Genomic DNA, 115,343 nt, shown 5'->3' on the forward strand with positions numbered 1-115,343 from the left:
CTGACCGGCGACCCGAACCGGGAACGACTCGACGACCGCGCGGACAGCACCGAGTTGCGCACCGAATTCGACACGCGCAGTGGTGCGGTGGTGCTGATGCTGACCGACCCGTCACTCGGCGACCACGACCTGCGCTTCGAGCGAAACCCGGCCCCGAAGTCCGCGCCGGTCCCCGCGCCGAGTACCGAGTCGACCACCGCGCCGACGAAGCAGACACCCAGCGCGAGCACCCGGCGCGGCCCGGAACCCGCCGTCTCGGTATAACTCTCGGCCTACTGTTCTCGTATGCCGAACAGCACCTACGACTTCTGCGTGATCGGCGGCGGCATCGTCGGGGTGGCCACGGCGCATCGACTTTTGCAGCGGCATCCGGGGGCGACTCTGGTGCTGCTGGAGAAGGCCGCCGCGCTGGCCACCCACCAGACCGGGCACAACAGCGGCGTCATCCATTCGGGCATCTACTATCCGCCGGACAGCCTGAAGGCTCGGCTGTGCCGCCGCGGCGCCCGCTGGACCAAGGAATTCGCTGCGGCACAAAACATTCCCTTCGAGGTCTGCGGCAAGCTGCTGGTCGCCACCGATGCGGCCGAACGGCAACGGATGCTGGCATTGCACGAGCGTTCGGTCACCAACGGGGTCGCGGTCGAGCTGCTCGACGCCGCCGAGCTGCATCGGCGCGAGCCGCGGGTGACCGGGGTCGGCGCGCTGTTCGTGCCGGACACCGGCATCATCGACTACACCGCGATCACCACCGCATTGGCCGATGAGGTCCGCCGGGCAGGCGGGCAGCTGGTCCTCGGCGCTGAGATCACCTCGCTGGCCGAGACCGCCGCCACGGTGACCGCGGCGGGGCCGACCGGCTCGTGGACCGCACGCACCCTCGTGGTGTGCGCGGGCCTGCAAGCCGATCGCATGGCTCGAATGGCGGGCCTGCGCAAGGATTTCCGGATCGTGCCGTTTCGCGGCGAGTACTACCAGTTGCCGCCGGAGCGGGCGGGGCTGGTGCGCACGTTGATCTATCCGATCCCCGATCCCACGCTGCCGTTCCTCGGCGTGCATCTGAGCCCAACCATCGACGGCGCGCTGACCGTCGGCCCGAACGCGGTGCTCGGCCTGGCCAGAGAGGGTTATCGCAAGGGCAGTTTCGACGCCAGGGACGCGCGAGCGGTGCTCGGTTTCCCCGGCGTGCACCGGGTGGCCGCGGCGAATGTGCGCACCGGTCTGCGTGAATTACGCAATTCGCTGTTCAAGCGCGGCTATCTGGCCGAGTGCCGGCGGTACTGCCCCGAGCTGACGCTCGCCGATCTGCGGCCACGCGAGGCGGGCATTCGCGCGCAGGCGGTGTTGCGCGACGGCACCCTGGTGCACGACTTCATGATCGAGCGCACCGCGCGCTCGGTGCACGTGCTCAACGCACCGTCCCCGGCGGCCACCTCCGCGATGCCGATCGCCGAGTACATCGTCGATCAGCTGGCCAGCACCTAGAACACGACCGACCGGTCCAATACTGCGCTTGACCAGCGCAGGGCAACCGAGCAACCGTCCGGTCGCAGTGTGAAAAACCGCCGCACCGAATACCGCCCAACCCTCCAATAAAGAGGAGTTCTGTAGTACTTTTAACGCCAGTCGTGGAACCGGGAGGGCCTCATGGGCCGTATCAAGTACGCGAGTGACGTCGGAGCGCCTGTCGAGGTCGCCTTCACCTATACGGACAACCATCTGTTCGTACCGGATTGGATGTTCGCGGTCGCCGACTTCGAACCGACCGGTGAGCTCGACTCCGGCCTGGGCGCGATGTACGCGACCACCGCCCGGCTGATGCTGTGGCGGCCGACGATGACATGCGAGGTCACCGAATATCGGCGCAACGTGGTGATCGGGTATACGCTGCGTGGGCGTTTGTCCGGGACCCTGACGCTGCGCTTCGATCCGCTCGGATACGGGCGGTCGGTGCTGACGTCCGAGGCGGAGTACAGCCCCCCGCGTGGCTTGGCGGGGCGGCTCTGTGTCGGTCTGGTGGATTCCGCCGTCAAATCGGCGCTCCGCCGCACCGAGTCCCAATTGCGAAGGGAGATAGAAGAATTCCACGGTACCGATCTTGTCGGTCGGATTGCGTAGGGTGCCAGCCATGATCATCGTGAGCACCGACGGATCCTGCCTCCGCAACCCCGGCGGCGCCATCGGCTGGGCTTGGGTCAATCATCAGGGCTCCTCGCTGAGCGGCGGTGCCGCCTCCGGCACCAACCAGGTCGCGGAGCTACGCGCGGTGCTGGAGGCGATTCTCGCCCATCCCGGCTCCGAACCCCTACTGATCGAAAGCGATTCGCTCTACGCGATCAAGTGCGCGTCGGAGTGGATCTCCAGTTGGCGACTCAACGGCTGGCGCACCTCGAGCGGCGGCGCCGTGAAGAACGTCGAACTCATCCGGCAGATCGACAAAACGATCGCCAGCAGGCCCGGGCCCGTCCGGTTCCGTTGGGTCCGTGGACATGTCGGCAACTACTTCAACGAGCAGGCCGACGCGCTTGCCGGAGAAGCGGCTCGGAAGGCCGCCGCGACAGCGGCTGTCGCCGAGGCGAACACCGCGGAAATCCCCGCGGTGCTGGTGGAAGAAACGCCGGCGGCGCCGGAAGCGCCACGAGAGCAGGCCGCGGGGAAGGCGGCCGCGCCGTCGGCGCCGCAGACACTGACGCTGTTCTGATCGGTGCGCGACCAGATCGAATGACCTCCGGCGGTGGTGGTTCGCCCCACCGCCGGAGGCGCTCGTCAGATTTACGACCGCAGGGCTAGTTACCCGGCTGCGGGGCAGGCTGCCCGCTCGGTGCCGGCGCGGGCGCAGGTGCGGGGGCCTCGCCCGGCACGGGCGCACCCGGAGCGCCGGGCAGCCCGGTGCCCGCACCCTTCAGCATCGGCGAATCGAGCTTCTCGACCAGCCACTTGTCCCCGGACTTGGTCAGCTGCGCGACCACCACGACGAACTGCCGTTCCGGCGTCGACTGGGTGAAGTTGGTCCGGAACTGGGTGAGCGTGACGAGCACCTTGGCCTCGGTCTTGTCACCGGACTGGTAGCCGCACTGCACGTCGTCGACCCAGGACTTGACCTGCGCCTGCACCATCGCGTCCTTGAGCGCCTTGGTCGCGTCGTCGAACTCCTTGAGGAATTCGCCGCTCGCCCCGGACTTCACCTTGGTGAAGTAGTCGTCCAGGTTCTTGGTGTAGTCGTAGACCGAGACGTCCTTGCCGAAGGTGCAGGCGGCCTGCGTCGAGTCACGGATCGCGTCCAGCTTCTCGCCACGGTCCTTGCCCTGCAGGAAGAACACCACCACCGCGGTGATCGCGGCCACCGCCAGGACACCCGCCGCGAACGCAGCGATCAGCGGCAGCGAGGCGGACCGCTTCGCGCCGGCCGGACCACTCGCCGTCGCACCGGCCTCCGACGCTGCCTTCTTCTCGGCCGCGGGCTTCTTGTCGGCCGCCACCTTCTTCTCGGTCGCTGCCGGTTCTGTCTTCGACAGCTCAGGCTTCGCCGCAGCCGCGGCGGACTTCTCGGTCGCAGCGTCCTCGGTCACCGCGTCCTCGGCGTCCTTGTTGGTGTCAGCGTCATCGGTGGACATCGATACAAACCTGCACTTTCCCGGCGCGCGGGCGCACCGATCGACTGACGGGCCCGCATCTCGGGCGTACCGTACGCGTTCTCTCGGCGAGTATGCCCGGACCCACGGCCGCACCGCGGGACCGGGTACAACTCACTTGATCGGGGGCAGGGTCCGTTCGTTCGGATCCACACCCGGCGGCATATGCGCGCCGTTGTTCGGCACATTCGGGCGCGGTGCGTTGGCGGCGCCACGGATCTCCTGGCCGGGCGGCGGATTCTCACAGTAGTTCCATTTGGGAATCGAGCCGTCCTGGATGACCTCGTTGCGCAGCTGCGGCGTGTTGTAGGTGCAGAACGGCCGCGGCCAGATGTCCAGGATCGCGTGGAATTCGCCGTCGTGGGCAGGCACACCCAGCGCGTCCGCACCCAGCGCGAGCGAGGGGAACAGCGCGCGCAGGGCGGGCAGCCGCAACTGCGCGGCCTTGGTCATCGCCGCGAAATTGGTGGCCAGGCTGGTGATCGGATCACTGGTCTTGTCCAGCACCGCGCCGAGACTGGCCAACTGCCCCGGTGCCCGCTCGAGAATGCCCTGCAGTTCGGCGTTGGCGTTGTTGAACTGGTTGAACAGCGCGCCGGAATTGCGGGTCAGGGTGCCGAGGTCGGGCTGGGCGTTGGAGGTGGTGTTCGCGATGGTGCGCAGGTTCGCGATCAGGTTGGTGGTCTGCGGCAGCAGATTGTCGAAGCCGGCCATGGCCAGGCTGATGCCATTGACCATGCCGCGCAACTGATCCGGGCCACCACTGAGCGCGATGTCGAGCTCGTGCAGGATGACGCCGAACTTGTCCGGATCGACCTGCGCGATCAGCGCGCTGGCGTTGTCCAGGACCGACCAGACCGGGGTCGGCGTCTTGATCTTGGCCGCATCGTATTTGATCACCGCGCCGTCGCCGAGGAACGGCGACTGCTCGCTGGCCGGGCGGAAGTCGATGTACTGCTCGCCCGCGCCGGAGAGCGCCTGCACCGAGATCGCGGTATCCACTGGGATCTTGTACTTGCTCTCGATCTCCGCCGCCGCGGCGATGGCTTGGCCGCGGTCGGTCAGCTCGATCGAGGTGACCTTGCCGACCCGATAGCCACGCAGGGTCACATCGTTGCCCGGCTGCAGACCGCCGGAACGATCCAGATTCACCGTGACGGTGTAGGTGGACTTCAACGGATTGACCCGCATGATGCTGATCATCAGATAACTGGCGCCGATGACGAACACCAGCACCAGGCCGATGGTCGACAGCACCAGCTTGTGCTGCATCAGTTTCGCGATCATCGGTGGCCACCCTCCACCCGGTTCTGCACTATCTGCAGCACCTGGATCAGGCTGCCCGCCAGATCCTGCACATCGCGCAGATCATGCAGGCCGCCGTGCTGCGGGTCGGTCACCGCGCTGAGGTCGAGGTTGGTCAGGGTGGCGTAGACGGCGAAGCTCTTGCCCTTGAAGGTCGCGTCGACCTTCGGCCGGATCTCGCGCGCCCGATCGAGCAGGATGCCGAGGTTGTCACCGGTGGCGGCCAGCGCGTCCATCAGCGCGCGGGTGTTGTCGAGCAGGCTGCCCAGCTGCTGGCCGGAGGTGTCCGCGTAGTCACCGAGCGCCGCACTGGTGGTCGACACCTTGGTCAGCAGATCACCGATGGCCCGGTTGTTCTCGGCGATGGCGCCGATCATCTGGGGCAGCGTGTCGGCCACCTGGCCGAGCTCGGCGCGCCGGGACTCGATGGTGTTGGCCAGCGCGCTGAATTCGTTCAGCACGCTGTCGACCTTCGCCGAGTTGGCGTTCAAACTGCCGACCACACCGGTCATTTCGGTGATCAGATGGGCCAACTGGCCGCCGCGGCCGCCCACGATCGAGTCCAGCTCCGAGGTGAGCTTGGCGAGGCTGGCGACGCCACCACCGTTGAACAGCATCGAGATCGAGATCAGCAACTGCTCGACGGTGGCGCCCGCCGAGGTCTTGTCGAGGCCGAGCGTGTCACCGCTGCGCAGCATCTCGGTGCCCGGCTCGGTCTTCGGCTTGGACACCGCGATGAACACGTCACCCAGTGGCGTGGCCTGCCGCAGTTCGGCGGTGCTGTTCTTGGGCAGCTCGATGTCTTTGCTGATCGTCAGGTCGACGACGGCCTGGAAATTCTTGGTCTTGATATTGGAGACCACGCCGACATCCGAGCCGCCGATCTTCACCTTCGCCTGGTCCGGCAGGTTCAGCGCGTTCTCGAAAACGGCGTGCACGGTGTAGGTTTCGCCGGAAACACCGGGCTTGGGCAGCGGCAGCTTCTCCACCGTGAGACCACACCCGGAGGTGATGCCCACACCCGCCACCGCCGCGACCGCGATCAGTGCGCGGCGTGCCTTGATCGTCATTCGGTACGTCATTTCGTCAGTCCGAGCAGCGCTGCGGTCAGGCCGTAATCGGGCCCGAAGTCCTGCATGTTTCCGGTGCGGCAACCGTCCGCCTTCATCTGGATCCGCTCGCAGAACACGCTCACCATCTCACCGGACAGTGCCGTGCCGATGATCGCGTGCAGCCGGACGTAGCGCCCCTCCCGGTTCACGATCCGGTCGATGTTCTGGAAGACCATCGGCGCCACGTCGACGACTTCGGTGATGCCGTAAGCGTTTTCGCGCAACTGGGCGGTGACGTTGGTCAATCCTGCCAGGGCGCTCGCCAGCTGATCCTGGTACTGGCCGAGCGTGCCGCTGGTGTTGGCCAGGAAGTCGTTGATCTGATCGAGCGTCGCCTGCAGGCCGGGGGCCTGGTCGGCGAGCAGCCCGGTCATCTGGGTCATCCGGTTGCTGAAGTCGCGCACCGACTGGTCGTTGTCGGCCAGCATCGTGGTGAGCTCGTTCAGCTTGATGATGATGTTGGACACCGCATCCTTGTTGTCCACACCGACTTTCAGCGCGCCGGACAACGCGTTGAGCGTGTCCCGCATCTTCTCGCCGTTGCCGTTCACCATCGGGTACAGCACCCGGCCGGAGAGCGGGCCGATGCCCTCGGTGCCCGGCTCCGGCTTGAGCGCGGCGGCGAACTGATCGATGGTCTTGATCATCGTGTCGAGTTCGACCGGCGTCTTGGTCTTGGCCAGCGGCAGATGCGCGCCGTCGGTGAGGGTGTCGCCCTTGGTGTAGACCGGGGTGAGCTCGACGTGCCGGTCGGTGACGATGGACGGCGAAATGATGGCGGCCATCGCGTCTTTCGGAATCTTCACGTCGTTGTTGATCGACATGTGCACCTCGACCAGGGTGCCCTTCGGCACGATCTTGTCGACCTTGCCGACGTCGAGCCCGAGCACGGTGATCGGGTTGCCCTCGTAGATACCCGCGATGTTCTCGAAGTCGGCGGTGACCCGAATGGTCTGGCCGAGTGCGTCGTTCACCGAACTCGGCACCAGCGAGCAGCTACCGACGGTCAGCGCGGCGGCCCCGACGACGAGCGTCTCGGCCACTCTGCGCAGGTTCTGTGTCGTCCAGGTCATCACTGGCACCCCTCGATCACGTTGGCGCGGCACAACCAGTTGTCCGGGAAAATCCACGGCAGGCCGACCGAGCCGTACGGCCCGTTGCCGCCCCAGGAGTTCGCCAGGTAGCGCACGGTCGGCGGCATCAGCGACAACAGCCGGTCCAGATTTTCCTTGTTCTTCTGCAGGCCCTCGGACATGGTGTTGAGCTGCACGATGGTCGGGCCGAGCTGATTGTCGTTCTGCGCGCCGATCTCCTGCAGCTGCCTGGTGAGCTCGGCGATATTGTCGAGCAGCTGGCGCAGCAGCCCCTGGCGTTCCATCACCCGGTTCGCGATGGCCTCACCCTGGGTGATCACCAGCAGCACGCTGTTGCGGTTGTCGCCGAGGATCTGGGTGACTCGGTTCAGATCCTTGAGCAGGCTGTTGACCTCGTCCTTGCGCGCATCCATCACCTTGGCCAGCGCGCCGACACTGTCCAGCGCCTGCGCCACCAGCTCCGGCGAATCGCCCATCTGCTGGTTGATCAGGTTCAGCGACTCCGACAGCTTCTTGGTGTCGAGCGCCTCGAACTTCGGCGTGCCTTCCTGCACCACATCGGCCAGGTTGTACGGAACGGCGGTGTTGGACACCGGGATCCGGCCGCCCTTCAAGCCGGAACCGTCCCCGGGATCGAGATCCACGTAGCGGGCGCCGAGCAGCGTGGCCATCTTGATCGACGCGCGGGCGTCGGGGCCGAGCTTCACGCCGTTCTTGACGCTCAGGGTCAGCAGCACGTGGTCGCCCTCGAGCTTCGCGCCGTCCACCCGGCCACTCGTCACACCCGCGACGTTGACCCGATCGCCGACCTTGATGCCCGCGGCCTGCACGAACTCGGCTTTCACCGTCTGCTCGCCGACACCGATCAGCTTGACCACGCTGGAGGCGAGCAGCAGCACCACGATGAGCGCACCGCCGAGGATGCCCAGCCAGAAGTAGCGGTTGTTGTCGAACCTTGCCTTCATCTTCGACATCATGGGCGGCACACCGCCGACTGGGCCTTGCCACCGATGCCGAGGTTGTGGATGAACCCGCGCGGGAACAGCACCCCGTAGAGCGAGATGTCCAAGCCGCAGAGGTAGGCGTTGGCGTAACCACCCTCGGCCGTGTGCTTGCCCGCGATCGAGATGATGTTGGGCAGGTCGATCGCCATCTGATCGAGCTTGGCGCCGTTGTCCAGCAGCAGCGTCAGCGCCGCGCTGGTGGAATTCTGGGCGGTCTGCAGCTTGGGCTGGATGTGGCCGACCATGTCCACCAGCGAGCTGGTCGCGTTGGCGATCTGCACGGTCGAGGTCTGCAGCGACTGGCCCTGCTCGTACAACCCGCCGATCAAGGCCCGGGTCTGGGTCACCAGGGTCTCCAATTCATCACCTCGTTTGGCCAACCCCGCCATCACACCGGAGAGGTTGGTGATCACATCGGCCAGGATCGCATCCCGCCGCTGGAAGTCGGTGGCCAGCTGCGCGGCCTGCATGATGAACGCGCTCAACGAGACTCCGTCACCCTGCAGTGCCTGGATGAAGGTCTCGGAGAGGCGGTTCACCTGCTCGGGCTGCAACGCCTGGAACAGCGGCTGAAAACCGTTGAGCAGACCCGAGACGTCGAACGACGGCTCGGTCCGCTCCAGCGGAATCGACGCGTTGTCCTTCAGCGGTGCGGGACCGGACGCCTTGCCCGGCGCCAGGGCCACATACCGCTGGCCGATCAGGTTCTGGTAGCGGACAAGGGCTTTGGTGTCGTCGTAGAGCGTTTGATCGCGCTGCACGACGAAGCTCACCTTCGCCACCTGCTTGCGCAGCTTCTGATCCCGGACCAGCTCGATCTTCTCGATCTTGCCGACCCGCACGCCCGCCATGCGCACGTCGTCACCCTCGTGCAGGCCGAGCACGTCGGTGAAGGTCGCCGAATAGGTGCGGGTATCGCCATCGACGATGCGCGCCAGGGTATTCCAGACGACCACCGTGACGAGGATCGACACCAGCGCGAAGATGCCGAAGCCGATCAGTGGTTTACGAATACTCATCGGCCCACCCCGTTTTCGGCCACATGCATGGTCCCGCCCTTCAGAATCGAGCTCAGCAGCAGATATTCGGCGGTGGTCGGCTTGCGGCCGAGCAGCTTGGCGATGGCCGCGTCACCCTGGTAGGAGATCTCGCCTGCCGCGGGGACGGGCGCGGGCGCGGCCGCCGGTTGCGGAGCCGGCGGGGCCGGCTGGCCGAGCAGACCGGGCAACATCGGGAACAGACCCTCGAGCGGAGTGCCCGCGAACGGCGCACCCGGCACACCGGCCTGCACCGGCTGCGGAACCGGCGTGGTGACACCCGGGATCAGCGGCAGCCCCGGCATCGGCACCACCGGCGGCAGCCCGGCCGCGGACTCGAGCGCCCTCGGCTTCAACTTGTCGGGCAGCGGCGGCAATTCGTTCACCGCGGGCGCGGTGAAGCAGCTCGGTCCGGCCAGCTCGCCGTAGCGCGGGCAGTCGGCCACGGTGTACGGCTTGTACGGCGTCAGCGTGACACCCGCGTTCCACATCTGCTGCTTCTGCGGACCCCAGGTGAACGTGCTATCGAACTTACGGACGGTCTCGCTGAGGTTCAGGATCGTCTGGGTGATCGCGTTGGGGTCTGCGGCTACCGCACCGAACATGTCGCTGATGCCCTCGGTCACCTGCTTGCCGACATCGCCGTTGCGGGCGAACAGGCCGTTCACGGTGTCGACCGTGCTGCCCGTCCCGGTGATCAGCGCGACCAGCTCGCTGCGCCGGTCGGCGATGGTGCGTGCGGTCTCCACCGAGGTGCCGAGCACGTCGAGCAGTTCCGGGGAGGACTCGTTGAGCGCGTGGAACGAGCTGGAGAAGTCACCGAGCATCACGCCGAGATCCGGGATCGAGTCGTCCACCGACTGCAGCCAGCGGTCGAATCGCTCGACCGTCGAGCCGGGCATCCGGCCGCTGCCGTCGAGCGCCTGGGACAGCGTGCCGAGCACACGACCGAACTCCATCGGATCGATCCGGTCCAGGATGTTGCGGACCGTGGTGAGCGTGTCCTGCAGGGCGAGCGTGCCTTTGCTGCGATCTTCCTCGATCACCGAGCCTTCGCGCAGGTACTGATCGGCCGGGCCGTTGAAGACCAGCTCGACCGAGGTGACCGCAAACAGGTTGCTCGGCACCACCCGTGCGGTGACGTTGGCGGGCACGCCGGAGGCGAACTCCGGCTTCACCTCGATCTTCACCTTCTGCAGCTCGCCCTTGGCCGCGACCTCGACCTCTTTGACCGCGCCGACGAGCACGCCGCGGAACTTGACGTCGGCGTCCGACGGCAGCCCGTCACCGGTAGTGGTGAGGTTCGCGGTGACGTTCACCTTCTCGACGAAATAGCCCTGGTATCGGGCCATCAGGAAGCCGAGCACCAGCGCGAGCACGACAAGGCCGCCGACGCCCGCGAGCAGCAACTGACGCATTGTGGGTCCGCGCCCACTGGGATCGATGATCATCTGGTGCTACCCCGAGATCCTGATGCCGGGGTTGACTCCCCAGATCGCCAAAGTCATGAACAGGTTCGCGAAGACGACCGCGATGATGCACACCTTGATCGCCCGGCCGGCCGCGACGCCGACCCCCTCCGGTCCACCGGAGGCGAAAAAGCCGTAGTAGCACTGGATGAACGTGGTGATCGCGACGAACAGGATCGCCTTCAGCAAGGAATAGATCACGTCCGTCGGTACCAGGAATTGATAGAAGTAGTGCTGGTAGGTACCGCCCGGCGTGCCGCCGATCAGTTGCACGGTCAGCGAGCAGGACAGGTAGGCCATGGCCAGGCCGAGGCAGTACAGCGGGATGATGGCGACCATCGCCGCGAACATCCTGGTGCTGATCAGGTAGGGCAGCGGCCGGATCGCGATGGACTCCAGCGCGTCGATCTCCTCGGAGATGCGCATGGCGCCCAGCTGTGCGGTGAACCGGCAGCCCGCCTGCGCGGCGAAGGCGATCGTCGCGAGCAGCGGGCCGAGTTCGCGGGTGGTGGCGAACGCGGAGACCGCGCCGGTGATCGGGCTCAGACCGAGCAGGTTCAGCGAGTTGTACCCCTGGATGCCGACGGTCATCCCGCCGAACGCACTGAGGATGACCACGACGCCGATGGTGCCGCCGCCGACGACCAGGTTGCCGTTGCCCCAGGAGACGTCGGAGAGCAGCCGCCACACTTCCTTGGGATAGTGCTTGAGCGCCAACGGGATCGAGCCGATCGAGCGCAGCAGGAAGAACACCTGGTGGCCCAGCTTGGCGAGCAGATCGACCGGTGCCTGCGCACCCTTGCGAAACTGCTGGAACGGCCGCAGTAGCGGCGGAACATATGTCGACGACACTCAGACCACCTGTGACGGGAGCAGTGCGTTGTACACCTGGGTGATGATGAGGTTCACCCCGAACAACATGATGGCGGAACTCACCACCGCGGAATTCACCGCGTTGGCGACGCCGCCGGGACCACCGCGCGCATTCAATCCGTTATCGCACGCGATGATCGCGGCGAGCAGACCGAAAATCAGCGATTTGATCAGTGCGACAAGAAGATCGCGCGTTACCGCGAACGAGGAGAAGGTGCCGATGTAGGAACCCGGCGTACCACCCTGGGCGAAAATATTGAAGATGTAACCGGTCAGGAAGCCGACGAAGACGACGAAGCCACAGAGCAGCACACTGACCAGCATCGCCGCGCCGAGCCGGGGGGCGACCAGCCTGCGCATCGGGTCGACGCCCATCACCTTCATGGCGTCGATCTCTTCCCGGATGGTGCGCGAGCCGAGGTCGGCGCACACCGCGGAGCCGACGGCGCCTGCGATCATCAGCGAGGTGACGAGGGGAGCGCCCTGCTGGATGATGCCGAGGCCGTTGGCCGCGCCGATGAAGGAGGTGGCACCCACCTGGCCTGCGATCGAGCCGACCTGGATGGAGACGATGACACCGATCGGGATGGCGACCCGCAGCGTCGGCGCCGCCGAGACACTGGCCATGAACGCGCACTGACGGATGAACTCACGGAACGGAAAGCGGCGCCGGAAGATGGCGACGAACAGTTCGGCGACCGCGGCGATCCCCATGGTGATCTGGCGACCGAAGGTCTCCAGCGAAGCCTTCGGATGGTCTGCCCAGTAACCCTTGGTCCAATCGACCGCATCACTCATCCGTGATCCTGTTGGCGGACTCTCGGTCGACTGCACTGGCTAACCCCTCTCGACGCCGGTTGGCTGCCCCGACGACTTGTTTGCTTGACGCACCTTACTACGTAGTAAGCCAGAACACACCACCCTCCTGTGATTGCAGTCATAGACGATCGTCACTGTGGTCGAAACGCTATGGCGGCCGCCACCGATATTGGGTCACAGCCCAAAACGAAGGGTGGATTCTCTGGAACAAGTTACAGGTCAACCGGGCGAATCGACCGCCCAGACAAGATCATCGCGGCAATTTATTCGGATAGAATTCATGCAAAATGACATTTGATTCCGGAACCGAACAGAACGGGCTGTACTACAGTTCGAGGACAAACTCGAAACGGACATCGCCCCTTTTGATAGCTTGTCGCTATTATGGATAATAAGAGACATAATTAACCTTATGTCGAAAAAAGGGGTTGAGGCCCGCCCGCCGTGGACACCCCGTAGTAGATGACGCGCCCGGACCCGAATACTGACACGATGGGTGCGACAAATTGATATCGTGCGGGCTTCCGACGTCTGGAGGGACATGTTCAGCAAACTCGCCAAGGTGGCCAACGCCGCCTTCGCCGTAGCCCTCGGTGCGGCGCTACTCGGGACGGGCGCGGGGGCCGCTCAGGCCGAGCCGGGCCCGCCGGTTGTGGGCGGCGGCTCCGGCATCATCATCGACAACCAATTCGAGTGCACCGTCACCACCGTCGGCCATGACAACGCGGGCCGGCTCGTCGGTCTGACCGCGGGCCACTGCGGCGACCCCGGTGCCGAGGTGTACGCGGAGGTCAACCGCGGCGCCGGGGTGATCGGCCGGTTCGTCTACTCCAACCATGAGCTGGACTACGCCGTTATCGAGTTCGAGCCGGGCGCGATCATCCCGGTGAACCGGATCGGCAACGTCACCATCACCGGGCTCGGCGCACCGCCGCAGTTCCCGATGATCGTGTGCAAGGAAGGCCGCACCACCGGCAACACCTGCGGCATCAGCTATGGCGACGTGTTCGCGTCGAACATGGAGACCTGGAGCCAGATGTGCGTGGTGGAAGGTGACTCCGGTGCGCCGGTCGTCATCGGCTCCACCCTCGTCGGCATGGTGAACGCCTACCTCGCCCTGGCCTGCTTCGGCCCCGAGGTCGGCACCAACATGAGCACCATCATGGGCGACATCAACGCCCGCGGCGGTGTCGGCGCAGGTTTCATGCCGATCTGAAAAGTCTCCACCAGACAAGAGCAGTGAGCGGGCGCGCGGTTGAGAAACCGTCTGCGCCCGCTCATTTTTCGTTGGTAGCAGGCGCTTCCGAGCCAGGCGGCGCGACCGCCGGTCCGGACACCGCGCACTGCGGCAGGCAGTCGACGCTGTCCAGGGTGGCGGGGTGCTTCGGCTGCCGCAGCAGCAGCGCCGCGAGCACCGCACCCGCCACCAGCAGCCCGACGCAGACCCACACGGCGGTGCCGAAGCCGTGATGGAAGGCGACGGGATCGCCGAGGGAGCCCGAGAGGCCGGCCAGGCCGGGCAGCGCGGCGACGGCGAGCAGCTGTGCGGTCCGCGCGACAGCATTGTTCACACCGGAGGCGATGCCCGCCTCGCTGGCCGGGACCGCGCCGAGCACGGCGCCCGTGAGCGGGGCGACGAGGGCCGAGAGACCGAAGCCGAATACGACCACGCCGGGCAGCACGTCGGTGAGGTAGACGGTGTCCGGGCCGATGCGCAGCAGCAGCACCAGCCCACCCGCGGCGGGCAGCGGCCCGATCGTCATCGGGATGCGCGGGCCGTGCACCTGCGCCCAGCGCCCGGCCGGCGCCGAGAGCACCAGCATGATCAGCGTGATCGGCACGGTGGCCACACCCGACATCAGCGGTGAATAACCCGCCACCAGCTGCAATTCCAGCACCAGCAGGAAGAAGACGCCACCGAGGGCCGCGTAGACCGCGAGGGTGACCAGGTTCGCCGCGGTGAACACCCGCGACGCGAACAGCACCGGCGGCACCAGCGGATGGTCGCTGCGCAGCTCGATCACCACGAACGCCGCGAGCAGCAGCACCCCCGACACCAGCAGCAGCGGCATGGTCTCGATCAGGCCGAAGGTCAGTGCGCCGAGCGCGACCGCGACCACCAGGGCGCCCGGCACGTCCAACCGCGACTTGGCGTTCGGATCATGGCTCTCCGGCACATGTTTCAGCGCGACGAGCACCACCACGAGGGTGAGCGGCACATTGATGAAGAAGATGGAGCGCCAGCCGGCCAGCTCGATCAGCCAGCCGCCGAGGAACGGCCCGAGCGCGCCCGCGACCCCGCCGAAGCCCGACCACAACCCGATCGCCGCGCCCTGGTCGCGCCGATCGATGGAGGACGAGATCAGCGCGAGGCTGCCCGGCGTCAGCATGGCACCGGCCACGCCCTGCAGAATGCGAGCGAACACCAGCATCTCGATATTCATCGCGGCACCGCACAGCACCGACGCGAACGCGAAACCGATGGTGCCCCAGACGAATACCTTGCGCCGGCCCAGCCGGTCGCCGAGCGAGCCGCCGAGCAGGATGAACGAGGCCAGCGTCAGCGTGTACCCGTTCAACGTCCACTGCAGCCCGGCGACGTCGGTGTGCAGCGATTCCCCGATGCGGGGCAGCGCGATGTTCACCACGGTGGCATCGAGCGAGGCCACCGACGAACCGAGGATGGTGGCCAGCAAGATCCACCGGCCGGTGGACGACTTCAGCCGGGGAAGATCAATCGTGCTCACCGGGACAACTTAGCTGGCCGATGCGGGAATGCCGGGGAGTTCACCGCTGGGCGAAAGTGTCAGCTCCGCTGGTGAAAGTGTCACTGGTCCTGCCGAAAGTGTCAGGGCTCCTGGGCAAAGAGTCAGAGCTGCTGAGCGACAGTGTCAGAGCTCCTGCACGCAGACGACGAACCGGCGCTCCTCGTAGACGTAACCGGTGCCGCTGCCGCAGACGCTGACATCGTCGGCGCCGTCCACCCGCTTGACCACCTTGACGCCCTTGGTCGGGGCGGTGCCGGTGCAGTCGATCCGCTTGGGGTCGTCACCGCCGACATCCATGCAGCCGCCGACGACCCAGTCGATGTCGAGGCAGTACGCGCCCTGCTCGATGCCGTTGAGGGTCTCGGCGTAGTAGTTGTCGGCGTCGCTCACGCACTGGGTGCTCTTGGGCGCCTTGCCGATCACCTTGTAATTGGCCGAGCGGCTGCCGCAGGACGCCTTCGCGATGGTGGCGTTCGAGGTGGTGCCGCCGAGCGTGACGCAGTCGCCCTCGCTGGCCTCGAAATCGGTGTTGCCGCCCTTGGTGGTCGGCGTCGGCTTGCCGGTGGTCGGTTTGCCCGAGGGCTTCGGCGTGCTGGTGATCGACACGGCGTTGATGGTGCCGTTGTCCACCGCAGGTTGCGCGCGGCCGCTGATGGTGGAGCTACAGCTCACCACGGATAGGGCCGCCACCGCGACAAATGCCGCGAACGCGACACGACCCCAGGCCAGTTGACCAGACACGAAACAGTCCTCCCGAGCTGTCACGCTCCGAACTCAAACCCCCGTAAGAATCCGAAGTAAACAAAATATAGCTGAGCTTGAAATACACGCCATGCATACACCATCGAGCGCGCACACGTCGACTCGACCGTGGAATCGGGGTTCCAGCAACCCATCTGGGTATGGTGGTCTTCAGCGTTGGAGAGGAGTTACCCGTGAAGCTGATCAGCATGATCGTCTGCTCGGCCGCCGCGGTGCTCACCTCTCTGGTGCTGCCTGCGGTGGCCTCAGCAACCGATGTGCATTGCACCTCGGAAAACGGCGCCGACATCACGGTGATCGACGGCCACACCGCCTGCCGCGCCGCCAGCGACCTGCTCGGCCAGGCGAAATCCGTGGGAATCGACGGTGTCGGCTACGCGAACGCGACTCTGGGCGCCACCGCGATCGGCATCGGCATGGCCGGTGGGGTCGGCGCCAGCGATGGGGCCGGCGGGATTCCGATCGCGCTGGGCATCGGCCAGGATGCGATCGCGCGCAGCTCCATCGACGGCGCAGGGGATTCCGACAGCGCAGTGAATCCGGACAGCGCAGTGGAGTCGCGCCCCACAGGCGCACCACTCATCGCCGCGTCGGTCGCCCTCGACGGTTCGCGGGCGGCCGTGCAGACCGGCGAGAACACCGTGGTGTGCCTGGGCACCGGCGCCTTCGCCTGGAATTCGCGCACCGGCGACACCTGCCTCAGCACGCCCTTCGGCCGCTGGCAGACCCCGGTGCACCAGCTACCCTGAGTAACGGTCCGATGATCGGTGGTCAGGAGGTGACCCCATGGTTTCGGCAACGGCAGCGGGCGACTTCGGCGCCACCGACCCGGCGGCAGGCAAGCTCGCCGCGCCCAAAGAGATGCTGGTCGACCCGCGCTTCATCCGGTTGGCCGACCAATTCTTCGGCATGTTCACCCAGCCGAGCCGCGGCGGCGGGGCGCTGGCCATCTATCTCGACGGCAAACCCGTCGTGGACATCTGGGCGGGCTGGGCCGGCAAGGACCGGCGCTGGAACGGCAGCACCGTCGCACTGACCTTCTCCACCGGCAAGGGCGTCGCCTCCACCGTGCTGCACCGGCTGGCCGAACGCGGCCTGGTCGACTACGCCGCGCCGGTCGCCACATACTGGCCCGAGTTCGCCGCGCACGGCAAGGACGACATCACCGTGCGCGACGTGCTCGCACACCGCGCGGGCCTGCACCGGGTGCGCGGCCTGGTCCCCGGCCGGGAAGGCATCCTCGACTACGACGCCGTGATCCGGGCGCTGGCCGACAGCCCGCCCGACCCGCGCCGCATCCGCACCTCCGGCTACCACGCGATCACCTTCGGCTGGCTGGTCGCCGAGATCGTGCAGCGCGTCACCGGTGACCCGTTCACCGAGGTGCTGCGCCGCGAGATCGCCGTGCCACTCGGTCTCGACGAATTCTGGTTCCGGGTACCGGAATCCGAGCGCTACCGGATCGCCAAGATCTTTCCGCACCTCAGCCCGCCGGGGATGCGCTGGAACACCGCCTCGTCGGTGCTGTCCTGGGTGCGCCCGGTCCGCGGGCTCGCCGAGGCGGGCATGCCGGAGAGCTTCGACGAGCTGGTCCGCGACCCCCGGGTGCACGACGCGGTGATGCCCGGTTGGAACGGCGTCTTCTCGGCTCGCGCGCTGGCCAGGATGTACGGGGCGCTGGCCAACAACGGCGAGGTCTACGCGACGCACCGAGGTGGCGGGGCGACCGTGCGGCTGCTGCGGCCGGAGACGATCGAGACCATCAACCAGGCGCAGCCCGCCGAAAGCCGCGACTACGTGCTCGGGCTACCGCTGCGTTTCACCCTCGGCTACCACCGGCCGGTGCTGATGTCCAAGCAGCAGCCGCGAAAAGCGTTCGGCCACTACGGTGTCGGCGGATCGGGCGCCTACGCCGATCCGGAGTTGGGTATGTCGGTCGCGTTCGTCACCAACCGGCTCGGCAACGCGGTGACCGCGCTCGGGGATGCTCGCATGGCGCGGTTGGCGGCGACGGCGCGCAATACCGTACGCAGGATCAAACCCACCGTGGTCGTGGACGAAACAGCGGGCTAGGGCGGCCGCATCGAACCCGACTGCGGATGACTTCGTACCTATAGATATGGACGTGGGCACAGCCGAGCCCGGCGCAGGCGAGCCGCGCGCCGCCGCCGTGCCGAAACCACCTCGGCTGATCGTGCTGCACGCGCTCGCCGCGGGCCTGGACTTCGACAGGTACTTCCGCTGGCGCCGAACGCGCGAGGGTGATCCGTTCTTCGTGCGCTTCCCCGGCTTCGGATCGGCGCTGTTCACCGGCACCGCCGAGGGTGCGCGCGAGCTGTTCCGCGCGCCGGTCGACGCGACCGCACCGCCGCGGCCGAATCCGATCGAACCGCTGGTGGGCACCGCCTCGCTGATCCTCACCGCGGGCGAGCGGCATCGCCGCGACCGCGCGCTGCTGGCCCCGGCCTTCCACGGTGCGCGGATCCGCGAATACGGGGCAATCACCCAGGATTCAGTGCACCAGGAACTCGCGGGCGACAGCGGCCGAGTGTGGCGGCCCGGCGCCCGCATCGACGCGCGGGCGGCCACCCGGGCGATCACGCTGCGGGTGATCCTGACCGCGGTGTTCGGGGTGGACAGCCCCCAGCGGCGGGCCGAATACACCGGTGCGGTCGGCGAATTCCTCGCCACTTTCTCCGGGCCGCTCATGCTGCTGCCGGTGCTGCGGCAAGGGTTGTTCGGCCATGCGCCGTGGGACCGATTCGTCGCGGCCCGGGCTCGGCTGGATCGGCTGATCCTCGACGACATCACGCGCCGGCAGGCAGGCCCGCCGACCACCGACATCCTCGGCACGTTGCTGAGCGCGCGCTACGACGACGGCACTGCGATCACCGACGACGACCTGTGCGACCAACTGCGCACCCTGCTGGTCGCCGGGCACGAAACCACCGCGACGACGCTGGTCTGGGCACTGTTCCAGCTGCACCGCGCACCGGAAGCCCTGGCCCGGCTGCGCGCGGAGTTGCGCGCGGCCGGACCGGACGCCACCCCGGTCGAGCTGGCCGCGCTGCCCTATCTCGACGCGGTGTGCCAGGAGACGCTGCGGCTGCATCCGCCGGTGCCCATCGTGGTGCGCAGGCTGACCGCGCCGTTCACATTGCGCGGGGTGGCCCTGGCGACGGGGGACACGATGGGGATCGCGGTGCCGTTGCTGCACTCGGACCCGCAGGTGTGGTCCGAGCCGCGGCGCTTCCGGCCGGAGCGGTTCCTCGAGCGCAGATACCGGCCGTTCGAATACGCCCCGTACGGCGGCGGGCATCGGCGCTGCGTCGGGGCGGCGCTGGCGGACTACGAACTGCGAATCGCGTTGGCTACCATCGTGAGCCGCGTGCGGCTGCGGCTGGCGCCACGGTATGCGAACGGCCGTACGCCGATGTCGGTGCCGCACAACATAGCAACCGGTCCGCATCGCCCGATTCCGTTCGACGTGGTGAGTGATTTACGTCACGAAGGCGTTTGGTAGACCCCGCACAGCGACCGACCAGCGGCATCGATCCGTACCCCGGACTCGCCGACGTGACCGGTACCTTTCGCCGAACCGGACAACGACTACCCGGTTGTGTGACCGCTGCCACACCGAACGGTCGGAACGAATCACTGTGAACCGCAACTGGCTTCGGGCCGCACCGGGACGGTAGGAAGGATGCAGGGTCGGGCCGTCAATACCCGTGGGGCAGCCCTGCCTGCTTCACGCCGATGAGAGATCTCGAGACACGCGTGCGCCTGTGCGCGTGCGCCGAGAGATGGAATGGACGAGAAACCTATGCATGCCGCTTCGCACACCGGGTCGCTACCTGCCCACCGCCGGGGAGCACAGCTGACCCGCAGGCTGCGGGCGGGCGCCCTGTTGTCCGCGACGATCGCGGCGGGCGTTCTGCTCGTCGCGCCCGCCGACGCTGAACCGTTCCCCGGACTCGGCTCCGGATCGGCCGGTTCCGCGCAGGACCCGGCGCCACAGCAGCCGAACTTCGCGCCACCGTCGATCAACATCGCCGACGGCGAGGTGGTCGGGGTGGCCCAGCCGATCATCATCAACTTCAAGGAGCCGGTGGCCGATCAGGCCGCCGCCGAGAAGTTCATCAAGGTCACCTCCTCGAAGAACGCGCCGGGCCACTTCTACTGGCGCGGTGACAAGCAGGTGCGCTGGCGGCCGAACGACTTCTGGCCGGACAACACCGACGTGCAGGTCGAGGCGGGCGGCACGCGCAGCTCCTTCAAGATCGGCGACGCGTTCGTCAGCACGGCCGACGACAACACCAAGACCATCACCATCACCCGCAACGGTGAGGTGGTGAAGACCATGCCGACCTCGATGGGCAAGACCAAGCACGAGACCCCGAACGGCACCTACATCGTCGGCGAGCAGCTGCGCAAGATGATCATGGATTCGTCCACCTACGGTGTGCCGACCACCGACCCCGAGGGCTACAAGCTCGAGGTCGAGTACGCGACCCGCATCTCCAACAGCGGCATCTTCGTGCACGCGGCCCCGTGGTCGGTCGGCCAGCAGGGCAGCTCCAACGTCAGCCACGGCTGCCTCAACGTGAGCACCGAGAACGCCAAGTGGTTCATGGAGAACTCGCGCAAGGGTGACCCGGTCATCATCGAGAACACCAAGGGTGGCTCGATCGGGACCAGCGACGGCCTCGCGGGCGACTGGAACTAAGCCCTTCCCGCACAACTGAAGACACGTCACGAAGCCGAACATTACGATCAATTAAGCAAATTGCTGATCGTGATGTTCGGCTTCTTGATTCACTGGGCGCGTGCTCGAGAAGTTCAGTGCCCCGCCGGACAGCGTTAACCGACTGTTTGCTCCTGTCCGTAGAGTGCGCGGCGTGCGAGCGAAGCCGGAACGTGTACTCCCCCAACCGCGCAGCGGCGGTTTGCGGAACCGGCCCTGGCAGGACTACGTCCTGTTCCTGATCCTCGTGGTGCCGAATCTCGCGCTGCTCACGCTGTTCGTCTATCGGCCGTTGATCGACAACATCCGGCTCTCGTTCTACGACTGGAACATCTCCGACCCGGTGGCCACCTTCATCGGGGTAGCGAACTACCGCGAGTGGTGGGGTCGCTCGGACTCCTGGGAGATCGTCAGCAACACGGTGGTTTTCACCCTGGCGGCGGTGGTCGGCAGCATGGTGCTCGGCCTCGCGCTCGCCCTGCTGCTGGACCGGAAGCTGTTCGGGCGCAATGTGGTCCGCTCGGCGATCTTCGCGCCGTTCGTGATCTCCGGCGCCGCCATCGGCGTGGCCTTCCAGTTCATCTTCGACCCGAGCTTCGGCCTGGTCCAGGATGTGCTGCACCGCTTGGGCGTCGCCACCGTGCCGGACTTCTACCAGAACCCGAACTGGGCGCTGTTCATGGTGACGGTGACCTACATCTGGAAGAACCTCGGCTACAGCTTCGTCATCTATCTGGCCGCGCTGCAAGGGGTTCGGGCCGAGCTGATGGAGGCCGCCGAGATGGACGGTGCGAGCCGGTGGACCACCTTCACCAAGGTGCTGTTGCCCCAGCTGCGGCCGACCACGTTCTTCCTGTCGATCACGGTGCTGCTGAACTCGTTGCAGGTCTTCGACATCATCAACGTGATGACCCGCGGCGGCCCGCTGGGCACCGGCACCACCACCATGGTCTACCAGGTGTACGAAGAGTCCTTCCGTAACTTCCGCGCCGGCTACGGCGCGACCGTGGCCACCATCATGTTCCTGGTGCTGTTGGTCGTCACGCTGGTGCAGGTTCGTGTCATGGATCGGAATGAGCAGTGAAAAGCGCAGGCGCCGAGACAGATTCCTACCGACGTCGCCAGCGTGGGGTCATGCTGCTCGGCTACGCCGCCATGGTGTGCGTGCTGATCATCGTCGGCGTGCCGCTGTTCTGGATCGTGATCACCTCGTTCAAGGCGCGCCCGGACATCTACGTGCAGCCCGCGGTGTACTGGCCGAACAGCTTTCACCCGGAGAACTATCGGGACGCCACCACCAAGCTGCCGTTCTGGACCTTCTTCGGCAACTCGCTGATCGTCACGGCGGTCGTCTCCGCGGTGAAGTTCGTGCTCGGCGTGTTCAGCGCGTACGGGCTGGTGTTCCTGCGGTTCCCCGGTAAGTCGGTGGTATTCCTGGTGATCATCTCGGCGCTGATGGTGCCCAACCAGATCACCGTGATCTCCAACTACGCGCTGGTCTCGCAGCTCGGCTGGCGAAATACCCTGGTCGGCATCATCGTTCCGCTCTGCGGCGTCGCGTTCGGAACCTTCCTGATGCGCAACCATTTCCTGTCGCTGCCGTCGGAAGTGATCGAGGCGGCCCGGATGGACGGCGCCAACTGGTGGCGGCTGCTGACCAGGGTGGTGCTGCCGATGTCCGGGCCGACCATGGTCGCCTTCGCGGTGGTCACGCTGGTCAACGAGTGGAACGAATACCTCTGGCCGTTCCTGATGGCCGACGGTCCCGAGGTGGCCACGCTGCCGGTCGGCTTGACCCTCTTGCAGAACACCGAGAACCCGAGCGTCACCAACTGGGGCCCGGTGATGTCGGGCACGCTGCTGACCATGCTGCCGATTCTCATCGTGTTCCTGCTGCTGCAGCGCCACATGATCAAAGGCCTCACCTCTGGTGCGGTCAAGGGTTAGATACAGGAGATATCACGTGTCCACTTCTCAGTTCCCCGCGCTGTCCCGGCGCGGATTCATCGGGCTGGCCGGCGCCGTCGCCGCGGGCGCCGCGCTCACCGCCTGCGCGGGTACCGGCGGTGGCGCCAAGCAGTCCGGTGACGCGAACACCATCAACTTCTGGTCCAACCACCCCGGCAGCTCGAAGGATCAGGAAACCGAGCTGATCAAGCGCTTCCACGAGAAGTTCCCGGACCTGAAGGTCAACCTGATCGACGCGGGCAAGAACTACGAGGAGGTGTCGCAGAAGTTCAACGCGGCCCTCTCCGGCGGCGAGCTGCCCGATGTTGTTGTGCTGTCCGATGTCTGGTGGTTCAACTACGCCCTCAACGGCTCCATCGAGGCGCTGGACGGACACTTCGCGCACGCCGGCGTGAAGCTGGACGACTATGTGGACTCGCTGGCCGCGGACTACCTGTTCAACGGCAAGCATTATGCGTTGCCGTACTCCCGGTCGACGCCGCTGTTCTATTACAACAAGGACGTCTGGGCGAAAGCCGGTCTGCCGGACCGTGGTCCGAACAGCTGGCAGGAGTTCGACGAGTGGGGTCCGAAGATTCAGGCGGTCGTCGGCGACGGCAAACTCGCGCACGGCTGGGGCAACGCCGAGAACTATTTGGCCTGGACCTTCCAAGGACCGAACTGGACCTTCGGCGGCGCCTACTCCGATGAATGGCAGCTGAAGTTCAACGACCCCGGCACCATCGCGGCGGGCCAGTTCCTGCGCGACATGATCCACACCAAGAAGTACGCGGGCATCAAGCCGCAGATCGCGGTCGATTTCGGCACCGGCGTCATCGCCTCCACCATCGCCTCCACCGGTGACCTCAAGGGCATCAAGCAGAACGCGGAAGGCAAGTTGCAGTTCGGCACCGCGTTCCTGCCGCACCCGAACGGGCCGGGCGTCACCACCGGCGGCGCCGGTCTGGCGATTCCGGCGCGCATCTCCGATGACCGGAAGGTGAACGCGCTCAAGTTCATCGAGTTCATCACCAACCCGGCGAACACCGCCTACTTCTCGCAGACCACCGGGTACATGCCGGTGCGCAAGTCGGCGATCACCGACCCGAGCGAGCAGGACTTCCTCGCGAAGAACCCGAACGCCAAGGTCGCCATCGATCAGCTGCCGCTGACCAAGTCGCAGGACTACGCCCGGGTGTTCGTGCCGGGTGGCGACAAGATCATCGGCACCGGACTGGAGCAGATCGGCTTGCAGAACGCCGATCCGGCAACGGTTTTCGCCAATGTCACCCGCGAGCTGCAGGCCATCATCGACCGGCAGATCACGCCGAAGCTGCCCAAGTAATACCCGCACCTCGGTGGCGGTCACCCCGGGTGGCCGCCACCGTGAGTTCACACGAGGAGATCGACGCCCATGGCCACAGTGCAGTTCGACGGTGTGACGCACCTGTATCCCGGTGCGCCGACACCCGCCGTCGACAGCCTGGAGATCGACATCGCCGATGGGGAGTTCATCGTGCTCGTCGGCCCCTCGGGCTGCGGCAAGTCGACCAGCCTGCGCATGCTGGCCGGACTGGAGTCGGTGGAGGCGGGCCGCATCCTGATCGGCGGCAAGGACGTCACCGGGCTGCCGCCGCGCGCCCGGGATGTGGCGATGGTGTTCCAGAGCTACGCGCTGTACCCGAACATGACCGTCGCGCAGAACATGGGCTTCGCCTTGCGCAACGCGGGCATGAACAGGGCCGACACCCTGGTCCGGGTGCAGGAGGCGGCGAAGATGCTGGAACTCGAGCACCTGCTCGACCGCAAACCGGCGAAACTGTCCGGCGGGCAACGGCAACGGGTCGCGATGGGCCGGGCGATCGTGCGCAGGCCGCAGGTGTTCTGCATGGACGAGCCGCTGTCCAACCTGGACGCGAAGCTGCGCGTCAGCACCCGGTCGCAGATCGCCGCGCTGCAGAAACGGCTCGGCACCACCACGGTGTACGTCACCCACGATCAGGTCGAGGCGATGACCATGGGCGACCGGGTCGCGGTGCTGCTCGACGGCAAACTGCAGCAGATCGCCGCGCCGCGCGAGCTGTACGACAACCCGGTGAACACCTTCGTCGCGGGGTTCATCGGTTCACCGGGCATGAACCTGCTGGAGGCGCCGGTGCGCGACGGCGCGGCGATCCTCGACGAGCTGCGTATCCCGTTGCCGCGCACCGCGAAACTCGGCGACCGGGTGGTGGTCGGCATCCGCCCGGAGTCGTGGGAGGTGACCACCGACGAGGAGGGCCTCACGGTCGCCGCCGAACTACTCGAGGAGCTGGGCGCGGAGTCGTTCGTTTACAGCCACGGTATCGCCGAGGACTGGAACAGCCGCTCCGGCAAGGTGGTTGCCCGGGTGGACCGCCGGTTCCAGGTGGCGCTCGGCGATCAGTTGCGGCTGCGGCCCAAGCTGGACGATGTGTTCTTCTTCGACGCGGAGACCGAGGAACGCCTGCGCTGACGGCGTGCCCCGGCTCGCCGGATGCGGCTGGACCCGCTGAACCTCAGGCCTTTTCGGCCGCGACCTTCAGCGCGCTCAGCCGCACCTCCTGCACTTTGCGCACCTTGTCGTTGCTGTAGAACAGTGGCAGCAGCAGCCCACCCATCGACTCGGACACGGTCACCTTGGTCCGGGTGTCGTCCAGCGGTTCGAGCACATGCCGGTCGATCGCCTTGATCCACAACGACTTTCCGGACCAGGTCAGTTCGCGGTCCGCGGCGACGACGGCGAATGTGGAGCTCACCGCGCCGCTGCCGAGCTTCCACTGAAACGTCCCGCCCGGGCGCACTTCACTGAGCGATTTCAGTTCGAAGCCCGGATACCAACTCGGCCAGTTCCGTACGTCGGCGAGCACGGCCCATACCCGTACCGCGGGCGCCTCGATCACGATCTCGTGCGAACTATGGATCGGCGCGGCGTCATCGATGCGGCCCTGGGCGGCGTACTCGCGGTGCAGCGTCGCCAGATCCGGTCCGCTGTAGAACATATCGCTCGCCATGAGCTCTCCCTTTGTCGACCGTATAAGCGGGAGCCCGCCGTCCTCCGGTGCACGGCCGACAGTACGGATCGATATCCGAAAAGTCGCTGCTCTGGCGGCAATTAGACGCAGAATGGCGCGAACACTACCTGCTCGGTAATGCTCGCGCCTACCGCGGCTACCAGATCTTGACGCGCTGCGCCGGATCCAGATAAAGGGCGTCGCCGGGCTGCACGTCGAACGCTTCGTGGAAGCTGTCGATATTGCGCACGACCGCGTTGCAGCGGAATTCCGGCGGCGAGTGCGGGTCGACGGTGAGCCTGCGGATGGCCTCCTCGGGACGAGCCTTGGTGCGCCAGACCTGCGCCCAGCCGAAGAAGACGCGTTGCAGACCGGTGAGGCCGTCGATCTCGGGAGCCTCGGCGCCGTCGAGGGAGATCCGATAGGCCTCCAGGGCGATGGACAGGCCGCCGAGGTCGCCGATGTTCTCACCGATGGTGAATTCACCGTTGACGGTGTGCTCATCGGGCAGGTCCTTCGGCGAGAGCACGTTGTACTGGTCGATCAAGGCCTTGGTGCGCTTGCCGAATTCGGTACGGTCGTCGTCGGTCCACCAGTCGACCATGTTGCCGTCGCCGTCGTATTTGGCGCCCTGATCGTCGAATCCGTGCCCGATCTCGTGTCCGATCACCGCGCCGATGCCGCCGTAATTGGCGGCGTCGTCGGCGTTCATGTCGAACATCGGCGGCTGCAGAATCGCGGCGGGGCAGACGATTTCGTTCATGCCCGGGTTGTAGTAGGCATTCACGGTCTGCGGGGTCATAAACCATTCGTCATGATCGACCGGGCCGCCGAGCTTTCGCAGGTCGCGGTCGTGATCGGCGGCATAACCGTTGCGGTAATTGCCGACCAGGTCAGCGGGATCGATCAGCACGTCCGAATAGTCACGCCACTTGTCCGGGTAACCGATCTTCGGGGTGAACTTCTCCAGCTTGGCCAGCGCCGCCGCCCTGGTATAGGGCCCCATCCAGTCCAGCTGGGCGATATTGCGGCGGTAGGCCTCCTGCAGGTTGCCGACCAGTTCGATCATCTTGGCCTTGGCCTCGGGCGGGAAACGCTCGGCCACATACAGTTTGCCGACCGCCTCGCCGAGCAGGTCCTGCACCAGGGAGACCCCGCGCTTCCAGCGCTCCCGATTCTCCTGGGCGCCGGTCAGCGTGCGGCCGTAGAAACCGAAGTTCTCCTCGATCACGGCATCGGTGAGATACGGTGCGCGCGAACGGAGTAGCCGCCAAACGGCCCACGCCTGCCAGTCGGCCAGCGATTCCTCGGACCACACCTGGGCGAAGGTACGCAGGTAATCCGGCTGACGGACAACGACTTCGGCGAACAACTCGGGACCGGGCCGGTCGACGCCCGCGGCGAGCGCCGAAGTCCATGCCGCCCAATCGAAGGCGGGGTAGTCGGCGACCAGCGCGTCGAAGGTGGTCAGGTTGTAGCTGAGTTCGGCGTCGCGGCGGCGGACCACGTCCCAGTGCCCGGCGGCGAGCTTGCGCTCCAGCTCGAACACCCGCTGCCCGACCGTGTCCAGGTCCTGCGGCAGCAGCGCGGCGGTGCGCGGATCGGCGGCGGCCAGCGCGAACATGCGGCCGATATGCGCGATGTACTCCGTGCGGATCTCGGCGGATTCGTCCTGGCGGTAGTACGACTCGTCGGGCAGGCCGATGCCGGACTGGGTGGCGTGCACGATGTAGCGGGTGGAGTTCTTGTCGTCGGTGTCGACGTAGCAGCCGATCGCCCCGCCGACGCCGGTCCGCTGCAACGTGCCGAGCAGCGCCGCGAACGCGCTCCGGTCGGCGACCCCGTGGATGGCGGCGAGCTCCGCCGAGATCGGCGCGAGGCCGGCCGCGGCCACCGTCTCGGTGTCCATGAAGCTGGTGAACAGATCGCCGATCTTGCGGGCATCGCTGCCCGGCTCCGCCTGCTCGGCGGCCGCGTTCTGGATGATCACCTGAACGTCGCGCTCGGCCTGGTCGTACAGGGTGCGCAGAGCGCCGTCCACCGCGCGATCGGCCGGTATCTCGTGGTTGGCCAGCCATTCGCCGTTGACATGCGCGAACAGGTCGTCCTGCGCCCGCACGCCCTGGTCGAGATAGGACAGATCGATACCGGAAGGACTGGTCAGCTCGGAAGTCACGATCTCCAGTATGCCGACCGTGCGCGATGTCGGCCCCCTGCCGCGAACGGCCGGGGGTGACGGTCGATTGTTCAGGGAGGTCGGTGCCGGTTCAGACGGTGAGTGCGGTGCGGTCGAACTCGCCGTCGCGCACGCCGAGCAGGAAGGCGCGCCACTCTTGCGGGGTGTAGCGCAGGACGGTCGTGCCGTGCCGGAGCGTGGTGTGCCCGTCGGCGGCGGTGGACGCGGTCAGCGCGCCGGGTGATCGGTGCGCCGTGCGGAGGGCCTCGAGAAATGCGGACCATTCGCGCGCGGTGACGGTGATGATGGGCTCGTCGGCGGGGCGGTGGGCCGGATCGCGGCGGTACTTGCTGTCCCGGATGAGCACCGCGTCACCGTCGAAGCGGACCTCGACACATTGATTGCCGTTGTTCGATCGAGTCGACCGGAACCAGTCAGTGAAAACCGACCGGGGAGTAACGGTGTGGGCCATGGCAGGATTTTACCTCTGGGCATACGTCCTGATCAGGGTCGATGACTCGTCATGCGGCAGCGATTGTTCCTGCGCGCGCATGTAGGCGAAGCTCAGATCGCGGACCAATTCCGGGTCGTCGACCGCCCCGCCGAAGACGGCGCTCTCCGCCCAGCCGAAGGTCGGCAGCTGCTCGCCGGCGAAGTCGATCAGATGGAAGCTCGATCCGCCGAGCACCGCACCCGCGGTGGCCGCGAACGGGATGACCCGGACTTCGACGGTGTCGAGTTCGTCGATCAGCTCGGCCAAGTGAATCAGCTGCCCGCGCAGCACGTCGGGTCCGCCGGTCTGCTGGAGCAGCGTGCCCTCGCCGATCACCGCGGTCAGCTCGACCGGTTCGCTGCCGCGCAGTCGCTGCTGTCTGCGCATCCGGATGGCGACCAGCTGCTCGACCTGGACCGGCCGAATCATCACGTCGGCACTGATCAGCGCCCTGGCGTAGGCCTCGGTCTGCAACAGTCCCGGCACGACCAGGCTGTCGTAACTGCGGATGCTCTGCGCGCCGTATTCCATGCCGTACAACCGCTGTAGCTCGGGGCCGATCAGCGCGGACGACTTGGTCCACCAGCCGCGCTGTTTACTGGCGTCCAGCAGGGCGAGCAGCTCCGCGCGTTCCTCGGCCTCCACCTCGAGCAGCTCGAGCACCGGTCCGATGGTGTTGGTGGTGAGCACGCGCCTGCCCTTTTCCACGTGCGACCAGTTGGCCGGGGTGAAGCCGACCAGTTTGGCGAAGCCCGCGGAGTCGAAGCCGCGCTGTTCGCGCAGCTCCCGCAGCCGCAGCACCAGTTCCCAGCGGGCAACAGCGGGCGAGACGGGTGCCATGACTGGCGATCGTACCGCCGCGCGACCTTGGCATCGGCGTGTGACTATTGTCAACCCACTTGCCCGGCATTAGGGTCTGGGCTCAGCGGTCGATTCTCACCCAGTTCACGCGATCCACCCGCATCGAGGCGAGGTTCGTCATGAGTTTGTCCCGCACTGAAGCAGGCAGTTATCCGGCGTCCTCCGACTACGCGACGATGCAGGACGCCCTCGCCCGCTGTCGCAGCTACCGCAAGGACCACGGCCTCTACGGCGTCGTCGATCCCGCGCTCGGCCGAATAATGTTGGAAGTAGGCGCGGTTGGTGCGGTCGTCATGCCCGCCGCACTGGGCCGCCGGGTGCGGGCCCGCCTGATCGAGAGCACACCCGAGGACCGGCCGGGCCCGATCATCGCGCATCCGCGCTCGGACCGGTGGACCTTCCTGACCGGCCCGACCGACAACTCGTATCTGGACACCGCACTGTTCGCCGACCTGTTCCGGGTCTGCGCCGCGGTCGCGCTGCCCGGCAGCCACATCGTGCTGCCCTCGCCCACCGACGAGGGCACCGGCTACCGCAAGTGGATCGCCGCCCCGGAGCACGACTTTCGCCGCGAGCTCGGCGACGTGCTGGCCGCCACCCGAGCCTGCGCGGCGATCAGCGGAGGGTAGACCCCCGGATCAGCGCGGCGTGGGAACGGGCGGCGGGGTCAGCGTGACGCTGAACTTGTCCTCGAGCCGCTGGTTCCATTCGCTCTCGCACGCGTCGATCTTGGACTGATCGCCACCCGCCTTGTTCACGCAGTCGACGAAGTCCTTGCCGCCGCTGTTGACGAAGAAGCTGTAGCCGACGACGGTGACCACGATGGCGCCGATCAAGCCGAGCGCACCGAGGACCAGACCGGTGATCGCCATCCCCGTGCCACCCGCGCGACCCGACCGCGTCTTCACCAGCGCGACCACACCGAAGATGACGGCAAAGGCGCCGAACAGGTAGCCGCCCACCAGCGTCCAGAAGCTGAGCAACGCGAGGATGCCGAGCACCAGCGTGGTGATCGCCAGGCCCTTACCCTTCGGCGACTCCTGCCAGTACGCGGGCTGCCCGGGTTGCTGGCCGGGCGGCGGCGGGTACCCGGGAGGCGGGGGGTACTGGCCGGGAGGCGGGTATTGCGACATGGATTTCCTCTCCGTCGGTGCCTCGCGTCGCTCGGTCCGGACCAGGTGTCCGGTGGGTACGCGAGGATCGCCTACTGATCGCATGCGCTACGAGCGGATGTTAATGCGAGGTATGCCCATTTTGTCGCAGCCCAACGGAGTCCGCTCCGTAGGCGCGCGGGCGGCCACCTCGAATTCGGCGACCGGTCTACTGGGCGCCCAACCGCGCGTGCATCTCCCACACCAGGATCTCCGACGGCCGATGCGCGATCACCCGTTGGCCGCCGCTCCTGGTCAGCCGGACCGCATCGCCTTCGTCCAGGGTGCCGACGCCCTCCATCTCCACCTCGCCGCGAGCCACGAAGACGTGCAGGTAGGGAGCGTCCGGCAGATCGATGGCGACGTCCGGCTCGCCGGTCATCCTGGCCACGTGGAACGCCGCGTGACTGCTGTTGATGGCGATGGCGGTGCGATCGCGATAACGCGGCAGGCCGGCCGCCACGGTGACCAGACCACCCGCCGCCAGCGCGTCATCGATCTCGAGCTGCTGGTAGCCGGGCGTCAGGCCGGGCTCGTCGGGAACGACCCACATCTGCACGAAATGCACCGGTTCGTCGTGCTCGGCACCGTCGATGCGCCAGGCGTCGTTCTTCTCCGAGTGCAGGATGCCGGTGCCCGCGCTCATCCGCTGGGCCAATCCCGGATAGATGATGCCGCTGTGCCCGAGCGAATCCTGATGTACCAGGCTGCCGCCGAGCACCCAGGTCACGATCTCCATGTCCCGGTGCGGATGCGTGTCGAAGCCCTGGCCGGGGGACACCACATCCTCGTTGTTGACGAGCAGCAGGCCGTGGTGGGTGTTCTCGGGATCGTAGTGCTCCCCGAACGAGAACGAGTGCTTCGAATCCAGCCAGGAAACCCGTGTTTTCATGCGGTCGCCTGCTCGATGGACGTCGATGTGTGGTGTCGTGAGTGTGGACATCAAGGTCCTCCTCTCGGGACCGTGCACCGATCACCTTTCAGGGTAGGAGCACATCCGTGGCGGTACTCCACATTCCTAGTAAATTGTCCTGCACTCGGCATTTTACGCGAGCGACCAGCGGGTGAACGTCAGGCGAGCAGAACCGACCGGTCCGCCGAACCGATAGGTGACCTCGCCGGTGGGCCGGACATCGGCCGGTGCCACACTCATGCGTGATTCGTAACATGATGCGCCGCAACGCAACCGGAGGTGACGACGAGATGCGACCCGAGACGCTCACGCGCATCGAGCGACAACTTCGCAGCGAGGCCCGCCGCGACGGCATCGCCCATTTCGTCGTCGGCGTCGCGGTGTTCCGTGACCGCAAACTTCTGGTGGTGCGCCGGGTCCCGGACGACTATCACGGCGGCATGTACGAACTACCCGGCGGCGGAGTCGAATCCGGCGAAACGTTCGCCGAATGCGTCGCCCGTGAGCTGTTCGAGGAGACCGGCCTGCGGGTGCGCCGCATCACCGACTTCCTCGGCGGCATCGACTACGCCACCCGCACCAAGGCCAGGGTGCGCAAGTACAGCTTCGTGGTGGACGTCGAACCGGGCGAGGTGGCACTGGAACCCGGTGAACACGACGCGTTCGCCTGGATCGACGCCGACGCCCTCGACCGGCTGCCGATGGCACCGGACATGCGCGAGGCGGTCAGCGCGCTGGTCGCCGACTCGCACTGATTCGGCGTGATCACCCCGAAACCAGTAGCCTCACCGCGTGTCCACCACTGGTCGCTCGGAGAGCTCCATCAACTCGGACGAGCGGCCGCAGCCGCTGTGGACCGCGCTGCGGGAAAGCCCCGGGGTGTTGCGCCTGGCCCTCGTGCGATTCACAGGTCAGTTCGGCGACGGCATGTTCCAGGCGGCGCTGTCGGGGGCGATTCTGTTCAATCCCGAGCGGCAGACCGATCCGCTCGCCATCGCCGCCGGTTTCGCGGTGCTGTTGTTGCCGTACTCGCTGATCGGGCCATATGCGGGGGCGCTGCTGGATCGGTGGGATCGGCGCGCCGTGCTGCTGGTGGCGAATGTGGCGCGGGCGGCGTTGATCGCGCTGGTATGCGTGGGGTTGCTGGCGGGCGTCGGAGAGACGCCGCTGCTGTTGCTCGCGCTGGCCGTGGTGGGGATCAGCCGGTTCGTCTTGTCCGGGGTGTCGGCGGCGCTGCCGAGAGTGCTCGACCAGCACTGGCTGGTGCCGATGAATTCGGTGCTCGCCACGGTGGCCTCGGGCTGCGCCGGGGTCGGGGCGGCCACCTCGGTGGCGGTGATCGGGCTGATCGGCGCGGGCGATTTCGCCTCGGCGGTCGCGGTCGCCGTGAGCAGTGTCGGGCCGGTGGTCAGCGCGCTGCTGGCGGCCGGGTTCGCGCCTCGGGTGCTCGGACCGGACGCGGACACGGCGGAGAGCGGGAGCACGGTGCACGCCATCGCCACCGGACTGCGCACCGGCGCGACGGCGGTGTGGGAGTCGGTGCAGGTGACCACCGCGATGCTGGGTATCGGCACGCACCGCATCGTGTTCGGCATCAATACCTTGATCATGGTTCTGGTGCTGCGTCAGGCGCCTGCCGAAGGTTCGGCGTTGGACAGCGGGCTGCTCGGGTTCGGCGTGGCCATCGCCGCCATCGCCGCGGGCATGCTGGTGGCGGCCGTCGTTGCGCCGCTGTTGATTCCGCGGCTCGGACGGTCGAAGACGGTGGTGGCCGGGCTGGTGACGGCGACGATGGTGCAGCTGACATTGGTCACTCCCATCGCCCTCGCCGAGGCCGGCTCGGCGGTGCCGCGCGCACATCAGCTGTTGCTGGTCGGGGCGTTCCTGCTCGGGCTGGCGGGGCAGACGATCAAACTGACCGGCGACGCGGTGATGCAGATCGATATCGATGACGCGCGCCGTGGGCAGGTATTCGCGTTGCAGGACACGGTTTTCAATATCGCGTTCATCGTGGCGATTGCCGCGGCGGCACTGGTTGTTCCGGACGATGGGCGTTCGTTGCCGGTGATTCTGACGGGTGCCGGAATCTATTGCGCGGGTATTGCCGCCATCGCGATCAATGCGCGGCGGCGGCCGAAGAATATTGGTGAAATCAAGTAATGGTCGGATCGTCGTCCAGGTGGCGGCCGGTGGGATTCATTCGCTGGACGAGGTAGTCGGGTAGGTCGACCGGATTGTCTTGCGGTGGTGGGTCGTCTGCGGTCGTGGCAGGCTGATCTATTCCCGGTAGCTCGTCCGTCGTTGCGGCTGGGCGATCCTCATTCATTGTCGTAGCGGGGTGATCGGTTCGCGGTAGCTGTTCGTCGAAGCCCGGCGGCTCGCATAGCCGATCCGGCTGCCCAGCACCGGCATCGGCCGGGACGGCATGCTGCCTGGCATCGATGTGATCGGTGCGCACGATCCAGTCCAGCGGTTCGCTGACAGCGTCGGCCGTGCTGCCGGTGATGTGGTGATTCCAGGTGCCGAGGCCGGTCGGGTCGGTATAGAAGTGGTCCAGGACGCCGTCGTCGTCCAGATCGAGGGCCGCCACGTCGGCGATGCCGGATCCGGCGGTATCCCACAGGGCGTCGTCGGCGAGACCGTCGCCGTCGAAGTCCAGTTGCACCGCGTCGGCCGTGCCCGAGCGGGCCAGTTCCAGATCGGCTGCGCTGGACCAGACGTGTACCGAGCCGTCGCCCGTGCCGAACACGTACTCGATCTCGTTCATATCTGTTTGGACGCGCGCGACCGACATTCGGTTCCCTATTTCGCACAGATGATTCCGGTAGGTTTTCTTTCGCTTCGGCCCGATTCGACAGGAGTCAGTCAGACATGGGATTTCCGGCGCAGAATCTCGAGGATCCGCGAAACCTGCTAGACAGGTGGGGAACCCGGCTGTCTCCGCATACCCCGAGCGCCGAATAGCAGGCCCGGCTACCGTGACGAATCGATTCGGCGGCAAATCCCCTTGTGCGCCCGCCTTCTTCGGCATTGTCCTCGGCGGGTTGTTGACCATGCCCGGACCGCTCGCTCAGGCGACCCCGTTGCCGTGGGAGCCGCCGCCGGTGAACAGTTGCGGTGAGGTCGGTTTCGATCCACGCAAACTCGATGTCGAGCCCCCGCTGCCGGACCGGATCGTCATTCCGGTGCCGGTCCCGCAACTCACCCCGATCACGGTGCCCGGGCCGGCCCAGGACAACACCAGGATCGACGCGGGACCACTGCCCGCCGATCCATGCCAGAATCCGTGCCCCGACGTACGCGACATCTCCGAACCCCCTGAGGTGGACCCTGATCCGAGCCCGGTGCCGGATACCGGCGCCCGCCCGAACGCGGCCGGCGAGCCGATCAGGGTGCCGCGCATCGAGATCGAACCCGAGATCGAACCCATCCCGATACCGGTGCCCGGCGGTACCGGCGACGCACCGCAGCCCGCGCCGCCGCCGGTGGTGCACCCGGCCGAGCCCGGCCCGCTCGCCCCCGCGGTGGCCGAGCCGCGCGTCGCATCGGTGCAGCTGACGGGTCAGATCACCGGGCACGGCTCGCCGAACCGGACCGATCTGCGCTGGCAGGTGGACGGCACCGACCTCGGCGTGATGTGGGAGACCAAGCCGGGCGAGGTCGCCGTCGCGTTCGGCGACACCTTCGGCGAAGGCTGGCAGGTCGGTGGCGCGGGGGAGGACCACCAGGACTGGCGCAGCAACGTCCTGGGTTACAGCACCGATCGCGAACTGTCCGACGGCCTTTCGCTGGACAGCATGGTGCAGGACAGCCAGTGCCACGCCGCCGAGATCCTGAGCAGCCGCAAACTCAAGAACTGGGAGACCACCACCATTCCGACCTCCGGATTCGCGCTCGATGGCCGGCAGTATCTGAGCTATATGTCGGTGAATCGGTGGAGTCGCATCCCCGGCATGTGGGCGAACAACTACGGCGGCCTCGCCTACTCCGACGACAACGGCCGCACCTGGATCAAGGATCAGCACGCCAAGTGGGACAACGTCTTCGGGGTCGGCCGCTTCCAGGTCGCGGCGATGGTGCCGCACGGCGAGCATGTCTATATGTTCGGCACGCCCAATGGTCGCCTCGGGGTGGTCGGGCTGGCCCGGGTGCCGAAAGCCGAGGTGCTCAACAAGTCGGCCTACCAGTACTGGGTGAACGGCAGCTGGGCGCCTGCGGCGGAAAATCAGGCCACCCCACTGTTCCTCGGCCTGGCCAGCGAGTTGTCGGTGCGCTACGACCGGGACAACGCGCAGTGGCAGATGGTGTATCTCGACTCCGGCCGCAATGCGATCGTGCTGCGCAATGCCGCCGAACCGCAGGGCAGCTGGACCGAGCCGGTGCAGCTGGTCTCCACCGCTGACTATCCGAAGTCCTACGGCGGCTTCATCCATCCCTGGTCGACCGGCACGGACGTGTACTTCACCCTCTCGTCCTGGGACAGCTACAACGTGTATCTCATGCACGCCCAGCTGGATTCGCCGAACTGAGCTCGGCCGAGCCCTACTGCTCGACGAACCGGACGAAACCGCCCGCGTGGATCAGCGACGGCGGATCGCGGTCCACATCCCACATCCGCAGGTCGGTGGTTCCGATGAGGTGCCAGCCGCCGGGCGTACTGCGTGGATACACCGCCGTGTATCCACCGGCCAGCGCGACCGCACCGGCCGGGATGGTGGTGCGGGCCTGCGGGCGCCGCGGCACGGTCAACCGACCGTCGGGTGACGCCAGATAGCCGAAGCCCGGGGCGAATCCGACGAACGCGCACTGCCAGACCGTCCCGGTGTGCGCGGCGACCACCTCGGCTTCGCCGATCCCGAGCAGCCGCGCGACCTCGGCGAGATCGGCGCCGTCGTAGCGCACCGGAACGACCAGTGGCTGATCCGGAGAATCGTTGTCCGACAGTGTTCCACGGGAAACAATGTGCGAATCCTGCTCTGCCGCAGGCTCTCGCAACGCGCGTAGCAACGCGGCGAGCTGCTGGCGGATGGAGTCGGCGTGCTCCGGCGAAAGCAGTGTCACCAGAACGGTTTCCGCGGCGGGCAGCACGTCGCAGACCCCGTGCAGCGGACGGGCACGCAGGGCCGCAGCGAGTTTCACCGCGTCGTGCCGGGACGGGGTGATGAGCAGCGCACCATCACCGGCCGCCCGGATCAGCCGATCCGGGTCGACCTCGTCCGGGTCCGTCATCGCACCGCGCCCGGCGTTCGGAAAGACATGCTCAGACGAACGGTTCGACCGGCACCCCGACCTCGTCCAGGGCGGTGCGGATGAGCCGGGCCATCTCGACCGCGGCGGGCGTATCGCCGTGCACGCAGAGGCTGGCCGCCTGCACCGCGACCTCGCCGGACCCGTCGACCGTGCGCGCGCAGCCCGACATGGCGATCGAAACCGCCTGCGCGACCGCGGCATCGGTGTCCAGCACAGCCCCGGGCAGGCCACGTTTGGCGAGCGTGCCGGCCGGCGTGTACGCACGATCGGCGAAGCCCTCACCGACGAAGCGCACCTTCGCCGCCTCGGCCGCGTGCGCCAACTCGCTGCCTGCCGGGCCGAGCAGTGCGAGCTCCGGGTCGTAGTCGACCATCGCGGCCAGTACCGCGTCCGCGAACCGCCGCTCGCGCGAGGCCGAATGGTAGAGCGCACCATGAGGTTTCACATACCGCACCCGATCGCCCGCGGCCTTGGCGAACGCGCCGAGACTGCCGATCTGATACAGCACCTCGTCGCGCAGCTCGGCGGGGTCCATGGTGATCTCCCGGCGGCCGAATCCGGCCAGGTCGCGGTAGCCGACGTGGGCGCCGATCCGGACGCCCTTCTCGACCGCGAGCTCGCAGGTCCGGCGCATGATCGAGGGATCACCCGCGTGGAATCCGCAGGCGATGTTGGCGCTGGTGACGATGTCCAGCATCGCCGCGTCGTCGCCCATCTGCCACGGACCGAAGCCCTCGCCGAGATCACTGTTCAGATCCAGCGGCATTTGCACCCTTTCCGTGGCGTGAGTCTTAGACAGCAACCTCGATTCTCGTCGGCGTGGTGTTCCACAAGCAAGAACGCCTGCTCAGCGGGTGCTGCTCCCGGGCAAGCGCGACCTGGGTCACAGCACCATGGTCGGGGCCGGCGCCGGCCAGTACGCTCGGATCAATCATGGCCACGTATTTCGATCCGAAGTCCTGGTCGCCGTTGCGGGCCGTCGATCTCGGCAAGCGCCTGTTCGAGCAGTCCTGGCTGGAGCAATGGATCGCCGTCACCACCTCCTGGGTGGACGCGGGCGCCGACCTCGGCGCGGGCACCGTGACGGCGCTGATGCCGGACGCCCTGATGACCGTGCTCAGCGAAGGCATCCTCAGCCGATTCGGTGGGCAGGAGGTCAGCGCGACCCTGCTCGGACACGATCTGCACGCCACCCTGCAGGTGCTGAAGGTCCGCAGGCGCGGCGCGCACTTCCAGACCAAGACGGTGCTGTCCCGGCTGCGCTGGGACAACCATGCGATCGAGGCCGTGACGGTGATCGCGCACGGTGTCCGCCTGGTTCCCGGCGTGCCGACCAGGGTGCGGGCCGCGCAACTCGACCTGGACGGCACGGTCACCACGGCGGCGCTGGTCGGCTGGATCAACAGCCAGCCGCTGGACTGGGTCCTCGACGTCGATCCCGGTGGCCTGATCCGCGCGAAACACCGGCACCGGCGGCTGACCGCGCTGGTGGACGCCTCGGTGACCGACAACCGGGTCGCCGTGGCACTGCATCGAGCCAGCTGGCTGGGCCTGCGGATACCGCGCCGGATGATCGGCACGCCCGCATTGCTGCTGGAACAACTGCCGAATCAAGCCCGCATCGTGCACGCCACCCGCGACGGCGACCTCGTACGTTTCCGGATCGAGCTGCCCGAGATCACCGGGTCGTTCGACCTGGCGCAGATCCGGTCCGCCATTGTCGCCGGAACCACGCTGATCATCTTTTAGCCCTGGGCTTTCCACCATTCCTTCAAGGCCGTCTCCGCCTCGTCGCGGGTCATCGGGCCGCGATCGAGCCGCAGTTCCTTCAGGAATCGCCACGCCTTGCCGACCTCGGGACCCGGTGGCAGGCCGAGCAATTCCATGATCGCGTTGCCGTCCAGATCGGGGCGGACCTTGGCCAGATCCTCCTGCTCGCGCAACGTCGCGATCCGTGACTCCAGCTCGTCATAAGTACTGCGCAACGCCGCGGCCCTGCGCTTGTTGCGGGTGGTGCAGTCGGCGCGGACCAGTTTGTGCAGACGGGGGAGCAGGTCGTCGGCATCGGTCACGTAGCGGCGCACCGCGGAATCGGTCCACTGACCCTTTCCGTAACCGTGGAAACGCAAGTGCAGGAACACCAGCCGGGCCACGTCCTCGGTGAACTGCTTCGGATACTTCAGCGCCCGCATCCGCTTGCGCACCATCTTCGCGCCGACCACCTCGTGGTGGTGGAAGCTGACGCCACCGCCCGGCTCGTTGCGCTTGGTGTCCGGCTTGCCGATGTCGTGCAGCAGCGCCGCCCAGCGCAACACCAGGTCGGGGTCGCCGTCCTCCAGGTCGATGGCCTGCTGCAGCACGGTGAGCGAGTGCCAGTAGACGTCCTTGTGCTGGTGGTGCTCGTCGATCTCCAGCTTCATCGCGGGCACCTCCGGCAGCACCCGCTGGGCCAGGCCGGTCTCGCACATGATGTTGATGCCGTCGATCGGGTGCGCGCTACCGATCAGCTTGTCCAGCTCCACCCGGACCCGTTCCGCGGTGATCCGGTCGATCTGCTCGGCCATCGCGGTGATCGCCGTGTGCACCCGCGGCTGCAGCTCGAAGCCGAGCTGGGCGACGAACCTGGCCGCGCGCAACATGCGCAGCGGGTCGTCGTTGAACGAATCCTCGGGCGCCGCAGGCGTATCCAGCACGCCCGCGAGCAGCGCGTCCATCCCGCCCAGCGGGTCGACGAAGTCGAGCGAACCGTCCGCGCCGATCCGCACCGCCATCGCGTTCACGGTGAAATCGCGGCGCACCAGGTCGTCCTCGAGATTGTCGCCGAAGGTGACCTCGGGATTGCGCGAAACCCGGTCGTAGTTGTCGCTGCGGAAGGTGGTGATCTCCAGCTGCTGGCCACCCTTCGACCCGCTCACCGTGCCGAACGCCAAACCACCGGTGTCCCACAGATGATCGGCCCAGCCGCGCAGCATCTCCTGCACCTGCTCCGGCCGCGCGTCGGTGGTGAAGTCCAGATCCGTGCCGAGCCGCCCGAGCACCGCGTCGCGCACACTGCCGCCGACCAGATACAACTCGTGCCCGCGCGCCGCGAACATCTCGCCGAGCGGTTCCAGCACATCGCACAGCCTGCCCAACGTCACCGCCGCCGCAGCCAGCAATCGGGTACGTCTATCCAGCTCTGCGTCCTCGGACTCGGTCGAAACCACGAATCAGCAGCTTACCGAGTGTCCTTTGCCGCGGTTGCGGCGCTGCTGGTTCGCGGCGGGATATAGCAGCATCGGGTAGTGATTCGAGGCGGGGTGGTGGTCGGGCGACGGGCGGGCGAGTTCAGCGCCGTGCCGAAGGTTTGGCAAATGCGCACAGTAGGATGTTTTGGTGTCTCCGGCCGATCGTGCGAACAGTCGACGCCGCCAGCCTCGGCGCCGCGGTTCGGCCGCCAACGCGGCGAAACCACGCATGCGTACGGTGCGGGAAACCTCAGCCGGCGGGCTGGTCGTGGACGGATTGGACGGTCCGCGGGAGAAGCGCAGCGCGGCGCTGATCGGACGAACGGACCGGCGCGGGCGGTTGCTGTGGTCGCTGCCGAAGGGGCACATCGAAGAGGGGGAGACCTCCGAGCAAACCGCGATCCGTGAGGTGGCCGAGGAGACCGGCATCAACGGCGTGGTGGTGGCGGAGCTGGGCAGCATCGATTACTGGTTCGTCACCGATGGCCGGCGGGTACACAAGACGGTGCATCATTATCTACTGCGTTCCACCGGCGGCGAATTGTCCGACGCCGACGTGGAAGTCACCCAGGTGGCGTGGGTGCCGTTGAGCGAGTTGAATTCTCGACTGGCCTACGCGGACGAACGCCGCCTGGCCGAAGTGGCGAACAAGCTGATCGACCGGATGGAGACCGGCAAGCGATGACCCCAGACGTTTCGGCATCGCACAGCGATTCCGTGGGGGGCGGTGGCCGGGCGGCGGGTGCGGCGCGCCCTGAGCGACGGACCCGTGGCGCACTGTTCCGGATCATCGTGGCGGCCCTGACCATCCTGGGTTCGGCGTCGACGCTGCCGATCCTGGCGCCCGCCGTCGCGCAGGCACAGCCCACCGGGTCCGGGTCCGGCACGGCGGCCAAATCCTTCCTGAAGCTGTCGCTGGATTCCGTGACGCCGACCGCGGTGACCACCACCAGCGATCGCACCCTCACGGTCTCGGGCACGGTCACCAACATCGGTGATCGTATGGTCTCCGGTGTCACCGTCCGGGTGCAGCGGGCGGCCGCGGTCGCGACGCCGGGTGATCTGCGCGCCACCTTGCAGCAGGATCAGATCAACTACGACGTGTTCGGTGAGTTCGAAGAGGTCGCCACGCAGCTCGACAAGGGCGAGCGCACCAAATTCACCGTGACCATCCCGCTGCGCCCGGACGGCACCGGCGCACCGTCGCTGCGCATCAGCGATCCGGGTGTGTATCCGCTGCTGCTGAACGTGAACGGCAAGCCGGACTACGGCAATCCGGCCCGGCTCGACGACGCCAGGTTCCTGCTGCCGGTGCTCGGCGTGCCGCCCGCCTCGAAGGACGCCGACGCGGCGGAGGCGGTCAGCGCACCGACCGACGCCCCGGTCGCGACGACGCTGCTGTGGCCGCTGGCCGACCGGCCGCGCATGGTGGCGGGCATCCCCGGATCGCCGGACCGCAAGGTCGAACTCACCGACGACGAGCTGGCCGCGTCCCTCGCCAAGGGTGGCCGCCTGGACCAGTTGCTCGGCGCGTTGGAGACGGTGTTCGACACCTCGCCCCTGCGCGACCGCGCGCTCGCCGCCTCGGTGTGCCTGGCGGTCGACCCCGATCTGCTGGTCACCGTGCAGGCGATGACCAAGGGGTACCGGGTGCTGGCCAGCCCGTCCGATCCGGACGGCGCGACCCGGCCGGGCACCGGCTCGGCGCAGGCCCAGACCTGGCTGGACCGGTTGCGCGCGCTCGCCGGGTCTATGTGCACCGTGGCGCTGCCGTTCGCGCAGGTGGATCTCGCCGCGCTGGCGGCGGTGAACGATCCGGACCTCTCGGCGCGGGCGATGAACGCGCCCGCCGAGATCGTCGACACGATCCTGACCACCAAGTCGGTGCGCGGGGTGAGCCTGCCCGACGCGGGCACCATCGATGGCGGCGCGGGAGTCCTGTTGCGCGGTCACGGTTTCAGCACCGCCGTGCTCGCCGACACCGCCGTCGCGGCGGAGGGCACGGCGGGCACGTCCGAGCTGACCCGTTCGACCATCAGCCGCGGCGACAGCAAGAGCAGGTCCACCGCGCTGCAAAGCACGGGGAGCCTGACCACGCCGCCCGCGGCCCCGGACGTGGTGCGACTGCCCCAGGTCACCGCGGCCGTGCCACCGGCACCGCCTGCTGCGGCCACCCCGCCCGCCGCCGACCCGGCACCGAACGGGAATCCGCCCGCCCCGGCGGTCGATCCGTCGCTGCACGTGGCGACCTTCGATATCTGGTCCGCGACCGCGCTCGCCGCGGTCGGCTCGAATCCGCCGACCCCCTCGTTCACGCCCGCCAAGGTCCGCTACGAGGTCACCAACGACTCCCGCGTCGCCCGATTGCAGGACGCACTCGGCGCGATCTCCTGGACCGCGCTCAATCCACAGCCGGACCAGCCGCGTTCGCTGCTGCTCGTTCCGCCGCAGCAGTGGAGCGCGAGCAAGGACGAGGGCACCGCCCTGCTGCGCCAGCTCGAGTTGCTGGTACGCGGCAACCTCGCGACGCCGCGCCCGTTCCAGTCGCTGGTCGAGCAACCGGCCGACCCACGACCTTATGAGCTCGACTACCTGCCGCAGGCCGCCGAAGACGCGGTGCCGGACCGGTTCCTGGCGCCGGTGCGCGACCAGGGACGCCGGATCAGTGAGCTGATGCGCGCGCTGGTCGAGGTGCCGGACTCCGAACCGACACCACGCCAGTTCCTCGATCCCCTGCGCGACGATCTGATCCGGGTGCTGAGCCTGTCCGATCGGCGGACCGGCGACGCCACACAGGCGGACACCTTCGCGCAGCGGCGGATCGATCAGACGACGCGGGCGATGGACAAGATCTATAACTCGGTGACCGTGCTGCCGCCCGGGGGCGTGTACACCCTCGCCTCGGAACAGAGCCCGTTGCTGCTGGTCGCCCGTAACGATCTGCCGGTGTCGGTCCGGATCAAATTCCGCATCGAGGCCCCCGCCGAGACGAAGATCACCGACATCGACGAGCAACAGCTGCCGCCGAAGGGGACACGCTCGTTCCAAATCCCGACCGAGGTGAGCGACAGCCGTAACCTGGTGATTCCGATATCCCTTACCACACCCGACGGCATTCCGCTGGGGAATGCCACCTCTGTTTCGGTTCGTTCGAACGCCTATGGTCAGGCCCTGGCAATAATTACCGCATGTGCCGGAATACTGCTGTTCCTGTTGGCCGGACGCCGCTTGTGGCGCCGGTTCCGCGGGCAGCCGGATCCGGCCGACGAAGGTTTCGACCCGAGTACCCGGCGTCGAGTCAATCGGTACCGGCGCGCCAAACAACGAGTCATACAGCAGGAGCATCAGGAGGCACAGTGAGGGACGGTGAGCTAGCGCCCCCCGTTGTGTCCGTTCGATCGCTCGACCCGGTTCGGCCCGGCGAACTACGCCCGCTGCTACCGGATTTGGACGTCCGACAAACCACAGTGGCAGAGTGGAGGACAATCGCGGAAAGCTCGCACCGGCGCAGGGGTGGTGTGAGTGATGGGCATTACCAGGAGGAACGGTGAGCGATTCAGCGTGGGCGCCGCTCGCCGAGCCGACCGGGATGCACCACCGCGCCGGGCGCAGGAGGCATGATGAGCGACGATGACTCATCGGCGCATCGGCCCGGCTCCGATCGGCGCGACGGCCCACCGGCCCGTCGGGCGCCCGTTGCCCCGTGGGAACGGCTACCGCCACAGGCGGAGGCCGAGGACCCGGACATGAACGCCGGGCCGTACGAACCGCCCCCGCCCCGCGTCCCGAAGATCAGCAGGCCGTCGGGGCCGCCGCAGCCGTGGCAGGGCCAGCGCATGCCGCCGGGACCACCGCAACGTCCACCGGCGCCGCCACAACGTCCGGCGCCCGCACCGGCACCGGCCCAACGGCCCGCCCCCGCACCGCACCCCGGGCAGCGGCAATATCCGGCGCCGCCCCAGCAGCCTCGTCCGATTCCGCCCGGTCAGCGTCCTGGACCGCCGCCCGGTCAGTCGGGCGCGATTCCCGCCAGCCCCCCGCGGCCCGGCCAATCCGGCGCGATCCCGGCCAGCCCCCCGCGACCGGCCGCGCGACCCACACCCGGTCAATCCGGCGCGATTCCCGCCAGCGATCCACGCCCGGCCCGACCGGCACCCGGTCAGCCCGGCGGGAGTTCCGGCAACGACGCACGGCCCGCTCGGCCTGCACCCGGTCAGCCCGGCGCAACTCCCGGCAACGACGCACGGCCGGCCCGATCCGCATCCGGCGCGCCCGGCGCGATCCCAGCCGGCGACCCACGCACCGCGCGACCTGCACCCGGTCAATCCGGACCGATTCCGACCGGCTCGCCCCGACCCACACCGTCCGGCCCGCAGTCTGCGGGTCCGCCGCAGTCGAGCCGGATGCCACCGCCGCGTTATGCCCCGCCGCAAGCACGGCCCGAGCCGTACCCGCCGCCGCGCCGCAGGCCACCCGCGCCCGCGGTCGCCGAGCCTGCCGAGGTGGGCAACCGGCCACGAACCAAGGAGTGGCCCGCCGCCACCAAGGCCGCGGAACAGAAGCCCAATTCGAGCTCCCGGCTGCTCAGTGACTCCGGGTCGATCGCGTTCGCGACCCTGATCAGCCGAGTGACCGGTTTCGGTAAGCAGCTGCTGTTGCTCACCGTGCTGGGCCCGGCCATCGCCAGCGCGTTCACCGTGGCCAGCCAGATCCCGAACATGATCGCCGAACTCGTGCTCGGCGCGGTGCTCACCGCGATCGTGGTGCCGACGCTGGTGCGCGCGGAACAGGAGGACCCCGACAACGGGGCCGCCTTCGTCCGGCGACTCGTCACGGCCGCGTTCGTGGTGCTCGCCACCGCCGCGCTGCTGGCCACCGCGGCCGCGCCGCTGCTGACCACGTACGTGTTCCTGTCCGACGACGGCAAGGTCAACACCGGGCTCACCACGGCACTGGCCTTCCTGCTGTTGCCCGCGATCCTGTTCTACGGCATGTCCGCCTTGCTGACGGCCATCCTCAATACCCGCCAGCAGTTCAAACCCGGTGCGTGGGCACCGGTGCTCAACAACCTGGTCGTGCTCACGGTGCTCGGCCTCTATGTGCTGATGCCGGGCGAGATCAGCCTGAACCCGGTGCGGATGGGCGAGCCGAAACTGCTGGTCCTCGGCGTCGGCGTCACGCTCGGCGTGGTGGTGCAGGCGATCAGCCTGGTGCCCGCGATCCGCCGGGAGCACATCGATCTGCGGCCGCTCTGGGGTGTCGACGACCGGCTCAAGCAGTTCGGCGGCATGGGCGCGGCCATCATCCTGTACGTCCTGATCAGTCAGGCCGGCTTCGTTTTCGCGACCCGTATCTCCTCGCACGCCGACGCGGCGGGCCCGGCGATCTACAACAACGCATGGCTGCTGCTGCAGCTGCCCTACGGCGTCCTCGGCGTCACCGTGCTCACCGCGATCATGCCGCGGTTGAGCCGCAACGCCGCTGCCGACGACACCCCCGCGGTGGTGGACGACCTGTCTGCCGCGACCCGGTTGACCATGATCGCCCTGCTGCCGGTGGTCACCTTCCTGACACTCGCCGGACCACAGGTCGGCCAGGCGCTCTACGGATACGGCAACTTCGGCAGCGACGACGCCTCCCGCCTCGGCCTCGCGGTCAGCTGGTCGGCGTTCTCGCTGATTCCCTACGCGCTGGTGCTGATTCATCTGCGCGTGTTCTACGCCAGGGAACAAGCCTGGATCCCCACCTGGATCATCCTCGGCATCACCGCCGCCAAGATCGTCTTCTCGGCGATCGCCCCGATGGTCACCGATGCCGAGCACGTGGTGATCGCGCTGGGCGTCGCGAACGGTCTCGGATTCGCGGTCGGCGCCGTGGTGGGCGGCTACCTGCTGCACCGCAGTCTCGGCGACCTGCGCATGTCGAACGTCAGCCGGACCATCACCCGCGTCCTGTTCGCCTCGGTGGCCGGTGGGGCCGTCATGTGGATCGTGGACCGGGTGCTCGGCCTGGACCGTTTGACCGCGTCCTTCGGCGGACCGGGTTCGCTCGTTCGGGTGGCCATCACGGCGATCGTCATGTTCGCGGTCGCCTTCGGCCTGATGCGCCTGGCCGGGGTGCCGGAGATCGTCGCGATCACCGTCGCGATCTCGCGCCGCCTCGGCTGGACGCCGCCCGCGCCGGATCTCGATCTCGACGGCCCGGTCGACGATCAGTACGCAACTCAGGTATTGCGCAGGCCAGATCCATATTTGGCCTACCCTGGGTACGACCCGTACATGGATGCTCAGACCATGGTCTTGCCCGTGATCCGAGCCGATGCCGTTGACATCACCGGCATGGGCGAGTTCCCGTACCCTGTTCGGCAGAGAAGCACAAGTGGCGAAATCGCCGGAACCTCGAATTACCAGGGCGAAGGAGGACCGAGGGTGAGCGACGACGCGGTGGGCGGCGTCCCAGCCGCTGATTCTTCTGCGACCACGGCAGGCGGGCTTTCGACGGACGCTCCGCCACCCGGGGGAGAGCCGTCGGATCCCGCGTACGCGAACCGCGAGATCGGCACCGGCCCGCCCGATTACGACGCTCGGGATCACGACGGGACCGCAGTGGAGTACGACGGACAGCAAGGGCCCGACGCGGCCCCGCAGGGACACGACGCGGAACCACGCGATCGCCAGGGTCAGATCCCGGCGCGCGATCCGATGTACGACACCGGGATGATCCCGATCGGCTCGCCGGAGATGCCGCCGCTCGGTGGCGGTGCCCGGCGTACGCCGCGCGGCCCCAAGCTGATTCCCGGCGCTTCGGTGGCCGGCGGTCGATACCGCCTGCTCGCCGGGCACGGCGGCGCACGCGGCCTCAAGTTCTGGCAGGCGCTCGACATCAAGCTCGACCGCGAGGTCGCGCTGACCTTCGTCGACGCCGACCAGAAGGCCAGCGAGAACTCCGGCCACGACGGCCCGCAGGCCATTCTGTCCCGCACGCTGCGGCTCGGGCGGATCAACTCACCCGGCCTGGCCCGGGTACTCGATGTGGTGCGCGGTAGCTCCGGCGGCATCGTGGTGGCCGAGTGGACCCCGGGTCGCTCGCTGCGCGAGATGGCCGAGACAGTGCCCTCGCCGATCGGCGCCGCCCGCGCGATCCGTGCGCTGGCGTCCGCCGCCGAGCTGGCCCATCGCGGCGGTGGCTCGCTGTCCATCGACCACCCGGACCGGGTGCGGATCAGCGCGACCGGCGACGCGGTGCTCGCCTTCCCCGGCACCCTGGCCGACTCGGACGCGCAGTCCGATGTGCGCGGTCTCGGCGCCATGCTCTACGCGCTGATCACCGCCCGCTGGCCGATCCGCTCCGGCGGCGTCACCGGCACCGCCGCAACTGTCGGAGGGTTGCGGCTCGCCGACTTCGGCCCGGACGGCACGCCGGTGGAACCCCGTCAGATAAGACCCGAGGTGCCCTTCGAGATCTCGGCGGTCGCGGTGCGGTCGCTGGAGTCGAACAAGGGCGTACGTACCGCCGCGACCGTGCAGCACGTGCTCGAACAGGCGTCGGTGGTGGATCAGAAGACCGATTTCATCCCGGTGCTGCGGCTCGGCCAGCGGGCGACGCCCGCCCCGCCCGACGAGTCGCTCGCCGACCCGGACCTGCTCGCGGCCGAACGCGAGAGATCCCAGCGCATGATGTGGATCATGGTCGGCCTCGGCATCCTGGCCGCGCTGGTGGTCGGCATCGTGATCTGGTGGATGGTCAGCGTGTTCGCGCCGGGCGCCTCCGACGCACCGCTCAACGAGCAGCGCAATATCGGCCTCACCACCAACAGTGCGCCACCCACGACCCCGGCGGCCGCCGGACCGACCACCGCCTCGGGCGGGGTGCCGGTGCCGATCACCGCGGAGACGGTGTTCTCCCCGGAGGGCACCCCGGACGGGGCCGGCAACGTCAACGCGGTGCTCGATCAGAATCCGGCCACGATGTGGCGCACGGACCAGTACTACCAGCAGTTCCCCGCGCTCAAGCGGGGGGTCGGACTGCTATCGACGCTGCCGAGCCCGGCGAAGTTGACGAACGTCTCGATCAACTCGCCGAGCCCGGGCACCACGGTCGAGATCCGCACCTCACCGACCGCGCAGCCGACGCTGGACCAGACGCAGCTGATCGGCACGGCCAAGCTGGGCGACGGGGTCACCGACATTCCGGTACGCACCGATCAAGCCGCTCGTTATGTGCTCGTCTGGATCACCGGACTGGGAAACTCCGGTGGTCAGTTCCAAACTTCGATCGCTGATATACGTTTCGACGCCGCGGCTTGAGTCGTCCTGACGCCGGCGGCTGACGGCTGGTGAATCGACCCGGTCGGCCGATACCCGGCGAGTAACCGTGTGCTCGCGAAATAAGTTGGCGCCCTGCCCTCTCCGCAGGATGTCTGCCACCGCATCCCTCGTTTAGTTGCTGACGAATCGCGACGGACGATATGATCTCCTGGCGCTCTCAGCAGGGGAGCTTCCCGGGTTCTGGTGTTTCGATCCTGGATGCTGCGAAATTTCGGCGATGGTCAGCCATGTCCGTCGCCACCGTGAGCGCTGTCCAAGGGGTTGGCATTTTGTCGTCGGAACTGAACGAGGACTACCGCGGGGGGACATCGCGGTCGGTCGCGTACCGCGAACGTTCGTTCGTGGGCGCCGACTACACCGATGTCGAGCTGCTGCAGGCGCATGTGGGCGGCCAGCGGCACGCCTTCGCCGAGCTGCTACGCAGGCACAACGATCATCTGTGGCAGACCGCGCTGCGCACCTCCTATACGCGCGAGGACGCGGCGGATTCGCTGCAGGACGCGCTGCTCTCGGCGCACCGCACCGCCGCCTCGTTCCGCGCCGAGGCCGAGGTCCGCAGCTGGCTGCACGCGATCGTGGTGAACGCCTGTCTGGACCGGATCCGGCGCAACAAGATCCGCAAGGCCGTCTCCCTCGACCCGGAGACGATGCCCGAACCCCGCGACGACCGGGACGCGGTGGCCGAGATGGAGATGTCGCTGGTGGTCGACCAGGCGCTGTTCGCACTGCCGCCGGACCAGCGCACCGCTCTCGTTGCCATCGATCTCGAGGGGTATAGCGTGGCCGAAGCCGCCGCTATGCTCGGTGTTCCGGAGGGGACGATCAAGAGTCGCTGCGCCCGCGGTCGGCAACGTCTCCAAGAACGACTGGAATTTCTGCGTGATCCGGGGAACCGGAAGTAGTTGAGCTGCGTCATTAATAGTGACGAACCCGTAGACGATGTCCATGTAGTTCCCCACCCTCGAGGGGACCCCCGCGATGTCAGATGAGAATACTGGAGGTGCGATGGCAACCCGGTCCGTGCCGCAGCCTCCGTTCTCGGCCGAGCTGCTCGCCGACCTGCACGCCGACAATGTGACACCCGAGTTGCGCGAGCAGCTGTGGCCCGCCGTCCGGCAGGACGGTGAGGCGTTGCGTTTCGTGCACGCGCTCGACGAGGTCAGCGCCGAGTTGCGCGCCCTCGGGCGCAGCGACCGGATCATCCACCGCATGCCCGCCGACCTCGCCGCCGAGCTGGAGCAGTTCGTAGACGGTTTCGATCTGCACGAGGAACCCACCGAACAGGGCGCGACCATCTATCGGCTGCCGTTCTCGGCACCACCGGAAAACGCGGCGCCCGCCGAAAACCCCGCAGCCCCTGCGGTTTCCACCCCGCCCGCCGCACCGATCTCGCTCGACGACCGCCGACGCAGCAGGCTGCGCTGGCTCACCGCCGCGGCCGCCGCGGTGGCGGTCGTCGCCTGCGCCTCGATCGCGCTCACCGCGGTGCGCGGCAACGACGCCCCGCCGATCGCGCAGCCGACCTCGGACGTCGCCCACCTCGGCGAGGATCTCAGCGCGCCCGCGATGCTCAGCGCGCTCGGCCGCAACGACGCCACCGGCCTGCTCGGCAGCCCGGCCGCCAGGGAGCGCTGCATGCGCGCCAACGGGCTGGACCGCACCGTTCTCGGCTCGAACAACATGCGTTTTCACGGCAAAGACGCGGTGCTCATCCTGCTCACCGGGCCGCGTACCCCGAAAATCACCGCGCTGGTCGTCGGAACCGGTTGCACCACAGGCGATCCCCAGCAGTTCACCGTGCAAGACATCGGTTGAGTGACGCACCCGACAATCGATGTGCGGGGTGGCGCAACGCTCCCGAAACGGCACTGAGCCGAACCTCACGTGGTAGCCGACCGGTCCAGGAACAATAGCCATTACCCTGTTGTTGACCGAGACGTCCATTGATTTCTCCCCCGGAAGGGCCTCATGAGTGCGCCAGTTCGCGACCTGATCATCGTCGGCTCCGGACCGGCCGGCTACACGGCCGCCGTGTACGCGGCCCGGGCCGAGCTCCAGCCGCTGGTCTTCGAAGGCACCCAATTCGGTGGTGCGCTGATGACGACCACCGAAGTAGAGAACTTCCCCGGCTTCCGCGCGGGCATCATGGGCCCGGACCTGATGGAGGAGATGCGCGAGCAGGCCAAGCGCTTCGGTGCCGACATCCGCACCGAGGACGTGGACGCGCTCGATCTCAGCGGTCCGATCAAGACCGTCACCGTCGGCGACGAGACCTACCAGGCCTACGCCGTGATCCTCGCCATGGGTTCGGCCGCCCGCTACCTCAACGTGCCCGGTGAGCAGCGACTGCTCGGCCGCGGCGTGAGCGCCTGCGCCACCTGCGACGGCTTCTTCTTCAAGAACCAGGACATCGTCGTGGTCGGCGGCGGCGACTCCGCGATGGAGGAGGCCACCTTCCTGACCAAGTTCGCCAGCACCGTCACCATCGTGCACCGCCGCGAGGAGTTCCGGGCCTCGCGCATCATGCTGGAGCGGGCCAAGGCCAACGAGAAGATCAAGTTCGTGCTCAACGCCGAGGTCGCCGAGGTCAAGGGCGACACCAGCGTGACGAGCCTGGTGCTGCGCGACACCCGCACGGGGGAGACTTCGGAGCTGGCCGCGACCGGCCTGTTCGTCGCGATCGGCCACGATCCGCGCAGCGAACTGGTCCGCGACCAGGTGGAACTGGACGACGAAGGCTACGTCCAGGTGGTGCACCCGTCGACCGCGACGAAGGTGCCCGGCGTATTCGCCGCGGGCGACCTGGTCGACCACACCTACCGACAGGCGATCACCGCGGCAGGCACCGGCTGTCGCGCGGCCATCGACGCCGAGCGCTGGCTCGCCGATCAGGGCGACATCAGCTCCAACACCCTGGACCACGCCGGCCAGAACGTCGCCGTACCCGCCAACTGACCCCTCTGACAGCCCCGTCGCGCGGCAACTGAGCGACGGGGCCCTAGGGCGGTAGCTCCCGTGGCCACGAACCCGCACGGCTGCACCGCGATTCAGCAAGGAGAAACCCATGTCCGATAGTGCCAAGACCACCGTTGGTGACAAGAAGACGATCGTCGTCACCGACGCCTCGTTCGCCGACGACGTGCTGCTCAGCGAGAAGCCCGTTCTGGTCGATTTCTGGGCCACCTGGTGCGGGCCGTGCAAGATGATCGCCCCGGTGCTGGAGGAGATCGCGGGCACGCACGCGGACAAACTCACCATCGCGAAATTGGACGTCGACGCGAACCCCGGCACCGCCCGCGATTACAAGATCCTCTCGCTGCCCACTATGATGCTGTTCCGCGGCGGTAAGCCGGTGAAGCAGATCGTCGGAGCGAAGGGCAAAGCCGCCCTTTTGCGCGAACTCGACGGCGAAATCTGACACCTGTCGCGGAAATGCCATAGGCGCCAAAGGACGTCGAGATCGATCGACGCGCCGTAGGATGCCTGGACCCGGGAATGCCGAATTCCCGTCCGGGTCTGAGACAATCGACCGACGCCGGTCGTGCGAAGGTGTATCCCATCGCATGAGTGGGTACCCGGATTGACGGAAGGAAAGGGCTCTCACGCATGCACCGACTTCGTCACGGCGATAGCGGTCCAGCCGTAGCAGAGGTTCGGAGCACCCTGGCAAGTCTCGGGTTCTTACACGCGCACGTCGATACCGAACACGCCGACGCCCGCGAGTACTGGAAAGACACCGAGGCCTCCTTCGACCACCGTCTCGACTCGGCGGTCCGCGCGTTCCAGCAACATCGCGGACTGCTCGTCGACGGTGTGGTCGGCCCGGCCACCTATCGGGCGCTCAAAGAGGCGTCCTACCGGCTCGGTGCCCGCACGCTGATCTATCAGCTCTCCGCACCGCTGTACGGCGACGACGTCGCGACGCTGCAGCGCAAGCTCCAGGACCTGGGTTTCTACGTGCACCGGGTGGACGGCTACTTCGGCCCGCACACACACGAAGGGCTGTCCTCCTTCCAGCGGGAGATCGGGCTGGCCGCCGACGGCATCTGCGGGCCGGATACGTTGCGCTCGCTCGACCTGCTCGGCGCTCGGGTCACCGGCGGTAACCCGCATCGGATCGCCGAGGAAGAAGTGGTGCACCGGGCCGGTCCGCAGCTCACCGGCAAGCGCATCATCATCGATCCCGGTCTCGGCGGACCCGACAAGGGGCATCCGGTACCGACCGAATTCGGCGACGTGTACGAGTCGGAGATCCTGTGGGACTTGGCAAGTCGGCTCGAGGGCCGGATGGCGGCCACCGGCATGGAAACCTTCCTGTCGCGGTCCTGGGGCAAGAACCCGACCGACGCGGAGCGGGCCGAAATCTCGAACACCTTCGATGCCGACCTGATGATCTCGCTGCGCTGCGCGACCAACCCGAGCCCGCTGGCCAACGGTGTCGCAGGCTTCTATTTCGGCAACTCGCACGGCTCGGTGTCGATGATCGGTCAGGTGCTGGCCGGCTTCATCCAGCGTGAGGTCGTCGCGCGCACCTCGCTGCAGGACTGCCGGACGCACGCCAGGACCTGGGATCTGTTGCGGCTCACCAAGATGCCGACCGTACAGGTCGATATCGGTTATCTGACAAACGAATACGACGCCACCGTGCTCACCAATCCGCGCATGCGCGACGTGATCGCCGAGGCCATCCTGATCTCGGTCAAGCGGCTGTATCTACTCGGGCAGGACGACCAGCCAACGGGCACATACACTTTCGCGGAACTGCTGGCGGAGGAACTCGCCGCCGCCGACCGTATGTAGTCGATCGAAGCAAAGAGCCCCTGCCGATTCGATCTCGGCAGGGGCTCTTCTTTGTCTTCGTCCGGCAGGTGTCAGCGAACTCCGGCCCGGGCCGGGGGCGTCATCGCTGCGGCAGCGAGCAGCTGGTCCAGCGCGCGCTCCACGTCTTCCTTCCAGTAGTGATCGGAGTCGAGTTCCAGGCGCAGCCGGGGGAAACGGTGGTGCGGCGCGACCACTTTGAAGCCGACCTCCTCCAGAAAGTCCGCCTCGATCATGCAGGTCTCCGGCGAGCACTCGGTCTTCGAACCCGGTGCGTTCGCCCCGGAACCCTTGATCGGCGAGATGATTCGCTCCATCAGCGTCATCGAGCCGAAGCGCTCCGACAGCGCCTGCGAGGGCGGATCGGAACGAATCCCGAAGGACTCCAGCGCGCGCACGCCGCGGCGCACCAGATCGGCCACCACAGCCTGCATCAGCTGGTGGGCAACCTCCGCCTCCTGATACGGAAATTCGGCCTGCAGCGTGGTCAGCAGGACCGCGTCCGGGCTTACCGGCGAGGTGGGGAAGAGGGTGGCCCGCGGCACGGCGCTAGGTGGCGAATACAGCGCACACCCCGCGACGTTGCCGTCGACGTTCGCCACCTGCCCGCAGGAGCCCCACTCCAGTAGCACGGTGGAGAGCCAGGCCTCCTTCTCGAAGACCGGATCGCTGAAGCCGCGGGAGTCCTCGGCGACGGCGGGATCCATCTCCCAGAACACGCAGCGCCGGGAGTGCGCGGGGAGCTTGTCGAGCCCGCCGAGGGTTAGGGCCGTGACGCTGGTCGACACTGCTCTGCTCAGCCTCCAGCTGTCCGATTCGTCCACACTCATGTCGCCGCCTCGCTTGCGCTCGGCCCCAGTGTGCGCGAGGCACACTGACACGCGGTTCGTTCACTCACACCGCACCACTATTTTCTTGCCAGCAAGAATAAGCGATCAAGAGAACCCGCCTCATTCCACGTCGCTGTGCTGTTGGTCAAGAACTTGTGCTGGTCCGTCCGGGCGGTTCGTGTGCTTGGCTAACGCACGAAATCCTCTGCGTCACAGTGACGTTTCGGCTCCGACCTCGTACTCGTCGCATTCACAAGTCTATTTTGGTCACTTCTGTCACAAATCGCGCTTGCTCTGTTCCATTAAGCTGACGATCCGCTCGAGGTCGTCGACCGAGCCGAACTCGACGACGATCCGGCCTTTTCGCTTGCCCATGCTCACGATGACCCGGGTGTCGAACGAACCGGACAACCGGTCGGCCACATCCTGCAAACCCGGCATGTGAATCGGCTTGCGCTGCGGGGTCGGCGGAGCCGCCGGATCCGGAGCGGGCGTCGTCTCCTGGTTCGCGAGGATGACCGCCTCCTCGGTGCTCCGCACGGAGAGACCCTCGGCGACAACACGCTTGGCTAGTTCCTCCTGCGCGTCCGCTCCCGCGGTCAGCCCGAGTAGGGCACGCGCGTGTCCAGCCGACAGCACGCCCGCCGCCACCCGCCGCTGCACCGATATCGGCAGCTTCAGCAGACGGATCATGTTGGTCACGGCAGAGCGGGAACGGCCGATGCGATCGGCGAGCACCTCATGGGTGACGCCGAACTCTTCGAGCAGCTGCTGATAGGCCGCCGCCTCTTCCAGCGGGTTGAGTTGCACCCGGTGGATGTTCTCCAGCAAAGCGTCGCGCAGCATCGACTCGTCCGCGGTATCCCGGACGATCGCCGGGATCGCGGCGAGCCCCGCAACTTGCGAAGCGCGCCACCGGCGTTCGCCCATCACGAGCTGATACTTGTCGACACCCGGTTCGACCCGACGCACCACGATCGGCTGCATCAGGCCGAATTCCTTGATCGAGTGCACCAGCTCGTCCAGCGCCTCCGCCTCGAACACCTGGCGCGGCTGCTTCGGGTTGGGCTCGATCTGTTCCGGCGGAATCTCGCGGTAGGTCGCGCCGCCGGGGGAGAGGTCGTCCTCCGCCGGGTCCGGGACCCGATGCAGATAGGCCGAAGCGGGCTGCGGCCCGATCGGGTCCAGACCGATGACGCTGGCCGCTTGACTGCTGAGCCCCGGCGCCGCCGCCGGTCCCGTCGGGATCAACGCGGCAAGACCGCGTCCTAGCCCACCCTTCTTCGCCTGACTCATCGGTCCACTGACCCCTTCCTCGTTCCGCCACCAAACCGGGTCTTGCCGACCCGGCTCTCATCCAGCCAGCTCACTCCGCGGCTTCGGCCGCGGCATGCGCCATCGCCGTTGCCCTGGCCGCCATTTCGCGTCCGGCATCGAGGTAGCTCATCGCGCCTCGGGAGCCTGGATCATAATCGAGCACCGTCATTCCGTAGCCCGGTGCCTCGGACACCTTGACGCTGCGCGGAATCACCGACCGCAGCACCACGTCACCGAAGTGCCCGCGCACCTCCTCGGCGACCTGGTCGGCCAGCTTGGTCCGGCCGTCGTACATCGTGAGGATCACGGTCGACACGTGTAAATCGGGATTCAGGTGCGCCTGCACCAGACCGATGTTGCGGAGCAGCTGCCCGACACCCTCCAGCGCGTAGTACTCGCACTGGATCGGGATCAGCACCTCCTTGGCGGCCACCATCGCGTTGACGGTCAGCAGGCCGAGCGACGGCGGGCAGTCGATCATCACGTAATCGATGTCGTAGCCCGCGATGTTGGCCTCCTGGATGGCGGCCTTGAGCCGGCCCTCCCTGGCCACCATCGACACCAGTTCGATCTCCGCGCCGGCCAGGTCGATGGTCGCCGGGATGCACAGCAACCGCTCATTGTGCGGGCTCTGCTGGATCGCGTCCCGGACCGACACCTCGCCGATCAGAAGTTCGTAGCTGGACGGCACACCCGAGTGATGCTCGATGCCGAGGGCGGTGCTGGCGTTGCCCTGCGGGTCCAGATCGATCACGAGGACGGTCATCCCCTGATGCGCCAGGGCGGCCGCGAGATTCACCGCGGTGGTGGTCTTGCCGACGCCGCCCTTCTGATTGGCGATGGTGATGATGCGTTGCTCGTGCGGTTTCTGCACTGTCACCTTTCCTGGATGGAGAATCTGGCTGGCGCGTTGTGCTTCGGCCGCGATCGGGGTCTCGCTAGGGGAGATGTTCCCAAACGGTGTGCTTCCGAATGTCTCCGTGTCGAAATTGCTGGAGTCCAGCATTCCCGGCACGCGCGACGTAGTTTCCCGTGAAACATTCGCCGGACCGCTCGACATAGACAGCTCCTAACCCGAGAACTTCAGATCACGCTTCCGACGAGCGTCGGCGCCGTGTCATCAAACAGCTGGTGTCGGTTCGAACATGATGCTCAACCGGGTTCGCGGCGCCCGATCGACCGAGCGGAGCTCTCGTCGCGACACCAATTCCTCCGTGGCACCTACGCTCACGCCCGACGCCCACTAGCTTGCCAGCCGCGAGCGGGATAAGAAAGCTGAATCGCGGCAATGTACTCAGGACACGCCGATCTCACCCCATTCAGCCACCGATCCCCGATGTTTCACATGAAACCCGGGGTCCGCCAAGGGGTTGCCGGTCCAATCACTGCGGTGGAAGTCCGGCGCGATGCGCGGCTACCGCACCCGCTCGACAGCTTGTCCCGGTCGCCGATCCTGGCTGTGAAGCGACTCGGTCGCCAGCTCGCCGTTGCCTATGAACCCGCCTCTCGAACCATGAGGTGGGTTGCTGAACGAAGGAGACAGACCACTTTCGTTTCCCGTGAAACATCGACGCAGTTGCTCCGACGTTCGCATCGACTGCCGAGCCGAATCCCGCGACGGTTGAGCGCCCGCACTACATTCGGCCGCGCCGCCGAAGTAGCGCCCGCCTCCGTCTGCGATGTGTCACGTGACTCCCCTCGCGCACCAACCGATGAGCACAGGGGAGACCACCCCCGATCTTCTTGCGCAGCTGATCCGATCCTGATCCGCAATCCGTTTCACGTGAAACCGCCATACCCAAGTTGGTGCAGGCGGAGGAGCAGCGGCCACGCACCTGCCCGCTCTCCACGCACCCTCGGTCGACGACCAACAGCACAGCAGACCCGCCGACCGTGTTAATCCACCAGATCTCTGAAAGGCCTCACCCGACGTCTCGCTCAGGGCGACCGCAACACCTCAGCCCACCGACCCGCATCACCTCTCGCGCAGATCCCGACACTCCTCGGACTTGGGGGTCAGCCCACCCTCAAACTCGGGCCCGCCGCACCCGCGGCGCCAACGCCTCTGCTCGGTTTGTGGGAGCTCGTTCAGATTGAGCGGGAGGGTTACCGGCACCTCGTAGTGGCGGGACCCGCCCCACGGAATTGTGCAGACTCGGACCTCGGTCAGCGGGCCCGAAGAGGACGGAAGCTGATCCCACCAATCATCGAGCGGTGGCTGGGAGATCCACCGCGATGGCCGTCTTGCTGCTGCCGCTCTCCTGATTCGCGATGGGTCAGCTCCGCTTGGCGGAGTGATACGCGATGTACTCGCGGAGCCGGCACAGCGACGGGCAAGCGAGCGCACGGACTCACCCCGGTGACGCGTCGTTGATACCGACTGGGGTCATACGCCGACAGGGCCGCGGCAACTAACGCGACAGGGATTTCGTTGCGGGAGTAGCTCCCATGCTTCACGTGAAACCGGCCGAGTCAGCGGATCGCACACGCGGATCGCAAACGCCCGACTACTTCTACTTCGCCTTCCGGATCCGACCCGCCGCAGGCTTGTCAGCGCGCTTCGCCGCCCTCGCCTCTCGGCGCGCGGTCGCCTTCTCGCTCCGTGGGCGATGGGCTCGCTCGGCACGGGGGAGGCGTTCGGCGCTGATGATGAGGGTGGGGGTGGAGACGAGACCGGCGCCGCATTCGACGACCATCGCGTTGCCGGCACCGGCACGGGTGAGCGCCTCACCGTCGCGCTCGAGTTCCTCGGCGGCGCTGACTCCTTTGAGGGCGAGCATCCGGCCGTGGTCGCGGAGCAGGGGTAGGGACCACTGGGCGAGCTTGCCGAGGGGGGCGACGGCGCGGGAGGTGACGACGTCCGCGCCGCCCGCTTCTTTCATGACACCGGACTGCTCGGCTCGGCCGCGCACCACGGTGACGTCGAGGCCGGCCGCCTCGATGAACTCGCTCAGGAAGATGGTGCGGCGCAGCAGCGGTTCGACCAGGGTGATGCGGAGGTCCGGGCGGGCGATGGCCAACGGGATGCCGGGCAGCCCGGCGCCGCTGCCGATGTCGACCACGGCGGATCCTTCGGCGATCAGTTCGCCGATCACCGCGCAGTTGAGGATGTGGCGATCCCAGAGACGAGGTACCTCGCGGGGGCCGATGAGTCCGCGCTCGACGCCTGCGGTCGCGAGGGCCGCGCAGTACTGGCGCGCGAGATCGAGTCGGTCGCCGAACACCGCGGCGGCCGAGGCTGGCGGTTCCAGCTCGGCAGGCAACGCGGTGGTTCCACCGAGATCTCGTTCCACGTGAAACATCCTTCCGAACTCGAATCGATCAACGGCGACATACGAACAGTCAGCTGCCGGACACGAACAAGGCCCCCGATCCGAAGACCAGAGGCCCTATCCAACCACTTCCCGTCAGGGTGACGAAATGCGCCGTGCCCTAACGTGTCCGGCGCTCAGGCCGGAACGACCACCACATGCCGGTTCGGCTCGACGCCTTCGCTCTCGCTGTTGACGCCGTCGATCACCGCGACCGCGTCGTGCACGATCTTGCGCTCGAACGGAGTCATCGGCGCCAGCGACTCCGGCGCCCCCGACTCCAGCACCCGCTGCGCGGCGGCGGTGCCGAGCGCACTCAGGTCTTCGCGGCGCTTGGCGCGCCAACCGGCCACGTCCAGCATCAGCCTGCTGCGCACACCGGTCGCCTGCTGCACCGCCAGCCGGGTCAACTCCTGTAGCGCGTCCAGCGTCTCGCCGTTGCGGCCCACCAGCTTTGACAGATCCCGGCCACCGTCGATGCTCACGATGGCGCGGTCGCCCTCCACGTCGAGGTCGATGTCGCCGTCGAAGTCGAGCACGTCGAGCAACTGCTCCAGGTAGTCGCCCGCGATTTCGCCCTCTTCGATCAGGGCTTCCTCGGCATCGTTCACGACATCGTCGGCGTCCGTTTCCGCGTTCACCATCGTCGTCGCCACTGTGGCGTCCCCTCCGTCGGTCTCAACTGTCATTTGATTTCCTTCATCTGCTCATCACGCTCGCCGTGCGCTCGCCGCCGGACGGTGCGCGATCAAGGGGTTGCTCAGCGTGGTGGCCCGCCGACCACCGAAATGCGATCAGCGTCGGCGTTTCTGGTTCGCTCGGCCCCGGTTGCCCGGACGCTTCTGGCCACCCGGCCTGCGCTGTCCCGCGGCCTTGCCGGTGGTCTTGCCGGTCCCGTTGGTGGAGGGGGGAGCGTCGACCGCGTCCACAGCGTCGATGGCGTCCTCGACGGCATCTGTTGCCGTCTTCTTCCGGGTGTTGACCGGCTTGGCGCCTGGCTTCGGCGCGTTCTGCGCCCGCTGCTCGATCTTGGCCTGCTTCTTGGCCTCTTCTTCCTTCTCCATCTTGCCGAAGACGAGGTGCTGCTGGCCGTAGGTCCAGATGTTGTTGGAGACCCAGTACAGGAGGATGGCGATCGGCAGGAACGGACCACCGACCATCACGCCGAGCGGGAACACCCACAGCGCAAGCTTGTTCATCATCGCGGCCTGCGGGTTGGCGGCCGCTTCCGGTGTCTGCCGGGCGACCGAGGCGCGCGCGTTGAAGTGGGTGGCCAGGCCGGCGATGATCATCAGCGGGATCGCCACGGCGGCGATGGCCACCTTGCTCGGGACGCCGCCGTCGATGGCGAAGGCCTGCAGCTCGGAGTTCGGGATGGTGATGAAGGCCGAGATCGGCGCGCCGAAGATGCGGGCGCTCAGGAAGGACTGGACGTCGGCCGCGTTGAAGACGTAGTTCGGCGTGTTCGCGTTCTCGGTGATCGAGAGCCCCAGCTGGCCGAAGCCGTGGCCGGTGCGGTTGAACGAGCGCAGCACGTGGAACAGACCGAGGAAGACCGGCACCTGCGCCAGGATCGGCAGGCAGCCCATCAGCGGGTTGAAGCCGTGGTCCTTCTGCAGCTTCTGCATCTCGACCGCCATCTTCTGGCGGTCGTTCTTGTACTTCTTCTGCAGCTCCTTGATCTGGGGCTGCAGCTCCTGCATCTGCTTGGTGGTGCGCACCTGCTTCACGAACGGCTTGTAGAGCAGCACTCGGAGGGTGAACACCAGGAATACGACGGCGAGCGCCCAGGCAAGTCCACTGTCTTTACCGAGGCCGGGCACTGCGGCAAAAACCCGGTGCCAGAACCACAAGATCCAGGACACCGGATAATAAATGAAGTCGAGCACGGCTCTATGCACTCCCGTCGTTCGTATCGCCGATCACCGCGCGCGGTGATCCTTTCCAAGCGTTCGGCTCCGACACCGGATCGGCCTGCAGGCTGGTTTCCTGCGGCGCCGGCTCGGTGGCTGCCACGGTCCCTGGTGCGGTGCGAACGGTGCTTCGCTTCCGCTCCGGAACGGGGTCCCACCCACCAGGGTGCCAGGGCGCACATTTGGCCAGTCGCACGGCTGCCAATCCGAGGCCGATCAACAGCCCGCGCGTCCGCAATGCGGTGACCGCGTACTCGCTGCAGGTCGGGGTGAATCGGCACACCGGCATGCGAGTGGGGGAGACGTAGGTCCGATACAACTCGATCAGAAAGATCAGTGCGTTCGCCGGTAACCGGCCGATCTTCGCGGGCAGGCTCATGCCGGACCGGCTCCTGCTGAGCCGACACCGAGCTTGCGCACCGCGCCACGCAGCTGACGCAGCAGTTCCTCGGCGGAGGCGTCGGCCGCACCGGGCAGCGCGCGGATCACGATATCGGTGTCGGCGGGCAGCTCGGGAATCATCTGGCCGCACATATGACGCAGGCGGCGGGCCACACGGTGTCGAATCACCGCGTTGCCCACCGCCTTGCTGACGATCAGCCCGAAGCGCGGCCCGCCTACGCGGACCAGCGCACCGGCTGGATCATCATGTCGTCCATCTACGTCCACGACTCCGTCATACCCGTGCGTGAGCACGTGCACGACTACATCGCGCCTCCCGACTCGCTGGCCGCGGCGCACCGTCCGGGAGAAGTCGGCACGATGATGCAACCGATACGACTCAGGCAACACCCGAGCGTCCGCGAGCGAGGATCAGGCAGTGAGTTCGGCGCGGCCCTTGCGGCGGCGCGCCGAAACGATGGCGCGACCCGCACGGGTACGCATCCGGAGACGGAAGCCGTGGACGCGCGCCCGACGACGGTTGTTCGGCTGGAACGTCCGCTTGCCCTTGGCCACGGTCAACACTCCTCGAGTCAGTGGGCATCAGTTGATGCCCGAAGCTTTTTCGGTGAAACAGGTATTCGCGATGAATCGCAGGTCTGGTCATCATCGGCGCGTCGGTCTTGGCGCACAGTCGGTCGATCACGACCCACACGCGGTCAGCACAAGACCGCCACCGCACCAAAGGGTGACTGTACGAGGGTACTGATCGCCTAGGAGCGGGTCAAACTCGCCCCACCCGGACTGCCCCGATCGTCCGACCAGCACGAACCGCCACGGCCACACTCCAAGGCTGTGCATATCACTGTCCTGCCCTGTGAGTATTACCGTGAGTTCGTCCACACCCCTAGCCACGCCCGACCGCATCGGCAACCTGCTTTGCCGAAGGGTTGCTACACATCCGCAGTTCAGAGCGTTATCCACGGGACGCGCAGCCGCATTTCACAACTCCCCAGGGTTCTCCACATCTGTGGATAATTGTGTGGAAAGACCCCTGGAGTGGCATATTCGTAGGGCCGACGGTGCCACGCCGCGGCCCGGAATGGGGATCCGGGCAGCGTCCGGACCGGTTACGGACGTATGCGGGATCACGGTACCGATCGAGCATGGTCGTCACCACCACCTCCCCGCCTGCCCCGACCGTCTGCTCCTATCGACCTACTTCCGGGGAGGAAACTGCATGGACGACGAGCAGGACGTGTTGGCCACGGTGTGGCCCGAGGTAGTTGCCGAGCTGACCACCGGCTCATCCGACGGTGCCATTCCGCCGGTGACCCGAGCGCAGCAGGCCTGGCTGAAACTGGTCAAGCCGCTGACGGTGGCGCAGGGGTTCGCCCTGCTCTCGGTGCCTTCCTCGTTGGCTCAAGAGGCCATCGAACGCGATCTGCGCGAGCCGATCCTGCGGTCACTCGCCCGGCGCCTCGGCCCCCAGGTGGAAGGGCTCGGCGTGCGCATCGCCGCGCCGGCCGCCCAGAGCACCGAGCGGCCGGGCCACAATCCTCGGCACGCCAGGATGACGAGCACGCCCGAACGTTCCAGGGACAACGGGCACCGCGACAACGGTCCCCGCGATACCGGCCATCGCGACAACGGACCCAGGGACAACGGCCATCGGGACAACGGTCCCCGCGACAGTGGACCTCGCGACAACGGACGTGGCGACAACGGCCGCGGCCAAGCCGGTTACCCCGGCGGCGAGTACCAAGGCCGCGACGATTACCAGCAGCCGCGCTACGCCCAGACCAACGAGTACGCACAAACCCCCAGCTACAACAGCGGATCCGACTACGCCGACGCCGAGTACGCGCCGGAGTACGCGTCCGCGGGCGAGTACGACCGGCAGGACTACGGCCACGACGACTACCCGGTCCGCGACGAATACGCCCCCCAAGCCGACCTGCAGTCCGCACCACGCCACGAACCCACCCCCGCGCAGCGCCGCGAACAAGGCCTGCCCCCACGCCGCGAATCGATCCCGCCCGGCCAGGAGTCGTTGTTCACACCCGACCCAGGCCCCGCCGCCGTGCGCGGACCAGTCCGGGCGCCCGTACGCGAAGCGCAGTCCGACGATCCCGGCCTGGCGGCCGCGCACGAATCGGTCCGTGAGTCGGAGAACCCGCGGTCCGACCGCGACGACGAGCCCGTGGTCAACGCCCGTAACTCCTGGCCGACCTACTTCACCAAGTCGCAGGAGAGCTCGGCGCCGTCCAGCTCCTCGGCCAGCCTGAATGCGAAGTACACCTTCGAGACGTTCGTCATCGGCGCGTCCAACCGCTTCGCGCACGCCGCCGCGGTCGCCATCGCGGAGGCGCCCGCGCGCGCCTATAATCCGCTGTTCGTCTGGGGCGCTTCGGGTTTGGGCAAGACGCACCTACTACACGCGGCCGGCCACTACGCCCAGCGGCTGTTTCCCGGCATGCGGGTGAAGTACGTCTCGACCGAAGAGTTCACCAACGACTTCATCAACAGCCTGCGGGACGACCGGAAGGTGGCGTTCAAACGCCGCTACCGGGAGACCGACATCCTGCTGGTCGACGACATCCAGTTCATCGAGGGCAAGGAAGGTATCCAGGAAGAGTTCTTCCACACCTTCAACACCCTGCACAACGCCAACAAGCAGATCGTCGTCTCCTCGGACCGCCCGCCCAAGCAGCTGGCCACGCTGGAAGAACGGCTGCGGACCCGGTTCGAGTGGGGCCTGATCACCGACGTGCAGCCGCCCGAGCTGGAGACCCGCATCGCCATCCTGCGCAAGAAGGCGCGGATGGACCGGCTCGACGTGCCGCACGACGTGATGGAACTGATCGCCACCAGGGTCGAACGCAATATCCGCGAGCTGGAGGGCGCGCTGATCCGGGTGACCGCGTTCGCCTCGCTGAACGGGCAACCGCTGGACCTGCCGCTGGCCGAGGTCGTGCTGCGCGACCTGATGCCCGATACCGCGGCGCTGGAGATCAACGCGGCGACCATCATGGCGGTCACCGCCGAGTACTTCAACACCACGCTCGAGGAGCTGACCGGGCCGGGCAAAGCGCGGCCGCTGGCGCAGGCCCGCCAGATCGCCATGTACCTGTGCCGCGAGCTCACCGATCTGTCGCTGCCGAAGATCGGTCAGGCGTTCGGCCGCGACCACACCACGGTGATGTACGCGGAGAAGAAAATCCGCAAGGAGATGACCGAGCGCCGTCGGGTGTACGACCAGGTCCAAGAACTAACAGCCCGAATCAAACAACGCTCGCGCTGAGCTTTACTAACAGGCAAGCACCGCCCTGACCTGGGGCGGTGTTTTTTTTGGCCTGTGGATTCCTCGAGGAATCCTTGTGGAGTCCTCGAGGAATCCACCGGTTTGTGCACCGATTGGCTAACAGGTGTGGGGATGGACTGTGCGGTCTCCGCTAACAGGCCTTCATCCCCAGCATCCCCAGCCCGACTTGCGCACAGGCGGTGACCAGCGCGGCGTTCGGTCACGGGGTTGGGGAATCCTCGAGGAGTCCATGTGGAGTCCTCGAGGATTCCTCGAGTTGTGCACGCATCGGTACACACGTGTGAACAACCGGGTGAATTCGGTGGAACAACTCGAGGAGAGCTCGAGGATGAATGTGGGACAACTTCGGAACTCCACAGACGCCCCTCGTTCATCCTCGAGACACCCTCTGCTCATCCCCACGGCACCACGCCCGTTGACCAGCGGATACGGCGTCAGTGCACAGATTCCACAGTGCCTACTACTACTTCAGTTCTTCTTCTAGAAGAACTCTCTTGAAAACAGGTGTGTGGAAAGTCGGTCGAAGAGGGTCACGTCTCGAGGGACTCCGGTCCCCAGGCAAGGAGGAGAGCCGGAGTGGATTCTCGATGCGTCGGTCACGCACACCACCCATCGACCGCACGGAACTCGATCCATGGCTCAGCGGATGACCTCGTCGGCACAAGGCAACTCACCGGATCGCTGACAACCCCACCTCGCTACTGACACCGAACCTGCGGGTCGGGCTAGGCCATAGCTCCAGTCGCGGGTACGGTTTGTTGTCGGTCGCCTGTGCCACACTTTCGATGGCGGCCGATCCAGCACCCTTCGCGAACAACCAACGTTGAACGAGCCGACAGGCTTGGAGGACGAATGTCCGGCCACCGCATAACAGCTCACGGAACTGGGAGAGGACAGATCGGGCGATGGAGCTTGCAAGCATGAAGTTTCGGGTCGCCCGAGAGGACTTCGCGGAATCCGTTGCCTGGGTGGCACGTAGCCTCCCGTCCCGGCCTCCCGTGCCCGTGCTCGGCGGTGTGCTGCTGGTGGCCGACGACAGCGGGCTCACCGTCTCCGGCTTCGACTACGAGGTCTCCGCGCAGATGCGCGTCGCCGCCGAGGTCGCCGGTCCGGGCGAGGTGCTCGTCTCCGGCAGGCTGCTCGCCGACATCACCAAGGCGCTGTCGAACAAGCCGGTCGACGTCTCCGTCGACGGCACCCGCGTGCTGATCAGTTGTGGCAGTGCGAAGTTCTCCCTGCCGACCATGCCGGTCGAGGACTATCCCCAGCTTCCCGAGGTACCGCAGCAGTCCGGCGAACTGAGCGTCGACGTGTTCGCCAACGCGGTCGGCCAGGTCGCCGTCGCGGCGGGCCGGGACGACACGCTGCCGATGCTCACCGGTATCCGCGTCGAGATCGAGGGCTCGAAGGTGGTGCTCGCGGCCACCGACCGATTCCGCCTCGCGGTCCGGCACATCGAATGGTCGCCCGCCGACGCGAATATCGAGACCGCGGTGTTGATCCCGGCCAGGACGTTGTCCGAAGCCGCCAAGACCCTGGGCACCTCCGATGCGCCCGTGCAGCTTTCGCTCGGCACCGGTGCCGGATCGGACGGCCTGCTCGGCATCGTGAACGCGGGCCGCCGGACCACCACCCGGCTGCTCGACGCCGAGTTCCCGAAGTTCCGTCAGCTGCTGCCGAAGGAACACACCTCCATCGCCACCCTGCAGGTGTCGGTGCTGACCGAGGCCATCAAGCGCGTCGCCTTGGTCGCCGAGCGTGGCGCCCAGGTGCGCCTGGAGTTCTCCACCGAGGGCCTGCAACTGTCGGCGGGTGGGGACGACGCCGGTCGCGCCGAGGAATGGCTCGAGGCCGACTTCCGCGGCGAATCGCTGACCATCGCGTTCAACCCGGGCTACCTGATCGACGGTCTGTCCGCGCTGCATGCCGAGCGGGTCACCTTCGGGTTCACCACGCCGAGCCGGCCCGCAGTGCTGCTGCCCGCGGTCGACGAGGAGCCGAAGGTGCTCGAGTCGGGTGCGTTCGCCGCGCTGGACAGTCCGTACACCTACCTGTTGATGCCGGTCCGGCTGCCGGGCTGAACACCTGTGCACGACCGCGATCCGAGCTCGTCTGCTGCCTCGGCCGCTGCGAAACCGGTAGCGCCGCTGTGGGATTCGGCAATACGACGGTCGAGGTGGACGCTGTTCATGCACAGGTCTTCCACACACTGTGGGTGGGCGTCGGCCACGTCGGCGCCCACGTCCAAGAGTTGTGCACAACCTCGTGGGACAGAATTCGTGCAGGTAGGAGCCCGATAGCGGATGTTCATCCGAACACTGTCGCTGCGTGACTTCCGCTCCTGGGAACATGCCGAACTCGAATTATCCCCAGGCCGAACGGTTTTCCTCGGCTCGAACGGCAACGGCAAGACCAACCTGCTCGAGGCGATCGGCTACCTGGCCACCCTCGGCTCGCACCGGGTCGCGGCCGACGCCCCGCTGATCAGGCTGGGTGCCGACAAGGCCCGAATCGGCGCCTCCGTGGTCAACAGCGGCCGCGAACTGCGGATCGACATAGAGCTGAACCAGGGTGCCGCCAACCGCGCCCAGATCAATCGCTCGCCGGCCCGCAGGCCGCGGGAGATCCTCGGCATCCTGCAGACGGTGCTGTTCGCGCCGGAGGATCTCGCGCTGGTGCGCGGCGACCCGGGGGAACGCCGCCGGTTCATGGACGAGTTGTGCACAGCCCGCCTGCCCAGGCTCGCCGCCGTCCGCAGCGACTACGACCGGGTTTTGCGGCAGCGCTCGGCGCTGCTGAAATCCGCTGGGCGGCAAGCGAGATCGAAGACGGAGCTGGGCACCCTCGATGTGTGGGACGGCCACCTGGCCACGCACGCCTCGGTGCTGCTGACCTACCGGCTGCGCCTGGTGCACGATCTGTACCCGTACCTCGCGCAGTCCTACGCCGCCATCGCCCCTGAATCCCGGCCTGCCGCAATCGCTTACCGCAGCGCCACGCTGCCGCCCGAATTCCTGGACCCCGCAAGGGAACCCCAGCCGGACGACACCGAGGCGCTGGAGGCGATCATGCTGCGCGAGCTCGCCGCCGCCCGGCCGAAAGAGCTGGAACGTGGTGTGTGCCTGGTCGGTCCGCACCGCGACGAGCTCGACCTGAACCTCGGTGAGGCACCGGCCAAGGGTTTCGCCAGCCACGGCGAATCATGGTCGTTCGCCCTCGCGCTGCGCCTCGGCGCGTTCGAACTGCTGCGCGCCACCGGCTCCGAACCCGTGCTGCTGCTCGATGACGTCTTCGCCGAACTCGACCGCCGCCGCCGCACCGCCCTCGCGGCCGTGGCGGCGGGCGCGGAACAGGTCCTGATCACCGCGGCGGTGCCCGAGGACGTGCCTGCCGAACTCGCCGCCGTGCCCCTGCGCGTGGAAACCAGCGGCGGACCGGACGGCCGAAGCCCCAGGATCGCCGAACCCGCCACACCGTCACCGTGACGTTCGCGTTCGCACTATGACGTATGCACAGAAAAGCATGGTTATCAACAGGTCCTGTTGATAACTAGTGCGTTCGATGCTGTGCCCGGAGCGGCCGTTTTGTCGGTGCCTTGTCGTAGAGTGACCCTCTGGCCGCGCGCTATGAGAGGAGCCTGGTGACCGATCAACAGGGTGCCGAACCGGCAGGTAAAGAGCCGGAGTTGCGCGGTATCGATCTGGCCAGGCGGGCGCTGGAGGAGGCCCGCGCGGCGGCGAAAGCGAGCGGTAAGTCGGTCGGGCAGGGGCGCTCCTCACCACAGCGGAAGCTGCGGACCGGGGCGCGCAGGCGCAGCGGATGGTCGGGGGCCGGGCCGGATGCCCGCGATCCACAGCTGTTCGGAAAGCTGACCGGCTCGCTGGCCAAGAATCGTGGCTGGTCCACCAAGGTCGCCGAGGGAATGGTGTTCGGCCGCTGGGCCGGCGTCGTCGGTGAGGACATCGCCTCGCATGCCACGCCGTTGACCTTGAAAGACAACGTGCTGAGCATCGCCGCCGAATCCACCGCGTGGGCAACCCAATTGCGCATGCTGCAGAGCCAGATCCTGGCGAAGATCAACGCCGCGGTCGGACCGGGTGTCGTGACCTCGCTCAAGATCACCGGCCCCGCCGCGCCCAGTTGGCGCAAGGGGGAACGTCATGTCAAAGGCCGCGGGCCCCGCGATACCTACGGATAGACCCGACGCGTTCCACGTGAAACCGCGTCGCGGTATCGCTCGATGCGCCAACAGATTTCGCCCGAGCGGTAAGTAGCTGGATTGTGCCGACAGCAGCGCAGCATCCAGCAGTCGACCACACTCGAACTCCGCGCATCCCGGGATCACTCCGAATAGTTGATCTCCCGCCCTGCTCGCAGCCCGTTCTGCGGTCGGGGTCCGACACCGCGCAGCAGCTGGCGAGCCTCGTGAGTAACTCCTCGGCTACGCCCGCGGGCCCGGAAATACGGGCATTCCGCCCCGTCGTCGCACACGGCGCCGGTGGCCCGTCGACACGCACCGCCCGAATCCTCCCAGAGGCGAGTGAAAGCCTCGGAGGGCGGAACAGACTCGCGGCAATCCGATTTCTCGCATTCACGGAGCTGTCAGGGGTGTCGTAGGTGCACTGTAGGTTGGGTGTACCAGTAGGATGGTGACGTAACTAGCGGCGATCACCTTCGGCGCGTTCCGTACCGCCCGCGTGGCCCTGTATTTCTCGAGCAGTCATGACCAGGGACCAACGCGTGCTGTGCAGTGCCCCGCCAGGAGGATCAGCAAGTAAGGAGAGCTACCGACCAGTGGCTGCCAACGACTCCAACGCATCGGGCTCGACCAACGCTTCCTCGGGCAAGGCGGATTACGGCGCCTCGTCCATCACGGTCCTCGAGGGACTCGAGGCGGTCCGCAAGCGTCCCGGCATGTACATCGGTTCCACCGGTGAGCGTGGCCTGCACCACCTGATCTGGGAGGTCGTCGACAACTCCGTCGACGAGGCGATGGCCGGGTACGCCTCCCGGGTCGATGTCACGCTGCTCGCCGACGGCGGCGTCGAGGTGGTCGACGACGGACGCGGTATTCCGGTGGCCATGCACGCGCAGGGTGTCCCGACCATCGAGGTGGTCATGACCCAGCTGCACGCGGGCGGCAAGTTCGACTCCGACTCCTACGCGGTGTCCGGTGGTCTGCACGGCGTCGGTATCTCCGTGGTGAACGCGCTGTCCTCCCAGCTCGAAGCGGAGATCCACCGCGACGGTTACCACTGGACGCAGACGTACAAGGATTCGGTTCCCGGCAAGCTGCTGCAAGGCGACCCGTCCAAGCAGACCGGTACCACGATCCGCTTCTGGGCCGACCCGAACATCTTCGAGACGACCACCTACAACTTCGAGACCGTGGCCCGCAGGCTGCAGGAGATGGCGTTCCTCAACAAGGGACTGACCATCACCCTCACCGACGAGCGCGTCACCGACGCCGAGGTCACCGACGAGGTGGTCAGCGAGACGGCCGACGCGCCGAAGCACGCGGACGCCGAAGACGCGGCCGCGCCGGTCGAGCACAAGGTGAAGCAGCGCACTTACCACTACCCGGGTGGCCTGGAGGACTTCGTCCGCCACATCAACCGGACCAAGCAGCCGATCCACAACTCGGTCGTCGGGTTCACCGGTAAGGGCACCGGCCACGAGCTCGAGGTCGCCATGCAGTGGAACTCGGGTTACTCCGAGTCGGTGCACACCTTCGCCAACACCATCAACACCCACGAGGGCGGCACGCACGAAGAGGGCTTCCGCGCGGCGTTGACCACGGTGGTCAACAAGTACGCCAAAGACAAGAAGCTGCTCAAGGAGAAAGACGGCAACCTCACCGGTGACGACATCCGCGAGGGCCTGGCCGCCATCGTGAGCGTCAAGGTCTCCGAGCCGCAGTTCGAAGGCCAGACCAAGACCAAGCTCGGCAACACCGAGGTCAAGTCCTTCGTGCAAAAGGCCTGCAACGAGCACCTCTCGCACTGGTTCGAAGCCAACCCGGCCGACGCGAAGACCATTGTGAACAAGGCGGTCTCGTCGGCGCAGGCGCGGGTCGCCGCTCGCAAGGCCCGGGAGTTGGTGCGCCGCAAGAGCGCAACCGACCTGGGTGGCCTGCCGGGCAAGCTCGCCGACTGCCGGTCCAAGGATCCGAGCAGGTCCGAGATTTACATCGTCGAGGGTGACTCCGCCGGTGGTTCGGCCAAGTCCGGGCGTGACTCGATGTATCAGGCGATCCTGCCGCTGCGCGGAAAGATCATCAACGTCGAGAAGGCCCGTATCGATCGGGTGTTGAAGAACAACGAAGTCCAGTCGATCATCACCGCGTTCGGTACCGGTATCCACGACGAGTTCGATATCGCCAAGCTGCGTTATCACAAGATCGTGCTGATGGCCGACGCCGATGTCGACGGTCAGCACATCGCGACGTTGCTGTTGACGTTGCTGTTCCGGTTCATGCGTCCGCTGGTCGAGCAGGGGCACGTGTATCTGGCCCAGCCGCCGCTGTACAAGCTCAAGTGGCAGCGCAGCGATCCGGAGTTCGCCTACTCCGACCGTGAACGCGATGGTCTGCTGGAAGCCGGCCTCGCGGCGGGCAAGAAGATCAACAAGGAAGACGGCGTCCAGCGCTACAAGGGTCTCGGCGAGATGAACGCCAAGGAACTGTGGGAGACCACCATGGATCCGTCGGTGCGCGTGCTCAAGCTGGTCACCCTGGACGACGCCGCCGCGGCCGACGAGCTGTTCAGCGTGCTGATGGGTGAGGACGTAGAGGCCCGCCGCAGCTTCATCACCCGTAATGCCAAGGACGTTCGCTTCCTCGACGTATAAGCCGGTGCGCGTGCCCCGTCACCGCAACCGCACCAGGCCCGCTAAGGAGACTTCATGACCGACACGACGCTGCCTCCGTACGGAGGCACCGGCGGCGACCGGATCGATCCGGTCGACATCCAGCAGGAAATGCAGAACAGCTACATCGATTACGCGATGAGCGTGATCGTCGGCCGCGCGCTGCCCGAGGTGCGCGACGGCCTCAAGCCGGTGCACCGGCGCGTGCTGTACGCCATGTACGACAACGGCTATCGGCCCGACCGCGGTTATGTGAAGTCCGCGCGCCCGGTCGCCGAGACCATGGGTAACTACCACCCGCACGGTGACAGCTCGATCTACGACACCCTCGTGCGCATGGCGCAGCCGTGGTCGCTGCGCTACCCGCTGGTCGACGGCCAGGGCAACTTCGGTTCCCGCGGCAACGACGGCGCGGCCGCCATGCGATACACCGAGTGCAGGCTGACCCCGCTCGCGATGGAGATGCTGCGCGAGATCGACCACGAGACGGTCGATTTCATCCCCAACTACGACGGTCGCTCGCAGGAGCCGACCGTGCTGCCGAGCCGGGTGCCCGCGCTGCTGATGAACGGCAGCAACGGCATCGCGGTCGGCATGGCGACCAACATTCCGCCGCACAACCTGCGTGAGCTGGCCGAGGCGATCTACTGGGCGCTGGACAATTTCGACGCCGACGAAGAGTCCACCCTGGCCGCCTGTATGGAGCGGGTCAAGGGTCCGGACTTCCCGACCTACGGTCTCATCGTCGGTGGCCAGGGCATCCACGATGCCTACACCACCGGCCGCGGCTCGGTCCGGATGCGCGGCGTGGTCGAGATCGAGGAAGACAACAAGGGTCGCACCACCCTGGTCATCACCGAGCTGCCGTACCAGGTCAACACCGACAACTTCATCAACTCGATCGCCGAGCAGGTACGCGACGGCAAGATCGCGGGCATCTCCGACATCCACGACGAGTCCTCGGACCGCGCGGGCATGCGGATCGTCGTCACCGTCAAGCGGGACGCCGTCGCCAAGGTCGTGCTGAACAACCTGTACAAGCACACCCAGCTGCAGACCAGCTTCGGCTGCAACATGCTGTCGATCGTCGACGGTGTGCCGCGCACGCTGCGGCTGGACCAGATGATCCGGTACTACGTCAAGCACCAGTTGGACGTCATCGTCCGGCGTACCAAGTACTTGCTGCGCAAGGCCGAGGAGCGGGCGCACATCCTGCGCGGCCTGGTCAAGGCGCTCGACGCGCTCGACGAGGTCATCGCGTTGATCCGGCGTTCGGCAAACACCGACACCGCGCGCACCGGCCTGATGCAGATGCTGGATATCGACGAGATCCAGGCCACCGCGATCCTCGACATGCAGCTGCGTCGCCTCTCGGCGTTGGAGCGGCAGAAGATCGTCGACGAGTTGGCCAAGATCGAACTCGAGATCGCGGATTTGAAGGACATCCTCGCCAAGCCGGAACGCCAGCGCGCCATCGTGCGGGACGAGCTGGCCGAGATCGTCGAGAAGTACGGCGACGACCGGCGCACCAGGATCATCGCGGCCGACGGTGACGTGGCCGACGAAGACCTGATCGCCCGCGAAGACGTGGTCGTCACGATCACCGAGACCGGCTACGCCAAGCGCACCAAGACCGACCTCTACCGCAGCCAGAAGCGCGGCGGCAAGGGCGTGCAGGGTGCCGGGCTCAAGCAGGACGACCTGGTCAAGCACTTCTTCATCTCCTCGACCCACGACTGGCTGCTGTTCTTCACGAACAAGGGCCGGGTGTACCGCGCCAAGGCCTACGAGCTGCCGGAGGCCAGCCGCACCGCGCGCGGCCAGCACGTGGCGAACCTGCTCGCCTTCCAGCCCGACGAGAAGATCGCCCAGATCATCCAGCTGAAGTCCTACGAGGACTCGCCGTACCTGGTGCTCGCCACCAAGAACGGCCTGGTGAAGAAGTCGAAGCTGACCGACTTCGACTCCAACCGCACCGGCGGCATCGTCGCGGTGAACCTGCGCGACGAAGACGAACTGGTCGGCGCCGTGCTGTGCTCGTCCGACGACGACCTGCTGCTGGTCTCGGCGCTCGGCCAGTCCATCCGGTTCTCCGCCACCGACGAGGCGCTGCGCCCGATGGGCCGCGCCACCTCCGGTGTGCAGGGCATGCGGTTCAACGCCTCCGATGAACTCTTGTCGCTCAACGTTGTGCGGCCGGATACATATCTGCTGGTGGCCACCGCCGGCGGTTACGCTAAGCGGACTGCGATCGAGGAGTACACAGCGCAGGGTCGGGGTGGTAAAGGCGTATTGACCATCCAGTACGACCCCAAGCGTGGCACCCTGGTCGGTGCACTCATCGTCGAGGACGAGGATGAGTTGTATGCGATCACGTCCGGTGGTGGTGTCATCCGGACGGTGGCCAAGCAGGTTCGCAAGGCTGGACGACAGACCAAGGGCGTGCGATTGATGAACCTCGGTGAGGGCGATACGTTGCTTGCTATCGCGCGCAATGCCGATGAGCCCGATCCCGATCTGCTCGCCGGCGAAAGCAGCGACACCGGTTCCTCTGAGTAGTAACCCCACAGCGGCGGCAACGAACGGATCTAAGGATTCCCATTGACCACTCCGAATCAGCCGAATGACGAGCGGCACCCGACGAACGGTGTGACCGAGCGGATCGCACCGTCACCGATTCCGCCGCGGCCGATCCCCCGGCCGAACTCGTCGGCCGAGAACGGCCAACCGGGTGGCGGGCAGCCGGGAGGCGGCCAGCCGAACGGTGGCCAACCGGGTGGTGGGCAGTCCGCCGCTGGCCAGCAGGGCGGGCAGCAACACGGCAGCCAGCAGCAGCACGGTGGCCCGCAGGGCGGTGGCCAGCAAGGTGGCGACCGATCCGGCGGGCAGCAGGGCGGGCAGCAACGCGAAATGCAAGACGAGCAAGGCGATTTCGCGGGCAAGCAATCGAGGCCGGAGCAGACTCCCGGTCACGGCGGCCAAGATCCGTTCGATCAGACTGTCCGCATGAACAACTCAGAGCCCGGTGCGCCCGAGTCGGGGGATCAGTCCGGTGGCAACGGCGGTGGCCAATCGCCGTTCCAGGACGGCTGGGCGCAGCTGCCGCAGCGGGAACCACAGTCCAACCTGTACCGGCCGGGCCAGGCACCGGTCACCGGACGGCCGAGCGGCTCAGGGGGCCAAGGCGGTTCGGGCGGCGGCGGACTCGGCGGTGGTGTGACCAACGCGCGCACCACCGCCGACCTCGCCGCCAAGGCGGCCCGCAAGGAAGCGGCGATGGTGAAGTCCGTCGGCATCGACGGACCGACCCGCAGCATCGCGCGCCCCGAGCTGATCAAGGACATGCCGGACCTGTCCGAGATCAGGCACCCGCTGCCGCCCTCGGCCGAACACCACACCGGCCAGCAGCCGCCCATCTCGCCCGCGGTGCCGGTCGCGGTCGCCGCGGCCGTCGCCACCGGCGAGCCGCTGCGCGCCACCGTGCAGATCCGCCGGATCGACCCCTGGTCCACCCTGAAGATCTCGCTGGTGATCAGCGTGGCCATGTTCTTCGTATGGATGCTCGCGGTCGGCCTGCTGTACATCGTGCTAGAGGGCATGGGCGTGTGGGAACGGTTGAACAACACCTTCACCGACATGGTGTCCCAGGACAGCGGCTCGGTCGGGCTCATCGACGCGGGCACGGTCTTCGGCTACGCCGGCGTCATCGGGCTGATCAACGTGGTGCTGTTCACCGCGCTCGGCACCGTCGGCACGTTCATCTACAACCAGTGCTGTGATCTGGTCGGCGGCATCCAGGTGACGCTCGCCGATCCCGACTAGCGCTTCGAACACCCAGCGGCCGGCGTCGTCCTTCTGCCAGGGACGGCACCGGCCGTTTTCGTTGATCGGCACCCCCGCTACCAGCCGTTTTGGTCGTTCACGGGCAAGTCGGGTAATCTCTAGCCTCGGCTCAGGTGGAAGAAAACAAGAGTCGATACGGGCCTATAGCTCAGGCGGTTAGAGCGCTTCGCTGATAACGAAGAGGTCGGAGGTTCAAGTCCTCCTAGGCCCACTCCCGAACATCACAGTAGGGTGGGAACCATGAAGTTTCTTGTCACGGTAGGCGCCGTGGTCGCGGTTCTCATCGGCATCTCCAAGCTGCGCCAGCGCACCGACGCCGACCTGTGGCACGAAGTCACCACCCGCTGACTCGGGGCCTTAGCTCAATTGGCAGAGCACTGCCTTTGCAAGGCAGGGGTTAGGGGTTCGATTCCCCTAGGCTCCACTCCACTCGTAGGCGAGCCCTGCACGCGGAAAGCGCGTGCGGGGCTCGTTTCGTCGTGTCTTGTGGGGGCGTAGCCCCCACAAGACACGACGAAACNCCCCCGGACCCCCCTTCTCAGGTGTGCCTTCTCGGGTTGTGTGCAGGTTTGTCGCCGAACCCCTCAGGACGGCACGCGGTTACGTGCCGCCGGGGTCAGAGCTCAGTGCGGTACTGCGGCGGCTTCTAGGCGGGCGAGGGTTTCGGGGTTGGGCCAGTGGCGGATTTCGTAGCGGCGGGGGGACATGCCGGGAATTGGTGTCAGGCCGGTGATTTCGGCTGCGGTGGCGAAGGGGACTTCGAAGAGGGTTTGCATTTCTCCGTCCTCCTCGGTGCAGAAGAGGATACGGTCGGCTTCGGGGAGTAGGTATTCGACGTCTTCGCCCCAGACGGTCACGGTGTGGGGGCCTTCTTCGGCGGCTACGTAGAGGACCGAGGCTACGAAGGCGGGGTCGAGGTCGGCGTGGTGGGGGTAGGCGAGGTCGCGTTCCATCGCGGTTTTCAGGGCCTCGGTTTGGGCGTCGTATTCGGTGATGGCCAAACCGCATCGGGCGCGCAGGGCTAGGGCGTGGTGGCGGTGGTCGGGTGCCTGGTCGAGGGGGATTACGGTGCCGTTGTCGTCGACCGTGTATCCCTGGGGGGAGATGGGGCGGACGGCGGCGCGGTACTGCTGCTCGACGTGCTCGAACAGGGCGGTGAGGTCGCCTTCGTCGGGGGCGATGAGCAAGGTGTCGACGTCGGGCATGAAGGCGATGGGGCGGTGGGTGCCGTCGCCGGAGCCGGCGAGCCAGCCGGGGATCAGCGGCCAGGAGGTGCAGTAGCCGTCGCCGTTGTCGGCGAAATGCAGCAGGCCCGCTTCCTTGATGCCGTGGGAACCGACCAGGGCCGTGAGGTTTTCGCGCGCTGCGGCGAAGAGCTCATCGGCGGCGATTCCCCAGCGCTCGAGCGTCGCTCCGGAGACGATCGCGCGGGAGTGCGGCTTGTCGATCGCGACCAGTTCGTCGAGGAATGGGAACGCGGGGCGGGAGATCGGCAGCGTCTCCTTGGTCGGGGTGTTGAGCCCGAAGCCGTTGGGGCGCAGGATCGGTCGCAGCAGGGCACGGCACTCGAGCCAGGTGTCCGGTCCGTCGGCGTCTCGGACGCCCGCGATGTAGCGGGCTATCCTGGCGTCTCGATCGTCGGCAGGGAGGTGGGCGGCTTCCCGAAAGACATTGCCCAGGTACAGCTCCAGGTCGCCGACGGTGATCGTGAACTCGTCCGGATCGTACTTCGCGTCGTGCTCGCCGGCCTCGGTCAGTTGCTGCAGGACGAGCGCCGCGAACTGATCGGCGTCGACCCCGAATTTCTCCTCCACGCGGCAACCGTAACCGGACCGACCGACGAGTGCACAGGAGTCAGCGGCCCGACAGCGGTCCGTGCCGGTCGAGGTGCAGGTAGGTGTAGCCGGTGACGATCAGGCAGACCACGGTCGCGGTGATGAGCATCGCCCAGCCGGCGACGAGCATGCTCAACAGACCACCGAGCAGGGCGCCGAGTGCGAAGCTCAGATAGAGCAGGAAGTAGCCGAGCCAGTCGGCGTAGTCGCCGCCGCTCATATGGCGTTCGATGCCCTGGGCCAGCTTGACCAAGGTGCCGGTGACATAACTCAGCGGCACCGACACCTCGCCGTCCTTCACGAACGAGGTGTTCAGCGCGCCGACGCCGAACGCGACGAACAGGATCGGCACGAAGTCGATGTCGGCGGTCTCCGGGTTCTGGAACCGGACGATGTCGATGATCGACGCGGTGGCCAAGCTGAAGGTGGTCAGCAGGGTCGGTCCGTGCGGATGCCCGGACCAATAGTGTCTGCGGCACCAGGAGGCGACCACGACGCCACCGACGAACGACGCGAGCAGTCCCGCTGCCGCGGCTGCCGTGTCTTTCTGATCGTTGAAGTGGCCGAGGATGGCACGTTCGGTATTGCCGGTCATGAACGTGACGAAGTAGCCAGCGGTGTGCATGAACGCCGCCGCGCCGATCAGTCCGGCCAGTGCGGCCAGCACCCAAGACAGTCGCGCCTCGTTGTCGAAAAGCGCCCGCTTGCGAGCTTCGTCCGGTTTCCGCACAGGTCGGGCTCCTTTCGGGCGGATGGTTCTCCTCAGTGTTACCGCTCGCCGGAGGAACGCGCATGCGCAGCGCCGTAGGTTGCCGGATGGTCACCAGCGTCGAATCGGGCGTTCGGTCGGTGGTCGGGTCGATCGGGCTGGCCGGTATCTGCGGAGTAACCGAGTGACTTCAATGTGCCGTCTTCCCTGTTCAAGATTGGTGACGCATGATGCTGTCAGTTACTAGAAGTAACCGAACGGGCCTGCCAGGTACAGCGGCGAACGGCACGCGCGTACGTCCACAGATAGCCGGTCCGTTGTGATCGGTCGCACGAAAGGAATGGCAGCATGACGAGCAAGGTGACGGCCTTCGCCGACATCGAGACCGAGTTCGACACCTTCGTCGGGCAGATCGGCTACGCCACGATGGTGACCGTGGACAAGCAGCATCGGCCGAGGACACGGGTGCTGATCCCGATTTGGGAGCATGCGGACGGCACTCCGCTCGGCTGGCTGGCGACTTACAAGACCCCGGTGAAAGCGGCACACATCGCCGCCAATCCACATGTGAACTTCTCTTACTGGGCACCGGGCAACAATTCGGTGGCGGTGGACGCGACGGCCGAGTGGGCCGACGCGCCCGAGATCAGAGAGCGGGTGTGGCAGCTGTATCGGCAGACCAGCCCGCCGGGCGCCGGCTACGACCTCGGCCAGTTCTGGCACTCACCGCAGGACCCGAAGCTGCAGATCCTGCGACTGGACCCGTGGCGGATCCAGGTGATTCGGGGCCGGGATCTGCGCAGCCGGATCTGGCAGGCGCCGCCCGAGGTAGCACGCGCCGCCGGGTGACCACACCGCTCTCCATCGCACCGCCGGTTACCGTGCACGGGTGGACTCCGTGCTCGATTTTCTGCTGACCGAACCGCTCGCCGCGACGCCGCTCGATGATGCCGGCGCGGCCTGGACGCGACATCGGGTGGCCGCGAACCGATTCGGCAAGCCGGTCGATGTCGCCATCGCGGGCGGATTCGGCGCCGACCGGCTCGGTTACGCGTTCCTGTCCGGGTATCAGGAGGCGGTGCGCACGCTGATTCCGGATCTACCCGCTGACGAACTTGTCGCGTTGTGTGCGACCGAGGCGGGCGGCGGGCACCCGGCGGCGATCCGGACGACGCTGACCGAAGACCGCGGCGAAGTCCGGCTCAACGGGACCAAAACCTTTGTCACGCTGGGCAAGCTGGCGCAGCGGCTGGTGGTACTGGCCAGCGTGGGAGCGGCCGAGGATGGCCGGAATCGGTTGCGCGCCACCGTGGTCGACGCCGGTGCGACCGGGGTGCACGTGACGAATCTGCCCGCGACTCCTTTTGCCCCGGAGATCCCGCATGCGATGGTCACGCTGACAGATGTTGCGGCAGAGGTGTTACCGGGTGACGGCTACCTGGATTACCTCAAGCCGTTCCGCACGATCGAGGACATTCATGTGCTGGCCGCGGCGCTCGGCTGGCTGGTGCGGGTGGCGCGCGAAGCGGGCTGGTCGCGTTCCGTGCTGGAGCGACTGCTCACCGCGGTGGCGGCGGTGCGTGGGCTCGACCTCGATGCGCCGAGTTCGCCGGGCGTGCACATCGCGCTGGGTGGCATATTCGAGTCCGTCGAGCGGTTGCTGGCGGAGCTGGATTCGCTGTGGGCGTCCGTGGATTCGGTCACCGGACAGCGGTGGGAACGGGATCGTCCGCTGCTCGGGATCGCCGGACGGGTGCGTGATCAGCGTCTGGCTACGGCCTGGCGATCGGTGCTACCCGGCGAGAATCAGGCCGTCTGACCTGGTCCGGAAATGGGGAGCGGGCCTCGGCGAAGGGGGGGAGTTAGCCGAGGCCCGCGTAAGGTCGGCCCGGGGGGGAGGGGCCGACTTGAATGATCCTACGCGATGATTCCCGATTGTGTGCGCGTGGGGAGTGCCACTTTTTGAAGATTTTTTGGGTCCGCTTACTTTCTGCTAGTTCGTGACCGTTTCGGGTAGGTGGGGCCCTCCGGGGGACCACTGTTCGGCGGTGGCCTGGTGTTTGCCAAAACCACTGTTGCGCAGGTCGATACCCGCTCCTTACGCGCTGCGGTCCGGGCCTGTTACGACCGGAGAAAACAAGCCGACCGGTCGCTGTGTGGGGAGAATCGCTGTCCCGCGCGGACGATTCGACCGCGGTGGGCGAGCGATGCCGATGCGTGCCGGTAGTCGTCGGCCGGAATCTGTCGTACCCCGGTGCGAACATCTGTTCGTGTTCAGCGGGTTCCGGTCGATCGTATGGTCCGAGCGAGCAAGGGGCCCGGGCGCTTTCGCGTGGGCGCAGCCCGGTGCACGAGTACCGCGCGACGACGATTCGGGTAGTGCGCTACGCACGACTCGGTGGTCCGCACGCGGGAGTATCGAACCGGTCGCACTTCGATCCGGCACCCCCGAGCACCGCCTGGATCGAGGTGCGGCCTTCGTTTGTGGGAGGCGCGTCCGGGTCCGATTCGGGGTGGGCAATCCACCATTAACTCTGTACGTTGTAGAGAGAAAGATTCGCCGCGCGCCCAACAGAAGGATCGAGCGATTGCGCATCACATCGCACACCGTGCCCTCGCCCTCGGCTCGCCCTGAGGGCAACATCGGGCAATCTCGGCAACGGGGGATGCCCGGTGGTGGCGGGCCTGCACATTTTCAAGATCGCAAACCGGCGCAAATCGGATGAAATTGTCGGTGGGTGGCGCAATACTGACTCGGGTATCGGCCATTTCCCCCGGCCCAGCGAATTCGGTCGGCACCAGATCACTGGCGTCGTGCAAATACATCCCACGAAAACTCACGAACTCAGGAGAATCATGCCCGACGCAATAGTCGCCGAGGGTCTGGTCAAACGATATGGCGATCTGGTCGCCCTCGATGGACTCGACCTCTCGGTCCCGGCGGGGACCGTCACCGCGCTACTCGGACCCAACGGCGCAGGTAAGACCACCACGGTCCGGGTGCTCACCACCCTGCTCGTGCCGGACGCCGGCCGGGCGACCGTCGCGGGCATCGACGTGCTGCGCGAGCCACGAACCCTGCGCTCCCGCATCGGCGCGTCTGGCCAATACGCCGCGGTGGACGAATATCTCACCGGCTTCGAGAATTTGGAAATGGTGGGGCGGCTGTATCACATGGGGGTGCAGCGCAGTAAGGAGCGCGCACGCGAACTGCTCGACCGATTCCGGCTCAGCGACGCCGCTGACCGGCCGGTGAAAACGTACTCCGGCGGTATGCGCAGGCGACTCGATCTGGCGGGTGCGCTGGTGGCGAACCCGCCCGTGCTGTTTCTCGACGAGCCGACCACCGGCCTGGATCCACGCGCCAGGCTGGCGCTGTGGGACGTCATCGAGGAGTTGGTGGCGGGCGGTACCACGCTGTTGCTCACCACCCAGTACATGGACGAGGCCGACCGGCTGGCCGACGCCATCGCGGTGATCGACCACGGCAAGGTCATCGCCCGCGGCACCGCCGACGAGCTCAAGACCCTGGTGGGCGGGGACCGGATCGAGCTCACCGTGGACCACGCCGACAACCTCGGTACCGCGATGCAGGCGCTGAAAGGCCTGGCCGACGGCGAGATTCACGTCGAGCCCGGGCTGCGCCGTCTCACCGTCCCGGTGGCCGACGGATCACAGGCGCTGGTCTCGGCGATCGGCAAGCTCGCCGAACACGACGTGCGGATCAACGACGTCGGCCTGCGCAGGCCCTCGCTCGACGATGTCTTCCTGACCCTCACCGGGCACGAGGCCGAGGAACTGACCAACGACAACGGCCGCGCCACGGCAGAGCGGCAGGCCGCAGTGGAAGGAACGACCCGATGACCACGGTGGCTCCGGTGCCCGAGCGACTCTCGCTCGGCGACAAACTGTCGATGGTGGTCAGCGACAGCCTGACCATCGCCAAGCGCGGGGTCATCAAGATCAGGCGCGTGCCCGACGTGCTGATCTTCTCGACACTCTCGCCGATCATGTTCGTGCTGTTGTTCGCCTACATCTTCGGCTCGGCGATCGAGATCCCCGGCGTGAGCTACCGGGAGTTCATGATCGGCGGCATCTTCGCGCAGACCGTGGTGTTCGGCGCGTCGTTCACCGGTGCGGCGCTGGCCGAGGACATGCAGAAGGGCATCATCGACCGATTCCGTTCGCTGCCGATGGCGCCGTCGGCCGTGCTGATCGGGCGCACGCTCAGCGACGTGGTGATCAACGTGGTCAGCCTGACGGTGATGTCGCTGACCGGTCTGGCGATCGGCTGGCGGATCCGCGGTTCGTTCCTGGACGCGGTGCTGGCGTTCCTGCTGCTGTTGCTGTTCGCCTACGCGGTGTCCTGGATCATGGCCTACGTCGGGCTGCTGGTGCGGGCACCGGAGGTCTTCAACAACGCCAGTTTCATCGTGGTGTTCCCGCTGACCTTCATCGGCAACACCTTCGTGCCGAGCGACAAGCTGCCGACGGTGCTGCGGGTGATCGCCGAGTGGAATCCGGTCTCCGCGCTCACCCAGGCGACGCGCGATCTCTTCGGCAACACCAGTGCGGTGGCACCGACGCCCACCGCGTGGTCGCTGCGCAATCCCGAGGTGACCACGCTGATCTGGGTGGTGGTGATCATGGCGATCTTCGTACCGCTGGCGGTCCGGCAGTACAAGAAGACCGTCAGTCGCTGAACCGCTAGCGGCCGTTCTCCGCGCCTGCTCCGGCTACCGGGGCGGGCGCGGAGCCGTTGCGGGAGTAGCCGATGCGCGGGGGCGCCGGGGCGGGTGCGGGCGGCTGCGGCCGCTTGCTGCGTACCAGCCAGGCCACGCCACCCGCCAGCGCGACGGCCGCCGCGACAATGAGCCGGTTACGAGTACGTGCGGATACATGTAGGGGCCCCATGGTCATTGGCCCATGCTGGCACAACCGCGCCGTTCATGCAGTAGCTCCAGCTCAGCGGCTCGCCCGGGTGTGCCGTAACCACTACCGATCGGTTCAGGTGGCAGGGCGGACGGCGACTCGCCCCGCGGCGCGGGCGACCGCCGTTCGCGTCGCGGGTAACTTCGCCCGGCGCACCGGAACTCGACCCGACACGGGTGGTACCGGCCGGTGCGCTGCGGTTCCCGAGCGGCGGGACCGTAGCATTGCGGCGTGACCTCACCGAATCAGACCGCTGTGGCGACGCTCCACACGAATCGCGGCGACATCAAGATCTCGCTCTTCGGTAACCACGCCCCCAAGACGGTCCGCAACTTCATCGGGCTCGCCGACGGCTCGGCGCCGTACAGCACCGCGAACGCGAGCGGCGGCAGCACCGGCCCATTCTACGACGGCGCCGTGTTCCATCGGGTGATGGACGGGTTCATGATTCAGGGCGGCGATCCCACCGGCACCGGACGCGGCGGACCCGGCTACGAGTTCTGCGACGAGTTCCACCCGGAACTGCGTTTCGACCGCGGCTACCTGCTGGCCATGGCCAACGCCGGACCGGCGACCAACGGGTCGCAGTTCTTCATCACCGTCGGCCCGCAGCCGCACCTCAACCGCAAGCACAGCATCTTCGGTGAGGTCGTCGACCCGGAGTCGCGCAAGGTCGTCGACGCCATCGCCAAGACGGCGACCGATCGCAACGACCGCCCCCTGGAACCCGTCGAAATCACCAAGATCACGATCGAATGAGCTTATGACCGCCCAGCCGCCTGCGCCGACGTGCGTTCGCCACCCCAATCGTCCGACCGGCCTGGCGTGCACGCGCTGCGGACGGCCCTCCTGCCCGGAATGCCTGCGCCCCGCGGCGGTGGGCCAGCACTGTGTCGACTGCCTGCGGCAGGGACAGCGTGACGTGGCACCGGTGCGCACCGTCGCGGGCGCGCCGGTGGCCAGGGCGTCGCTGCCGTACGTGACCTACGTATTGATCGCGATCAACGTGGCGATCTACGCGATCACCGCGGTACAGGCCCAAAGCCTGATGGCGAACCGGACCTCGGCGCTGTTCATCGACTGGGTGCTGTATCCACCTGCGGTGGCCGGCGGCGAGTGGTGGCGGGTGATCGGCTCCGGTTTCCTGCACTACGGTCCGATCCATCTGCTGCTCAACATGTTCGCGCTGTATGTGATCGGCCGGGACGGCGAGCTGGTACTCGGACGGCTGCGCTACCTCGCGGTCTATCTCGTGTCGCTGCTCGGTGGCTCCGCCGCCGTCATGGCGTTCGCGCAGGAGAGCGCGACCGCAGGCGCGTCGGGCGCGGTATACGGCCTGTTCGGGGCGATCACCGTCATCCTGATCCGGCTGCGGCAGAACGCGAATCAGATGCTGATCCTGATCGGCATCAACGTCTTCATCAGCTTCTCCCTGCCGGGTATCTCCCTGTGGGGACACCTCGGCGGGCTGGCCGCGGGCACGCTCGCCACGCTGGGCATTCTGTTCCTGCCGGGCTGGCTGCGCGTGAAATCGCAAGAGAGCGCACGCCTCATCGGCTGGATCGCCGTCGCGGTTCTCGCACTGGTGTCGTTCGGGGTGATCGGCGCCACCGCTATGTCGCTGGCCTGACCCGGCATTCGTGGTGTGGCTTCACGTGAAACACCGGGAAGCCACACAGCACAACGACCGCGTCGCTGCTGCTTGCGGGCAGACGGGGTTCAGCGGGTGGTCTCGCCGGACAACCGGAGGGTGCGGACCAAGGTGTCGTAGACGTCGTCGGGGCGGGCACCCAGATCCCAGCGGCCGAAGATCAGCAGCCGCTCGGTGCCGTCGTGGTCGACGTCGATCTCCAGCATCGGCATCTTGCGGCCGAGGCGGCGGTAGTCGACCACCCGGGCGCGGATGATCTGGTCGCGGGTGTATTCGTCGGCGCCGAGCAGAGTGCGCACGACCATCCGCGGGTCGGCGCCCGGGACGGCGGTCAACCGTGGCCGTTGCCGGAAGCCGAGCCCGGCCATGACCAAGAGCCCGGCCGCCGCCAGCCCGATGAGCAGGCGGGCCGCGGCCTCGTTGGCGAGGATCGCGGCAACGGCCAGCACGATGCCACCACCGGTCACCGCGATGAGGGCCGGTGCGGGTGTGGTCCAGGCGAGCCGGGGCGTGGCCGCGCGGGGCTGTGGATCGGGAGAATCAGGTGTCACGGGTCACTTTCCCCAAGCACTGCTCGAGTTGTCCACAGGTTCATCCACAGGTGTGCATGAATGACACGTCTGTAATCTAGATGTGGTGCCTGCGTTACCTGGAACAGCCCAGATGTGGTGTCAGCGCCACCGCATGGTCATGATCAGACCGACGACCATGAGGCCGAATCCGATCAAGAAGTTCCAGGCGTTCAGATCACTCATCCAGCTGATGTGATCGGCGGCGAGGTAATAAACGAGCAGCCACACCAGCCCGGCGAGCATGAAACCGAGCATGATGGTGACGTACCAGACCGGCGACGGCCCGGCTTTCACCTTCACCGGCGTCCGGCTGGCAGGGTTGATCGTGTAGTCGGTCTTCTTCCGGACCTTCGACTTGGGCATGACGTCCTCGTATTCGGCGTGCAGGTCGGTACCGGCGGGGCAGGCGCGGGTGGTTGTGCGGAGCTCGCTCGCCACGGTGGACGAGGCTCTGGCGCCCTCCGGTGTGCCTCTAGGCTATCCCAACTGGTATTGGATGCGACGCGGTGCCGTGCGGGGACGTAATCTTGGATCATGCGTGTTCTGGTCGTCGACAATTACGACAGCTTCGTCTTCAACCTGGTCCAGTACCTCGGGCAACTGGGTGCCGAGGCCGTGGTGTGGCGCAACGACGACCCGAACCTCGCCGATGTCGACGCCGTCGTGGCCGAATTCGACGGCATTTTGATCAGTCCCGGGCCCGGTTCCCCTGATCGCGCGGGCGCCAGCATCGACCTGGTACGGGCTTGTGCCCGGCACACTGTGCCGCTGCTCGGCGTGTGTCTGGGCCATCAGGCCATCGGCGAAGCCTTCGGCGCGACGGTGACCCGCGCGCCCGAGCTGCTGCACGGCAAGACCAGCTCGGTCTTCCACATCGGCGCCGGTGTGCTGGCCGGCCTGCCCGACCCGTTCACCGCGACGCGCTACCACTCGCTCACCGTCCTCGAGGACACGCTGCCCGAGGAGCTCGAGGTGCTCGGACGCACGGAATCCGGCATCGTGATGGCTATGCGGCATCGCACCCTGCCGATCCATGGTGTGCAGTTCCACCCCGAATCGGTGCTGACCCAGGGCGGGCACCGGATGCTGGCCAACTGGCTCGGCGTCTGTGGCGAGCGCCCGGCCGAGGGCCTGGTGGAGATGCTCGAGGCCGAGGTCGCCGCGCTGGTGCTGCAATAGCCGGACGCGGCGTGCGACCGAGGGTGTGGCAGAGCGGACGTGGCCAGTGACCGGGAGGCGTGCAGTGAACGGACGCGGTGAGCGACCGGGAGACGTGGGACGCAGTCAGCGACCGGAGGTGCGGCAGTGACCCGTCCATATGTGCTGCTGTCGGTCGCGATGAGCGTCGACGGATACATCGATGATGCGAGCGCTGAGCGTCTTCGGCTGTCGGACCCGGCGGATTTCGATCGGGTGGATCAGGTGCGTGCGGACTCCGACGCGATCCTCATCGGCGCCGAGACACTGCGCCGCGACAACCCCCGGCTGTTGGTCGACAACGCCGAGCGCCGCGCGGCACGGGTCGAGGCGGGCAAACCCGAGTACCCGCTGAAGATCACCGTCACGGCGAGCGGTGAGCTGGATCCGGACCTGAGGTTCTGGCAGCACGGTGGCGACAAGCTCGTGTACACCACCGAGGCGGGCGCAGCGCGGCTCGCCGATCGCCTGTCCGGTCTTGCCGAAATCGTCTCGCTCGGCACCGAACTCGACTTCGGCGCCCTCCTGGACGACCTCGGTCGCCGCGGCATCGCCCGCCTGATGGTGGAGGGCGGCACCCGCATCCACACCACCTTTCTGGCCGCCGACCTCGCCGACGAACTGCACCTAGCGGTCGCACCCCTGTTGGTGGGTGACCCCGAAGCCCCGCGATTCCTCGGCGCCGCAAGCTATCCGGGCGCCCCGCATCGCCGCATGCGGCTGGTCGACATCGCCGTGTTCGGCGACGTCGCGGTTCTGCGCTACCGCCCGAAGTCCGAACCCATGGCGGAGCGCGACACTCGGTTCATGCGGCGAGCCATCGAACTCGCGTGGCGGTGCCCGCCGAGTGAGACGGCATTCTCCGTCGGCGCGGTGATCGTGGCCGACGAGGTGGAGATCGCCACCGGCTACTCGCGCGAGACCGACGCGAAGGTGCATGCCGAGGAGTCGGCGCTGGACAAGCTCGACGCGGACGATCCGCGGCTGGCCAGGGCGACGATCTACACCACGCTGGAACCGTGTTCGCAGCGGGCCACCGCGACCCGGCTGCCGTGTACCGATCGCATCCTGCGGGCGGGAATTCCCCGGGTCGTGCTGGCCTGGCGCGAGCCCGCGACGTTCGTGACGAACTGCGTCGGCGTGGAGAAGCTGCGCGAGCAGGGCGTCGAGGTGATCGAGGTGACCGAGCTGGCGGCCGAGGCGATGTCGATGAACGGTCACCTCGAGCTGTCCTGAGGCGAACCAGGATTCAGCACGCAATGTTCTACGTCGTTGCGGCGGCGGGATATTCGTGATCGAACGTCGATGACTGCCAACTTTCGGCTGCCAAGACAACTTCCGAGTTCGATGGAACCGATTTCGTGCTCGACGCGTCAGATCCTATAGAACACAAGATCTTATAGAACCTGGTGTTGGGGAGCTGCCACTCCCCAACACCCGGAGCTGCACGCATGCAGCAATTCACAGTTCACAACACAGATTGGAACACTTCCATGATAAACCTTCGGAGGCTCGCCGCAGGTGTCGCAGGCGCGTCCGTCGCCGCAATGATGTTGAGCAGCATGGCTGCCGGCGCTGCGTCAGCGCAAAGCCTGCTCAAACCCCCTTTGCACTGCGGGCAGAGCGGGAAGTTCACCGAAATCAAAGACGATGGTTATGCCTACGGGTACCAGTTGTACAAAACGGAAGGAAACACCTACTACTACATCGTGCACCTTCCGCACATAACAGGCTGGGTGCCGATCGGTGAAGTGACCTGCATGGCCGGACCCGGACCCGGTTACCAGCACTACTGAGCAGCATTCAGCAGTTTCGGTGAAACACCCGGCGCTGCACTGCGTTAGGTGAAATGGGAATCGCCTGACATCTGCGCTTTGCGAGACCGAGTTATCTCGACGGTGCAAGTGGCGGATACGGCCCACGCGGTCGTGCCGGTACACCGCCGCGGGCGAGGCCTCCGGCAGCGAGTTTGCGACCGAGCAGAATTCGCACACCGGAGGCCTTGTGCTCAGCACGCCCGGCGAGTGCGCGGCCCCGCCGAGAGTAAGGACGAGGCGGTGTGTCGAAGTCCGATCGGCGCCGTTGGCAGCCTAGGGGCGCCCGTAGACCGCCGTCACGAACTCACCGAGCTGATTGTCGTCGAGGTGCCTGGCCAGGTCGGCCTCGCTGATCATGCCGACCAGCCGCTTGTTGTCGATCACCGGCATCCGCTTGACCCGGTGGCTCTCCATCTCGTCGAGCACCTGCTCGACGTCGGCGTCGGCGGCGACCCAGCGGGGCGTGGACTCGCAGAGTTCCTCGGCGCGCGTGGTGGCCGGCGAACGGCCCTGCGCCACGCATTTCACGACGATGTCGCGGTCGGTGATGATGCCGCACATGCGATCGTTGTCGTCGGCGATGACCAATGATCCGACGCCGAGTTCGGCCATCACCCGGGCGGCCTTCCCGACGGTCTCCTCCTTGGAGATCCACTGCGCACCGGGTTTCATGATGTCCCTGGCGGTAGTCATAAGGCTTCCTCCTCGTTGCTCAGCACTGCTGATCCGGATGGAGCACACCCAATTCTGCCGCCGATCAACACCGACCGGTCGGTGTTTCGCCGATACCGCTGGCTCACGGCGGGCCGAGCACGCCCACGCCGACCGACACGGTCCCGTTCTTCGGGATGGAACCGCTGGCGGACGGCTGCTGGCTGAGGATCCGGCCCACGCTGCTGGTGTCGAAGGTGCCCTGTGGGGACTGGCTGATCTGGCTCTGCGTGCCGGTCCAGCCTTCCGCGCGCAGCTTGTCCACCGCCTGCGCGACCGTCAGGCCCACCAGCGACGGCATCTTGATCTGATCGCTGGACACCTGCACGGTGACCGTCGAGCCCTTCTCCGCCGGCGCGCCGCCCGCGGGGCTGGTCGAGAGCACCTCGCCCTTGGGCCGCGACGACGGCACCTCCTGGATCGAGATCTTGAATCCGGCGCTGTCCACCAGGTTCGGCCGCGCGACGTCGATGTCCTGACCGATCACGTTCGGCACCCGGACCGATTCCGGGCCGGAGCCGATGGTGACGACGATGGCCCGGCCCACATCCACCCGGGAACCCGCCGACGGATCCTGCCCGATGACCTTGTCGGTGTCCTGCGTGCTGGAGGGCTTGCGCACGACACTCGGATCCATCTGTAGATTGCCGTTGAGCAATGCGGCTTCGGCCTCCTGCTGGCTCATCCCGTCGAGCTTGGGCACCTGCACCTGGGCCGGGCCGGTGGACACCTGAATGGTGACGTTGCTGCCCTTGTTCGCCCGCGCACCGCCGACCGGTGCGGTGGAGATGACGTAACCGGTGTCTATCTTGCTGTCGGGTTTCTGCTGGATGGAGACGGCGAAACCGGCCTGCTGGAGCGTATCGGCCGCCTGTTGCGCGGACTTGCCCGAAAGGTCGGGCACGGCAACCTGTTCCGGTTTGCTGCCCGGTCCGACCCATACCCAGAACAAGGCGAGCAGCACGGCGACACCGGCGGCCGCGGCGACGGCGACATAGATGGAGCGACGCGGTCCGCCGGATTCGGGCGGCCCCTGCTCGGCGGTGTCGTCGTTGCGCTCGACGGTGCGGTAGCTGCGCGGCGCGGGCTCGTTCGAGCCGAAGACGGTGGTGCGGTCCTCGTCGGTCATCACCATCGGCGCGATGGGCTTCTGCCCGCCCAGCACCCGGATCAGGTCGGCCCGCATCTCGGCCGCGCTCTGGTAGCGGTTGGCCGGGTTCTTGCTCATCGCCTTGAGGATCACCGAATCCAGCTCGCGCGGTACTCCGGGATGCACATGCGATGGCAGCCGCGGGTCCTCCCGGACGTGCTGGTAGGCGACCGCGACCGGCGAGTCACCGGTGAAAGGCGGCTCACCGGTGAGGATTTCGAACAGCACGCAACCGACGGAGTAGACGTCCGAACGGGCGTCCACCGTCTCGCCACGCGCCTGCTCGGGCGAGAGATACTGCGCGGTACCGATTACCGCGGCCGTCTGGGTCATCGGGTTGGAGCTGTCGGCGAGCGCCCTGGCGATGCCGAAGTCCATCACCTTCACCGCGCCGGCCCGGTTGATCATGATGTTGGCCGGCTTCATGTCGCGGTGCACGATGCCGGCCTTGTGGCTGAAATCCAGTGCGGCACATACATCCGCGACGACTTCCATGGCGCGGCGCGGCGGCAGCGGGCCCTGGCCGCGCACGATGTCGCGCAGCGTATCGCCGTCGACGTACTCCATCACGATGTAGGGCAGCGGGCCGTCGTCGACCTTGGCCTCGCCGGTGTCGTACACCGCGACGATGGCCGGATGATTCAGCGCCGCGGCGTTCTGGGCCTCGCGCTTGAACCGCAGATAGAAGGTGGGGTCGCGGGCCAGATCGGCCCGCAGCACCTTGATCGCCACGTCCCGGCTGAGCCGCAGATCGCGCGCCTTGTGCACCTCGGACATGCCGCCGAACCCGATGATCTCGCCCAGCTCATAGCGGGAGGAGAGATTCTTCGGGGTCGTCATTGTTGTCCTTGCGAAGAGGTTTTGGGCGCGCTGGGAGTGGCGGAGCTTCGAGCACTGTTCCCCGGAAATGGTATGTCGATAGTGGGGATTCGGGGCAGGGTCGTCGGCGGTGTTGTCGTCGTCGGCTTGGTACTGCTCGGCGGCGTGGTGGTCGGCGACGGCGTGGTCGTCGTCGGTTCCGGCGTGGTGGTGGTCGGTTCGGTGGTGGTCGGCTCCGTGGTCACCACCGGCGGCGGAACGGGTTTGGGCGTCGTCGTGCTGGTCACCGGCGGCGGGGGCGGCTTCGGCGCCTGCGTGGTCGTGGTGGCAGGCGGGACCTTCGAATCCGGGTTCGTGTCCCCACCGAACATCAGATAGAGCACGATGGCGAGCAGCAGCACCGCGCCCGCGCCGAGCGCGGCCATCCACTTCTGCGTGGTGGTGTACTTCTTGCCGTTCTCCGGCGGCAGCTGATTGCCGCCGGTCCCGTTGTTGAGCATCGTCGCGGGCGCACCGGTGCCGTTGGCGTAGCCGGCGTTGTTGAGTGCCGCGCCCGCGGGCGTGGAGTAGTGCACGGTCGCGCCGTCGAACTCCGATGGCGTGGACGGCAATGCGACGGTCGGCCCGGGCGGCAGCACCCGGGTGGCGCCGGTCATCGACATCGACGGGCTGGCCCCGGTCGGGGTCGGCGGCCTGCGGCCCGCGCGCACCGCGGCGACCGCGTCGGCGAACTCGCCGCCGCGCGAGTAGCGGCCCTTCGGATCCTTGCCCATGGTGATCTCGATGAGCTCACGCACGTTGGCAGGCAGGTCACCGGGCATCGGCGGCGGCGTTTCGCGCACGTGCTTCATCGCCACGGTGATCGCGCCGTCGCCGCTGAACGGCCTGGTTCCGGCGAGCGCCTCGTAGCCGACCACACCGAGGGAGTACACATCGCTGGCGGCGGTGGCGTCCTCGCCGACCGCCTGCTCCGGCGCGATGTACTGGGCGGTGCCCATCACCATGCCGGTCTTGGTCACCGGCGAGGCGTCGACCGCCTTGGCGATGCCGAAGTCGGTGATCTTCACCTGACCGGTCGGCGTCACCAGGATGTTGCCCGGCTTCACGTCGCGGTGCACGACGCCGGCCCGGTGCGCCCCGCCCAGCGCGCGACCGGTCTGCTCGAGCATGTCGAGACCCTGGCCCCCCGAGAGCCTGCCGAGCCGGTTCAGCACCGTGTTCAGCGGCTCGCCCTGCACCAATTCCATGACCAGATAGGCGGTTTCACTGCCCTGCGGGTCGGTGGTCTCGCCGTAGTCGTAGATGCCGGCGATGCCGGGGTGGTTCAGCTGGGCGGTGGTCCTCGCCTCGGTGCGGAACCGCTGCCGGAACGTCGGGTCGGTGGAGAACTCCGACTTGAGCACCTTGACCGCCACCCGGCGATCCAGCCGGGTGTCCAGCGCCTCCCAGACCTGGCCCATACCGCCGGTCGCGATCAGGCGCTGCAGCCGGTACCGGTCGGCGATCATCGCACCGTTGTTCAGCATCCCCGTACCTTCACTCGCACATCCATATCGTTCAGCCGCCTCGCAGACCGGCGTCCAAGACCGCGCGTGCGATCGGCGCGGCCACCTTGCCACCCGTCGCCCCGAGTGCCCGGTCGCCGCCGTTCTCCACGATCACCGCGATGGCGATCTTCGGGTTCTGCGCGGGCGCGAAGGCGATGTACCAGGCGTGCGGTGGGGTATTGCGGGGATTGCTGCCGTGCTCGGCGGTGCCGGTCTTGGACGCGATCTGATAGCGGGAAGACCTGCTACCGCCGGTGTTCTCCTCCGACGCGATCATCAGATTCGTCAGCGATGACGCTACCTGGGCATTGAACGCTTGGCCCAGCGAGACCGGCTTGGTCTTGGACAACTCACTGAGGTCGGGTCCCTGCAGTTGGTCGACCAGGTGCGGTTCCATCCGGACGCCGCCGTTGGCGACCGTCGCCGCGATCACCGCGTTGTCCAGCGGGGTCAGCGCGACGTCGCGCTGACCGATGCTGCTCTGGGCCAGCGCGGCGTTGTCCGGCATGGTGCCGACCGTGCTCTCGGCGACCGGGATCGGGATGCCCCGGTTCTCGCCGATACCGAAGGCGGCGGCCTGGTCCTTGAGTTTCGCGGCGCCCACCTTGACACCGAGTTCGGCGAACGCGGTGTTGCAGGAGAGCCGGAACGCCTCGTGCAGCGAGGCACTCTGGCCGCCGCCACAGTTGGAGCCGTTGTAGTTCTCCAGCGTGGTGCTCGTGCCGGGCAGCGTGATGTTCGGCGCCGCGGTGAACTGATCCTCCGGCGACGCGATGTTGTTCGCCAGCGCGGCCGCGGTGACCACCACCTTGAAGGTGGAGCCGGGCGGATAGGTCTGCGAGACAGCCCGATTCAGCATCGGCTGCTTCTCGTCCGCGCTGAGCGCCTCCCAGGTCTGGGTGCCGCGGGCGCCGTCGTGGCCGGACAGCTGGTTCGGGTCGTAGCTCGGGGTGGACACCATGGTGAGGATCCGGCCGGTGCTCGGCTCGATCGCCACCACCGAACCGGTGAAGCCCTTGCTGGTCAGCTGGTCGTAGGCCACCTGCTGCATGGCCGGGTCGAGGGTGGTGATCACGTTGCCGCCGCGCGGGTCGCGACCGGACACCATGTCGACCAGCCGCGAGCCGAACAGGTGGCTGTCGGAACCGTTGAGCACCGAATCCTCGGCCCGCTCCAGCCCGTTGCTGCCGTACTGCATCGAGTAGAACCCGGTGACGGGTGCGAACGCCTCGGGGGAGCTGGGGTAGGTGCGCAGGTACTTGTAGCGGTCCTCGGTGGCCACCGAGTTGGCGAGCACCGTGCCGCCCGCGGAGATCTGCCCGCGCTGGCGCGAGTACTCATCGAGCAGCACCCGGGAGTTGCGCGGGTCGGTGCGGTAGTCGTCGGCCTTGATCACCTGGACGTAGGTCGCGTTGACCAGCAACGCGACGATCATCAGCATCACCGCGATCGCGACCCGGCGTAGTGGTGTGTTCATGTGGCGGGCCCCGCTTCCGGTCGGCCCGCGTCGGGCTTGCGCAACAGCTCGGTGGCCGCCTCCGCGATCGGGGCCGCGGGCACGGCCTTGCGGGCCGGGGCCGGCGCGCGTGCCGCGTCCGAGACCTTGATCAGCAGCGCGAGCAGCGCGTAGTTGGCCAGCAGCGACGAGCCGCCGTAGGACATGAAAGGTGTGGTGAGACCGGTCAGCGGAATCAGTTTGGTGACACCGCCGACCACGACGAACAGCTGGATCGCGACGGTGAACGCCAGCCCGGCCGCCAGCAGCTTGCCGAAACTGTCGCGCACGGCGAGAGCGGTGCGCAGGCCGCGCACGATGAACACCAGGAACAGCACCAGCACCGCGGTGAGCCCGATCAGACCGAGCTCCTCACCGATCGTGGTGATGATGAAGTCGGTCTTGGCGAAGGGCACCTGGTTGGGGCGTCCGCTGCCGAGGCCGGTGCCCGCGAGCCCGCCGGTGGCGAGCCCGAACAGCGACTGGGAGATCTGGTAGCCGGTGTTGTTGTAGTCGTCGAACGGATGCAGCCAGGTCTGGGTGCGGATCTTCACGTGGCCGAAAGTCTGGTAGGCGAAGAAGAATCCGAGGGTGAGCAGCGCGCCGCCGATCACCAGCCAGCCGACCCGCTCGGTGGCGATGTAGAGCATCACCAGCACCGTGCTGAAGATCAGCAGCGAGGTGCCGAGGTCCTTCTCGAAGACGAGCACGCCGACGCAGACGATCCAGACCACCACGATCGGGCCGAGGTCGCGTCCGCGCGGGAACTCCATGCCGAGCAGGTGCTTGCCCGCGGCGGTGAACAGATCGCGCTTGGCCACCAGCACCGAGGCGAAGAAGATGATCAGCAGGATCTTGGAGAACTCCGCGGGCTGGATGCTGAATCCGGTGATCTTGATCCAGTTCTTGGAGCCGTTGATCTCGGAGAAGCGGCTGGGCAGCACGGCGGGCAGCGCCAGCGCGATCAATCCGATCAGGCCGAGGGTGTAGCCGTAGCGGGCCAGCGTGCGGTAGTCACGCAGCGCGATCAGCAGCCCGATGAATACGATCATGCCGAGGGTGGTCCACAGGATCTGCTGGTTGGCGTCGGGAGACGGCATCGGCCAGGAGTTGTAGACCGCGTTCTGCTCATCGGCCAGGTCGAGCCGGTGGATCAGCACCAGTCCGAGTCCGTTGAGCAGCGCGACGATCGGCAGCAGCAGTGGGTCGGCGAAGGGTGCGAACCGGCGTACCGCGAGGTGGGCGACGCCGAACAACGCCAGAAAAGCCAGGCCGTACTTGGCGATATCCCAGGTGACCGACTGTTCCTGGCTGGCCTCCACCAAAAACAGTGAGGCCGTGGTGATCACCGCCGCGCCGGCCAGCAGCAACAGCTCGGCATTGCGTCTGGTGCTCGGCGGTGGCGCGGGAGCGAAGCCGCCGGGGGGACTGGGAAAAGCCCCAGCGGACGGCGGTGCCGGCGCGGACATCAGTCCGTCACCCGGCAGTTCTCCCCCGCGATCTGGGGGTTCGGCGGAACCGGTGCTTCCGACTTCGTCGGTGTCTTGAGATCGGTGCCCGCGTCACCGTTGCCGGGTACCGGCGGAGCCGGCGGTGCGGGCTCGGAGGTCGGGGCGGCCGCGGTACTCGGCGCGGCCGGTCCGGGCGGCGGCGGCTCGGTGGTCGGCAGCACGCCGGGCTGGGGCACCGACGTCTTCGCCGGGCACGGCGGCAGCAGTTCGCCCTGCGCGATGGAGCGCATCTGGTCCTTGGCCCGGTCCAGCGAGCCGGGCGGCAGGCCCTTGCCGACCTGTTCGCGTCCGGTCTGCTTGAGATCGGTGACCTTCAGCTCCTTGCACGACGACGGCAGATCGGCGCCGGGGTCGACCAGGGACAGTTCGCCGGTCTTGGTGACGCAGCCGACGAGATTCACGTCGTGGATCGAGTAACCGAGCACCGAGCCCGGTAACCCGCGCAGGATCACCACCGAGCCGTTGTCGGCCCCGACGTAGTAGTTGCTGCGAATCATCTTGTAGCCGACCAGCAGTCCGACACCGACGGCCAGCACCAGCGCGAACGCGAGGACGAACCAGCGCAGTTTGCGCGCCTTGCCCTTCGGCTCCGGCTCGGGGGTCGCGGCGGCCCGGCGTGGCGCGGCCCGCGGCGGGCGCATGGCCGCCGCGCGTCCGGCCGCGGTGTTCGGCGGTGGCGTGTCCTCATCCACCCCGGACGCGGCACCGGCCACGATCGGGTGACTCTGGCCGTAATCGAGGTCGATCACGTCGGCGACGACGACGGTGACATTGTCCGGCCCGCCGCTGCGCAACGCGAGTTCGATGAGCCGGTCGGCACATTCGTCGGTGCTGCCCTCGCGCATGGTGTTCGCGATGGTCTCATCGCTCACCACATCGGAGAGGCCGTCCGAGCACAGCAGGTAGCGGTCCCCGGCGCGGGCCTCGCGCATGATCAGCGTCGGCTCGATCTCGTTGCCGGTGAGCGCGCGCATGATCAGCGAGCGCTGCGGGTGCGTGTGCGCCTGCTCGGGCGTGATCCGGCCCTCGTCCACCAGCGACTGGACGAACGTGTCGTCCCTGGTGATCTGCGCCAGTTCGCCGCCGCGCAGCAGATAGGCACGGGAGTCGCCGATGTGCACCAGGCCGAGTTTCTTGCCCGCGAACAGGATCGCGGTGAGCGTGGTGCCCATCCCGTCGAGTTCGGGCTCCTCCTCGACCTGATCGGCGATGGCGGCGTTGCCCTCGCGGGTCGCCGAATCCAGCTTGCCGAGCAGATCGTCGCCCGGCTCGTCGTCGTCCAGATGGGCCAGGGCGGCGATCATCAACTGCGACGCCACCTCGCCCGCGGCATGGCCACCCATGCCGTCGGCGAGCGCGAGTAATCGCGCGCCGGCGTAGACGGAGTCTTCGTTGTTGCCCCGGACGAGACCGCGGTCGCTACGCGCTGCGTAGCGGAGAACGAGTGTCACGATCGCAACTCGATCACTGTTTTGCCGACACGGACAGGCGTGCCGAGCGGAACCCGCACGGCAGTGGTGACTTTCGCGCGATCGAGGTAGGTGCCGTTCGTCGAGCCGAGGTCTTCGACGTACCAATCATCGCCACGCGGGGACAGTCGCGCATGTCTGGTCGAGGCGTAATCATCGGTGAGCACCAGCGTGGAGTCGTCCGCACGCCCGATCAGCACCGGTTGGGTGCCTAGCGAGATGCGGGTGCCGGCGAGTGAACCTTGAGTCACCACAAGAAATTTGGCGCCCTTCTGGCCCCGGCTGAAGGAGGGCAGCACCGCGGAACCGCGTGCGGCCCTGGGCTGTATCCGTATGCCGGATGCCGCGTAGATGTCGCTGCGCAAGGTGCGCAGCACCGCCCACACGAACAACCACAACAGCAGTAGGAACCCCGCACGGGTCAGTTGCAGGATCAGTCCCTGCACGGCGTTCCACCTCCTGTTCGACCGTGTATGTCGGTGCCGTAGGTGCGGTTCGACCACCCCCACCAGCATGCTGGTCTTGCCGACCCCGGGTTCCGGTGCCGTGCGTGTGTTGGCAGCATCATAGGGCCGTAGGTCGAGTTCGATCACGATACGACCGACGAATCCTTGATGGCCAAGTCGTGACCTGCATCGCGAGCTTACGGGATCAGACGATACGGATCAGGATCTCGGAGTGCCCGGCGCGGATCACGTCCCCGTCGGCGAGCTGCCAGTCTTGCACGGGAGAACCGTTGACCAGCGTGCCGTTGGTGGAACCCAGATCCGAGAGCATGGCGGTCTGGCCGTCCCAGCGAACCTCGATGTGCCTGCGCGAAACACCGGTGTCGGGCAGCCGGAAATGCGCGTCCTGGCCGCGGCCGATGATGTTGCTGCCCTCACGCAACTGGTACGTGCGGCCGCTGCCGTCGTCGAGCTGAAGAGTCGCGGAGTAGCCCGAACCTGCCTGCGGGGGAGCGGCATACGCGGGCGCGGCGCCATAGCCGGGCTGTGCGCCGTACCCGGGCTGCTGCGAGTAGGCCTGGCCGTAACCGGCCTGGTCATCCTGGCCGTAGGCGGCGGGCTCGGCGTAGGCCTGCTCGCCGTAACCGGGCTCCTGGTAACCCTGCTGGCCGTAGCCCGGCTGGGCGTAGCCCTGGCCTTGCTGGCCGTAGGCCGGATCCGCGTATGCCTGATCGCCGTAACCTTGCTGGGCGTAACCCTGCTGGCCGTAGCCCGGCTCCTGGTATCCCGGCTGACCGTAGGCCGGCGGTTCCTGATAGCCCGGCTGGCCGTACGCGGGCTCCTGGTAACCCGGCTGCCCGTAACCGCGGTCGGCGTAGCCCGGTTGCTGGGCGGCGTAGCCCGGTTCCTGATACCCCGGCTGACCGTAGGCCTGGCCACCCTGCTGGTAGTCATAGCCGTTCTGGTAGTCGCTGTAACCCTGCTGACCCTCCGGCGCCGGATAGTCGGCGCCGTACGGCGCCGCGCCGCGACCGTAGTCCTCGCGGTACGCGCCGTTCTGCGCGCCGCCGCGACCGGCAGGCGGTGGGGCGTACCCGCGGTTGCGTGGATCGGACTCCGCGGGCTCACGGCTCGGGTCGTAGCCTGAGTTCTGCGTCATGGGGCCAGCTCCTGGTTGCGGGTTTGCAGGTCGTTGTGGCGTGCGTTCAGGGCTGTGAGCTGGTGTAGCTCCGCGGCCGGCGTCCGGATCGACCCGGCCGCTAGCCCTGAACTGTCCGGTGTGCAGCGTAGGGGATGCCTCGAACGCCACGTGTACTTCGCCGTAGGTCTGCCAGCCTTGCTCGCGGATGTAATCCTGCAGGTGTTTGGCGAACGCGCGGGTGGTGAGGTCGTGATCGGCGTCCAACTGCTGGTGATCGGAGGAGTTGATAGTGATCACATAGCTGTTGGGTGCCAACAGGTGCCCGCCGTCGAGCTCTTGGACATGATCAGCGGCCTCCCGTTGCAGCGCCGCCTCCACCTCCTGGGGCACGACGTTGCCGCCGAACACCCGGGCGAACACATCACCGACGGCGCCCTGAAGACGACGCTCGAACCGTGAAACGATGCCCATTCCGGCCTCCCTTCGGTGAGCGTCTCTTCTGCTGATACGTAACAACGACACACGCATATGGCGTGTCGCCCATCGAGCACGTTCATTGCATGATATCCACGATCGTCCACACCTGTAACTCTTGGCACGATCAGCGGGTTCCCGCGCCTGTCCAGCCCCCGCGTCACGGCCCCACACAGCCGATTTCGTGTCGACGCGCACTGCGTGATACTGTCTCCGAGTCGCTCGGGCGAGTGGCGGAATGGCAGACGCGCTGGCTTCAGGTGCCAGTGTCCTTCGGGACGTGGGGGTTCAAGTCCCCCTTCGCCCACTCCACTCGGGGAAGCTCGTGCTCGCAAGAGCGCGAGCTTTTCTCGTTTCGTCCTTTTGTCTGTGTGGGGCGCAGCCCCACGCCCGCTCGGCGGGGCTTCGCCCCCCGAACCCCCCAGGTCGATGGTTGCCCTGCGCGTGGGTTGCGTGTGTGGGGCGGCGGGCGCTGCTGGTGAACGTGCGAGATCTGTGGATCGTGAACGTCGCCTCGGGGTGCGTGAGTTCTCGGTTGCTGCGTGTGGTGTGAGGTGTACCGCCTGCGCGGCTGTTTGTGACTTCCATGATCGTCGTGTCCGTCGGGTGTGTTCTCGGGTGAACGAGACTCCAGTGGGGCCGCCGTGTTTCGTTTCCGGGCACCGGGATCGGTGGGGGTGCTGGTGACTCGGGTTGGTGGAGTGGGGTTCTCGTGGATGCGAGGGGTCGGGGTGTGGCGGTATATCCACAAGCTGTGCACAACTGCTGATATCCACAGGTTTGTCCGACGTGAAATCCGCCCAGCGGGCGTTATTTTCGGTTATTTCGGATTGTGTACATGACTGTTCTCTTTCATCGGTGACGTGTTTTCACATCGGACATTTCGGGCCGGATCGGCGCGGAAAAGGTATCGGGCGGAAGTTAATTGAGGGTCGGGGTGAGTGGTGTTGTGGGAGGTAGAGGTGATTTGAATGCGTTCTCTCTCGCGTTTCGCGCTGGATTATTCAAATGTTCATCTACGATTGCGGCGGCTCACACCGGAGTGGTCACTCGCAAATACCTGCATTCGTCGGGGATTTGGTGCTGCGGCTTCCGGTCACGGCTTGTCATGCACCTCTCCCTCAGCTGAAGGATCAGGTATGAACATGTTCAAAACACGGCACCGCCGATATGGGCGGGCAACGATGTTGGCCGCGGGGGCCGCGGTCGTGATTCAAGTGGCCACCGCAGGTTTTGCCGCGGCGTGCCCGTGCGCGTCGGATGACTATGTACCGATTCAGCCCGCGCTGACTCCGCCGGCAATGCCCGCCGAGGATCAAGTGTTTCTCAATCCGCCGCGCGATGTTGTCGCGGCGAAGCAGCCGGGCGAGATCATTGCCGCGCGCGAAGTGCATCCCGCGTTCCAATCGATCATTCAGCCCGATGTGGACGCGTGGCAGCTGTCCTATCGGTCGAACAACAGTCGCGATGAACCGATCGCGGCGGTGACCACGGTGATGAAGCCGCGCGGCAAGGCGCCGACGAACCTGGTGTCGGTGCAGATCCCGGAGGACGCGGTCGCGGCGCACTGCGCGCCGTCGTACACCAGCCAGATGCTGGCGCTGCCGCCGAACTACGCGGGCACGATGGGCCCGAATTTCATGCTGCCGATGGCCCTCTACGCGGTCACGAAGGGTTGGGGCGTCTCCATTCCCGATCACGAAGGCCTGCTCTCCGCCTTCGCCGCGGGCCCGCTGGCGGGCCGGATCACCCTCGACGGCATCCGGGCCGCGGAGAACTTCAAGCCGATGGAGCTGCATCAGGGCCGCGACACCAAGGTCGGCCTGTGGGGCGACTCGGGTGGCTCCATCCCGACGATGCACGCCGCTGAGCAGCGCGCCACCTACGCACCGGACGTCAACCTGGTCGGCACCGTCTCCGGCTCCACCGCCTCGGACCTGCGCGACCTGGTCGACTATCAGAACAATGGTCCCGCCGCCGGCACGGTGTTCGCGGGCATCATCGGCCTGAGTCGCGAATACCCGGAATTGCAGACCTATCTGGATCAGCACATGAATCCGCTGGGTCAGGGCCTGCGCACCGTGCACAGCAATGTGTGCCAGGGCTGGTCGGTTTCGAGTTTCCCGAACCTGAACATCAAGGGACTGTTCGATACACCGGACATGACGCGCGAGCCGATTCCGAGCAAGTATCTGGATCAGGTCAAGATGGGAAATGCGACGCCGGACCGGCCGACATATATCTTCCAGTCGATGGGTGACTGGATTATGCCCGCCTACGCGACCGACCGGCTGGTGGATACCTACTGCCAGAACGACGGGCAGATCACCTATCGGCGCATCCAAATCGGCGAGGCCTACTCACAGGCATTCTTGTCGGTGCCGGGCACATATCAGTGGCTGCAGGAGCGTTTCGACGGTGTGCCCGTCGGCAGCGGCTGCAATAGGCAGGATGTCGCGGCGATCGCGAAGGACGATTCCCCGGAGATGAACGAATGGGTGTCGATCGTCGGTCCGGAGCTGACCGCTTCCGCGGCCAAGCCCGTTTGATCGTTCGACAGGTGAGGATGGCGAAAACGGTGTCTGGCTGATCATTTCGACCGGACGCCGTGAACCACATCGCCGACCGTTGTGGTTCGCTCCGCCGAAAGAAGGCCCGGTCCACCAGGACCGGGCCTTCTCGCGTTAGATCGCCGGATCCGGCACGGGCGAAGTCAGCACACAATGTGTGCCCCGATAGATCGTCGGCATGCAGCGATTGCAATGGGTACACCCGGACACGCTCGCCGCGTCGGCGCGCAGGCGATCGACCAAACCCGGATCGTGCAGGAGCGCACGAGCCATGGCGACGAACTCGAAGCCGTGCGCCATCGCGGTCTCGATGGCGCCGCGTGAGGCGATGCCGCCGAGCAAGACCAGCGGCACGTCCAGTTCCGCTCGGAAACGCAGCGCCTGCTCGAGCAGGTAGGCCTCCTGGTACGGGTAGGTGCGCAGAAATCTGCGGCCCGCGAAGCGAATACCCCAGCGCTGCGGCGGCGGGAACTGGTCGGCGAACTCGCGCAGCGGCACGTCGCCGCGGAACAGATACATCGGATTGCGCAGCGAACTGCCGACGGTGAGCTCGAGCGCGTCGAGGTTGCCGTCGCGGGCGAGCCACCGTGCGACGGACAGGCTTTCGTCGCCGCCGAAGCCGCCGCGCACGCCGTCGTCCATATTGAACTTGGCGAGCACCGCGATCTCGTCGCCGACCTCCTGCCGCACCGCGTCCGCGGTCTGCCTGGCCACCTCGGCGCGGTGGACCAGGGTGCCGCCGAACTCGTCCGCGCGCTTGTTCAAGGCCGGGCTGAGGAACGAGCTGATCAGATAGTTGTGCCCGAAATGCAGTTCCACGGCGTCGAATCCGGCGTGCACCGCGAGCCGGGCGGCGCGGGCGTGGGCGGCGATGATCCGCCGAATGTCGGCCGCGGTCGCCGCACGGGTGAGCCGCAGGCTGATCGGACTGAACTGCTTGCTCGGCGCGAGTGCGGGCGCGCGATTGGAGGCGGCGTTCGCCACCGGGCCGGCGTGGCCCAATTGCGCCGATACCGCGCCGCCCGCGCTGTGCACCGCGTCGGTGAGCCGTCGTAATCCGGGCACCGCCTCGGGCCGCATCCAGATCTGGTGCCGGTCGGTTCTGCCTTCGGGCGCGACCGCGCAGTAGGCGACCGTGGTCAGCCCGGCACCGCCCGCCGCGACCGCGCGATGGAAGTCGATGAGCTCGTCGGTGACCAAGGCGTCGGGCGTACGTCCCTCGAACGTCGCGGCCTTGATGATCCGGTTGCGTAGCTGGACCGGCCCGAGCATGGCCGGCTGGAACGCGTCGTGCGGCATCCGCCCAGACTAGAACGTGTTCCAGTTCGGCGTCGGTGAAACGAGACCACGGAAGTGTCTTGACTCACAATGAGAACCTGTTCTAATTCTTGGCATGCGCAGATATGACGGCCGCCGCGTGGTGGTGACGGGAGCAGGCTCCGGCATCGGACAGGGCATCGCCCTGCGGCTGCTGGACGAGGGTGCCCAGCTGGTCGCCGCCGACATCGATGAGCCGGGGCTGGCGGCCACGGCGGCGAAGGCGGGCGATGCCGCCGATCGATTGCGAACGGTCGCGGTGAACATCGCGGACCCGGCGTCGGTCGGTACCGCGACCGCGACGGCGCTCGAGTTCCTCGGCGGACTCGACGTGCTGGTGAACGCCGCGGGCATCCTGCGTCCGGCCCGGACCCACGAGATGCCGCTCGACGCCTGGAATCAGGTGATCTCGGTGAATCTCACCGGCACCTTCCTAATGACTCAGGCCGCGCTGCCCGCTCTGGTCGACTCCGGACACGGGGTGGTTGTGAACGTCTCCTCGACCGCGGCCTTCAGCGCCGCGCCTTACCTCGCGGCGTATGCGGCTTCGAAGGGCGGCGTCAACGCGTTCACCCACGCGATCGCGCTGGAGTACGCCAAGCAGGGCCTGCGCGCGGTGAACATCGTGCCTGCGGGGATCACCAGCGGTATCACCACGAAATCGATTCTGGATCAGCCGGAAGGATTCGATCCGAAGCTGTTCGCGCGGATGACCGGCTGGCTCAACGGTGGTGCGCTCGGTAGTCCGGAGGACATCGCCGGTGTGGTCGCGATGGTCGCCTCCGACGATGGCCGCTACATGACCGGTACCGAGATCCGGATCGATGGCGGCGCGTTGATGTAGTCGGGCACAGAGTTACGCGGGCTTGGTCGCGATCAGCAGATGATGCGGAATCGGCGGGTTCGGAAGCTGCTCGTGCGTGACCACACAGCCCGACTTCTTGAGCGCGGCAATGACGTCGGCGACCGGGCGCAGCGTGAAGCCGTACTGCGTGAACGGCAACTTCGCCATGGCGTCCGGGTCGCCGATGCCGATGACCAGCCTGCCGCCGGGCCGGATGACGCGGGCGAGCTCGGTGCAGACGGCGTCCAGCTCCGGCACGAAGTACACGGTGTTGACCGTGATCGCGGCGTCGAGGCTGTCGTCGGAGAGCGGCAGCGCGGTGAGCGAACCCTCGGCGAGACGCAGTCGGCCCGCGGCGGTTTCGCGCGGGTAGCCGGCGCGGGCACGGGTGAGCATGTCGGCGGAGAGCTCGATGCCGTGCACGATGCCGTCGGCTCCGACGCGGTCGAGCAGCAGGGAAAGCCCGGCGCCGCCGCCGAATCCGAGGTCGGCCGCGGTCTCGCCCTCGGTGATCGCAGCGGCCGTCACCGCGGCGGCGATGGCGCGCTTGTTGCCGCGATTGAGCACGAACGCCACGCCCTTGCCGAGCAATCCGTGTGGATTGCCGAGCTGACCGGCCAAGGTGGACAACAACCGGGCACGCAGACCGTTCATGGCGCCATCGTAGGCGCACTTGCGTCGTCACCTCGGGCCCGCGGAGACGCCGAGCGACGGGCCGCATTTGGATCATCGTCGTTTCGAATACTGTGCCGAAGGCGTTCGTTTCGGTTCGATCGGATGCTGTGTCGCCGACCCGAAAGACCGCCATGCGTGCACCGCTGATTTTCCTCGCCGCCTGCTCGATGGCGCTGCTGACCGCGACACCTGCCTCGGCGACCGGACCGTGGGGGCCACTGGCACCGCCCAATCCGCATCTCGGGCCGCTCGGCACCGCGACGATGCATGGGGACGCCGGTTCCTCGGACGCGACTCCGCTGGCCGGCCCCGGCACGGGTGCCGTATCGGTCTCGGCCTATCCGCTCGCCTCGGCCTGCCCGACGCTGCTGGAGGGCTCGGACCAGCTGGTGGTCGCGTTGTGCACGGCGATCGCAGGTCAGGTGCCGACCGTGCACCTGATCGACCCCGCGGCGCCAGGACCGCTCGGGCATTCGCTGGCGGCGCTCCCGCTCAGCAAGGGAAGTCTGCTCGGTGGCGTGTACGCGTATCTGGACAACAACGACCGGCTCGTCGTGGTCGACGGGGACAACCGGCTGCTTCGGGTCGGTCATACCCGCGATGCGGCGGGTAAGTGGCGGTTGGTCAGCGAGCAGGTGGCCGATCTGTCGGCGGTGATTCCGCTGGGTGACAACGTGACCGGGTTGGTGCCGGATTGGGCGGGCACCATCTGGTTCGCCACCGGCAAGGGCGTTGTCGGGACGGTCGCGCCCTCCGGGGCAGTCGCGACGGTGGCGTTGCCCGCCGGCGAGCAAGTGGCCAACAGCATTTCGGCGGCACCGAGTGGACGGATCGCGGTGGCGACCACGCAGGCGCTCTATGAACTGCGGGCCGATTCGTCGGGGCGACCCGAGGTGCTCTGGCGCGCGGCGTACGAACGCGGTCCGGCCCGGAAGCCGGGGCAGCTCAGCTGGGGCACCGGATCGACACCCACTTATTTCGGACCGGACACCGGTGCCGACTATCTGACCATCGTCGACAACGCCGACGGTCAGGTCAACGCGCTGGTATTCCGTTCCGGAAGCGGACGATTCGTGTGTGCGCAACCGGTGCTCACGAAGGGCGGTGCGGGGAGCGAGAATTCACCGGTCGGCATCGGCCGCTCGCTGTTCGTGGCGAGCACCTACGGGTATCCGTATCCGGCGGTGCCCGAAGGCGCGGGTCCGGCGGTGCCCGCGGCGTTCACCGGCGGCATGACCAGGGTTGATGTGGACGAGAACGGTTGCCACACAGTGTGGGAGAACACGGTACGCAGCGCGGCGGTTCCGCATCTATCCACAGCCGACGCAGCGCTGTACACAGTGGCCAGGGTCGGTCTCGATACGACGACGCCGCTGGACGGGTATGCGTTCACCGTGGTCGATCCGGACACCGGCGCGGTGACCGCCAGTCATCCGTTGCCCGGCACCATCGTCGACGATCCGCTGCAGACGTCGCCGTTGATCACCCACGGAGGTCAGGTGTTGCAGGGCACGATCACCGGGATTCTGCGCGTCGGCTGAGCCGGTGGCGTTTGCGCCCGGCCATTTCGGGTGCTGGATACCGCTGCCGCTCAGTCGAGTTCGCGGTTTATGCACAACCTGATGATGGGTGATCGCCCTGTGGATAGATCTGTGCGCTGCTCGAGGAGTACCGATGCGCGCCGACCTGGGTCGCGCCCTGTTCTGGGCGTGTTATTGCGGTGCACCAGGTTTGGCGGCGGGCGCTCGCGGCTGTGGATGAGGCTGTGTGTTGTTTCGGGATGGTCGAACGCCGTTCAACTGCGCGTTGCCGGCCCGACCTCGAGCGATGCGGGCGGAATCGACGCCGAAGCGCCTGGGTGCGGCCTGTGCATGAGCGCGCGAATGGATGGGGACAACCCTGTGCGCAAGCGCTCGAGATAACGCCGTCGCTGTGGATGGCGCAGTGGTGCTCAGGTGTGGACATCGATAGCAGTGGTCGGCGACGTTGCGGACCGCCGGGAGCCGGGCCGATCCTGTCCACAACGGTGGAGCGTGCGCGACTCCCAGGCTGTGGACGGCTGTGCCGCACGTTCCACACCGGTACCGGAACACGGTGGTTGTGCAGCCCCAGTCGGCGTTCTCATCGGCGTGTTGTCTCGGTGTGTCCGAAGTGGGGAATGCTTGCCGCAGTGTCGATTTCGCCGTATTCGCCGGGGTCTCCGCGTCCAGTGAGGCGAAGATCACACTCTGCCCCGAGGTTGCGGCCGAGGTGCTGAACCAGCCCGCTCGCGACGCTCCGGCGATCGCCTTTCGGTGTCTGGTTATTCCTGATCTTGACAAGACGCATGCACGTGTACGGATCGCCCTACCGGGTATGCATCGTGTTAATTACGCTGTAAACAAACCTACGGTCGCTTTCTGTTCATCCGTTGTCTAGCTACCTTGATTTTTCGCAACGAACTCGCAGGTCATCCACCATGCAGCGTGGGATGGAGCGGTCTATGTCGACGGCGCAGCTAATGGTTCGAAGAATGTTTGTACCGCCACGAAGTGGATATGGGCAGACCTGCGGATTCGCCCGAGCGTGTACTTCCGAGTCCTGCGAAACCGCTCCGAAGTCGCAGCTACAAGTTAGCTGGAACGGTGAAAAACGAGGCCGCCACCGGGGTTTGCTGGCGTGCTGCTTTATACGCTTGACACGAGCGAGCAGGGTTGCGTCGGGATAACGATTGTGTAGAGTCAACGGCAACGCTGGCCGCAGCTGAGCTCGACTCGCTGCGGCCAGCGGAACTCAATTGGGGGACACCGAAACCGCTCTGTGACACAGCGTTGCTGTCGCGTGTCCGAACCAGTGTCGCTCAGTGTGTGCTCGAGGTTGTCTACCGACCGTCGCCCGGCACATTTCCAGTGGTCCCCGCTGCACCCTCGGCCCGCGCCGATACCACACGGCGGCCGACTCCGAACACATAGACCAGGAACAACGCCTCGGCGGTGAACCCGATGGCGATCCGCACCGGCGCGGGCAGCGCGCTCGGCGTCACGAAACCCTCGATGCAGCCGCACACCAGCAACACCGCGACCAACCCGAGCGCGACCGTCGCGGTCGCCCGGCCCTGCCGCGCCACCGCCTCCACCCGGCTCAACCGACCCGGATCTATCAGCGTCCAACCGAGTTTCAGGCCGACGCCGCCCGCCACGAAGATGGCGGTCAGCTCGAGCGTGCCGTGCGGCAGGATGAACCCGAAGAACGAATCCAGCCGCCCCGCCTCAGCCATCAACCCGGCCGAGACGCCGAGATTGAGCGCGTTCATGAACAGCAGATACACCGCAGGCAGGATCAGCACCCCGGTGAACAGGGCGATCGCGGTCACCCAGGCGTTGTTCGTCCACACCTGCGCGGCGAACGCACCCTGGGGATGTTCGGAGTAATAGGTCTCGAAGGCGCCGCCCCGCTCCGTCAGCGCGCCGGTGTCCCGCGGAATACCGAGAACCGTACGGGCCGAATCGAATCGGGCCACCCAGCCGGCCAGCCCGGCGGACACCAGCAGGAACACCGCCGCCACCCCGGCCCACCACGGCCACGTCCGATACAGCGCAGCCGGGAAACGGTGCGTGAAGAACTGGCCGATCTCCTGCCAGATGTCGGCCCGGCCGCCGAGCACCCGGCCGCGCGCCCTGGCCAGCACCGCACTCAACCCGGCGATCAGCTCCGGATCGGGGCTGTGCGACTGCAACCGGGCCAACTGCTGCGAGGTACGCCGGTACAGCGTGACGAGTTCGTCCGCCTCGGCACCGGTGAGCTTGCGCCGCGTCGACAGGTAATCGAGGCGTTCCCAGGCCCTCCGGTGTGCATAGCTGTACGCGTCAACATCCACAGGCTTGCCTCCCACTACCGCCGCTCGGGAGAATGCTATCGACATGGCTGAATTCACCACCGGGGAAGCGGTCGCGCTGGAGCTGCCGATCGCCCGGATCCCCACCAGGGCCACCGCCTTCCTCGTCGACGTGGTGGTGCAGTTCCTGCTGGCCGGCGTGCTGTTCGTGCTGACCATCAGCGTCCTGCTGCCCAGCGGCGCGGACACGGCGTGGCTCGACGTGGCCGTCTTGGTCACCGTCGTCGGCGTGCTGGTGGGGTATCCGGTGGCGTGCGAAACCATCTGGCGCGGTCGCACCTTCGGCAAATTGCTGCTCGGTCTGCGGGTGGTGCGCGCGGACGGCGGCCCGATCGACTTCCGGCACGCGCTCACCCGCGGGCTGGCCGGTGCGATCGTCGACTTCTGGATGCTCGGCGCGTTCGGTGCGGTCGCGGTGCTCACCTCGATGTGCTCGCCGAACGCGCGGCGCATCGGTGACGTGCTCGCGGGCACCGTGGTCGTGCATGCCCAACGACCGTTGCCGGCGCCGCTGCTCGCGGTCGCGCCGCCGTGGCTCGCGGGCTGGGCCGGGCCGCTGCCGCTGGCCATGCTGCCGGACGACTTGGCGCTCGCGGTGCGCCAGTATCTGAGCCGGTTCCGCACCCTCACCCCGGTGGTGCAGCACGAGCTGGGCACCGCACTGGTGGACGCGGTGTGTGCGCGGCTCCAGGTGCCGGTGCCGACGGGGTATCCGCCGCTTCAGGTACTCGGTGCGGTCATCGCCGAGCGGCAACGCCGGGTGCTGCCGCCGCCGATGTTCCCGGTCTTCCGGCAGCTGCCGATGCAGGTGGGTCCTTAGCCGCGTGCCGGCGAGTTACCGGTTGGCGGCGACGTAGTCGTCGATCTCCCGGAGGAACAGGTCGAGGCGCGCCGGGGTGATCCACGAGGCGCGGAACGAGTTCTTCGCCAGTGCGATCAGTTGATCGAGGTCTAGGCCGGCGTGCTCGGCGAGTGCGAGATAGTTGTCCGCCGCGTACGCGCCGAAGTAGGCGGGGTCGTCACTGTTGACGGTCACGGTGAGCCCGCGCGCCAGCAGTCCGACGATCTCGTCCGATTTCATCTGGCTGGTGACGAACGAATTCGAGACCGGACAGCAGGTGAACGCGATGCCCTTGGCCTTGGCCAGCTCGACCAGCCGGTCGTCCTCCACGATGTTCGTGCCGTGATCGAGCCGGTCCACGCCGATGTCCTCCAGTGCCTGCCGAATGTGCTCGATCGAGTCCGGTTGATCGATGTCGCAGTGCATGGTCAGCAGGAAGCCCTCGCTGCGGGCCCGCGCGAAGACGGCCGCGAACTTGCTCGGCGGATTGCCGCGCTCATCCGAGTCGAGCCCGACGCCGATGATCCAGTCGCGGTAGGGGAGCGCCTCCAGCAGCGTTGCCATGGCGAATTCCGCAGAGTAGTCGCGCAAGAAACAGAGGATCAGCTCGGCCGAGATTCCGAATTCGCGCCGCGCCCGCACGATCGCCGACCGATACCCGTCCAGCACGGTGGCGAACGCGACACCGCGCCCGGTGTGCGCCTGCGGGTCGAAGAACATCTCGACATGCCGGATGCCCTGGGCGTGTGCCCTGGTCAGATAGTCGAACGCCAGATCATGGAAGTCCGCTGGTTCCAGCAGCACCCGCATGGCGGGGTAGTAGACCTGCAAGAACGAGGTCAGATCATGGAACCGGTACGTCTGCTGGACCTCGTCCACCGTCTTCTCCGCCAGCTCGATCCCATTGCGCCGGGCCAGCCGGAACTTCAACTCCGGTTCCAGCGTCCCTTCCAGGTGCAGATGCAACTCGGCTTTGGGCAGCCCACGGACAAACGCGTCGAGATCAGACATGTGCTCCATAGTCCTCCGCTGCCGACTTCCACGAGGCGGGACTACATCGTGCCGGACTGTTTGAGTTCGAGATATTCGTCCGCGAGGGCTTCGGGCAGGCGATCGGGAGCGGCGGCGACCACCGCGATGCCCTTGCGCCGCAAAGACTCCTGGACCAGCGCGCGTTCGGCGAGGACGGACTCGGCGGCGGCCGCGGAGTAGAGGTCGGCGCGGGTGGCGCGGCGGGCGGCAGCGTCGGCGACCTCGGGGTCGGTGACCGAGACGATCAGCACGCGGTGGCGCTGGGCGAGGGTGGGCAGCACCGGGAGCAGGTTCTCCTCCACGGCGGCACCGTCCAGGCTGGTGAACCAGACGACCAGGCTGCGCCGGCGGGTGCGCTGGATGGCGGCGCGCACCAGGGCCGCGCTGTCGGTGTCGACGAGGGCCGGGGGGATGCCGGCCATCGCGTGCATCAGCTTGAGCTGCAAGCCTTTTCCGCTGATGCCACGGACCTCGGCGCGTGCTTCGCGGTCGTAGGCGAGCAGGTCGACCGAGTCGCCCGCGGCGGAGGCGAGACCGCCGAGCAGCAGCGCGGCCTCGATGCTCGCGTCCAGGCAGGTGCCCGCACCGACCCGGCCCGCGCTGACCCGGCCGGTGTCCAGCAGCATCAGCATGTGCCGGTGCCGTTCCGGGCGCCAGGTGCGCACCAGCACGTCGGTGGCGCGTGCGGTGGCGCGCCAGTCGATGGCGCGCACGTCGTCGCCCGCGACGTATTCGCGGAACGAGTCGAACTCGGTGCCCTGGCCCCGCATATTCGCCACGTTGCGGCCCTCGAGGTGTTGCAGCCGTTTGACTTTCGAGCGCAGCAGCCGCTCGCTGCGGAACGGTGGCAGTGCGCGTACACGGGCCGCGACGGTGCGGCGAGACTGCCTGCCCGCCAAGCCGAGCGGACCGACCAGCCGCACGGTGACCTGCCCGGCCACCCGGTCGCCGCGATACGCCGGTGTCAGCGTGGTGCGGAAGCGGACCAGGGTGGCGGGCGCCAGATCCAGCTGATGCGTGCGGTTTTCGGCGCAGGCGCTGTCGGGCCAGTCGTCCCACACGGTGCCGTGCAGGGTGCGCGCACCGGTGTTGGTGGCGACGAGTTCCACCTCGGTGGACCGGCCGAGCCGAACCGTGGTCAGTGGCTGCCTGGACAGCATGAGATCGCCTGCCCCGCCGACCGAACCGAGGTCGAACAGCACGGCGGCGGCCAGCACGGCGGTCGCGATCAGCACGCCGGGCAACGACGGGACGACGAAGGTGACGAGCAGCGCGAGTAGCCCCGCGACGGCGGCCAGCCGGCCGGTGACGACCACGGGTTACACCGGGACCGGGACCGAAAGCAGCAGCGACGTCATGACACTCTCGGTGGTCACCCCGTCCAGCTCCGCCTCCGGCCGCAACTGCAGCCGATGCCGAAGGACGGCCACGGCAAGGGTTTTCACGTCGTCCGGGGTCACGAAGCCGCGCCCGTTCAACCAGGCGAACGCACGCGAAGCCGCCATCAGCGCGGTGGCACCGCGGGTGGACGCGCCGTGCTGCACGGCGGGGGACACGCGGGTGGCCCGGCACAGGTCGACCACGTAGGCGAGCACCTCCGGGCTGATCGTCACCTTGCCGATCGCGGCCCGCGCGGCGGCGATATGCGCGGGGCCCGCCACCGGGCGCAAGCCCGCCGCGGCCAGGTCGCGCGGATCGAAGCCCGCGGCGTGCCGCTGCAATACGCGGAATTCGTCGTCGCGACTGGGCAGTTGGATGTCGACTTTGAACAGGAACCGGTCCAGCTGCGCCTCCGGCAGCGGATAGGTGCCCTCCTGTTCGATCGGGTTCTGGGTGGCGACCACGACGAACGGATCGGGCAGCGGCCGTGGCTGACCGTCGACCGAGACCTGTCGCTCCTCCATCGATTCCAGCAGGGCCGATTGGGTTTTCGGTGGCGTGCGGTTGATCTCGTCGGCCAGCAGCAGGTTGGTGAACACCGGGCCGTGCCGGAAGGTGAACTCGGCCGAGTGCGGGTCGTAGATCTGCGACCCGGTGACATCGCCCGGCATCAGATCCGGGGTGAACTGCACCCGGGCATGATCCAGCTCCAGTGCTGTCGCCAAGGCCCGCACCAGCAGCGTCTTCGCCACGCCCGGCACACCTTCCAGCAGCACGTGGCCCCGGCACAGCAGCGCGAGCACCAGGAAGATGACCGCGTTGTCGTTGCCGACCACCGCCTTGCCGATCTCGCCGCGCAACGCCGCGAACGCCGCCCCCGCCTCCTCGGCAGTGGGGGTGTGGTTGGTCTTGGTGGTGGGGATGGTCATCCGACCTCCGATTCGATCCAGTCGAGTTGGGTGGCAACGAGTTCCAGGGCGTGCGCGTCCGGCACCGCGCCGAAGAGGGCGAGCCCGATTTGCGCCGGCGGCGTCCCGGTGCGGGCCGCCACTGCGGCGACGAGCCGGTCCGGCGGGGTGTCCGCGGTCAGGCCGAGCGGCGGGCGGATCCGGCGCAGGGTCGCCGCCCGTAGCTTCGCCGCGACATGTTCGTGGTCCTTCGAGCGCCGATACAGCGCCGCCTGCCCGGCGAGCAGCTCGTTCGCCGCGACCTCGACCGGTCGGGGTTCGCGCACCAGCGCGCCGCGGCGCCGCGCCCGCCACCACACCACCAGTGCGCCGGCGATCAGGAATTGCAATCCGCCGAAGAAGACGGGGGCGGGCAGCCGGTCCCAGATCGGATCGTCACCGGTGCCGAAGCCGGGTACGTCGAAGTCGCGCGGCGGCTCGGGGTTCGGGAGGTCCGGTGGGGGTGGCGGTGGTTTCGGCGCTGTCGGCGCGCCGCACGACTGCAACGCGCCGTAGAGCAGCAGGAGCAGCACCGCCGCGCCGGCCAGGGCGGCCCAGAACTTGGGGTTGCGCAACAGCGCGGGCAGCGGCGGCAGCTTCCGGCGGGTGCGCGGCGCCTTCTCGGTGGCGGTGATTTCGGTGGGTTCCGGTGCGGGCGGTGGTGCCGCCGCGGAGAACCGGTCGGCGTATTCGAGTCTGCGGTACTCGTCTTCGGTCGCCCGCCGTCCGCCGTAGACGACCTCGTCGAAACTGTGTGCGGCCGGGTGGAATTCGGCGGCGACCTCCAGTGGCAGCGCGGTGGTGACGTCGTCCGCGGTCTCGCGTGCGGTGCGTGACCGCCGCACCTCCAGCACGCCGCGCTGTTCCAGCCCGCGCAGCACGGCGCGGAAGCGTTCGCGCAGCGCGCTGTCGAAATCGCGGTGCTCGGCGGCGTTTTCGGCGGCCGCGCGATGGTCGGCCGCGGCACCGAGGCGCGGCTGGGCCGGGGGCGCCGGGTCGTGCTCGTTCACCGCACCTCGCGACCCGGAACGTGAATGTCCAAACCCTCACGGCGGCAGCGCCGGTCGACGTACGACACCACCCTGGTAGCCGCCTCGACGACCTCGCCGAACGCGACGATCAGCAGCACGCCCGTGGTGAGCAGCACGATCACCTGCCACCGGTGGGTGCCGGAGAAGTCCGAGAGATACCACGGAATCCCCAGCAGCGGCACGGACAACAGGACCAGCAGACAGCGCTGCGCGAACCACAGCGCGGCCGTCTGCCATTCCGCACCGGCGACCAGAAGTTTCGAGCGCTCCACCGCCGTTCGATGCGCGGCCCGCTCGACGAACATGACCGGCACCGCGACGAAACGTTTGGCCCGCAGCTGCCCCAGCCAGGCCACACCGAACGGAAAGGTGACGATCAGCAGGCTGGACAGCGCGAGCACGCCGACCCCGACCACGGTGTAGAGCAGCTGGAACACCAGCAACGGCCCGGCCGTCGCGCCGACCCGGCGCAGCGCGGTGCGCCAGCCGATCGGGGCGCCCGCCACGCTCGCGAGGCCGATCGCCACGGTCGTGCCGCGCAGCACGAATCGCAGCAGCCAGGCGCAGGCCATGGTCGACAGGATGGCCGCCCAGGCGATCGCGGCGTCCGAGTCGTCGGTCAGCGCCGCGATCCCCGCGGTGATCGTGACGACCAGCAGCTCGGCGGTGACCAGGGCGAGCAGGCCGGCCCAGGCCAGCGCGAGCAGATTCGCCTGGATGAGCGCGAACGGCACATCGAGCAGTTCGCGGAAGGTCATCGGACGGATCGGCACCGTCGTTCCAGGGGACCCTGGTACCGGATCTGCTCCCGCCCCGACGGCACCGGCCGGGTCGGCGGCAGGTAGCACGGGCCGAGTCTAACGGTCAGCGCCCGATTCGCGGTCGGTGCAGCGCCTTCGCGGTTACTCGGCGCTCGGCGGGTCCAGCAGGCGTTGCACCACGCGGCGGTACCGGGCCGGCTCGATCTGCGGCAGGCCGAGCAGGGCCCGCAGGTATACGCCGTCGCCGACCAGCCGGATGAGGTCGGCGTGCACCGGGTCCGCGATCTCGGTGTCCAGGTCGTCGGACCAGGAGCTCATCATGTCCATCAGCGCCTGCTGCACCTCGTCGGTGTCCGCGTCGGTCGCGGCGTCGATGGTGCGCATGGTGGCCAGCATGGAGCGGTAGAGCTCCAGCTCCACCGCGTCGGTGGCGTCGTCCGGATTCGGGGTCTGCAGATACCACCCGGCGACCGACTGGCCACGGGCGGTGGCGTCGGTCAGTTGCTGGTTCGCGCGTTCGGTGAGCCGCCGGACCAGACCGGCCAGCAGCGCGTCCTTGCTCTTGAAGTGATAGAGCAGGCCGCCCTTGGAGACGCCCGCCTTCGTCGCGACGCTCTCCAATGTCACATGCGACATGCCTTTTTCCAGGAGCAGGGATTCGAGGGCGTCCAGGATGCGGTCGCGGGTGTTCACCGTCACCGGGCGAACTATACCGGCTGGACGGTAAGGTCTGGTACTGTACCGTCCGGACGGTAAGAAAAGAATGCGACGGAAGTCGAGAAAGCCAATGCCCACATCAACCGTGCAGAACCCCCGGAAAACCGGGACGACAACCGAAGCCCCGCCCCGCGCCACCGCGCGCGACTGGGCCGGCCTCGCCGTGCTCGCTCTCGCCCTGCTGCTGCTCGCCGTCGACGCCACCGTGCTCGACCTCGCGGTGCCCGCGATCAGCGCCGATCTGGCACCGACCACACCTCAGCTGCTGTGGATCATCGACGTGTACTCGTTCGTGCTGGCCGGCCTGCTGGTGATGATGGGCAACCTGGGTGACCGGATCGGCCGGCGCAGGCTGCTGCTGATCGGCGCGGCGGGTTTCGGTGTCGCCTCGGTGCTCGCGGCGTGGGCCGTCTCGCCGGAGATGCTGATCGGCGCGCGCGTGCTGCAGGGTGTCGCCGGTGCGACGCTCATGCCCGCGACGCTGGGCCTGATCCGCTCGATGTTCCTGGATCCGCGGCAGCGGACCGTGGCCATCGCGGTGTGGAGCGCGATGGCCGGCGGCGGCGCGGCGGCCGGTCCGCTGCTCGGCGGCTGGCTGCTCGAGCACTACTGGTGGGGCTCGGTGTTCCTGGTGAACCTGCCGGTCATGCTGGTGCTGATCGCGCTCGGCCCGTTCCTCGTGCCGGAGTCGCGGGACCCGAACCCCGGCCGCTTCGATCTGCCGAGCGCCGGGTTGTCGATGCTGGCACTGGTGCCGATCGTCTACGCGATCAAGGAGTCGGCGGCGCACGGCGCCAGCCTCCAGCTGGCCCTGATCGGTGCGGTCGGTGTCGTCGCCGGCGTGCTGTTCGTGGGCAGGCAGCGCACGCTGGCGAATCCGATGCTGGACCTGAAGTTGTTCGCGCTGCCCAGGTTCCGCACGGCGGTGATCACCAACCTGCTCGCGGTGTTCGCGCTGGCCGGTGTGCTGTTCTTCGGCTCGCAGTACCTGCAGCTGGTGCTCGGCCACTCGCCGATGCAGGCCGGTTTGTTGCTGCTGCCGGGTCTGGCGGCCAGCGTGGTCGCGTCGCTGGCCGCGGCGTGGCTGGTACAGCGGGTGCGGCCCGGTGCCGTGCTCGGTGGTGCGCTGACCATCGCCGCGTTCGGCTCGGCGCTGTTCCTGTGGCTCGGTCCGGACGCCGCCGGTAGCACGACGCCGTTCATTCTCGGCTTCCTGTTCATCGGCGCGGGTGTCGGTATCGCACTGACGGTCTCGTCGGACCTGGTGGTCAGCTCGG

At 67.1% G+C, this 115,343-nt stretch carries 100 protein-coding genes and 3 tRNA genes (2 of these 103 running past the window's edge); 51 read left to right on the forward strand and 52 right to left on the reverse strand.

From position 1 onward, the window contains the following. The 4 genes from DBO33_RS01575 to DBO33_RS01590 form a co-directional block, all read left to right on the forward strand. Positions 1–264, forward strand: partial view of a hypothetical protein gene (locus DBO33_RS01575; RefSeq protein ID WP_159080096.1) — the end only. Its footprint begins 432 nt before the window's first position; 264 of the gene's 696 nt are visible here — the last part of the coding sequence; the start codon falls outside the window, past its left edge; the stop codon is at positions 262–264. Between the two features lie 21 nt (positions 265–285). Beyond that, entirely contained in the window at positions 286–1,485 is a 1,200-nt protein-coding gene (gene lhgO / locus DBO33_RS01580; RefSeq protein ID WP_107653455.1) for an L-2-hydroxyglutarate oxidase, read from the forward strand. Positions 1,486–1,647: 162 nt separating this feature from the next. Next, complete coding sequence (locus DBO33_RS01585; protein ID WP_107653456.1) at positions 1,648–2,118, forward strand: SRPBCC family protein; 471 nt, start codon at positions 1,648–1,650, stop codon at positions 2,116–2,118. Positions 2,119–2,128: 10 nt separating this feature from the next. Further along, complete coding sequence (locus DBO33_RS01590; RefSeq protein ID WP_107653457.1) at positions 2,129–2,701, forward strand: ribonuclease H family protein; 573 nt, start codon at positions 2,129–2,131, stop codon at positions 2,699–2,701. An 85-nt stretch (positions 2,702–2,786) separates the two neighbouring features. Here DBO33_RS01590 and DBO33_RS01595 read toward each other — a convergent pair whose 3' ends face one another. The 9 genes from DBO33_RS01595 to DBO33_RS01635 all read right to left on the reverse strand — a co-directional run bounded on the left by DBO33_RS01595 (position 2,787) and on the right by DBO33_RS01635 (position 12,324). Then, entirely contained in the window at positions 2,787–3,614 is an 828-nt protein-coding gene (locus DBO33_RS01595) for a hypothetical protein (RefSeq protein ID WP_107653458.1), read from the reverse strand. Positions 3,615–3,746: 132 nt separating this feature from the next. Beyond that, complete coding sequence (locus DBO33_RS01600; RefSeq protein ID WP_107653459.1) at positions 3,747–4,919, reverse strand: MlaD family protein; 1,173 nt, start codon at positions 4,917–4,919, stop codon at positions 3,747–3,749. Beyond that, positions 4,916–6,007 carry an MCE family protein gene (locus tag DBO33_RS01605; protein WP_107653460.1) on the reverse strand — a complete coding sequence of 364 codons (1,092 nt, stop codon included), beginning with the start codon at positions 6,005–6,007 and terminating at the stop codon, positions 4,916–4,918. The genes DBO33_RS01600 and DBO33_RS01605 overlap by 4 nt, the downstream gene beginning before the upstream one ends. Positions 6,008–6,015: 8 nt before the next feature. Further along, positions 6,016–7,122: an MCE family protein gene (locus DBO33_RS01610; RefSeq protein ID WP_107653461.1), complete on the reverse strand. Its 1,107-nt coding sequence runs from the start codon at positions 7,120–7,122 to the stop codon at positions 6,016–6,018. Beyond that, positions 7,122–8,117, reverse strand: coding sequence for an MCE family protein (locus DBO33_RS01615; RefSeq protein WP_107653462.1), 996 nt, complete (start codon positions 8,115–8,117; stop codon positions 7,122–7,124). The genes DBO33_RS01610 and DBO33_RS01615 overlap by 1 nt, the downstream gene beginning before the upstream one ends. After that, positions 8,117–9,166 carry an MCE family protein gene (locus DBO33_RS01620; RefSeq protein ID WP_107653463.1) on the reverse strand — a complete coding sequence of 350 codons (1,050 nt, stop codon included), beginning with the start codon at positions 9,164–9,166 and terminating at the stop codon, positions 8,117–8,119. Before DBO33_RS01620 ends, DBO33_RS01615 begins: the two co-directional genes overlap by 1 nt. Next, on the reverse strand, positions 9,163–10,635 hold the full coding sequence (locus tag DBO33_RS01625) for an MlaD family protein (protein ID WP_199856508.1): 1,473 nt from the start codon (positions 10,633–10,635) through the stop codon (positions 9,163–9,165). Before DBO33_RS01625 ends, DBO33_RS01620 begins: the two co-directional genes overlap by 4 nt. 6 nt (positions 10,636–10,641) lie before the next feature. Next, complete coding sequence (locus tag DBO33_RS01630; RefSeq protein ID WP_107653465.1) at positions 10,642–11,505, reverse strand: ABC transporter permease; 864 nt, start codon at positions 11,503–11,505, stop codon at positions 10,642–10,644. Continuing rightward, a complete protein-coding gene (locus DBO33_RS01635) occupies positions 11,506–12,324 on the reverse strand; it encodes an ABC transporter permease (RefSeq protein WP_199856509.1) in 819 nt (272 codons plus the stop codon). A gap of 562 nt (positions 12,325–12,886) precedes the next feature. On the opposite strand from DBO33_RS01635, the gene DBO33_RS01640 reads away from it, so the two are divergent. Further along, positions 12,887–13,561 carry a S1 family peptidase gene (locus DBO33_RS01640; protein WP_107653467.1) on the forward strand — a complete coding sequence of 225 codons (675 nt, stop codon included), beginning with the start codon at positions 12,887–12,889 and terminating at the stop codon, positions 13,559–13,561. A gap of 61 nt (positions 13,562–13,622) precedes the next feature. Here DBO33_RS01640 and DBO33_RS01645 read toward each other — a convergent pair whose 3' ends face one another. Beyond that, positions 13,623–15,092 (reverse strand): MFS transporter, encoded by a 1,470-nt coding sequence (locus DBO33_RS01645; protein ID WP_107653468.1) that lies wholly within the window; start codon positions 15,090–15,092, stop codon positions 13,623–13,625. Between the two features lie 144 nt (positions 15,093–15,236). Continuing rightward, positions 15,237–15,854, reverse strand: coding sequence for an LppU family putative lipoprotein (lppU, locus tag DBO33_RS01650; protein WP_107653469.1), 618 nt, complete (start codon positions 15,852–15,854; stop codon positions 15,237–15,239). A gap of 194 nt (positions 15,855–16,048) precedes the next feature. Here lppU and DBO33_RS01655 point away from each other — a divergent pair, with 194 nt between their 5' ends. The 8 genes from DBO33_RS01655 (at position 16,049) to DBO33_RS01690 (ending at position 25,060) form a co-directional block, all read left to right on the forward strand. Continuing rightward, entirely contained in the window at positions 16,049–16,624 is a 576-nt protein-coding gene (locus DBO33_RS01655; RefSeq protein WP_107659868.1) for a DUF6764 family protein, read from the forward strand. Positions 16,625–16,736: 112 nt separating this feature from the next. Next, positions 16,737–17,948: a serine hydrolase domain-containing protein gene (locus DBO33_RS01660; protein WP_107659869.1), complete on the forward strand. Its 1,212-nt coding sequence runs from the start codon at positions 16,737–16,739 to the stop codon at positions 17,946–17,948. Positions 17,949–17,994: 46 nt separating this feature from the next. Beyond that, positions 17,995–19,398, forward strand: coding sequence for a cytochrome P450 (locus DBO33_RS01665; protein WP_107653470.1), 1,404 nt, complete (start codon positions 17,995–17,997; stop codon positions 19,396–19,398). A gap of 300 nt (positions 19,399–19,698) precedes the next feature. After that, positions 19,699–20,601 carry a L,D-transpeptidase gene (locus tag DBO33_RS01670; protein ID WP_107653471.1) on the forward strand — a complete coding sequence of 301 codons (903 nt, stop codon included), beginning with the start codon at positions 19,699–19,701 and terminating at the stop codon, positions 20,599–20,601. A gap of 172 nt (positions 20,602–20,773) precedes the next feature. Beyond that, on the forward strand, positions 20,774–21,703 hold the full coding sequence (locus tag DBO33_RS01675; RefSeq protein WP_107659870.1) for a carbohydrate ABC transporter permease: 930 nt from the start codon (positions 20,774–20,776) through the stop codon (positions 21,701–21,703). Positions 21,704–21,753: 50 nt separating this feature from the next. Beyond that, the gene (locus DBO33_RS01680; protein ID WP_199856510.1) at positions 21,754–22,566 is read left to right on the forward strand and encodes a carbohydrate ABC transporter permease; all 813 of its coding nucleotides are present in this window, start codon (positions 21,754–21,756) and stop codon (positions 22,564–22,566) included. Between the two features lie 16 nt (positions 22,567–22,582). Beyond that, the gene (locus DBO33_RS01685; RefSeq protein WP_107653473.1) at positions 22,583–23,911 is read left to right on the forward strand and encodes an ABC transporter substrate-binding protein; all 1,329 of its coding nucleotides are present in this window, start codon (positions 22,583–22,585) and stop codon (positions 23,909–23,911) included. 69 nt (positions 23,912–23,980) lie between these two features. After that, on the forward strand, positions 23,981–25,060 hold the full coding sequence (locus DBO33_RS01690; RefSeq protein WP_107653474.1) for an ABC transporter ATP-binding protein: 1,080 nt from the start codon (positions 23,981–23,983) through the stop codon (positions 25,058–25,060). 43 nt (positions 25,061–25,103) lie between these two features. Here DBO33_RS01690 and DBO33_RS01695 read toward each other — a convergent pair whose 3' ends face one another. The 4 genes from DBO33_RS01695 to DBO33_RS01710 all read right to left on the reverse strand — a co-directional run bounded on the left by DBO33_RS01695 (position 25,104) and on the right by DBO33_RS01710 (position 29,107). Then, positions 25,104–25,598 carry an SRPBCC family protein gene (locus DBO33_RS01695; RefSeq protein ID WP_107653475.1) on the reverse strand — a complete coding sequence of 165 codons (495 nt, stop codon included), beginning with the start codon at positions 25,596–25,598 and terminating at the stop codon, positions 25,104–25,106. A 157-nt stretch (positions 25,599–25,755) separates the two neighbouring features. After that, positions 25,756–27,783: a M13 family metallopeptidase gene (locus DBO33_RS01700; protein ID WP_407670594.1), complete on the reverse strand. Its 2,028-nt coding sequence runs from the start codon at positions 27,781–27,783 to the stop codon at positions 25,756–25,758. Between the two features lie 82 nt (positions 27,784–27,865). Beyond that, a complete protein-coding gene (locus tag DBO33_RS01705) occupies positions 27,866–28,246 on the reverse strand; it encodes a DUF397 domain-containing protein (RefSeq protein ID WP_107653477.1) in 381 nt (126 codons plus the stop codon). A 9-nt stretch (positions 28,247–28,255) separates the two neighbouring features. Next, on the reverse strand, positions 28,256–29,107 hold the full coding sequence (locus tag DBO33_RS01710) for a helix-turn-helix domain-containing protein (protein WP_107653478.1): 852 nt from the start codon (positions 29,105–29,107) through the stop codon (positions 28,256–28,258). A gap of 140 nt (positions 29,108–29,247) precedes the next feature. Here DBO33_RS01710 and DBO33_RS01715 point away from each other — a divergent pair, with 140 nt between their 5' ends. Further along, positions 29,248–29,757 (forward strand): hypothetical protein, encoded by a 510-nt coding sequence (locus tag DBO33_RS01715; RefSeq protein ID WP_107653479.1) that lies wholly within the window; start codon positions 29,248–29,250, stop codon positions 29,755–29,757. Positions 29,758–29,766: 9 nt separating this feature from the next. Here DBO33_RS01715 and DBO33_RS01720 read toward each other — a convergent pair whose 3' ends face one another. Further along, positions 29,767–30,261 (reverse strand): DUF4190 domain-containing protein, encoded by a 495-nt coding sequence (locus DBO33_RS01720; protein ID WP_107653480.1) that lies wholly within the window; start codon positions 30,259–30,261, stop codon positions 29,767–29,769. A gap of 187 nt (positions 30,262–30,448) precedes the next feature. Next, positions 30,449–31,222, reverse strand: coding sequence for a pirin family protein (locus DBO33_RS01725; RefSeq protein ID WP_107653481.1), 774 nt, complete (start codon positions 31,220–31,222; stop codon positions 30,449–30,451). Between the two features lie 260 nt (positions 31,223–31,482). Here DBO33_RS01725 and DBO33_RS01730 point away from each other — a divergent pair, with 260 nt between their 5' ends. Continuing rightward, positions 31,483–31,947, forward strand: a complete 465-nt coding sequence (locus DBO33_RS01730; protein ID WP_107659871.1) for an NUDIX hydrolase — start codon at positions 31,483–31,485, stop codon at positions 31,945–31,947. Between the two features lie 67 nt (positions 31,948–32,014). Next, on the forward strand, positions 32,015–33,352 hold the full coding sequence (locus DBO33_RS01735; protein WP_107659872.1) for an MFS transporter: 1,338 nt from the start codon (positions 32,015–32,017) through the stop codon (positions 33,350–33,352). Here DBO33_RS01735 and DBO33_RS01740 read toward each other — a convergent pair. Beyond that, positions 33,345–33,959, reverse strand: coding sequence for a hypothetical protein (locus DBO33_RS01740; RefSeq protein ID WP_107653482.1), 615 nt, complete (start codon positions 33,957–33,959; stop codon positions 33,345–33,347). The two genes, DBO33_RS01735 and DBO33_RS01740, sit on opposite strands and share 8 nt — an antisense overlap. Positions 33,960–34,245: 286 nt before the next feature. On the opposite strand from DBO33_RS01740, the gene DBO33_RS01745 reads away from it, so the two are divergent. Beyond that, the gene (locus DBO33_RS01745; protein ID WP_107659873.1) at positions 34,246–35,721 is read left to right on the forward strand and encodes a DUF4185 domain-containing protein; all 1,476 of its coding nucleotides are present in this window, start codon (positions 34,246–34,248) and stop codon (positions 35,719–35,721) included. Between the two features lie 13 nt (positions 35,722–35,734). Here the strand turns inward: DBO33_RS01745 and DBO33_RS01750 are convergent, their stop codons facing one another. After that, complete coding sequence (locus tag DBO33_RS01750) at positions 35,735–36,421, reverse strand: 5-oxoprolinase subunit B family protein (RefSeq protein WP_107653483.1); 687 nt, start codon at positions 36,419–36,421, stop codon at positions 35,735–35,737. Between the two features lie 31 nt (positions 36,422–36,452). Continuing rightward, positions 36,453–37,208, reverse strand: a complete 756-nt coding sequence (locus DBO33_RS01755) for a LamB/YcsF family protein (RefSeq protein WP_107659874.1) — start codon at positions 37,206–37,208, stop codon at positions 36,453–36,455. Positions 37,209–37,375: 167 nt separating this feature from the next. Between DBO33_RS01755 and DBO33_RS01760 the strand changes: the two genes are divergently transcribed. Beyond that, the gene (locus DBO33_RS01760) at positions 37,376–38,191 is read left to right on the forward strand and encodes a hypothetical protein (protein ID WP_107653484.1); all 816 of its coding nucleotides are present in this window, start codon (positions 37,376–37,378) and stop codon (positions 38,189–38,191) included. Here the strand turns inward: DBO33_RS01760 and DBO33_RS01765 are convergent. After that, the gene (locus tag DBO33_RS01765; protein ID WP_107653485.1) at positions 38,188–39,648 is read right to left on the reverse strand and encodes a CCA tRNA nucleotidyltransferase; all 1,461 of its coding nucleotides are present in this window, start codon (positions 39,646–39,648) and stop codon (positions 38,188–38,190) included. The genes DBO33_RS01760 and DBO33_RS01765 overlap by 4 nt on opposite strands. Before the next feature lie 169 nt (positions 39,649–39,817). Between DBO33_RS01765 and DBO33_RS01770 the strand changes: the two genes are divergently transcribed. The 8 genes from DBO33_RS01770 to DBO33_RS01805 all read left to right on the forward strand — a co-directional run bounded on the left by DBO33_RS01770 (position 39,818) and on the right by DBO33_RS01805 (position 52,796). After that, entirely contained in the window at positions 39,818–40,354 is a 537-nt protein-coding gene (locus DBO33_RS01770) for an NUDIX hydrolase (RefSeq protein ID WP_107659875.1), read from the forward strand. Next, a complete protein-coding gene (locus DBO33_RS01775) occupies positions 40,351–43,029 on the forward strand; it encodes a DUF6049 family protein (RefSeq protein ID WP_234390648.1) in 2,679 nt (892 codons plus the stop codon). The genes DBO33_RS01770 and DBO33_RS01775 overlap by 4 nt, the downstream gene beginning before the upstream one ends. Positions 43,030–44,072: 1,043 nt before the next feature. Then, on the forward strand, positions 44,073–47,975 hold the full coding sequence (locus DBO33_RS01780; RefSeq protein ID WP_107653486.1) for a murein biosynthesis integral membrane protein MurJ: 3,903 nt from the start codon (positions 44,073–44,075) through the stop codon (positions 47,973–47,975). A gap of 290 nt (positions 47,976–48,265) precedes the next feature. Beyond that, a complete protein-coding gene (gene sigM, locus DBO33_RS01785) occupies positions 48,266–48,898 on the forward strand; it encodes an RNA polymerase sigma factor SigM (RefSeq protein ID WP_456093874.1) in 633 nt (210 codons plus the stop codon). A 103-nt stretch (positions 48,899–49,001) separates the two neighbouring features. Further along, positions 49,002–49,811, forward strand: a complete 810-nt coding sequence (locus DBO33_RS01790; protein WP_107653487.1) for a hypothetical protein — start codon at positions 49,002–49,004, stop codon at positions 49,809–49,811. A 153-nt stretch (positions 49,812–49,964) separates the two neighbouring features. Then, positions 49,965–50,951 carry a thioredoxin-disulfide reductase gene (gene trxB, locus DBO33_RS01795; RefSeq protein WP_107653488.1) on the forward strand — a complete coding sequence of 329 codons (987 nt, stop codon included), beginning with the start codon at positions 49,965–49,967 and terminating at the stop codon, positions 50,949–50,951. Positions 50,952–51,060: 109 nt separating this feature from the next. Next, positions 51,061–51,414 carry a thioredoxin gene (gene trxA, locus DBO33_RS01800; protein WP_107653489.1) on the forward strand — a complete coding sequence of 118 codons (354 nt, stop codon included), beginning with the start codon at positions 51,061–51,063 and terminating at the stop codon, positions 51,412–51,414. Between the two features lie 188 nt (positions 51,415–51,602). Continuing rightward, on the forward strand, positions 51,603–52,796 hold the full coding sequence (locus DBO33_RS01805; RefSeq protein ID WP_107653490.1) for an N-acetylmuramoyl-L-alanine amidase: 1,194 nt from the start codon (positions 51,603–51,605) through the stop codon (positions 52,794–52,796). A 71-nt stretch (positions 52,797–52,867) separates the two neighbouring features. On the opposite strand, the gene DBO33_RS01810 is transcribed toward DBO33_RS01805, so the two are convergent. The 9 genes from DBO33_RS01810 to rpmH all read right to left on the reverse strand — a co-directional run bounded on the left by DBO33_RS01810 (position 52,868) and on the right by rpmH (position 61,142). Further along, a complete protein-coding gene (locus tag DBO33_RS01810) occupies positions 52,868–53,602 on the reverse strand; it encodes a GNAT family N-acetyltransferase (protein WP_107653491.1) in 735 nt (244 codons plus the stop codon). 318 nt (positions 53,603–53,920) lie between these two features. Further along, the gene (locus DBO33_RS01815; RefSeq protein ID WP_107653492.1) at positions 53,921–54,940 is read right to left on the reverse strand and encodes a ParB/RepB/Spo0J family partition protein; all 1,020 of its coding nucleotides are present in this window, start codon (positions 54,938–54,940) and stop codon (positions 53,921–53,923) included. Between the two features lie 70 nt (positions 54,941–55,010). Continuing rightward, positions 55,011–55,967, reverse strand: coding sequence for a ParA family protein (locus tag DBO33_RS01820; RefSeq protein ID WP_228540497.1), 957 nt, complete (start codon positions 55,965–55,967; stop codon positions 55,011–55,013). A gap of 1,507 nt (positions 55,968–57,474) precedes the next feature. Then, positions 57,475–58,263 (reverse strand): 16S rRNA (guanine(527)-N(7))-methyltransferase RsmG, encoded by a 789-nt coding sequence (gene rsmG / locus DBO33_RS01825; RefSeq protein WP_107653494.1) that lies wholly within the window; start codon positions 58,261–58,263, stop codon positions 57,475–57,477. Between the two features lie 146 nt (positions 58,264–58,409). After that, entirely contained in the window at positions 58,410–58,916 is a 507-nt protein-coding gene (locus DBO33_RS01830; RefSeq protein WP_370465417.1) for a Jag family protein, read from the reverse strand. Positions 58,917–59,066: 150 nt separating this feature from the next. Further along, complete coding sequence (gene yidC / locus DBO33_RS01835; RefSeq protein ID WP_107653496.1) at positions 59,067–60,161, reverse strand: membrane protein insertase YidC; 1,095 nt, start codon at positions 60,159–60,161, stop codon at positions 59,067–59,069. 4 nt (positions 60,162–60,165) lie between these two features. Further along, the gene (gene yidD, locus DBO33_RS01840) at positions 60,166–60,564 is read right to left on the reverse strand and encodes a membrane protein insertion efficiency factor YidD (RefSeq protein ID WP_107653497.1); all 399 of its coding nucleotides are present in this window, start codon (positions 60,562–60,564) and stop codon (positions 60,166–60,168) included. Next, positions 60,561–60,977, reverse strand: a complete 417-nt coding sequence (gene rnpA, locus DBO33_RS01845; RefSeq protein WP_107653498.1) for a ribonuclease P protein component — start codon at positions 60,975–60,977, stop codon at positions 60,561–60,563. The genes yidD and rnpA overlap by 4 nt, the downstream gene beginning before the upstream one ends. 21 nt (positions 60,978–60,998) lie before the next feature. Then, positions 60,999–61,142 (reverse strand): 50S ribosomal protein L34, encoded by a 144-nt coding sequence (rpmH, locus tag DBO33_RS01850; protein ID WP_005516618.1) that lies wholly within the window; start codon positions 61,140–61,142, stop codon positions 60,999–61,001. A gap of 664 nt (positions 61,143–61,806) precedes the next feature. On the opposite strand from rpmH, the gene dnaA reads away from it, so the two are divergent. From dnaA to DBO33_RS01895, 10 genes are all read left to right on the forward strand, one after another. Beyond that, the gene (gene dnaA / locus DBO33_RS01855; RefSeq protein ID WP_107653499.1) at positions 61,807–63,870 is read left to right on the forward strand and encodes a chromosomal replication initiator protein DnaA; all 2,064 of its coding nucleotides are present in this window, start codon (positions 61,807–61,809) and stop codon (positions 63,868–63,870) included. Between the two features lie 926 nt (positions 63,871–64,796). Further along, complete coding sequence (gene dnaN / locus DBO33_RS01860; protein ID WP_107653500.1) at positions 64,797–65,972, forward strand: DNA polymerase III subunit beta; 1,176 nt, start codon at positions 64,797–64,799, stop codon at positions 65,970–65,972. A gap of 222 nt (positions 65,973–66,194) precedes the next feature. Next, a complete protein-coding gene (recF, locus tag DBO33_RS01865) occupies positions 66,195–67,376 on the forward strand; it encodes a DNA replication/repair protein RecF (protein ID WP_107653501.1) in 1,182 nt (393 codons plus the stop codon). A gap of 152 nt (positions 67,377–67,528) precedes the next feature. Further along, positions 67,529–68,089 (forward strand): DUF721 family protein, encoded by a 561-nt coding sequence (locus DBO33_RS01870; RefSeq protein ID WP_107653502.1) that lies wholly within the window; start codon positions 67,529–67,531, stop codon positions 68,087–68,089. A gap of 596 nt (positions 68,090–68,685) precedes the next feature. Next, on the forward strand, positions 68,686–70,740 hold the full coding sequence (gene gyrB, locus DBO33_RS01875; protein WP_107653503.1) for a DNA topoisomerase (ATP-hydrolyzing) subunit B: 2,055 nt from the start codon (positions 68,686–68,688) through the stop codon (positions 70,738–70,740). 54 nt (positions 70,741–70,794) lie between these two features. Next, the gene (gene gyrA, locus DBO33_RS01880; protein ID WP_107653504.1) at positions 70,795–73,317 is read left to right on the forward strand and encodes a DNA gyrase subunit A; all 2,523 of its coding nucleotides are present in this window, start codon (positions 70,795–70,797) and stop codon (positions 73,315–73,317) included. Positions 73,318–73,359: 42 nt separating this feature from the next. Further along, a complete protein-coding gene (locus DBO33_RS01885; RefSeq protein ID WP_234390649.1) occupies positions 73,360–74,580 on the forward strand; it encodes a DUF3566 domain-containing protein in 1,221 nt (406 codons plus the stop codon). Between the two features lie 158 nt (positions 74,581–74,738). After that, positions 74,739–74,812 (forward strand) — tRNA-Ile (locus DBO33_RS01890). 29 nt (positions 74,813–74,841) lie between these two features. Then, complete coding sequence (locus DBO33_RS43795; protein ID WP_222595215.1) at positions 74,842–74,949, forward strand: DLW-39 family protein; 108 nt, start codon at positions 74,842–74,844, stop codon at positions 74,947–74,949. Between the two features lie 3 nt (positions 74,950–74,952). Next, positions 74,953–75,025 (forward strand) — tRNA-Ala (locus tag DBO33_RS01895). Between the two features lie 199 nt (positions 75,026–75,224). Here the strand turns inward: DBO33_RS01895 and DBO33_RS01900 are convergent. Continuing rightward, complete coding sequence (locus DBO33_RS01900) at positions 75,225–76,415, reverse strand: hypothetical protein (protein ID WP_107653505.1); 1,191 nt, start codon at positions 76,413–76,415, stop codon at positions 75,225–75,227. Positions 76,416–76,455: 40 nt separating this feature from the next. Continuing rightward, positions 76,456–77,166, reverse strand: coding sequence for a YoaK family protein (locus tag DBO33_RS01905; RefSeq protein ID WP_107653506.1), 711 nt, complete (start codon positions 77,164–77,166; stop codon positions 76,456–76,458). A gap of 327 nt (positions 77,167–77,493) precedes the next feature. Here DBO33_RS01905 and DBO33_RS01910 point away from each other — a divergent pair, with 327 nt between their 5' ends. The 4 genes from DBO33_RS01910 to DBO33_RS01925 all read left to right on the forward strand — a co-directional run bounded on the left by DBO33_RS01910 (position 77,494) and on the right by DBO33_RS01925 (position 81,848). Further along, positions 77,494–77,994 carry a pyridoxamine 5'-phosphate oxidase family protein gene (locus DBO33_RS01910; protein WP_107653507.1) on the forward strand — a complete coding sequence of 167 codons (501 nt, stop codon included), beginning with the start codon at positions 77,494–77,496 and terminating at the stop codon, positions 77,992–77,994. A 40-nt stretch (positions 77,995–78,034) separates the two neighbouring features. After that, positions 78,035–78,964: an acyl-CoA dehydrogenase family protein gene (locus tag DBO33_RS01915; RefSeq protein WP_107653508.1), complete on the forward strand. Its 930-nt coding sequence runs from the start codon at positions 78,035–78,037 to the stop codon at positions 78,962–78,964. A 1,037-nt stretch (positions 78,965–80,001) separates the two neighbouring features. Then, entirely contained in the window at positions 80,002–81,009 is a 1,008-nt protein-coding gene (locus DBO33_RS01920; RefSeq protein WP_107659879.1) for an ATP-binding cassette domain-containing protein, read from the forward strand. Beyond that, complete coding sequence (locus tag DBO33_RS01925) at positions 81,006–81,848, forward strand: ABC transporter permease (protein WP_107653509.1); 843 nt, start codon at positions 81,006–81,008, stop codon at positions 81,846–81,848. The genes DBO33_RS01920 and DBO33_RS01925 overlap by 4 nt, the downstream gene beginning before the upstream one ends. 4 nt (positions 81,849–81,852) lie before the next feature. Here the strand turns inward: DBO33_RS01925 and DBO33_RS01930 are convergent, their stop codons facing one another. Further along, a complete protein-coding gene (locus tag DBO33_RS01930; RefSeq protein WP_107653510.1) occupies positions 81,853–82,065 on the reverse strand; it encodes a hypothetical protein in 213 nt (70 codons plus the stop codon). Between the two features lie 243 nt (positions 82,066–82,308). Between DBO33_RS01930 and DBO33_RS01935 the strand changes: the two genes are divergently transcribed. Both DBO33_RS01935 and DBO33_RS01940 read left to right on the forward strand, forming a co-directional pair. Next, positions 82,309–82,836, forward strand: a complete 528-nt coding sequence (locus DBO33_RS01935) for a peptidylprolyl isomerase (protein ID WP_107653511.1) — start codon at positions 82,309–82,311, stop codon at positions 82,834–82,836. Positions 82,837–82,840: 4 nt separating this feature from the next. Continuing rightward, positions 82,841–83,707, forward strand: a complete 867-nt coding sequence (locus tag DBO33_RS01940; RefSeq protein ID WP_107653512.1) for a rhomboid family intramembrane serine protease — start codon at positions 82,841–82,843, stop codon at positions 83,705–83,707. An 89-nt stretch (positions 83,708–83,796) separates the two neighbouring features. Here DBO33_RS01940 and DBO33_RS01945 read toward each other — a convergent pair whose 3' ends face one another. Both DBO33_RS01945 and crgA read right to left on the reverse strand, forming a co-directional pair. Continuing rightward, positions 83,797–84,279 (reverse strand): PH domain-containing protein, encoded by a 483-nt coding sequence (locus tag DBO33_RS01945; protein WP_107653513.1) that lies wholly within the window; start codon positions 84,277–84,279, stop codon positions 83,797–83,799. 120 nt (positions 84,280–84,399) lie between these two features. Further along, positions 84,400–84,663, reverse strand: coding sequence for a cell division protein CrgA (crgA, locus tag DBO33_RS01950; protein WP_107659880.1), 264 nt, complete (start codon positions 84,661–84,663; stop codon positions 84,400–84,402). A 171-nt stretch (positions 84,664–84,834) separates the two neighbouring features. Between crgA and DBO33_RS01955 the strand changes: the two genes are divergently transcribed. From DBO33_RS01955 to DBO33_RS01965, 3 genes are all read left to right on the forward strand, one after another. Then, on the forward strand, positions 84,835–85,479 hold the full coding sequence (locus tag DBO33_RS01955) for an aminodeoxychorismate/anthranilate synthase component II (protein WP_107653514.1): 645 nt from the start codon (positions 84,835–84,837) through the stop codon (positions 85,477–85,479). A gap of 126 nt (positions 85,480–85,605) precedes the next feature. Continuing rightward, a complete protein-coding gene (locus tag DBO33_RS01960) occupies positions 85,606–86,733 on the forward strand; it encodes a dihydrofolate reductase family protein (RefSeq protein ID WP_107653515.1) in 1,128 nt (375 codons plus the stop codon). Between the two features lie 215 nt (positions 86,734–86,948). Beyond that, positions 86,949–87,293, forward strand: a complete 345-nt coding sequence (locus tag DBO33_RS01965) for a hypothetical protein (protein ID WP_159080098.1) — start codon at positions 86,949–86,951, stop codon at positions 87,291–87,293. 294 nt (positions 87,294–87,587) lie between these two features. Here the strand turns inward: DBO33_RS01965 and DBO33_RS01970 are convergent, their stop codons facing one another. The 8 genes from DBO33_RS01970 to DBO33_RS02005 all read right to left on the reverse strand — a co-directional run bounded on the left by DBO33_RS01970 (position 87,588) and on the right by DBO33_RS02005 (position 98,074). Continuing rightward, positions 87,588–88,007: a CBS domain-containing protein gene (locus DBO33_RS01970; protein WP_107653517.1), complete on the reverse strand. Its 420-nt coding sequence runs from the start codon at positions 88,005–88,007 to the stop codon at positions 87,588–87,590. A 103-nt stretch (positions 88,008–88,110) separates the two neighbouring features. After that, on the reverse strand, positions 88,111–90,015 hold the full coding sequence (pknB, locus tag DBO33_RS01975; protein ID WP_107653518.1) for a Stk1 family PASTA domain-containing Ser/Thr kinase: 1,905 nt from the start codon (positions 90,013–90,015) through the stop codon (positions 88,111–88,113). Next, on the reverse strand, positions 90,012–91,520 hold the full coding sequence (locus DBO33_RS01980) for a protein kinase domain-containing protein (RefSeq protein ID WP_107653519.1): 1,509 nt from the start codon (positions 91,518–91,520) through the stop codon (positions 90,012–90,014). The genes pknB and DBO33_RS01980 overlap by 4 nt, the downstream gene beginning before the upstream one ends. A gap of 31 nt (positions 91,521–91,551) precedes the next feature. Further along, positions 91,552–93,018 (reverse strand): peptidoglycan D,D-transpeptidase FtsI family protein, encoded by a 1,467-nt coding sequence (locus DBO33_RS01985; protein ID WP_107653520.1) that lies wholly within the window; start codon positions 93,016–93,018, stop codon positions 91,552–91,554. After that, positions 93,015–94,505, reverse strand: a complete 1,491-nt coding sequence (locus DBO33_RS01990) for an FtsW/RodA/SpoVE family cell cycle protein (RefSeq protein ID WP_107653521.1) — start codon at positions 94,503–94,505, stop codon at positions 93,015–93,017. The genes DBO33_RS01985 and DBO33_RS01990 overlap by 4 nt, the downstream gene beginning before the upstream one ends. After that, positions 94,505–95,998: a PP2C family protein-serine/threonine phosphatase gene (locus DBO33_RS01995; RefSeq protein ID WP_107653522.1), complete on the reverse strand. Its 1,494-nt coding sequence runs from the start codon at positions 95,996–95,998 to the stop codon at positions 94,505–94,507. The genes DBO33_RS01990 and DBO33_RS01995 overlap by 1 nt, the downstream gene beginning before the upstream one ends. Next, a complete protein-coding gene (locus DBO33_RS02000; RefSeq protein WP_014980860.1) occupies positions 95,995–96,462 on the reverse strand; it encodes an FHA domain-containing protein FhaB/FipA in 468 nt (155 codons plus the stop codon). Before DBO33_RS02000 ends, DBO33_RS01995 begins: the two co-directional genes overlap by 4 nt. A gap of 205 nt (positions 96,463–96,667) precedes the next feature. Further along, positions 96,668–98,074, reverse strand: a complete 1,407-nt coding sequence (locus DBO33_RS02005; protein WP_107653523.1) for a DUF3662 and FHA domain-containing protein — start codon at positions 98,072–98,074, stop codon at positions 96,668–96,670. A 227-nt stretch (positions 98,075–98,301) separates the two neighbouring features. Between DBO33_RS02005 and DBO33_RS02010 the strand changes: the two genes are divergently transcribed. Together DBO33_RS02010 and DBO33_RS02015 are read left to right on the forward strand one after the other, a co-directional pair. Continuing rightward, a tRNA-Leu gene (locus DBO33_RS02010) sits at positions 98,302–98,384 on the forward strand. Between the two features lie 832 nt (positions 98,385–99,216). Continuing rightward, positions 99,217–100,626, forward strand: coding sequence for a lipase family protein (locus DBO33_RS02015; RefSeq protein WP_234390650.1), 1,410 nt, complete (start codon positions 99,217–99,219; stop codon positions 100,624–100,626). Between the two features lie 135 nt (positions 100,627–100,761). Here DBO33_RS02015 and DBO33_RS02020 read toward each other — a convergent pair whose 3' ends face one another. After that, positions 100,762–101,946, reverse strand: a complete 1,185-nt coding sequence (locus tag DBO33_RS02020; protein ID WP_107653525.1) for an NADH:flavin oxidoreductase — start codon at positions 101,944–101,946, stop codon at positions 100,762–100,764. Between the two features lie 94 nt (positions 101,947–102,040). Here DBO33_RS02020 and DBO33_RS02025 point away from each other — a divergent pair, with 94 nt between their 5' ends. After that, positions 102,041–102,808, forward strand: a complete 768-nt coding sequence (locus DBO33_RS02025; RefSeq protein ID WP_107653526.1) for an SDR family NAD(P)-dependent oxidoreductase — start codon at positions 102,041–102,043, stop codon at positions 102,806–102,808. 12 nt (positions 102,809–102,820) lie between these two features. Here DBO33_RS02025 and DBO33_RS02030 read toward each other — a convergent pair whose 3' ends face one another. Then, positions 102,821–103,462 carry a class I SAM-dependent methyltransferase gene (locus DBO33_RS02030; protein ID WP_107653527.1) on the reverse strand — a complete coding sequence of 214 codons (642 nt, stop codon included), beginning with the start codon at positions 103,460–103,462 and terminating at the stop codon, positions 102,821–102,823. A 152-nt stretch (positions 103,463–103,614) separates the two neighbouring features. On the opposite strand from DBO33_RS02030, the gene DBO33_RS02035 reads away from it, so the two are divergent. Continuing rightward, entirely contained in the window at positions 103,615–105,024 is a 1,410-nt protein-coding gene (locus DBO33_RS02035) for an NHL repeat-containing protein (protein ID WP_107659881.1), read from the forward strand. Positions 105,025–106,343: 1,319 nt separating this feature from the next. Here DBO33_RS02035 and DBO33_RS02040 read toward each other — a convergent pair. Then, entirely contained in the window at positions 106,344–107,339 is a 996-nt protein-coding gene (locus DBO33_RS02040) for a stage II sporulation protein M (protein ID WP_107659882.1), read from the reverse strand. A 43-nt stretch (positions 107,340–107,382) separates the two neighbouring features. Here DBO33_RS02040 and DBO33_RS02045 point away from each other — a divergent pair, with 43 nt between their 5' ends. Continuing rightward, on the forward strand, positions 107,383–108,177 hold the full coding sequence (locus tag DBO33_RS02045) for an RDD family protein (protein WP_107653528.1): 795 nt from the start codon (positions 107,383–107,385) through the stop codon (positions 108,175–108,177). Between the two features lie 15 nt (positions 108,178–108,192). Here DBO33_RS02045 and add read toward each other — a convergent pair whose 3' ends face one another. The 6 genes from add to DBO33_RS02075 form a co-directional block, all read right to left on the reverse strand. After that, positions 108,193–109,209, reverse strand: coding sequence for an adenosine deaminase (gene add / locus DBO33_RS02050; protein WP_107659883.1), 1,017 nt, complete (start codon positions 109,207–109,209; stop codon positions 108,193–108,195). Positions 109,210–109,250: 41 nt separating this feature from the next. Then, positions 109,251–110,546 (reverse strand): DUF58 domain-containing protein, encoded by a 1,296-nt coding sequence (locus DBO33_RS02055; protein ID WP_107653529.1) that lies wholly within the window; start codon positions 110,544–110,546, stop codon positions 109,251–109,253. A gap of 3 nt (positions 110,547–110,549) precedes the next feature. After that, positions 110,550–111,539 carry an AAA family ATPase gene (locus tag DBO33_RS02060; protein ID WP_107653530.1) on the reverse strand — a complete coding sequence of 330 codons (990 nt, stop codon included), beginning with the start codon at positions 111,537–111,539 and terminating at the stop codon, positions 110,550–110,552. After that, positions 111,536–112,567, reverse strand: a complete 1,032-nt coding sequence (locus tag DBO33_RS02065) for a DUF4129 domain-containing protein (protein ID WP_107653531.1) — start codon at positions 112,565–112,567, stop codon at positions 111,536–111,538. The genes DBO33_RS02060 and DBO33_RS02065 overlap by 4 nt, the downstream gene beginning before the upstream one ends. Then, the gene (locus DBO33_RS02070; protein ID WP_234390651.1) at positions 112,564–113,361 is read right to left on the reverse strand and encodes a hypothetical protein; all 798 of its coding nucleotides are present in this window, start codon (positions 113,359–113,361) and stop codon (positions 112,564–112,566) included. Before DBO33_RS02070 ends, DBO33_RS02065 begins: the two co-directional genes overlap by 4 nt. Positions 113,362–113,490: 129 nt before the next feature. Further along, entirely contained in the window at positions 113,491–114,048 is a 558-nt protein-coding gene (locus DBO33_RS02075) for a TetR/AcrR family transcriptional regulator (RefSeq protein WP_107653533.1), read from the reverse strand. Between the two features lie 88 nt (positions 114,049–114,136). Here DBO33_RS02075 and DBO33_RS02080 point away from each other — a divergent pair, with 88 nt between their 5' ends. After that, positions 114,137–115,343: the 5' portion of an MFS transporter gene (locus DBO33_RS02080; protein WP_107653534.1), read on the forward strand. Its footprint extends 341 nt past the window's final position; the window shows 1,207 of its 1,548 coding nt (coding positions 1–1,207); the start codon lies at positions 114,137–114,139; its stop codon lies off the right edge, out of view.

The sequence above is a fragment of the Nocardia suismassiliense genome, assembly GCF_900269665.1.
GTDB classification, from domain to species: Bacteria; Actinomycetota; Actinomycetes; order Mycobacteriales; family Mycobacteriaceae; genus Nocardia; species Nocardia suismassiliense.

Coding starts and splice junctions, on each gene's coding strand:
- DBO33_RS02060 (WP_107653530.1), bottom strand. CDS start 111,539: ATGACCATCCCCACCACCAAGACCAACCACACCCCCACTGCCGAGGAG.
- DBO33_RS01805 (WP_107653490.1), top strand. CDS start 51,603: ATGCACCGACTTCGTCACGGCGATAGCGGTCCAGCCGTAGCAGAGGTT.
- DBO33_RS01665 (WP_107653470.1), top strand. CDS start 17,995: ATGGACGTGGGCACAGCCGAGCCCGGCGCAGGCGAGCCGCGCGCCGCC.
- DBO33_RS01660 (WP_107659869.1), top strand. CDS start 16,737: ATGCTGGTCGACCCGCGCTTCATCCGGTTGGCCGACCAATTCTTCGGC.
- DBO33_RS01965 (WP_159080098.1), top strand. CDS start 86,949: ATGCAGCAATTCACAGTTCACAACACAGATTGGAACACTTCCATGATA.
- DBO33_RS02045 (WP_107653528.1), top strand. CDS start 107,383: ATGGCTGAATTCACCACCGGGGAAGCGGTCGCGCTGGAGCTGCCGATC.
- recF (WP_107653501.1), top strand. CDS start 66,195: ATGTTCATCCGAACACTGTCGCTGCGTGACTTCCGCTCCTGGGAACAT.
- DBO33_RS02005 (WP_107653523.1), bottom strand. CDS start 98,074: ATGGGCATCGTTTCACGGTTCGAGCGTCGTCTTCAGGGCGCCGTCGGT.
- DBO33_RS01920 (WP_107659879.1), top strand. CDS start 80,002: ATGCCCGACGCAATAGTCGCCGAGGGTCTGGTCAAACGATATGGCGAT.
- DBO33_RS01970 (WP_107653517.1), bottom strand. CDS start 88,007: ATGACTACCGCCAGGGACATCATGAAACCCGGTGCGCAGTGGATCTCC.
- DBO33_RS01680 (WP_199856510.1), top strand. CDS start 21,754: ATGCTGCTCGGCTACGCCGCCATGGTGTGCGTGCTGATCATCGTCGGC.
- DBO33_RS01705 (WP_107653477.1), bottom strand. CDS start 28,246: ATGGCCCACACCGTTACTCCCCGGTCGGTTTTCACTGACTGGTTCCGG.
- DBO33_RS01715 (WP_107653479.1), top strand. CDS start 29,248: ATGAGTTTGTCCCGCACTGAAGCAGGCAGTTATCCGGCGTCCTCCGAC.
- DBO33_RS01610 (WP_107653461.1), bottom strand. CDS start 7,122: ATGACCTGGACGACACAGAACCTGCGCAGAGTGGCCGAGACGCTCGTC.
- DBO33_RS02015 (WP_234390650.1), top strand. CDS start 99,217: ATGAACATGTTCAAAACACGGCACCGCCGATATGGGCGGGCAACGATG.
- DBO33_RS01775 (WP_234390648.1), top strand. CDS start 40,351: ATGACCCCAGACGTTTCGGCATCGCACAGCGATTCCGTGGGGGGCGGT.
- pknB (WP_107653518.1), bottom strand. CDS start 90,015: ATGACGACCCCGAAGAATCTCTCCTCCCGCTATGAGCTGGGCGAGATC.
- DBO33_RS01670 (WP_107653471.1), top strand. CDS start 19,699: ATGCATGCCGCTTCGCACACCGGGTCGCTACCTGCCCACCGCCGGGGA.
- DBO33_RS01940 (WP_107653512.1), top strand. CDS start 82,841: ATGACCGCCCAGCCGCCTGCGCCGACGTGCGTTCGCCACCCCAATCGT.
- DBO33_RS02030 (WP_107653527.1), bottom strand. CDS start 103,462: ATGAACGGTCTGCGTGCCCGGTTGTTGTCCACCTTGGCCGGTCAGCTC.
- DBO33_RS01955 (WP_107653514.1), top strand. CDS start 84,835: ATGCGTGTTCTGGTCGTCGACAATTACGACAGCTTCGTCTTCAACCTG.
- DBO33_RS01745 (WP_107659873.1), top strand. CDS start 34,246: ATGCCCGGACCGCTCGCTCAGGCGACCCCGTTGCCGTGGGAGCCGCCG.
- DBO33_RS01760 (WP_107653484.1), top strand. CDS start 37,376: ATGGCCACGTATTTCGATCCGAAGTCCTGGTCGCCGTTGCGGGCCGTC.
- DBO33_RS01605 (WP_107653460.1), bottom strand. CDS start 6,007: ATGACGATCAAGGCACGCCGCGCACTGATCGCGGTCGCGGCGGTGGCG.
- DBO33_RS01590 (WP_107653457.1), top strand. CDS start 2,129: ATGATCATCGTGAGCACCGACGGATCCTGCCTCCGCAACCCCGGCGGC.
- DBO33_RS01985 (WP_107653520.1), bottom strand. CDS start 93,018: ATGAACACACCACTACGCCGGGTCGCGATCGCGGTGATGCTGATGATC.
- DBO33_RS01755 (WP_107659874.1), bottom strand. CDS start 37,208: ATGCCGCTGGATCTGAACAGTGATCTCGGCGAGGGCTTCGGTCCGTGG.
- DBO33_RS01620 (WP_107653463.1), bottom strand. CDS start 9,166: ATGAGTATTCGTAAACCACTGATCGGCTTCGGCATCTTCGCGCTGGTG.
- rsmG (WP_107653494.1), bottom strand. CDS start 58,263: ATGTTTCACGTGGAACGAGATCTCGGTGGAACCACCGCGTTGCCTGCC.
- dnaN (WP_107653500.1), top strand. CDS start 64,797: ATGGAGCTTGCAAGCATGAAGTTTCGGGTCGCCCGAGAGGACTTCGCG.
- DBO33_RS01830 (WP_370465417.1), bottom strand. CDS start 58,916: ATGGTGAACGCGGAAACGGACGCCGACGATGTCGTGAACGATGCCGAG.
- DBO33_RS01690 (WP_107653474.1), top strand. CDS start 23,981: ATGGCCACAGTGCAGTTCGACGGTGTGACGCACCTGTATCCCGGTGCG.
- DBO33_RS01595 (WP_107653458.1), bottom strand. CDS start 3,614: ATGTCCACCGATGACGCTGACACCAACAAGGACGCCGAGGACGCGGTG.
- lhgO (WP_107653455.1), top strand. CDS start 286: ATGCCGAACAGCACCTACGACTTCTGCGTGATCGGCGGCGGCATCGTC.
- DBO33_RS01990 (WP_107653521.1), bottom strand. CDS start 94,505: ATGTCCGCGCCGGCACCGCCGTCCGCTGGGGCTTTTCCCAGTCCCCCC.
- DBO33_RS01820 (WP_228540497.1), bottom strand. CDS start 55,967: ATGCTGGACTCCAGCAATTTCGACACGGAGACATTCGGAAGCACACCG.
- DBO33_RS01635 (WP_199856509.1), bottom strand. CDS start 12,324: ATGAGTGATGCGGTCGATTGGACCAAGGGTTACTGGGCAGACCATCCG.
- DBO33_RS01585 (WP_107653456.1), top strand. CDS start 1,648: ATGGGCCGTATCAAGTACGCGAGTGACGTCGGAGCGCCTGTCGAGGTC.
- DBO33_RS01625 (WP_199856508.1), bottom strand. CDS start 10,635: ATGATCATCGATCCCAGTGGGCGCGGACCCACAATGCGTCAGTTGCTG.
- gyrA (WP_107653504.1), top strand. CDS start 70,795: ATGACCGACACGACGCTGCCTCCGTACGGAGGCACCGGCGGCGACCGG.
- DBO33_RS01600 (WP_107653459.1), bottom strand. CDS start 4,919: ATGATCGCGAAACTGATGCAGCACAAGCTGGTGCTGTCGACCATCGGC.
- DBO33_RS02035 (WP_107659881.1), top strand. CDS start 103,615: ATGCGTGCACCGCTGATTTTCCTCGCCGCCTGCTCGATGGCGCTGCTG.
- DBO33_RS01815 (WP_107653492.1), bottom strand. CDS start 54,940: ATGAGTCAGGCGAAGAAGGGTGGGCTAGGACGCGGTCTTGCCGCGTTG.
- DBO33_RS02025 (WP_107653526.1), top strand. CDS start 102,041: ATGCGCAGATATGACGGCCGCCGCGTGGTGGTGACGGGAGCAGGCTCC.
- add (WP_107659883.1), bottom strand. CDS start 109,209: ATGTCTGATCTCGACGCGTTTGTCCGTGGGCTGCCCAAAGCCGAGTTG.
- DBO33_RS01695 (WP_107653475.1), bottom strand. CDS start 25,598: ATGGCGAGCGATATGTTCTACAGCGGACCGGATCTGGCGACGCTGCAC.
- crgA (WP_107659880.1), bottom strand. CDS start 84,663: ATGCCCAAGTCGAAGGTCCGGAAGAAGACCGACTACACGATCAACCCT.
- DBO33_RS43795 (WP_222595215.1), top strand. CDS start 74,842: ATGAAGTTTCTTGTCACGGTAGGCGCCGTGGTCGCGGTTCTCATCGGC.
- DBO33_RS02020 (WP_107653525.1), bottom strand. CDS start 101,946: ATGCCGCACGACGCGTTCCAGCCGGCCATGCTCGGGCCGGTCCAGCTA.
- DBO33_RS01930 (WP_107653510.1), bottom strand. CDS start 82,065: ATGACCATGGGGCCCCTACATGTATCCGCACGTACTCGTAACCGGCTC.
- DBO33_RS01790 (WP_107653487.1), top strand. CDS start 49,002: ATGGCAACCCGGTCCGTGCCGCAGCCTCCGTTCTCGGCCGAGCTGCTC.
- DBO33_RS01980 (WP_107653519.1), bottom strand. CDS start 91,520: ATGCTGAACAACGGTGCGATGATCGCCGACCGGTACCGGCTGCAGCGC.
- DBO33_RS01740 (WP_107653482.1), bottom strand. CDS start 33,959: ATGAACGAGATCGAGTACGTGTTCGGCACGGGCGACGGCTCGGTACAC.
- DBO33_RS01750 (WP_107653483.1), bottom strand. CDS start 36,421: ATGACGGACCCGGACGAGGTCGACCCGGATCGGCTGATCCGGGCGGCC.
- DBO33_RS01615 (WP_107653462.1), bottom strand. CDS start 8,117: ATGTCGAAGATGAAGGCAAGGTTCGACAACAACCGCTACTTCTGGCTG.
- DBO33_RS01910 (WP_107653507.1), top strand. CDS start 77,494: ATGACGAGCAAGGTGACGGCCTTCGCCGACATCGAGACCGAGTTCGAC.
- yidD (WP_107653497.1), bottom strand. CDS start 60,564: ATGAGCCTGCCCGCGAAGATCGGCCGGTTACCGGCGAACGCACTGATC.
- trxA (WP_107653489.1), top strand. CDS start 51,061: ATGTCCGATAGTGCCAAGACCACCGTTGGTGACAAGAAGACGATCGTC.
- DBO33_RS01640 (WP_107653467.1), top strand. CDS start 12,887: ATGTTCAGCAAACTCGCCAAGGTGGCCAACGCCGCCTTCGCCGTAGCC.
- DBO33_RS01780 (WP_107653486.1), top strand. CDS start 44,073: ATGCCACCGCCGCGTTATGCCCCGCCGCAAGCACGGCCCGAGCCGTAC.
- trxB (WP_107653488.1), top strand. CDS start 49,965: ATGAGTGCGCCAGTTCGCGACCTGATCATCGTCGGCTCCGGACCGGCC.
- DBO33_RS01720 (WP_107653480.1), bottom strand. CDS start 30,261: ATGTCGCAATACCCGCCTCCCGGCCAGTACCCCCCGCCTCCCGGGTAC.
- DBO33_RS01725 (WP_107653481.1), bottom strand. CDS start 31,222: ATGTCCACACTCACGACACCACACATCGACGTCCATCGAGCAGGCGAC.
- DBO33_RS01710 (WP_107653478.1), bottom strand. CDS start 29,107: ATGGCACCCGTCTCGCCCGCTGTTGCCCGCTGGGAACTGGTGCTGCGG.
- DBO33_RS01730 (WP_107659871.1), top strand. CDS start 31,483: ATGCGACCCGAGACGCTCACGCGCATCGAGCGACAACTTCGCAGCGAG.
- dnaA (WP_107653499.1), top strand. CDS start 61,807: ATGGACGACGAGCAGGACGTGTTGGCCACGGTGTGGCCCGAGGTAGTT.
- DBO33_RS01925 (WP_107653509.1), top strand. CDS start 81,006: ATGACCACGGTGGCTCCGGTGCCCGAGCGACTCTCGCTCGGCGACAAA.